This is a genomic window from Rhizobium sp. BK112 (assembly GCF_014193215.1).
In the GTDB taxonomy this organism is placed as follows: domain Bacteria; phylum Pseudomonadota; class Alphaproteobacteria; order Rhizobiales; family Rhizobiaceae; genus Rhizobium; species Rhizobium anhuiense.
Map to the genome: position 1 here is coordinate 962,529 of NZ_JACHYZ010000001.1, position 107,052 is coordinate 1,069,580.

At 58.5% G+C, this 107,052-nt stretch carries 109 protein-coding genes and 3 pseudogenes (1 of these 112 cut by a window edge); 57 read left to right on the forward strand and 55 right to left on the reverse strand.

The features are described from left to right. Positions 1–121, forward strand: partial view of a hypothetical protein gene (locus FHT75_RS04655; RefSeq protein ID WP_063475111.1) — the 3' portion only. It extends 275 nt beyond the left edge of the window; 121 of the gene's 396 nt are visible here — the last part of the coding sequence; the start codon falls outside the window, past its left edge; the stop codon is at positions 119–121. Positions 122–131: 10 nt separating this feature from the next. Here the strand turns inward: FHT75_RS04655 and FHT75_RS04660 are convergent. Then, positions 132–393: pseudogene (locus FHT75_RS04660) on the reverse strand (FCD domain-containing protein); the annotation flags it as partial. Positions 394–619: 226 nt separating this feature from the next. Here FHT75_RS04660 and FHT75_RS04665 point away from each other — a divergent pair. The 3 genes from FHT75_RS04665 to FHT75_RS04675 all read left to right on the forward strand — a co-directional run bounded on the left by FHT75_RS04665 (position 620) and on the right by FHT75_RS04675 (position 3,163). Next, the gene (locus FHT75_RS04665) at positions 620–1,402 is read left to right on the forward strand and encodes an alpha/beta fold hydrolase (RefSeq protein WP_183844921.1); all 783 of its coding nucleotides are present in this window, start codon (positions 620–622) and stop codon (positions 1,400–1,402) included. A gap of 76 nt (positions 1,403–1,478) precedes the next feature. Further along, the gene (locus FHT75_RS04670; protein ID WP_063475212.1) at positions 1,479–2,438 is read left to right on the forward strand and encodes an acetylxylan esterase; all 960 of its coding nucleotides are present in this window, start codon (positions 1,479–1,481) and stop codon (positions 2,436–2,438) included. After that, positions 2,435–3,163 carry an esterase family protein gene (locus tag FHT75_RS04675; RefSeq protein ID WP_063475109.1) on the forward strand — a complete coding sequence of 243 codons (729 nt, stop codon included), beginning with the start codon at positions 2,435–2,437 and terminating at the stop codon, positions 3,161–3,163. The genes FHT75_RS04670 and FHT75_RS04675 overlap by 4 nt, the downstream gene beginning before the upstream one ends. A gap of 10 nt (positions 3,164–3,173) precedes the next feature. On the opposite strand, the gene FHT75_RS04680 is transcribed toward FHT75_RS04675, so the two are convergent. From FHT75_RS04680 to FHT75_RS04740, 13 genes are all read right to left on the reverse strand, one after another. Next, positions 3,174–4,166, reverse strand: a complete 993-nt coding sequence (locus tag FHT75_RS04680; protein ID WP_063475108.1) for a dihydroxyacetone kinase subunit DhaK — start codon at positions 4,164–4,166, stop codon at positions 3,174–3,176. A 51-nt stretch (positions 4,167–4,217) separates the two neighbouring features. Beyond that, complete coding sequence (locus FHT75_RS04685; protein ID WP_028757820.1) at positions 4,218–4,625, reverse strand: hypothetical protein; 408 nt, start codon at positions 4,623–4,625, stop codon at positions 4,218–4,220. Between the two features lies 1 nt (position 4,626). Next, positions 4,627–6,222: a putative PEP-binding protein gene (locus FHT75_RS04690; RefSeq protein ID WP_063475107.1), complete on the reverse strand. Its 1,596-nt coding sequence runs from the start codon at positions 6,220–6,222 to the stop codon at positions 4,627–4,629. Further along, positions 6,206–6,550: an HPr family phosphocarrier protein gene (locus FHT75_RS04695; protein WP_028757822.1), complete on the reverse strand. Its 345-nt coding sequence runs from the start codon at positions 6,548–6,550 to the stop codon at positions 6,206–6,208. The genes FHT75_RS04690 and FHT75_RS04695 overlap by 17 nt, the downstream gene beginning before the upstream one ends. After that, a complete protein-coding gene (gene dhaM / locus FHT75_RS04700; RefSeq protein ID WP_047610384.1) occupies positions 6,550–6,948 on the reverse strand; it encodes a dihydroxyacetone kinase phosphoryl donor subunit DhaM in 399 nt (132 codons plus the stop codon). Before dhaM ends, FHT75_RS04695 begins: the two co-directional genes overlap by 1 nt. Then, a complete protein-coding gene (gene dhaL, locus FHT75_RS04705; protein WP_063475106.1) occupies positions 6,945–7,565 on the reverse strand; it encodes a dihydroxyacetone kinase subunit DhaL in 621 nt (206 codons plus the stop codon). Before dhaL ends, dhaM begins: the two co-directional genes overlap by 4 nt. Positions 7,566–7,611: 46 nt before the next feature. Further along, positions 7,612–9,252, reverse strand: a complete 1,641-nt coding sequence (locus FHT75_RS04710; protein WP_063475105.1) for a dihydroxyacetone kinase subunit DhaK — start codon at positions 9,250–9,252, stop codon at positions 7,612–7,614. Between the two features lie 53 nt (positions 9,253–9,305). Then, positions 9,306–10,313, reverse strand: coding sequence for an ABC transporter ATP-binding protein (locus tag FHT75_RS04715; RefSeq protein ID WP_063475104.1), 1,008 nt, complete (start codon positions 10,311–10,313; stop codon positions 9,306–9,308). Then, positions 10,306–11,403 carry an ABC transporter ATP-binding protein gene (locus FHT75_RS04720; protein ID WP_063475103.1) on the reverse strand — a complete coding sequence of 366 codons (1,098 nt, stop codon included), beginning with the start codon at positions 11,401–11,403 and terminating at the stop codon, positions 10,306–10,308. Before FHT75_RS04720 ends, FHT75_RS04715 begins: the two co-directional genes overlap by 8 nt. Positions 11,404–11,406: 3 nt before the next feature. Further along, positions 11,407–11,619, reverse strand: coding sequence for a hypothetical protein (locus tag FHT75_RS04725; RefSeq protein WP_063475102.1), 213 nt, complete (start codon positions 11,617–11,619; stop codon positions 11,407–11,409). After that, positions 11,616–12,569, reverse strand: a complete 954-nt coding sequence (locus FHT75_RS04730) for a carbohydrate ABC transporter permease (protein ID WP_028757828.1) — start codon at positions 12,567–12,569, stop codon at positions 11,616–11,618. The genes FHT75_RS04725 and FHT75_RS04730 overlap by 4 nt, the downstream gene beginning before the upstream one ends. Next, positions 12,566–13,534 (reverse strand): carbohydrate ABC transporter permease, encoded by a 969-nt coding sequence (locus FHT75_RS04735; RefSeq protein ID WP_174824444.1) that lies wholly within the window; start codon positions 13,532–13,534, stop codon positions 12,566–12,568. Before FHT75_RS04735 ends, FHT75_RS04730 begins: the two co-directional genes overlap by 4 nt. 123 nt (positions 13,535–13,657) lie before the next feature. Continuing rightward, positions 13,658–14,983 carry an ABC transporter substrate-binding protein gene (locus FHT75_RS04740; RefSeq protein ID WP_063475100.1) on the reverse strand — a complete coding sequence of 442 codons (1,326 nt, stop codon included), beginning with the start codon at positions 14,981–14,983 and terminating at the stop codon, positions 13,658–13,660. A gap of 567 nt (positions 14,984–15,550) precedes the next feature. On the opposite strand from FHT75_RS04740, the gene FHT75_RS04745 reads away from it, so the two are divergent. The 4 genes from FHT75_RS04745 (at position 15,551) to FHT75_RS04760 (ending at position 21,886) form a co-directional block, all read left to right on the forward strand. Continuing rightward, on the forward strand, positions 15,551–16,996 hold the full coding sequence (locus FHT75_RS04745; RefSeq protein ID WP_063475099.1) for an MFS transporter: 1,446 nt from the start codon (positions 15,551–15,553) through the stop codon (positions 16,994–16,996). Positions 16,997–17,274: 278 nt separating this feature from the next. Beyond that, entirely contained in the window at positions 17,275–18,339 is a 1,065-nt protein-coding gene (locus FHT75_RS04750) for a sensor histidine kinase (RefSeq protein ID WP_063475098.1), read from the forward strand. A gap of 392 nt (positions 18,340–18,731) precedes the next feature. Further along, positions 18,732–19,940, forward strand: coding sequence for an alpha/beta hydrolase (locus FHT75_RS04755; protein WP_028757833.1), 1,209 nt, complete (start codon positions 18,732–18,734; stop codon positions 19,938–19,940). Positions 19,941–19,951: 11 nt separating this feature from the next. Beyond that, positions 19,952–21,886: a mechanosensitive ion channel family protein gene (locus tag FHT75_RS04760; protein WP_063475097.1), complete on the forward strand. Its 1,935-nt coding sequence runs from the start codon at positions 19,952–19,954 to the stop codon at positions 21,884–21,886. Between the two features lie 94 nt (positions 21,887–21,980). Here the strand turns inward: FHT75_RS04760 and FHT75_RS04765 are convergent, their stop codons facing one another. Together FHT75_RS04765 and FHT75_RS04770 are read right to left on the reverse strand one after the other, a co-directional pair. Further along, on the reverse strand, positions 21,981–22,340 hold the full coding sequence (locus tag FHT75_RS04765) for a hypothetical protein (protein ID WP_028757835.1): 360 nt from the start codon (positions 22,338–22,340) through the stop codon (positions 21,981–21,983). A 77-nt stretch (positions 22,341–22,417) separates the two neighbouring features. Then, a complete protein-coding gene (locus FHT75_RS04770; protein WP_028757836.1) occupies positions 22,418–23,062 on the reverse strand; it encodes a helix-turn-helix domain-containing protein in 645 nt (214 codons plus the stop codon). Positions 23,063–23,219: 157 nt separating this feature from the next. Here FHT75_RS04770 and FHT75_RS04775 point away from each other — a divergent pair, with 157 nt between their 5' ends. Continuing rightward, on the forward strand, positions 23,220–24,179 hold the full coding sequence (locus FHT75_RS04775) for a membrane protein (protein WP_028755965.1): 960 nt from the start codon (positions 23,220–23,222) through the stop codon (positions 24,177–24,179). 63 nt (positions 24,180–24,242) lie between these two features. Here FHT75_RS04775 and FHT75_RS04780 read toward each other — a convergent pair whose 3' ends face one another. The 3 genes from FHT75_RS04780 to FHT75_RS04790 form a co-directional block, all read right to left on the reverse strand. Next, positions 24,243–26,024: a membrane protein gene (locus FHT75_RS04780; protein WP_028755966.1), complete on the reverse strand. Its 1,782-nt coding sequence runs from the start codon at positions 26,022–26,024 to the stop codon at positions 24,243–24,245. Positions 26,025–26,116: 92 nt separating this feature from the next. Further along, positions 26,117–26,785, reverse strand: coding sequence for a response regulator transcription factor (locus tag FHT75_RS04785; protein WP_028755967.1), 669 nt, complete (start codon positions 26,783–26,785; stop codon positions 26,117–26,119). Further along, positions 26,751–27,998 (reverse strand): two-component system sensor histidine kinase NtrB, encoded by a 1,248-nt coding sequence (locus FHT75_RS04790; RefSeq protein ID WP_063475096.1) that lies wholly within the window; start codon positions 27,996–27,998, stop codon positions 26,751–26,753. Before FHT75_RS04790 ends, FHT75_RS04785 begins: the two co-directional genes overlap by 35 nt. 440 nt (positions 27,999–28,438) lie before the next feature. On the opposite strand from FHT75_RS04790, the gene FHT75_RS04795 reads away from it, so the two are divergent. From FHT75_RS04795 to arcC, 4 genes are all read left to right on the forward strand, one after another. Beyond that, positions 28,439–28,645 carry a hypothetical protein gene (locus FHT75_RS04795; RefSeq protein WP_028755968.1) on the forward strand — a complete coding sequence of 69 codons (207 nt, stop codon included), beginning with the start codon at positions 28,439–28,441 and terminating at the stop codon, positions 28,643–28,645. 147 nt (positions 28,646–28,792) lie between these two features. Further along, positions 28,793–30,022 (forward strand): arginine deiminase, encoded by a 1,230-nt coding sequence (gene arcA, locus FHT75_RS04800; RefSeq protein WP_063475211.1) that lies wholly within the window; start codon positions 28,793–28,795, stop codon positions 30,020–30,022. A gap of 37 nt (positions 30,023–30,059) precedes the next feature. Next, complete coding sequence (locus tag FHT75_RS04805; RefSeq protein ID WP_028755964.1) at positions 30,060–31,064, forward strand: ornithine carbamoyltransferase; 1,005 nt, start codon at positions 30,060–30,062, stop codon at positions 31,062–31,064. Between the two features lies 1 nt (position 31,065). Then, positions 31,066–32,004 (forward strand): carbamate kinase, encoded by a 939-nt coding sequence (arcC, locus tag FHT75_RS04810; RefSeq protein WP_028755963.1) that lies wholly within the window; start codon positions 31,066–31,068, stop codon positions 32,002–32,004. A 12-nt stretch (positions 32,005–32,016) separates the two neighbouring features. On the opposite strand, the gene FHT75_RS04815 is transcribed toward arcC, so the two are convergent. Continuing rightward, the gene (locus FHT75_RS04815) at positions 32,017–33,387 is read right to left on the reverse strand and encodes an amino acid permease (RefSeq protein ID WP_028755962.1); all 1,371 of its coding nucleotides are present in this window, start codon (positions 33,385–33,387) and stop codon (positions 32,017–32,019) included. A gap of 256 nt (positions 33,388–33,643) precedes the next feature. Here FHT75_RS04815 and FHT75_RS04820 point away from each other — a divergent pair, with 256 nt between their 5' ends. The 9 genes from FHT75_RS04820 (at position 33,644) to FHT75_RS04860 (ending at position 44,184) form a co-directional block, all read left to right on the forward strand. Continuing rightward, positions 33,644–34,003: a hypothetical protein gene (locus FHT75_RS04820; protein ID WP_244604781.1), complete on the forward strand. Its 360-nt coding sequence runs from the start codon at positions 33,644–33,646 to the stop codon at positions 34,001–34,003. A 200-nt stretch (positions 34,004–34,203) separates the two neighbouring features. Continuing rightward, positions 34,204–35,130, forward strand: coding sequence for a cation diffusion facilitator family transporter (locus tag FHT75_RS04825; protein WP_028755960.1), 927 nt, complete (start codon positions 34,204–34,206; stop codon positions 35,128–35,130). 164 nt (positions 35,131–35,294) lie between these two features. Continuing rightward, positions 35,295–37,556: an Orn/Lys/Arg decarboxylase N-terminal domain-containing protein gene (locus tag FHT75_RS04830; RefSeq protein WP_028755959.1), complete on the forward strand. Its 2,262-nt coding sequence runs from the start codon at positions 35,295–35,297 to the stop codon at positions 37,554–37,556. Beyond that, positions 37,553–39,916 (forward strand): ornithine decarboxylase, encoded by a 2,364-nt coding sequence (gene speC / locus FHT75_RS04835; protein WP_028755958.1) that lies wholly within the window; start codon positions 37,553–37,555, stop codon positions 39,914–39,916. Before FHT75_RS04830 ends, speC begins: the two co-directional genes overlap by 4 nt. Before the next feature lie 18 nt (positions 39,917–39,934). Further along, the gene (gene potE / locus FHT75_RS04840) at positions 39,935–41,293 is read left to right on the forward strand and encodes a putrescine-ornithine antiporter (RefSeq protein ID WP_028757847.1); all 1,359 of its coding nucleotides are present in this window, start codon (positions 39,935–39,937) and stop codon (positions 41,291–41,293) included. Positions 41,294–41,310: 17 nt separating this feature from the next. Next, a complete protein-coding gene (locus tag FHT75_RS04845) occupies positions 41,311–42,228 on the forward strand; it encodes an amino acid ABC transporter substrate-binding protein (RefSeq protein ID WP_028755956.1) in 918 nt (305 codons plus the stop codon). Between the two features lie 152 nt (positions 42,229–42,380). Next, entirely contained in the window at positions 42,381–43,475 is a 1,095-nt protein-coding gene (gene cax / locus FHT75_RS04850; RefSeq protein ID WP_028755955.1) for a calcium/proton exchanger, read from the forward strand. Continuing rightward, positions 43,472–43,837 (forward strand): potassium channel family protein, encoded by a 366-nt coding sequence (locus FHT75_RS04855; protein ID WP_028757850.1) that lies wholly within the window; start codon positions 43,472–43,474, stop codon positions 43,835–43,837. Before cax ends, FHT75_RS04855 begins: the two co-directional genes overlap by 4 nt. Positions 43,838–43,947: 110 nt before the next feature. Beyond that, a complete protein-coding gene (locus tag FHT75_RS04860) occupies positions 43,948–44,184 on the forward strand; it encodes a hypothetical protein (protein WP_028756251.1) in 237 nt (78 codons plus the stop codon). A gap of 35 nt (positions 44,185–44,219) precedes the next feature. Here the strand turns inward: FHT75_RS04860 and FHT75_RS04865 are convergent, their stop codons facing one another. The 5 genes from FHT75_RS04865 to FHT75_RS04885 all read right to left on the reverse strand — a co-directional run bounded on the left by FHT75_RS04865 (position 44,220) and on the right by FHT75_RS04885 (position 49,729). Beyond that, positions 44,220–45,374, reverse strand: coding sequence for an AI-2E family transporter (locus FHT75_RS04865; RefSeq protein ID WP_028756252.1), 1,155 nt, complete (start codon positions 45,372–45,374; stop codon positions 44,220–44,222). A gap of 138 nt (positions 45,375–45,512) precedes the next feature. Continuing rightward, on the reverse strand, positions 45,513–46,355 hold the full coding sequence (gene ppk2 / locus FHT75_RS04870; RefSeq protein WP_028757192.1) for a polyphosphate kinase 2: 843 nt from the start codon (positions 46,353–46,355) through the stop codon (positions 45,513–45,515). Positions 46,356–46,487: 132 nt separating this feature from the next. Continuing rightward, positions 46,488–48,179, reverse strand: a complete 1,692-nt coding sequence (locus FHT75_RS04875; RefSeq protein ID WP_206114806.1) for a SulP family inorganic anion transporter — start codon at positions 48,177–48,179, stop codon at positions 46,488–46,490. Between the two features lie 51 nt (positions 48,180–48,230). After that, entirely contained in the window at positions 48,231–49,388 is a 1,158-nt protein-coding gene (locus FHT75_RS04880; RefSeq protein ID WP_028756255.1) for an HlyD family secretion protein, read from the reverse strand. Then, a complete protein-coding gene (locus FHT75_RS04885) occupies positions 49,388–49,729 on the reverse strand; it encodes a DUF3302 domain-containing protein (protein ID WP_047610340.1) in 342 nt (113 codons plus the stop codon). The genes FHT75_RS04880 and FHT75_RS04885 overlap by 1 nt, the downstream gene beginning before the upstream one ends. 323 nt (positions 49,730–50,052) lie before the next feature. On the opposite strand from FHT75_RS04885, the gene FHT75_RS04890 reads away from it, so the two are divergent. From FHT75_RS04890 to FHT75_RS04900, 3 genes are read left to right on the forward strand one after another with little or no spacing between them, the layout of a single operon-like run. Continuing rightward, entirely contained in the window at positions 50,053–50,367 is a 315-nt protein-coding gene (locus tag FHT75_RS04890; RefSeq protein ID WP_097594260.1) for a hypothetical protein, read from the forward strand. A 42-nt stretch (positions 50,368–50,409) separates the two neighbouring features. Continuing rightward, positions 50,410–51,795: a DUF3300 domain-containing protein gene (locus tag FHT75_RS04895; protein WP_047610337.1), complete on the forward strand. Its 1,386-nt coding sequence runs from the start codon at positions 50,410–50,412 to the stop codon at positions 51,793–51,795. Positions 51,796–51,824: 29 nt separating this feature from the next. Next, entirely contained in the window at positions 51,825–52,763 is a 939-nt protein-coding gene (locus FHT75_RS04900) for a DUF2950 family protein (RefSeq protein ID WP_028757189.1), read from the forward strand. Positions 52,764–52,767: 4 nt separating this feature from the next. Here the strand turns inward: FHT75_RS04900 and FHT75_RS04905 are convergent, their stop codons facing one another. Together FHT75_RS04905 and FHT75_RS04910 are read right to left on the reverse strand one after the other, a co-directional pair. Next, the gene (locus FHT75_RS04905; RefSeq protein ID WP_049816532.1) at positions 52,768–53,271 is read right to left on the reverse strand and encodes a CYTH domain-containing protein; all 504 of its coding nucleotides are present in this window, start codon (positions 53,269–53,271) and stop codon (positions 52,768–52,770) included. Between the two features lie 25 nt (positions 53,272–53,296). Continuing rightward, positions 53,297–53,764, reverse strand: a complete 468-nt coding sequence (locus tag FHT75_RS04910; RefSeq protein WP_028758642.1) for a hypothetical protein — start codon at positions 53,762–53,764, stop codon at positions 53,297–53,299. A 265-nt stretch (positions 53,765–54,029) separates the two neighbouring features. Here FHT75_RS04910 and FHT75_RS04915 point away from each other — a divergent pair, with 265 nt between their 5' ends. The 4 genes from FHT75_RS04915 to FHT75_RS04930 all read left to right on the forward strand — a co-directional run bounded on the left by FHT75_RS04915 (position 54,030) and on the right by FHT75_RS04930 (position 59,696). Beyond that, positions 54,030–55,802, forward strand: a complete 1,773-nt coding sequence (locus FHT75_RS04915) for a hypothetical protein (RefSeq protein ID WP_097594261.1) — start codon at positions 54,030–54,032, stop codon at positions 55,800–55,802. A 334-nt stretch (positions 55,803–56,136) separates the two neighbouring features. Then, the gene (locus FHT75_RS04920) at positions 56,137–56,688 is read left to right on the forward strand and encodes a DUF924 family protein (protein ID WP_028757186.1); all 552 of its coding nucleotides are present in this window, start codon (positions 56,137–56,139) and stop codon (positions 56,686–56,688) included. Positions 56,689–56,779: 91 nt separating this feature from the next. Next, the gene (locus FHT75_RS04925) at positions 56,780–59,317 is read left to right on the forward strand and encodes a mechanosensitive ion channel family protein (protein WP_183844923.1); all 2,538 of its coding nucleotides are present in this window, start codon (positions 56,780–56,782) and stop codon (positions 59,315–59,317) included. A gap of 112 nt (positions 59,318–59,429) precedes the next feature. Continuing rightward, the gene (locus FHT75_RS04930) at positions 59,430–59,696 is read left to right on the forward strand and encodes a hypothetical protein (protein WP_028758639.1); all 267 of its coding nucleotides are present in this window, start codon (positions 59,430–59,432) and stop codon (positions 59,694–59,696) included. A gap of 21 nt (positions 59,697–59,717) precedes the next feature. On the opposite strand, the gene arsK is transcribed toward FHT75_RS04930, so the two are convergent. From arsK to FHT75_RS04965, 7 genes and pseudogenes are all read right to left on the reverse strand, one after another. Next, positions 59,718–60,950 (reverse strand): arsenite efflux MFS transporter ArsK, encoded by a 1,233-nt coding sequence (gene arsK / locus FHT75_RS04935; protein ID WP_183844924.1) that lies wholly within the window; start codon positions 60,948–60,950, stop codon positions 59,718–59,720. After that, positions 60,947–61,672: an arsenical resistance protein ArsH gene (arsH, locus tag FHT75_RS04940; RefSeq protein ID WP_179874652.1), complete on the reverse strand. Its 726-nt coding sequence runs from the start codon at positions 61,670–61,672 to the stop codon at positions 60,947–60,949. The genes arsK and arsH overlap by 4 nt, the downstream gene beginning before the upstream one ends. Then, complete coding sequence (arsC, locus tag FHT75_RS04945; RefSeq protein WP_183844925.1) at positions 61,647–62,075, reverse strand: arsenate reductase (glutaredoxin); 429 nt, start codon at positions 62,073–62,075, stop codon at positions 61,647–61,649. Before arsC ends, arsH begins: the two co-directional genes overlap by 26 nt. After that, positions 62,075–62,779, reverse strand: a complete 705-nt coding sequence (locus tag FHT75_RS04950; protein ID WP_183844926.1) for an aquaporin — start codon at positions 62,777–62,779, stop codon at positions 62,075–62,077. Before FHT75_RS04950 ends, arsC begins: the two co-directional genes overlap by 1 nt. Further along, positions 62,776–63,219 (reverse strand): arsenic resistance N-acetyltransferase ArsN2, encoded by a 444-nt coding sequence (gene arsN2, locus FHT75_RS04955; RefSeq protein WP_047610321.1) that lies wholly within the window; start codon positions 63,217–63,219, stop codon positions 62,776–62,778. The genes FHT75_RS04950 and arsN2 overlap by 4 nt, the downstream gene beginning before the upstream one ends. A gap of 95 nt (positions 63,220–63,314) precedes the next feature. Continuing rightward, a pseudogene (locus FHT75_RS36470) lies at positions 63,315–63,398 on the reverse strand (arsenate reductase ArsC); the annotation flags it as partial. Further along, positions 63,395–63,751: an ArsR/SmtB family transcription factor gene (locus FHT75_RS04965; RefSeq protein ID WP_063475086.1), complete on the reverse strand. Its 357-nt coding sequence runs from the start codon at positions 63,749–63,751 to the stop codon at positions 63,395–63,397. The gene FHT75_RS04965 and the pseudogene FHT75_RS36470, both read right to left, overlap by 4 nt. 42 nt (positions 63,752–63,793) lie before the next feature. Here FHT75_RS04965 and FHT75_RS04970 point away from each other — a divergent pair, with 42 nt between their 5' ends. The 5 genes from FHT75_RS04970 to FHT75_RS04990 all read left to right on the forward strand — a co-directional run bounded on the left by FHT75_RS04970 (position 63,794) and on the right by FHT75_RS04990 (position 68,352). Then, positions 63,794–64,318 carry a DUF6428 family protein gene (locus FHT75_RS04970; protein ID WP_183844927.1) on the forward strand — a complete coding sequence of 175 codons (525 nt, stop codon included), beginning with the start codon at positions 63,794–63,796 and terminating at the stop codon, positions 64,316–64,318. 130 nt (positions 64,319–64,448) lie between these two features. After that, a complete protein-coding gene (locus FHT75_RS04975; RefSeq protein ID WP_183844928.1) occupies positions 64,449–64,952 on the forward strand; it encodes a DinB family protein in 504 nt (167 codons plus the stop codon). Positions 64,953–64,971: 19 nt separating this feature from the next. Then, the gene (locus tag FHT75_RS04980; protein ID WP_063475083.1) at positions 64,972–65,586 is read left to right on the forward strand and encodes a TetR/AcrR family transcriptional regulator; all 615 of its coding nucleotides are present in this window, start codon (positions 64,972–64,974) and stop codon (positions 65,584–65,586) included. 417 nt (positions 65,587–66,003) lie between these two features. Next, positions 66,004–66,834 carry a response regulator gene (locus tag FHT75_RS04985; protein WP_047610313.1) on the forward strand — a complete coding sequence of 277 codons (831 nt, stop codon included), beginning with the start codon at positions 66,004–66,006 and terminating at the stop codon, positions 66,832–66,834. Between the two features lie 186 nt (positions 66,835–67,020). Further along, positions 67,021–68,352 (forward strand): diguanylate cyclase, encoded by a 1,332-nt coding sequence (locus FHT75_RS04990; protein WP_047610311.1) that lies wholly within the window; start codon positions 67,021–67,023, stop codon positions 68,350–68,352. Between the two features lie 95 nt (positions 68,353–68,447). Here FHT75_RS04990 and FHT75_RS36475 read toward each other — a convergent pair whose 3' ends face one another. Further along, complete coding sequence (locus FHT75_RS36475) at positions 68,448–69,467, reverse strand: GlxA family transcriptional regulator (protein ID WP_018242426.1); 1,020 nt, start codon at positions 69,465–69,467, stop codon at positions 68,448–68,450. Positions 69,468–69,933: 466 nt separating this feature from the next. Between FHT75_RS36475 and FHT75_RS05000 the strand changes: the two genes are divergently transcribed. After that, the gene (locus FHT75_RS05000; protein ID WP_183844929.1) at positions 69,934–72,726 is read left to right on the forward strand and encodes a DEAD/DEAH box helicase family protein; all 2,793 of its coding nucleotides are present in this window, start codon (positions 69,934–69,936) and stop codon (positions 72,724–72,726) included. A 186-nt stretch (positions 72,727–72,912) separates the two neighbouring features. On the opposite strand, the gene FHT75_RS05005 is transcribed toward FHT75_RS05000, so the two are convergent. Together FHT75_RS05005 and FHT75_RS05010 are read right to left on the reverse strand one after the other, a co-directional pair. Continuing rightward, on the reverse strand, positions 72,913–73,113 hold the full coding sequence (locus FHT75_RS05005; protein ID WP_047610309.1) for a hypothetical protein: 201 nt from the start codon (positions 73,111–73,113) through the stop codon (positions 72,913–72,915). Positions 73,114–74,135: 1,022 nt separating this feature from the next. Next, positions 74,136–74,660 (reverse strand): hypothetical protein, encoded by a 525-nt coding sequence (locus FHT75_RS05010; RefSeq protein ID WP_183844930.1) that lies wholly within the window; start codon positions 74,658–74,660, stop codon positions 74,136–74,138. Positions 74,661–74,959: 299 nt separating this feature from the next. Here FHT75_RS05010 and FHT75_RS05015 point away from each other — a divergent pair, with 299 nt between their 5' ends. Beyond that, positions 74,960–75,652 carry a hypothetical protein gene (locus FHT75_RS05015; RefSeq protein ID WP_183844931.1) on the forward strand — a complete coding sequence of 231 codons (693 nt, stop codon included), beginning with the start codon at positions 74,960–74,962 and terminating at the stop codon, positions 75,650–75,652. A gap of 3 nt (positions 75,653–75,655) precedes the next feature. Beyond that, on the forward strand, positions 75,656–75,805 hold the full coding sequence (locus tag FHT75_RS05020; RefSeq protein WP_183844932.1) for a hypothetical protein: 150 nt from the start codon (positions 75,656–75,658) through the stop codon (positions 75,803–75,805). Positions 75,806–76,069: 264 nt separating this feature from the next. Here FHT75_RS05020 and FHT75_RS05025 read toward each other — a convergent pair whose 3' ends face one another. Then, positions 76,070–76,858 (reverse strand): TIR domain-containing protein, encoded by a 789-nt coding sequence (locus tag FHT75_RS05025; RefSeq protein ID WP_183844933.1) that lies wholly within the window; start codon positions 76,856–76,858, stop codon positions 76,070–76,072. Continuing rightward, entirely contained in the window at positions 76,809–77,300 is a 492-nt protein-coding gene (locus tag FHT75_RS05030) for a hypothetical protein (protein ID WP_183844934.1), read from the reverse strand. Before FHT75_RS05030 ends, FHT75_RS05025 begins: the two co-directional genes overlap by 50 nt. Positions 77,301–77,561: 261 nt before the next feature. Here FHT75_RS05030 and FHT75_RS05035 point away from each other — a divergent pair, with 261 nt between their 5' ends. The 4 genes from FHT75_RS05035 (at position 77,562) to FHT75_RS05050 (ending at position 80,431) form a co-directional block, all read left to right on the forward strand. Further along, entirely contained in the window at positions 77,562–78,344 is a 783-nt protein-coding gene (locus FHT75_RS05035; protein ID WP_183844935.1) for a thermonuclease family protein, read from the forward strand. 378 nt (positions 78,345–78,722) lie between these two features. Continuing rightward, on the forward strand, positions 78,723–79,190 hold the full coding sequence (locus tag FHT75_RS05040) for a hypothetical protein (protein ID WP_183844936.1): 468 nt from the start codon (positions 78,723–78,725) through the stop codon (positions 79,188–79,190). A 57-nt stretch (positions 79,191–79,247) separates the two neighbouring features. After that, positions 79,248–80,021 (forward strand): SOS response-associated peptidase family protein, encoded by a 774-nt coding sequence (locus FHT75_RS05045; RefSeq protein ID WP_183844937.1) that lies wholly within the window; start codon positions 79,248–79,250, stop codon positions 80,019–80,021. A 158-nt stretch (positions 80,022–80,179) separates the two neighbouring features. Next, the gene (locus tag FHT75_RS05050; RefSeq protein WP_246712923.1) at positions 80,180–80,431 is read left to right on the forward strand and encodes a hypothetical protein; all 252 of its coding nucleotides are present in this window, start codon (positions 80,180–80,182) and stop codon (positions 80,429–80,431) included. A 167-nt stretch (positions 80,432–80,598) separates the two neighbouring features. Here the strand turns inward: FHT75_RS05050 and FHT75_RS05055 are convergent, their stop codons facing one another. Beyond that, the gene (locus tag FHT75_RS05055) at positions 80,599–81,378 is read right to left on the reverse strand and encodes a class I SAM-dependent methyltransferase (RefSeq protein ID WP_183844938.1); all 780 of its coding nucleotides are present in this window, start codon (positions 81,376–81,378) and stop codon (positions 80,599–80,601) included. A 135-nt stretch (positions 81,379–81,513) separates the two neighbouring features. Between FHT75_RS05055 and FHT75_RS05060 the strand changes: the two genes are divergently transcribed. Beyond that, positions 81,514–81,831: a hypothetical protein gene (locus tag FHT75_RS05060; RefSeq protein ID WP_183844939.1), complete on the forward strand. Its 318-nt coding sequence runs from the start codon at positions 81,514–81,516 to the stop codon at positions 81,829–81,831. Positions 81,832–81,927: 96 nt separating this feature from the next. Here the strand turns inward: FHT75_RS05060 and FHT75_RS05065 are convergent, their stop codons facing one another. Continuing rightward, positions 81,928–82,302: a hypothetical protein gene (locus FHT75_RS05065; RefSeq protein ID WP_183844940.1), complete on the reverse strand. Its 375-nt coding sequence runs from the start codon at positions 82,300–82,302 to the stop codon at positions 81,928–81,930. A 103-nt stretch (positions 82,303–82,405) separates the two neighbouring features. Then, positions 82,406–83,146 (reverse strand): hypothetical protein, encoded by a 741-nt coding sequence (locus FHT75_RS05070; RefSeq protein WP_183844941.1) that lies wholly within the window; start codon positions 83,144–83,146, stop codon positions 82,406–82,408. A 388-nt stretch (positions 83,147–83,534) separates the two neighbouring features. On the opposite strand from FHT75_RS05070, the gene FHT75_RS05075 reads away from it, so the two are divergent. Then, positions 83,535–84,077 carry a hypothetical protein gene (locus tag FHT75_RS05075; protein WP_183844942.1) on the forward strand — a complete coding sequence of 181 codons (543 nt, stop codon included), beginning with the start codon at positions 83,535–83,537 and terminating at the stop codon, positions 84,075–84,077. A 51-nt stretch (positions 84,078–84,128) separates the two neighbouring features. Continuing rightward, positions 84,129–85,172, forward strand: coding sequence for a competence protein CoiA (locus FHT75_RS05080; RefSeq protein WP_183844943.1), 1,044 nt, complete (start codon positions 84,129–84,131; stop codon positions 85,170–85,172). A 19-nt stretch (positions 85,173–85,191) separates the two neighbouring features. Here FHT75_RS05080 and FHT75_RS36480 read toward each other — a convergent pair whose 3' ends face one another. Together FHT75_RS36480 and FHT75_RS05090 are read right to left on the reverse strand one after the other, a co-directional pair. Next, positions 85,192–85,482: an HNH endonuclease gene (locus tag FHT75_RS36480; protein ID WP_368411039.1), complete on the reverse strand. Its 291-nt coding sequence runs from the start codon at positions 85,480–85,482 to the stop codon at positions 85,192–85,194. Between the two features lie 373 nt (positions 85,483–85,855). Continuing rightward, the gene (locus FHT75_RS05090) at positions 85,856–86,122 is read right to left on the reverse strand and encodes a DUF982 domain-containing protein (protein ID WP_183844945.1); all 267 of its coding nucleotides are present in this window, start codon (positions 86,120–86,122) and stop codon (positions 85,856–85,858) included. Between the two features lie 664 nt (positions 86,123–86,786). On the opposite strand from FHT75_RS05090, the gene FHT75_RS05095 reads away from it, so the two are divergent. From FHT75_RS05095 to FHT75_RS05110, 4 genes are all read left to right on the forward strand, one after another. Continuing rightward, on the forward strand, positions 86,787–87,584 hold the full coding sequence (locus FHT75_RS05095; protein ID WP_183844946.1) for a hypothetical protein: 798 nt from the start codon (positions 86,787–86,789) through the stop codon (positions 87,582–87,584). A 61-nt stretch (positions 87,585–87,645) separates the two neighbouring features. Next, the gene (locus FHT75_RS05100; RefSeq protein WP_183844947.1) at positions 87,646–88,185 is read left to right on the forward strand and encodes a hypothetical protein; all 540 of its coding nucleotides are present in this window, start codon (positions 87,646–87,648) and stop codon (positions 88,183–88,185) included. 138 nt (positions 88,186–88,323) lie between these two features. Beyond that, positions 88,324–88,668: a hypothetical protein gene (locus FHT75_RS05105; RefSeq protein ID WP_183844948.1), complete on the forward strand. Its 345-nt coding sequence runs from the start codon at positions 88,324–88,326 to the stop codon at positions 88,666–88,668. Between the two features lie 92 nt (positions 88,669–88,760). Continuing rightward, on the forward strand, positions 88,761–89,213 hold the full coding sequence (locus tag FHT75_RS05110) for a hypothetical protein (protein ID WP_183844949.1): 453 nt from the start codon (positions 88,761–88,763) through the stop codon (positions 89,211–89,213). Positions 89,214–89,293: 80 nt separating this feature from the next. Here FHT75_RS05110 and FHT75_RS05115 read toward each other — a convergent pair whose 3' ends face one another. Continuing rightward, positions 89,294–89,740, reverse strand: coding sequence for a hypothetical protein (locus FHT75_RS05115; protein WP_130828233.1), 447 nt, complete (start codon positions 89,738–89,740; stop codon positions 89,294–89,296). A 292-nt stretch (positions 89,741–90,032) separates the two neighbouring features. On the opposite strand from FHT75_RS05115, the gene FHT75_RS05120 reads away from it, so the two are divergent. The 3 genes from FHT75_RS05120 (at position 90,033) to FHT75_RS35745 (ending at position 91,962) form a co-directional block, all read left to right on the forward strand. Further along, positions 90,033–90,629, forward strand: a complete 597-nt coding sequence (locus FHT75_RS05120; RefSeq protein ID WP_183844950.1) for an NADPH-dependent FMN reductase — start codon at positions 90,033–90,035, stop codon at positions 90,627–90,629. Between the two features lie 225 nt (positions 90,630–90,854). Continuing rightward, the gene (locus FHT75_RS05125) at positions 90,855–91,475 is read left to right on the forward strand and encodes a hypothetical protein (protein WP_183844951.1); all 621 of its coding nucleotides are present in this window, start codon (positions 90,855–90,857) and stop codon (positions 91,473–91,475) included. A 220-nt stretch (positions 91,476–91,695) separates the two neighbouring features. Continuing rightward, on the forward strand, positions 91,696–91,962 hold the full coding sequence (locus FHT75_RS35745; protein WP_246712924.1) for a hypothetical protein: 267 nt from the start codon (positions 91,696–91,698) through the stop codon (positions 91,960–91,962). 290 nt (positions 91,963–92,252) lie between these two features. Here FHT75_RS35745 and FHT75_RS05135 read toward each other — a convergent pair whose 3' ends face one another. The 6 genes from FHT75_RS05135 to FHT75_RS05165 form a co-directional block, all read right to left on the reverse strand. Then, positions 92,253–92,603: a hypothetical protein gene (locus FHT75_RS05135; RefSeq protein ID WP_183844953.1), complete on the reverse strand. Its 351-nt coding sequence runs from the start codon at positions 92,601–92,603 to the stop codon at positions 92,253–92,255. 593 nt (positions 92,604–93,196) lie between these two features. Further along, positions 93,197–94,402 (reverse strand): serine hydrolase domain-containing protein, encoded by a 1,206-nt coding sequence (locus FHT75_RS05145; protein WP_183844954.1) that lies wholly within the window; start codon positions 94,400–94,402, stop codon positions 93,197–93,199. Further along, complete coding sequence (locus tag FHT75_RS05150; protein ID WP_183844955.1) at positions 94,399–96,033, reverse strand: right-handed parallel beta-helix repeat-containing protein; 1,635 nt, start codon at positions 96,031–96,033, stop codon at positions 94,399–94,401. The genes FHT75_RS05145 and FHT75_RS05150 overlap by 4 nt, the downstream gene beginning before the upstream one ends. 27 nt (positions 96,034–96,060) lie before the next feature. Continuing rightward, positions 96,061–97,164: a hypothetical protein gene (locus tag FHT75_RS05155; protein WP_183844956.1), complete on the reverse strand. Its 1,104-nt coding sequence runs from the start codon at positions 97,162–97,164 to the stop codon at positions 96,061–96,063. A gap of 234 nt (positions 97,165–97,398) precedes the next feature. Further along, positions 97,399–98,226: a nucleotidyltransferase domain-containing protein gene (locus tag FHT75_RS05160; protein ID WP_183844957.1), complete on the reverse strand. Its 828-nt coding sequence runs from the start codon at positions 98,224–98,226 to the stop codon at positions 97,399–97,401. 50 nt (positions 98,227–98,276) lie between these two features. Next, on the reverse strand, positions 98,277–99,215 hold the full coding sequence (locus tag FHT75_RS05165) for a phosphotransferase family protein (protein ID WP_183844958.1): 939 nt from the start codon (positions 99,213–99,215) through the stop codon (positions 98,277–98,279). A 145-nt stretch (positions 99,216–99,360) separates the two neighbouring features. On the opposite strand from FHT75_RS05165, the gene FHT75_RS05170 reads away from it, so the two are divergent. The 4 genes from FHT75_RS05170 to FHT75_RS05185 all read left to right on the forward strand — a co-directional run bounded on the left by FHT75_RS05170 (position 99,361) and on the right by FHT75_RS05185 (position 102,437). Further along, complete coding sequence (locus FHT75_RS05170; RefSeq protein WP_183844959.1) at positions 99,361–99,549, forward strand: hypothetical protein; 189 nt, start codon at positions 99,361–99,363, stop codon at positions 99,547–99,549. A 663-nt stretch (positions 99,550–100,212) separates the two neighbouring features. Next, complete coding sequence (locus tag FHT75_RS05175) at positions 100,213–101,226, forward strand: serine hydrolase domain-containing protein (RefSeq protein WP_183844960.1); 1,014 nt, start codon at positions 100,213–100,215, stop codon at positions 101,224–101,226. A 10-nt stretch (positions 101,227–101,236) separates the two neighbouring features. Then, on the forward strand, positions 101,237–101,704 hold the full coding sequence (locus FHT75_RS05180) for a GNAT family N-acetyltransferase (RefSeq protein ID WP_183845015.1): 468 nt from the start codon (positions 101,237–101,239) through the stop codon (positions 101,702–101,704). A 202-nt stretch (positions 101,705–101,906) separates the two neighbouring features. Further along, positions 101,907–102,437: a hypothetical protein gene (locus FHT75_RS05185; RefSeq protein WP_183844961.1), complete on the forward strand. Its 531-nt coding sequence runs from the start codon at positions 101,907–101,909 to the stop codon at positions 102,435–102,437. Between the two features lie 222 nt (positions 102,438–102,659). Here the strand turns inward: FHT75_RS05185 and FHT75_RS05190 are convergent, their stop codons facing one another. Together FHT75_RS05190 and FHT75_RS05195 are read right to left on the reverse strand one after the other, a co-directional pair. Continuing rightward, complete coding sequence (locus tag FHT75_RS05190) at positions 102,660–103,256, reverse strand: hypothetical protein (RefSeq protein WP_183844962.1); 597 nt, start codon at positions 103,254–103,256, stop codon at positions 102,660–102,662. Between the two features lie 178 nt (positions 103,257–103,434). Then, positions 103,435–104,157: a phosphotransferase gene (locus tag FHT75_RS05195; protein WP_183844963.1), complete on the reverse strand. Its 723-nt coding sequence runs from the start codon at positions 104,155–104,157 to the stop codon at positions 103,435–103,437. A gap of 581 nt (positions 104,158–104,738) precedes the next feature. On the opposite strand from FHT75_RS05195, the gene FHT75_RS05200 reads away from it, so the two are divergent. Further along, complete coding sequence (locus FHT75_RS05200) at positions 104,739–105,752, forward strand: serine hydrolase domain-containing protein (protein WP_183844964.1); 1,014 nt, start codon at positions 104,739–104,741, stop codon at positions 105,750–105,752. Between the two features lie 170 nt (positions 105,753–105,922). Beyond that, positions 105,923–106,267 (forward strand): antibiotic biosynthesis monooxygenase family protein, encoded by a 345-nt coding sequence (locus FHT75_RS05205; protein ID WP_183844965.1) that lies wholly within the window; start codon positions 105,923–105,925, stop codon positions 106,265–106,267. A 111-nt stretch (positions 106,268–106,378) separates the two neighbouring features. On the opposite strand, the gene FHT75_RS05210 is transcribed toward FHT75_RS05205, so the two are convergent. Next, positions 106,379–106,672, reverse strand: coding sequence for a hypothetical protein (locus tag FHT75_RS05210; RefSeq protein ID WP_183844966.1), 294 nt, complete (start codon positions 106,670–106,672; stop codon positions 106,379–106,381). 58 nt (positions 106,673–106,730) lie between these two features. Beyond that, positions 106,731–107,052 (reverse strand): annotated as a pseudogene (locus FHT75_RS05215) (hypothetical protein); the annotation flags it as partial.

Here is a 107,052-nt window from a genome sequence, read left to right on the forward strand (position 1 = left end):
TGAGGCGATCGGCAATACGTTGTGTACATTCCTGGATGAGAACCCCGGCATACGCGAGGCCACCGGCGACGAGCTGATGACGACCTTGATGGCCTATAAATACCGTTGCCTCGTGCCGTAGGACGTCAAGCTCATACCAGCTTGCCCGCCTCGATAAACCGGCTGAGCGAGGTGGCGGCGTTCAGCATGTGGGCGCGCATGCGCCGTGATGCCATCTCGCCGTCGGCGATCGCCTGCATGATAGCCTCATGTTTGTCCTGAGATCGGCGCAGCCGTTCGCCCTGGCGCAGTGTGTGCGCCGGAAGGGGCATGCGGTTGCGCATGGCGACGCCTGCCGGCAAGGACGCCATTGTGTGCGGTGGGATGGATGGCTTCATGGACCGGATGGGAATACATAAGTCTCCAGCAAGCAGGTTTCTGCATAGATGAAGCCGCTTCAAATGCCGAGTTTGAATATGCGGGAGCGCAACGGGGCGAAGGTTGACGCCTTGCGCCGGGCTGGGCGAACCATCCCGACATCGCATTGTAGATCAGCCGATTTCGACTGGGCTTCGGTTCTTCAGGCTTGAGCCGACATGCTTTCGATCTTTCAATTTCTTGACCCACAAGGAACCAGATCATGATGATGAACAGACGGACTTTCTCGGCCGCCCTTGTTGCCGGCGCCGCCACTTCTCTGCTCGCCACCCGCGGCATGGCCGCGACATCCGCTCCGGTGAAGGCGCGCAACGTCGTGCTGGCGCATGGGCTGTTTGCCGACGGCTCGTGCTGGACCGAGGTGATCGCGCGCCTGCAGGCGGCCGGGCTCAATGCCACCGCTGTGCAGAATCCGCTGACGACGCTGCCCGAGGCCGTCGCTGCCGTGAAGCGAGTGCCCGACCGGCAGGACGGCCCGACAGTTCTGGTCGGGCATTCGTTTTCCGGCATGCTCGTGACCGAGGCCGGCGTTCACCCTGATGTTTCGGCGCTCGTTTATGTCGCAGCCCGGGCGCCGGATGCGGGCGAGGATTATACCGCTCTCGCCAAGACCTTCCCGACTCCACCGGCTTCGGCCGGCATCGTCTTCGACGGCGATGAGGGCCGGCTCAGCGAGGAGGCCTTCCTGCGTGATTTCGCCGGCGACCTGCCGGAGGCGAAGGCGAAAGTGCTCTATGCCGTGCAACAACCGTTCCAGAAAGAGCTGCTGACCGGCAAGACAACGCAGGCCGCCTGGCATTCCAAGCCGAGTTGGTATGCCGTCTCGACCGAGGACCGGACGATCAATCCCGATCTTGAACGCTTCATGGCCAAGCGCATGGGCGCAAAGACGATCGAGCTGAAGGCCAGCCACCTCTCACTGATTTCTCATCCCGACGAGATCACGAGGCTGATCCTTGAGGCTGCAGGACAGAATACGGACTGAGCCAGGCCCGCGTCTGGTGGAGGCCGGCGTGGATCCCAGGCTTGCGCAGCCCGCCGTTTCACGGGACAAAGCCCGGATGAGCATTCCAACGACACACCCCTTTGATTTCGATCCCACCTACGGCATGCGGCTCGAAGAGTTTCTCGCGGTCGAGCCGCCAGAGGCGCCCGAGGGGTTCGACGATTTCTGGGAGGCGCGGTATCACAAGGCGCTGACGGTCGATCCGAAGCCGGTGCTTTCCCGGAGTGAAATCAGCCATCCCGACTGGCACGTGCTCGACCTTGTCTATGTCTCCACGGACGCGTTCCGGATCGGCGGCTGGCTCATCCTGCCGCGTAAAGGGGAGGTGCGGCGCGGTCTGGTCGTCGGGCATGGTTACGGCGGGCGGGATCGTCCTGATTTCGAGCTGCCGATCAAGGAAACGGCGATCCTCTTTCCCTGCTGCCGCGGGCTGTCGCTCAGCGCCCATCCGCCAATCTCCCAGAATCCGTCCTGGCATGTACTGCACGATATCGACAAGCCGGACTCCTATATTATCGGCGGCTGTGTCGAGGATATCTGGCTTGCGGTCTCGACGCTTACGGCGCTCTATCCTTGGCTCTGTGGCCATATCGGCTATAGCGGCATCAGCTTCGGCGGCGGTGTCGGAGCGATGGCGATCGCCTATGATGAGCGCATCGATCGAGGCCATCTGGCACTGCCGAGCTTCGGGCACCAGCCACTACGGCTGAAGCTTCCAACTGTCGGCAGCGCCCAATCGGTGCAGGAATATCAGGCAGAACACGGAAATGCGCTCGAGACGCTGCGCTTCTACGATGCGGCGACCGCCGCCAGACGGATCAAGGTGCCGATGCTGACGGCCGTCGCCCTTTTCGATCCGGCGGTCGCGCCGCCCTGCCAGTTCGCTGTCGCAAATGCGATACCGAAATTTAATGAAATCTTCATCCTGGACGCCGGGCACTTCGACTATCCTGGCAGTGCTAAGCAAGAGGCAGTTCTCCGCGACAAGATCGGACAGTTTTTCAGGGTGCCATGAACCGCGAATATCTCCGCTGGTACAGTCAGCGGCTGCATCGAGACATGGAGATGCTGGTGTTCGGCCATGCCGGCGCCAAGGTTTTGGTGTTTCCGACGCGGGAGGGGCGGTTCTTCGAGTATGAACAGCTCGGTCTGGTCGGAAGTCTTGCCGACAAGCTGCAGGCCGGCCATCTCCAGCTCTATTGCATCGAGGGCCTGGCGGCCGAGAGCCTCTACTGCTTCCACCGCCATCCGGCCGAGCGCATTGGCCGGCATGCCGCCCTCGAAGAATATATCCTCAACGAGGTGCTGCCGCTGATGGCGGCGAAGAACCCGCATGATTGCACCATCGTGCACGGCTGCAGCCTCGGCGCCTTCCAGGCGGCGAGCCTCGTCTTCCGCCATCCGCATCTCTTCCGCAAGCTCGTCGCCTTTTCCGGCCGCTACGACTTGACGATGAAGGTGGAATCCTTTGGCGACCTGTTTGACGGCTATTACGACGACAGCGTCTATTTCCACACGCCGACGCATTTCCTGCCTGGTCTCGGTGGTGACTGGCGGCTCGACAGGCTGCGTCAGCTGGAGATTGTTCTCACCATCGGCGATGCCGATCCTTTCCTCGACAACAACCGCTATCTCAGCCGGCTGCTCGGCGAAAAGAACATCGGTCATCAGCTGCATGTCTGGGATGGTCGCGCCCACCGCGCCGGCACCTGGCGGAAGATGGCGGCACTTTACATCTGAAGGGATGCGGTTACGGCCAATGCAGCGCCGCCGTTGCCACCGGCGCGTCCCAGAGCGAGAGTTCCTCGTCGGTCAGCAAGGCGAGGGTGACGGACAGTCCCTGCATGTCGAGCGAGGTGACATAGGTTCCAACAAGCGAGCGCTCGATCGGCATGGATTTCTCCTCGATGAAACGGCGAGCACTGTTATAGGCGAGGTAGAGTTCGGCCGGCGGCGTGCCGCCGAGGCCGTTGACGAAGAGCAGGGCTCGGGTGCCCGGCGCGACCGTGATATCGTCGGCGATGGTCTCGCAGAGATGGCCGATGATGGCGTCGGCGGCGGCGAAGGACTGCCTGGCATGGCCGGGTTCGCCATGGATGCCGACGCCCATTTCCATTTCGCCGGATCCGAGCGAAAACGTGCTGCGTTCGGTCTGCGGCACCGTCACGCCGTTCAGCGCCACACCCATCGAGCGGATCCGCGAGTTCAGTCCCTCGCCAAGCTGCTTCAATGCGGCAAGCGACATGCCGCGTTCGGCCGCAGCACCCAGGATCTTTTCGACGATCAGCGTGCCGGCGACGCCACGCCGGCCGCGGCCCTCGCCTGTTCTCGACGTTTCGATATCGTCGCTGACGACGACCATATCGAGGCTGTGGCGGTCGCCGGCCATCTCGATCGCCATTTCGAAATTCATCAGGTCGCCGTCGTAATTCTTGACCACGAGCAGGCAGCCGGCGCCGGTATCCGTCTCTTCGATGGCGGCGATGATCTGGCTCGGCGTCGGCGAGGTGAAGATATGGCCAACGCAGGCGGCATCCAGCATGCCCTGGCCGACAAAGCCGATATGCATCGGTTCATGGCCGGCGCCGCCGCCTGAAATCAGCGCCACCTTGCCTGACGTGAGATGGCGGCGGCGAATACATTTGCGCTCAGCCCCGAACACCACGAAAGCATCATGGGCGCGCACGAAGCCTTCGACGCTTTCGGCGACCATGGTTTTCGCAGTGTTCATGAACTTCTTCATCAAGCCTCTCCCAAGGCTAAAGACATTACGTTACGTCAATCAGCTCACTCGTCATTCCGCACCCGATATCGCGACGATTTTCTGCACCAGATCCGAGATCGCCTCTTCCAGCAGGCGGTTTTTCCTGTCGTCACCGAAATCTGGCACCATCAGCGACAGGTGCCGCAATTTCTCGGAATGGCCGAGATCCGGCAGCTTGCCGGGATGGGCGGCCTGATAGGCTTCGAGAAAACGCTCCTGTTCGGCACCGCTGAAATGGCAGACGCGAACGATGGTCGCGAGATGGCGCGCCGGCAGCGGCGTCGCATAGGTCGGGCTGGTGATCTGGGTGACGAAGCTTCGATGTTTTCCAAGCGCCGTCGCCAGGCGCTGGCGTGTACCCGATGGCCTGTTGTCGATGATCTGCGCCAGAATGGACTTGTAGGCGATAATGGCGTCTTCGGTGTCTTCGCGCGCCATCCTATTCTCCGGCTGCCCTTGTGCCATCGGCATTGAGGCCGATGATCGCCGATCTTATCGCGGGACGCCGGGCCGGCGCCACGGAAAAATGCCGGAGGCCGGCGGCGAGCAGCCCGGGCAGATAGTGCGGATCGCCGGCCATGTCGCCGCAGATGCTGACGGGCTTGCCGGCGGCAAGCTTGACCGCCTGGGCAATCAGCCGGAGCACGGCGGGTGCCGCCTTGCCGGTATCGGCTTCGCTGCTGTCGCGGGTCGAGGCGGCGAGATATTGCGTGAGATCGTTGGTGCCGAACGAGAAGAATGCTGCCGAGCCGAAGGTGTCGAGCATCAATGCGGCTGCTGGCACCTCCACCATCATGCCGATCGGCGGCATCCGGTGGGGCAAGGCACGGCGGCCGAGTCTTTCGGCTTCTTCGCGAAATATGTCCCGCATCCTGTCGATTTCGTCGGGAAAAGTCACCATCGGCAGCATCACCGACAGCCTGCCGAAGACGGCGGTGCGCAGCAGGGCGCGGGCCTGCACGCGAGCGATTTCCGGCTGAGCGAGCAGCAGCCGGATGCCGCGCAGGCCCGAGGCGAGGGCCGGCAGGTCTTCGAGGCCGGCGAGCGGCTTGTCGCCGCCGATATCGAGCATTCTTATGATCACCGGCTTATCGCCCGCCCGCTCCAGCACCTGGCGATAGATCGCCAGCTGGCGTTCCTCATTGGCGGCATCGGCGACCGAGGCAACTGAAAATTCCGAGCGCATCAGGCCGACGCCTGCCGTTGCCGGATCGAGTGCATCGATCTCGGCGGGATCGTTGATGTTGATGGACAGCTGGATCGGCACACCGTCCGCAGAGCGCAGTTCGCCGCTTTCGGTCTGCGTGTCGGTAGCAGGTGCTTGTGCCGGTGTCGGGATCAGCATGCCGCCCGCCTGCAGGATGACCGCGCCGGCGTCGCCATCCACGCTGATTGGATCTCCATCTTCTGCCGAAAAACGACCCGTGCCGACCACCATCGGCACCGATTTCGCCCGGGCGAGCAAGGCGACATGGCCGGCGGCGCTGCCGGCAAACAGCGCAATGCCGCCGCCCTTCGACCAATCATGAGCGAGAAAGCGGCTCGGCTCCATGTCCTTGCCGACGAAGACCGAGCCAGCCGGGAAATCGGGGGTCGGTGTGCCGGCGAGCGCGCCGAGCACGCGGTTCTTGATGTCGAGAATGTCGACGGCGCGCGCCCGCATCTGCTCCTCGTCGGCCGCTTCGAGTTCGCCGATATAGGCGTCGAGCGTGGCGACCCAGGCGAAGACGACGTTCTCATCGGCTTGCATGCGCGCGCCGGTCGCTTCCGCAATCGTCGGATCACGCAGCACCTCGATCTGGAAATCGATGATATCGCGGCTTTCGGCGTCAGTGCCCTCGGCAAGGCGCTCGAGTTCGCCGATCGAGACATCGATCGCCTTTTCCAGTGCGCCGAATCCGCCGGCGATTTGAGGCGCGGGTGCGCCGTCCGGCCGCTCTGCGGAAGGAGCCTTTGGCTCCTCCGCGAGAAAGGCCGGGCCGGATGCGATGCCCGGGGATGCGCTCTTCGCTTTCAGTCTAAGCGGTTCGGCCATGTTTCTTTTCCTCATCGAAGTTGCGCTCGATGAGTTCCTTTAGGGCGCGGATCGCCTCTTCGGCGAGGATACCGTCGGCGCGGATCCGGAGGATCGAACCTTTGCGAATTCTCGCGCCCATGATCTTGATGATGCTCTTGCCGTTCAGCCAGACATCGCTGCCGTTGACGGCGACCTCGATCGAGCAGGGGAAGGACTTGGCAAGCCGCGTGAAGGTGACGGAGGGACGGGCATGCAGCCCGACGCCGTGCTTGACTTCCACTTCCGTCTGGCAGTTCAGGTGCAATGGCTCGGGCTCCTGCTTTTCACTACGCAATCCGCTCGTCATCAAGGGGACAGTTCCTCGGCTGTGGCGACGACCTTGGCGAGCGATGCGCCCCCCGACGCCTCGGCGGCGGCGATGACGGCGCCTTCGACCAAAGGCGCGTTGCAGATGGAGACGAGCGCCGCGCGGGGAAGCCCCAGCATTTCGATCGCCATCTCGCTGTTGGTCTCGGCGCCGCCGAGATCGACGAAGACGGCGACGCCGGCATCGGACCAGGCCGCCTCGATCGCCTTGAGGATGCCGCCGGCATCGGTGCCGAGCTCGCCGTGGACGTTGCCGCCCGACCAGGCGAGCGGCACGCAGTCGCCGACCATCTGCCGCACCATGTCGGCGATGCCCCTTGCCACCAGCGGCGAGTGGGAGACGATCACGATGCCTACGTTTGTGGTCTTTCCATTCATTGCTGACGGTGCTCCCCGAGATAGCGGCAGATCGCCGTGGTCAGCAGCGCGCAGCTCGACGCGCCGGGGTCGACATGGCCGATCGAACGGTCGCCGAGATAGGCGGCGCGCCCGCGCATCGCCTTCATCGCTGCCGTCCTGTCGGCGGAGCGCTCGGCTTTGCGGGCGATGTCACCGAGCGGGGACCGCTTCGCCAGCGCGGCATGCACGGGATAGAGCACGTCGAGCAGGGTCTTGTCGCCGGCATGCGCCCGCCCGCGTCTGGCGACGGCGTCGATCGCCTGTTTCAGCACCTGCGAAAAATCGGCCTTTTCCTCGCTTTTGCGAAGCTCGCGGCCGATCTCCATCAGCAGCGTGCCGTAGAGCGGCCCGGCCGCGCCGCCGACATTCATTACCAGCGTCAGTCCGATTTTTTCCACGGCTTCGGGAAAGGGCAGGCTGGACAGGCTTTCGCCTTCGGCGCTCACCGCCTCGCAGCCGCGCCGCATATTGGTTCCGTGATCGCCATCGCCGATGGCGCGATCGAGCGCGCAGAGGTGATCTGTATTATCAGCGATCGTCGCGCAGCACACCTCGATCAATCCCGCCACAAGCACCGGTTCCGCCTGCACTGCCATCCTCCCTGTCGCCGCGCCTCCCGCGGGCTTTCAAACGTCTCTTTGGTCAGGCGAGGCTTGCCGCCACGCCGAAGGCGCCGGCAACCGCGACGGCGCCGGGATCGGCGACGCCCGCCAGATCTCTTTCGCCGACATAGGAGGCGCGTCCGGCTCTCGCCTTCAACATCGTCTTTGTCGACTCCGCACCGGCTGCCGCTGCCCTTGCCGCCGCGGTGATATCGCCGGATTCGAGCGCCTGCAGCGCCGGCGACAGCGCATCGACCATCGTCCGGTCGCCGACTCCGGCTCCGCCATAGAACGTCATCCTGTCGAGCCCGGCAAGCAGGGCGGCTGATATATCGGCTTTATCGGCCATCGCCTTTGCCGCCGCGGTGAAGAAAATCGACAGCAGCACGCCGCTCGACCCGCCCATGCTGGTGCCGAGAATATCGCCGAGGCAGGCAAGCGTTGCCGCTGGTCGGTCGAGCGGCAGCATGTCCAAGCGGGCAAGCACACTGCGGGCGCCCGAGGCCACCGTCGAGCCGGTATCGCCGTCGCCGACGCGGCTGTCCAGCCGGTTGAGCTCGCTTTCCTGCGAGATCAGATGCTCGCAGAGCGCCGTGATCAAGCGCCGGTTGCGGGTGTTTTCCCCGGCCACGGCCGCGCCGTTCAAGCCGGCTGATGTTCTCGGTGCGGCGATGATCCGGATCTCATGGCGCTCGACGGCCGGCATCCAGGCATGCGGCTCGACCGCCGCCGTCAGCGCCGCCTCGCGCGCGGCATCCAGCCGGATCAGCGACAGCGAGAAACCGTTCATGTTGAGTGCGGTCATCATCGGCGCCGGGCCGATGATCAGTTGTATGCGAGCGGCGAGGCTGGAGGACAGTACTGCTTTGGCAATGACGGTCATTTCGAGCGGCGGCACGGCGCCGAGATTGTTGATGAGGAGGGCATGGCTTGCGCCTTCGCGCAGCGCAGGCGACAGGCGCGCCACCATGGTGGCGACGATATCGGCGACCGGCTGCAGGGTGATGCGCTCGACGCCGGGCTCGCCATGGATGCCGAGGCCGAGTTCACCTTCATCAGCACCGAGACGGTCCTCATGCGCCTGACCGGGCACGCTGCAGGTGGACAGCGACATGCCGAGCGAGACAATGTCGCCGGCGGCGGCGGCGGCATGGGCCGCGACCGTTTGCAGATCGTCGCCCCTTTCGGCGTGATAACCTGCGATCTTGTGGACGAACAGCGTGCCGGCGACGCCGCGCGGCTGGTTGATGCCGGGGATGGCGATATCATCGGCGACGATGACCATCTCGACGTCGAAGCCTTCGGCGCGCGCCTTTTCGGCGGCGAGGCCGAAATTCAGGCGGTCGCCGGTGTAGTTCTTGACGATCAGCAGGGCGCCCTTCGGGCCGGCCACGGCGCGGATCGCCGTCAGCACGGCATCGACGCTGGGCGAGGCGAAGATCTCGCCGGAGACGGCTGCCGTCAGCATGCCCTTGCCGACGAAGCCGGCATGGGAGGGCTCATGGCCGGCGCCGCCGCCGGAGATGATCGCCACCTTCGATTTGTCCCAGTCCGCACGCAGGATCACCTTGATATCGGGAAAGCTGTCGAGGCGGGCGAGACGACCGTTGCTGCTCGTCAGAAGCAGACCGTCCAAGGCTTCGGTGACGATGTTTTCCCTGCGGTTGAAGAAATGTTTCATCGATTGAGACCCGTCTGTTTGTTTTTCATGCCGTCGTCATGTCTGTTTGCCGGTCAGGAAAGGCGCTGTCCAGCGGCATCGAAATAAAGCGGATCGCGCAGCGTCAGGCTGATCCGGTCGCCCGGCGCGATCGCCAGATATGGATCGGCGAGTGTGACGAGCTTGTGATTGCCTGCTCTGATATGCAGATGGTTCTGGTCGCCGAGATGCTCGATCCAGTCGATCTCCGCATTGGCATCCTTGCCGACAATGATATCGAGATGTTCGGTGCGGGCGCCGACGGTCTGCGTGCCGGCCGGCGGACGGCCGCCCGGCAGCAGGTCGGCGGGCAGAAGGTTGATATGCGGCTGGCCGAGGCGGGCGGCAACATGCAGGTTGGCGGGATTGCCGTAGATCTCGCGCGGGGTTCCCACCTGCATCAGCCGTCCCTCGGCGACGATGCCGATCCGGTCGGCCATGGTCATGGCTTCCACCTGGTCATGGGTGACGTAGAGCAGCGTCGAGCCCAGTTCCTTCTGGATACGCTTCAGTTCCAGGCGCAGTTCGGCGCGCAGCTTGGCGTCGAGCGAGGACAGTGGCTCGTCCATCAGATAGATGGCCGGCCGGCGCACCAGCGCCCGGCCGATCGCGACACGCTGCATTTCGCCCCCGGAAAGCCTGGTCGAGCGGTTCTCGAGTTTATGGTCGATCCGGACCATGCGCGCGACCTCGCGCACGCGCCGATCGATCTCCTCGGCGCTCAGCTTGCGGACCGGCGCCTTCAGCGGGAAGGCGAGATTCTCGTAAACCGTCATATGCGGATAGAGCGAATATTGCTGGAAGACGAAGGCGACGTCGCGTTCGGCGGGGGCCTCAGTGGCGACATTGCGGCCGCCGATCTCGATGCGGCCGCTATCGGGTCTTTCCAAGCCGGCGATCAGCCGCAGCGTCGTGGTCTTGCCGGCACCCGTGGGACCGAGCAGCACGACGAACTCGCCGTCGCGGATCGAAAGATCGAGATCGGCCAGAGCCTGGGTATCACCGAAGCGCTTGGCGAGATTCCTGAGGACGACATCAGCCATGCCGGGTCTCCTGATAGAGTGAGGACGGCACCGCGCGGCCCGACCTGCAGTCGAAGAGTGCGAGTTTTGCCGGATTGAATTCCAGGCCGACCCTCTCGCCGATCCGGAAGCTGCGATTGGCTGGAACGCGGGCCCTGATCAGGCCGCCCGGGGTTTCCACGGCGACGACCTGGTTGGTGCCGAGATATTCGCTGCCATAGACGGCGCCGCGGAGCGCCGAGGCATCGCTGAAGCGGATATGCTCCGGCCGGACGCCGAGCGCCAGTTCGCTCTCGGCCATGTCCTGGTGGATTTCGGGAACGGCGACATCGATGCCGTCGAGCAGGATGGAGCGGTCGCCGCTTTTCAGGCCCGAGGTGAAACGCATGAAGTTCATCGGCGGCGAGCCGATGAAATCGGCGACGTACATGGTCGCAGGCTTGGCATAGATCTCCTGCGGCGTGCCGAACTGCTCGATGACGCCATGGTTCATGACGGCGATCTTGTCGGCCATGGCCATTGCTTCGTGCTGGTCATGGGTGACATAGACGGTGGTCGCGTGGATGCGATTGTGCAGTTCGCGCAGCTCATGAACCATGACCTCGCGGAATTCGGCATCGAGCGTGCCGAGCGGCTCGTCCATCAGGAAGCATTTCGGGCGCCGGACGATGGCGCGGCCGAGCGCCACGCGCTGGCGGTCGCCGCCGGCAAGGCCGGACACCGAGCGGTCGAGAATATGGTCGATCTGCAGCAGGCGCGCCGTCTCCTCGGCGCGGGCTCGGATTTCGGCCTTGGCCATGCCCTGCGACAGCAGCGGGAAGCCGATATTCTTACGCACGTTCATATGCGGGTAGAGCGCGAAGAGCTGGAAGACGAAGGCGATGTCGCGGGCGCTGGCGCGGTTGAAGGTGACGTCCTCGCCGTCGAGATAAATCTTGCCGCTCGACGGCAGCTCGAGGCCGGCGATCATGCGCAGCGTCGTCGTCTTGCCGCAGCCGGAAGGTCCGAGAAGCGCCAGGAACTCGCCGTCATGGACGGTGAAGCTCGAATCCTGAACGGCGACGAAACTGCCGAATTCCTTGCGGAGATTTTCGATCCGGATATCCGCCATGGTTCACTCCGGGAATTTCGAAACGATGATGAACATGACGGTGCCTATGAGCAGGGTCACCAGCGAATAGGTGTAGAGCACCAGCAGGAAGGGCTGGAACAGCATCAGGAAACCGAGCCCGATCAGCACGGTGGCGATGGTCTCCATCGGGCCACGACGCAGGAAGAACGGTCGCTTCGGACGGGCGGGAGTGCGTGTCTCGATCAGATGGCTCATTTGCGGACGGCTCCGAAGGTGATGCCGCGCAGCAACTGCTTGCGCAGAAGAATGGTGAAGACGAGGATGGGGATCAGGAAGATCGTCGTGCCGGCGGCGACCGCCGGCCAGTCCTGTCCGCCTTCGCCGATGATCGTCGGGATGAAGGGCGGCGCGGTCTGGGCCTCGCCCGAGGTCAGAAGGGCGGCGAAGGCATATTCGTTCCAGGCGAAGATCAGGCAGAAGATCGCCGTCGCGGCAATGCCGGTGGTCGCCTGCGGCAGCACGACCTTTCGGAAGGCCTGCAGCCTGGTATAGCCGTCGATCATCGCTGCTTCCTCGTATTCGCGCGGGATCTCGTCGATGAAGCCCTTGAGCAGCCAGACGGCAAGCGAGACGTTGACGGCGGTGTAGAGCAGGATCATGCCGAGCGCCGTGTCCGACAGGCCGAGCTCGCGGTACATCAGGTAGATCGGGATGGCGACGGCGATCGGCGGCATCATGCGTGTCGACAGGATGAAGAACAGCAGGTCGTCGGCGAGCGGCACCTTGAAGCGTGAGAAGCCATAGGCGGCAAGCGTGCCGAGGAAGACCGCCAGGAAAGTGGAGCCGAAGGCGATCACCAGCGAATTGACGAAGCGCGGCAGGAAGTTCGACGGGCCGGCGATCACCATGTTGCGCTTGCGCGTCACCTCATCGCAGGCTCCGACCGGCGCCGGCAGCGAGGCGATATAATCAGGCGTTTGCCGGGTGCGCGTCGTGAACAGGTTGCAATAGCCTTCGAGCGACGGCGTGAAGACGATCTTCGGGGGATAGCTGATCGAATCCGGCGGCGACTTGATGCTGGTCAGGAAGATCCAGACGAGTGGGATGAGGGTGATCAGCGCGTATAGGACGACGATGGTGCCGGCGATGCGCTTGCTGGAAAGGCTCGGTTCGACGACCGAATGGGCGGAGTTGGCGGCGCTCATCGTTGCTTCACCTTGTTCAATGCCTTGACGTAGATGTTGGCGAGGCCAAACACCGCGACGAAGAGGATGATGGCGAAGGCCGAGGCCCGGCCGGTCGCCCAGCTTTCGAAGGCCGCGCGTTTCAGCGTGATCGAAGCGACTTCGGTGACCGAGCCGGGCCCGCCGCCGGTGAGCAGCGTCACCATGTCGAACATCTTGAAATTCTCGATGCCGCGGAAGAGCACGGCGAGCATGATGAAGGGCAGGGCCATCGGCACGGTGATCGACCAGAACTGGCGCCAGGGCGAAGCGCGGTCGACCTCGGCCGCCTCATAGATATAATCGGGGATGGAGCGCAGGCCGGCGAGGCAGATCAGCATCACATAGGGCGTCCACATCCAGGTATCGACGATGATGATCGCCCAGGGCGCCAGAGTGACGTTGCCGAGCATCTGGATCTCCGATGTCGGAATGCCTGATATCAGCGACACGGCATAGGCAAAGAGGCCGATCTGCGGCTCGTAGAGAAAGCGCCAGAAATTGCCGACCACGGCAGGCGACAGCATCATCGGAATCAGGATGATCGTCGTCCAGAAGGCATGGCCGCGAAACTTGCGGTCGATCAGATAGGCCAGCGTGAAACCGATCACCGTCTGCAGCACGATCGTCCAGAAGACGAAATGCGCGGTGGTCTGCATCGCAAACCAGATGTCGGGATCGTTGAGGACGCGCTGGTAATTTCCAAGGCCGACGCCCTGGACCGGCGCATTCGGCCGGTTGGCGCGGTAATTGGTGAAGGAGAGATAGACCGCCCAAAGCAGCGGGAAGATGTTGATCGCCAGCAGCAAGGTGATGGCCGGTGCAATGAACAGCCAGGCGATCGCCCTGTCGGAGAGCCCGCGGACGCGCCGGGCGACCGAGACCGGCGTTGCCCTTGCTGTTGCGTCGGCTGCCTTCTCGACGATGGAGGAATGGGACATAGTCAAGTTTTCACCTGGTCTTATTGGGGTACGGGGTCTTTTGGCATATGGCAGATCTGGCGGCCCGGCTCGTCTGCCGATCCGGGCCGCCATCCTGGCGAGGATGACACGCAACAGTGATGCCACGCGCTAGATCTTGCCGTCGTCCTTGAAGACGTCGCCCCAATCCTTCACCAGACCGTCCAGCGCTTCCTTGGCGGTGCCGTTGCCGGCGACCACGTAGTTGTGGACGCGTTTCTGCATGGCCTGCAGCAGTGAGGCGTAGCTCGGCTCAGCCCAGAAGTCCTTGACGATCGCCATCGAGTCCAGGAAGGCTTGGGCATAGGGCTGGCTCTTGGCAAAGCTTGGCGCGTTGACGACGGAGTTCAGGCAGGAAAAGCCGCCGAGTTCCCACCATTTGGCCTGCACATCAGGCTGGGCGAACCACTTGATATACTGCAGGGCGGCGTCGCGCTTGTCGGAGTAGGAGACCACCGAGATGCCCTGGCCGCCGAGCTGGGCGAAATGCTCCTTTTCAGCTGGATTTGGGAAGAAGCCGATCCTGTCGCCGCCGACCTTTTCGTCCTTATAGAGGCCGGGCCAGGTGAAGGCGAAGTTCATCTGCATGGCGACCTGGCCGGATTTGAAGGCATCGGCGGATTCGACCATGTAGACGTTCGAGCTGCCGGGCGGGGTGCAGCAATCATAGAGGGACTTGTAGAATTCGAGGCCCTTGACCGCGTCGTCCGAGTTGACGAAGCCTTCCATGTCATAGGGTTTCTTCGGATTGTCGTACTGGAAGCCCCAGTCATAGAGGACGTTGGTCACGCCCATGGTAATGCCTTCGGAGCCGCGTTCGGTATAAATCGAGGCGCCATAGACGGTCTTGCCGTCGATTTCACGCTTCTGGAAGAATTCGGCGATCTGCTTCAGCTGATCGTAGGTCTTCGGCGCTGCGAGATCCCAACCGTATTTTGCCTTGAATTCCTTCTGCAGTTCCGGCTTCTCGAACCAGTCCTTGCGGTAGGTCCAACCGACGACGTCGCCCATGGCGGGCAGTGCCCAGTAGTTCGGGGTGTTCTTCGGCCATTCCGAGTAGCCGACGACCGTCGCCGGCACGAAGTCATCCATCTTGATGCCTTCCTTGTCGAAGAAGTCGTTGAGCTTGACGTAGTGGCCGTTCTCGGCCGATCCGCCGATCCACTGGCTGTCACCGATGATGAGATCGCAGAGCTTGCCATGGGAGTTCAGTTCGTTGAGGAAGCGGTCGGCATAACTCGTCCACGGAACGAATTCGAACTTCATCTGCGTGCCGGTTTTGGCGGTGAAATCCTTCGACAGCTCGACGAGCGCATTGGCGGGGTCCCAGGCGGCCCAGCACAGCGTCAGTTCATCGGCTTTGGCGAGATTGGGCAATGCCGACGACATGACGAATGCCGTGGCCAGCCCCAAAAGGGCTTTCGATGTTTTCTGCATAAGTTCCTCCCAGAACCAAGGGCCGGCTCCCCGCCGGCGTCGCATGTTCACCCGTTTCAGAAAATGCTCACATGAACTCCTCAATCATCATGTTTAGCAATATGTTTAGTGAAAACTATTTTTATAAACATTGCAAGCGGCAATCGTTGCTGCAGTGCACAGCTGTCGCGCCCACCCGACAGCGACTTTCTGGGCGCAATCTTTTCCGCGAAATCGGGAAATTTCTCCGCAAGCGTACCAAAGCAGCGACATCTGGCCTCGCTGCGACATCGATCGCCCGATATGGATTGTGCGCCGCTCCTGTTTTTCCCCGGAGCGGATCAGGCTTGGCCTCGCTTCGGCGGGGCCTTTTTCTTGAATCCTTTCTGGGGATCGATGTCGGCCGCCGTCCGGCCCTATCGGGAATATTCCTGCGCAGTGCGAGATTTAGCCTTTCCGGCCGGCTGCAACGGGCGTATTCAGCCAGTGCGCGGCTTTCCATGTCCGCGCGCCTCCGCGCGACAGCTCTCCGATCGGCTTCCTTCCCGTTTCCCTGCCGCGTCATCCGGAATTTTCATTGGCAGATCGATGACCACGGCAGAGACGAGCGAGAACGGGCAAGAGGCGGCGAGCAGCCGCCAGGCGAAAATCGTGGCGCTGGTCGTTGCCGTTTCCTTCTTCATGCAGATCCTCGACGGCACGATCGTCACCACCTCGCTGCCGCAGATGGCGGCAAGCTTCGGCGTGCAGCCGGTGTCGATGAGCATCGGCATCACCGTCTACATGCTGACGATGGCCGCTTTCATTCCGCTGTCGGGCTGGCTCGGCGATCGGTTCGGCGCGCGCCGTATCTTCCTGATGTCGATTGCCGTTTTTACCGGCGCCTCGCTGTTCTGCGGGCTCTCCGGCAGCCTTGCGGAATTCGTGCTGTGGCGCGCCGTCCAGGGGGCGGGCAGTGCGCTGATGACGCCGGTCGGGCGCATCATCGTGCTCAAGAATGCCCGCAAGTCGGAACTGGTGCAGGCGATCGCGCTGATCACCTGGCCGGCGCTGACGGCGCCGGTGATCGGCCCGGTGCTCGGCGGCTTCATCACCACCTATGCCAGTTGGCACTGGAACTTCCTCATCAACATCCCGATCGGCATTCTCGGCATGGCGCTGGTGCTACGCTTCGTGCCGGAGCAGCGCGAGAGCAATCCCGGCCGGCTGGATCTGATGGGCTTCGTCCTCAGCGCTGCGGGACTGACCTTCCTGCTTGCCGCGTTGGAGCTTTCGGTCAAATGGGACGGCGGTCTCTTGCCGATCATTTCAATGCTGGCGGCGGGCATCGTGCTTTCGGTCATGGCGACTCGGCATTTTCTCGCCGTCGACAATCCACTGCTCGACCTTTCGGCCTTCCGCATCCAGACCTTTTCGATGTCGACGCTGTCGGCGGGCACGGCCTGCCGGATGGCCATCAATGCGACGCCGTTCCTGCTGCCTCTGCTGTTCCAGCTCGGCTTCGGACTGAGCTCGATTGCCGCCGGCACCTATCTGCTCGTCTATTTCCTCGGCAATTTCAGCATGAAGGCGGTGACGACGCCGCTGCTGCGGTTCTTCGGCTTCCGCACCGTGCTCGGGGTCAATGGGTTGATCGCGGCGCTTTCGATTGTCGGCTGCGGCTTCCTTTCGCCGGCGACGCCGCCGTTTTTCATCCATGCGCTACTTTTTCTCGCCGGCCTGTCGCGGTCGATGGAATTCACCGCGCTGAACACGCTGGCTTTTGCCGATATCGGCCCGGCGCAGCGAAGCTCGGCCTCGACGCTGTCGAGCATGCTGCAGCAGGTGTCGATGCTGCTCGGCGTGGCTGTGGCGGCGGCCGTGCTCAATATCGCCTCGGCCCTCAGGGGCGCCGACAATCCCGTTCTTGCCGATTTTCGCTGGGCTTTCGTCGTGGTCGGCGCGATCGGCATCGTCTCGTCGCTACGCTTCCTGCAATTGCCGGTGGAGGCGGGGGCCGAAGTATCCGGCCATCGGAAATTCCAGAAAAATTAGCTTGGCCTGCGGAACCAATCGGGCCGCTCGGCGTTTATGGATCTTACTTCAGGGTTCTCGTTCCCAACCTCTTTCATCGGCTTCCATGGGATCTTCCCCAGGCCATGGTCATGATCTGAAAATGCCGGCTGCCCGACATCCTTCTTCCGCGTCGCCTGCGACAAGAGCGAGGGATAACCGCTGTTTACCCCAGGCGGTCAATGCAATACGACATTGCCATGCGGACGACTCGGACGCTTGCGGGCGTTCGTCGCTCAGAGAGAACGCCGGGAGACGGAATGAGCAATTCTAGCGGCGATGCGGATGCCCTGATCCACATCCTCTATATCGACGACGACGAGGAGCTTGCCCTGCTGATGCAGAAGAACCTGCTCCGGCGCGGCTTTTCGGTGGAGTGGGCTGAGAATGGCGCTGCCGGCCTTGCGAGACTCGGCGAAGGCGGCATCGATGCCGTCGTGCTCGATCATGTCCTGGCTGACGAGACCGGCCTCGACATTTTGCCTTGCATTGCGGCGATGCCGGATCATCCGCCGGTCATCTATGCGACGGGTTCGGACGATACCAGCATCGCGGTTGCGGCGCTGAAGGCCGGCGCCGATGACTACATGCTCAAGGAGATCTCAGCCGATTATTTCGACCTGCTGGCCGCTGCCCTCGAACAGGCGCTGGAGCGGGCGCGTTTTCGCCGCGAAACGGCGCAGGCGCAGGAGGTGATCCGCCAGCAGCGCGACCTTGCCGAGATGCTGCTTACCGAAGTCAACCACCGTATCGCCAACAGCCTCGGCCTCGTCGGCGCGCTGATCCGCATGCAGTCTTCGATGACCAAGGACCAGGTGGCGATCGATGCGCTGCATGAAACGCAGATGCGCATCAACGCCATCGCCAGCGTGCACCGCCGGCTCTACACCAACCGGCAGATCGGCTCGGTGCAGCTTGACGAATATCTGAACAGCCTGCTCACCGAACTTGAAGCCTCGATGCGCGACGACAAGCGGCCACACCGCATCGTGCTTACTGCTGAGCCGGTCAACCTGGCGACCGACAAGGTGATCACGCTTGGGCTGATCGTCAGCGAGCTTGTCACCAATGCCTTCAAATATGCCTATCCGGATAGCGTGCCGGGCGAGATCCGCGTCCTCGTCGACCAAACGGACGAGATATTGCGCGTCATCGTCGAGGATGACGGCGCCGGTTTCGACCCGTCGAGCCCGGCCAGAGGAACCGGCCTCGGCACGCGCATTCTGACGGCCATGGCCGCGAGTTTGAAATCGGATTTCGCTTATGATCCCGGGCATGACGGCACCAAGGCGACATTGGTGTTTTCGTTGCATGAGGGGAAGTAGTGTTTGTGCAGCCTAAAGGCTTGCCGGCCGATCTTTTCTTGAAAGGTTGCGCGCCCCTGAAGCATCGCCCGAGCTCCAGAGCGCGATGATCTGTTTACGGTCGACCCGCAGCGGGCACGGGAAGAAGTCTGCCCGCAGCAGCCAGATCGTGCCGGACACGATCTTCCGGTCGGATAGCCGTAAGCTATGCTATATCCGACACCTGTTGCCAAAGCCTGCTTTCTTTCGCTGCGCTCGGACGGCCTGTGCGGGACGTGACTCCTATCCATGCCTCTGCGCAACGATCGCTTTCAAAGCATACAGATATTACGTGATGCTACAGGCGCCGCTGCGACCCAGCTGCTAGTATTCCGGCTCCGACGCCTCCTCCTGGGCGATTGCTGGATGCGTGAATGGCAAAGCGTAGTGTGGCTCTTTTTCTTCTTCTAACGAGTTGCGGGCATCCGGGCGGCGTGATGACACCCGTTTCAATTTCATCGACGCCGCCAACATCAAGGGTCGACATGCTGGTTGCGACCACGCGCGAGCCTTCCGGAAGCCCGGCCACACTCTTCAACGGCGAGCGCAGTTCCAAGCCACATCTGACCCAGATCTCCATTTCAATCCCGGCAAAGCGTGAAGCCGGCACGGTTCAGTGGCCTAAACGCCTTCCCCCCGATCCCGCCACCGACTTTGCCGTGACGAACGTTCAGCAAATCGACACCGTCGCGCAAGGGCGCGTCTGGTTCCGACAGCACGTGAACGGCGGGCATGCACTCGTCTTCATTCATGGCTTCAACAACACCTATGAGGATTCTGTCTTCCGGCTGGCGCAGATCGTGCACGACAGCAAGATGCAGGCGACGCCCGTCCTGTTCACCTGGCCGTCACGAGCGGAAATCACTGCCTACCAGTACGACAAGGAAAGTACGAACTATTCGCGCACGGCGCTGGAGCAGGCGCTTCGCACGCTGGCGGCCGATCCCAACGTCAAGGACATCACCGTCATGGCCCACTCTATGGGGACCTGGCTTGCCATGGAATCCCTGCGGCAGATGGGGATACGCGACGGTCACGTTAATTCGAAAATCCACAATGTCATCCTGGCCTCGCCTGACATCGACATTCAGGTCTTCGCCAAACAATATGTGGAGATGGGCGAACCGCGCCCGAAATTCACGATCTTCGTCTCCCAGGATGACAAGGCTCTTGCAGTCTCCAGCTTTCTCACCGGACGTGTATCCCGTCTCGGTGCGATCAACCCTGCTGAAGAGCCCTACCGCTCGAAACTGGAAAAGGCCGGCATCACCGCCATCGACCTGACGAAGGTGAAGACCAACGACAAGCTCAATCACGGCAAATTTGCGGAAAGTCCCGAGATTGTCCAACTCATCGGCCAGCGCCTTATGACCGGCCAGACCCTTACCGATTCCAAGGTCACGCTGGGCCAGGGCATTACAGCTGTCGTCGGCGGCACGGTGGCAAATATCGGCACTGTAGCGGCCACCGCCGTCGCGGCGCCGGTTGCGATCATCGAGCAGCCCGTCACGCGGAGGAGGCCGCCACGATCCGCCAACGAGACGCTCGACGGCGACCTGAAACAACAAACGCTGACGCAATGAGGAGTCTCAGGTTGAAATGGCTGCTTTCCTTCACCGCCGCCTTTTTCTTCGCATTGAGCGCTTTGGCGCAAACGCCACCGGTAAGCCCTCAGCAGAAGGTCGACGAACTCGTGCGCTTGCTGCAGGATCCCGAGGTGAAAGTCTGGCTCGATAGCCGCAAGCAGGAGAGCGGATCCGCGCCATCCGTTTCACCGGCCGGCCATTCGGCCTTGGCCAGGTGGGAGGCCGGCGTGCGGGGGCGTGTGAACGCGATTCTGGCCGCGATCCCGGCGATTCCGGCAGAGGTGACGGCGGCGGCAACGAGAGCAAGGCGCGAAGCTGCCGACAGAGGCTATGCGCCGGTATTCGTCATATTCGGCGGTCTGGTCGCCTTTGGTCTCGCCGCCGAGGCGGTGTATCGCAGGTTTGCCGCACGTCGCGAGGCATTGTTTGGCCGGCTTATCCCAGTCGGCATATTCGCCGGCGCGATGGGCATCGTCTTTTTCGCAGTCGAATGGCCGCCGCTCGCGCGAGTGACGCTCCTTGCCTATCTCTCGGCTTTCATCCTGTTTCGATTGGCGGCTGCACTCCTGTCCGCGGTAGCGATGGGCTCGTCGCTGCGGATGAGGCTATTGATCCTGTTCGGGCTCATCAGCTTTGCGAGCGCGACAGCAGCCGTCGGCGAGCCGCTCGGCGTTTCCCCTGAAGCCAGCGACGCAATCAGCTACTGCTTCTCCGTGATTGGGCTGCTTTTTGCCATCGAGTCCGTGTGGTCGATCTGGGAAGGAAGCCGCGCCTGGAAGGCGGCGCTAACGGCTTTCCTCGTCGTCCTGTGGCTCGTCTGGTGCCTCAATATGAAGGGCCTGTTCTGGATCGGCATCTACGCGCTGATATTGCCGGCGGTCCTGAATGCCGTCGGCCGCATGGCGCTGTCCTTCACCAGCGATCCCGGCAGCCTGCGCGGTATCCTGGTCGCCCGCGGTGCGCGCGCCGCAGTTATCGCGCTCGCCGTGGGATGGCTGGCGCTTGTCTGGCGTCTCAATCCAGACACGCTGGGTCGGCGCGACCCGATGATCGCGGCTCTGTTTTACGGCGGCTTGAAGAGCGTCCTGATCCTCGTGGTCGCCGACCTTCTTTGGCAAGTGGCGCGGGGTTGGATCGATCGAACGCTGCGTGTATCGACCAGCACGACATCGCTTGCGCCGGCCGACGCAGCCCGACGCGCGCGGTTTCGGACACTTCTCCCGATCCTTCGCAATGCATTGGCCGTTGCTGTCGCGGTCATGGCGGGGCTGATCGTGCTGGCGCAATTGGGTGTGCAGATCGGACCGCTGATCGCCGGAGCGGGCATCTTCGGGGTCGCCATCGGTTTCGGCTCGCAGACTTTGGTCAAAGACGTGATCAACGGTGTCTTCTACATGCTCGACGACGCCTTCCGTGTGGGTGAATACATCCAGGCCAAGGACTACAAGGGGACGGTGGAGAGCTTCAGCCTGCGCTCGGTGCGTTTGCGCCATCATCGCGGCCCGGTGTTCACGGTGCCGTTCAGCGAATTGGGTGCCGTCGAGAACATGAGCCGGGACTGGGTGATCGACAAGTTCAGGATCACCGTCGGATTCGATACCGACATAGACAAGGCGCGCAAGCTGACCAAGAAGGTCGGAGCCGATCTGATGGAAGATCCGGAACTCGGCCAGCACTTCATCGAGCCGCTGAAAATGAAGGGCGTCGAGCAGTTCGGCGACTACGGCATCGTGTTGAGCTTCGCCATGACCACGGTTCCGGGCATGCAGACTTATATCCGTCGCAAAGCCTATGCCAAGATTCGCGAGTTGTTCCTGGCCAACGGCATCGCATTCGCGCAGCCAACGGTGCAAGTCGGAGGCGACGACAAGGGTGGCGGCGCGGCGGCCGCTCAAGCGATCCTTGCGCAGCAGGCGGCAAAATCGGCGACGCCGGCGAAGTGACCTCGCCGGCCACGGCAGATGAAAGGATACTCCAACACGTTCAATCGTCGCATTGTGCTTTCCGAAAATCGATTCCGATTTTCGGGCCGATGCGCTAAGGTTTCAGATCATAGGCCTGCTGAGACGCACGAAGCTCCACCAGCGTCTTGCCGACGCAGCTGCCGCCGCCGGCGCCGCCGATCGCCTTTGCCTGTCCATCGAGCGTGATCGTGCCGGCGATCCGGTCGGATGCGACATAGGTCGCCACGCCGTCTTGCGAGACACGCGATATGTAAAAGGCATGGTAGGTTTCGTTGTACTTGCAATGGATGACCAACGGAAACTGAGAGAAGGGATCATCCTCGGCATGGACGGCGTGCAGTGGAAAAGCTGCGACCAGAGTCGGCGCGGCGACCAGGCCCGCAAGAGCTCTTCTGGCCAATGCGATCGATTTTCGGCGGGACGCATGTGTCATGGTTCAATCCTCTATCGTAGCCTGCAGCGCCGCGCGTATCGTCAGATTCGCAAAGACCGCTGTCACACTCTGCATTGCTAAATCGTCAAGGCGACGAGCGCATCGCGATCGAGAAGCCGTACAATCCGTTGTGATTTGCCGGCAAGACGAAGGATGCGTTTCTCCCGGAGCTTCGTAAAAGAGCGCGCAACCGTTTCGACCGTCAGCCCGAGATAGTCGGCAATATCGCTGCGAGACATCATCATATCGAATTCCGGATCCTCGGGATGGCGGTCGGCCATCTCCTGAACGAAGGCTGCAAGGCGCTTCAAGGCGCTTTGCTCGCTGATGATGAGTTGTTTGCATTGCGCCTTTGCCAGGTTCGTCAGGGCAATGTGCAAAAGATCGATGGGGACGACCGCGTCCTGATTGGTGCGAAACGGCCTTACGCGCGTTTCGCAAATGGCCTCTGCAAAATCGGTCCGGACATTCCCGTTTTCGAGCCCGAACCATTCGCCCTTGCCGCAGAAGGATAGGATATGCCGCTGGCCGCTCGACGTCAGGCGGTAAATCCGCACGGCGCCTGCTTCGACCTGGTAGATGGCAAGGGCATATTCGCCTTCGCTGTAGATCGTTTCGTCGGCGCTGAGTTTGATCGACTGATCTTTGGCCGTCGCGGAAACCGTTCCATGGTGGTGGCCGGGAACCGTTGTGTATTTTCCGATCGCGTGACCCTGGAACATGTGCGTCGTCCCCCATCCGCGTTCAGCATAAGCAATCGCTGCGTGCCTCGGTATTCGAGATACCCCTTACGTATTGCTACGGAAGCACGCGACCGCCGATGGGTGTATAATGCTTCCACCCCTTGAGAGTGATACGGCGGTATCGCGGGAGGTCTAGATGGCACCGGAAGAGGGAGGGGGCAGCCAGGCACGTCAAGATACCGAAAGCGTTCGCGCGCAGCTTGATCGTATACTCGCAAGCCCGGAATTTCTTGCGCCTGAACGCGGGCGCCGCTTCCTGCAATATATTGTGGAAGAGACGCTTGAAGGCCACGCCGGACAGCTCAAGGCTTTTACGATTGCACAGGCCGTGTTCGGCCGCGATGCCTCCTTCGATGCACAGAACGATCCGGTTGTCCGTATCGAAGCCGGGCGGATCCGTCGCGCCCTTGAACGATACTATCTCGTCTGCGGAAGCAGCGACCCGATACAAATCACCATTCCCAAAGGGGGCTATGCTCCACATTTTTCAAGCGATGAAGACACCTCGAACGTCGAGGCCGCCGATGCGCCAAATCGGGAGAACAGGCACCGCCATCCCGGGCATCAGCGATCGATGCGATATCGCGATCTTCTCCTGCCGATCGGCATTCCCGCGCTCTTCGGCGCAATGGCGGTACTCGCCCTCATCCGCCCGCTCGAATCCTACCTGTCGCCGCCGAAAACGCCGCCGGCTGCCGTCTCGACGTTGAAAAGCAAAACCAGGATTGTTGTCGAACCCTTCGCAGCCCTCGGCGGTACTGCGCGCGGCGCGGATTTTGCCAAGGGGCTGGCCGATCAGCTGATCGCCAAGCTCATGAAAGTGGACAACCTCGTCGTGCTTGCTCCCGATCGATCCGGGATGGAGACGACCGGCTCGCTGTTCAATCTGCAGGGAAGCATCCTTGTCGAGGGCACAGTCCTGCATCTGCATGTCCGCCTGATCAACGGCGCCGACGGCACGGTCGTCTGGGCAAATCAATATGATCGCGAGTTGCGCGATCAAACCATTCTCGATGTCGAGGACGAAATTGCCGCTCAAATCGTTATGGAAATTTCAAGCAACCAGAAACTGAGCGGCGCAGATCCGATTCCATAGCCGCATAGCAAGCGACCGCCTTCCCATCGCCGGCGGGACCGTCCACCCGGATCGTTCGTGCCATTATCCTCCCGATGGCAGGTCGACGGCCACCCCTGCGGCGCGCAGGCCGGCAAAGAACCTTTCCTGATCCGCCGGGCGCTGCAAGCGCAGCGAAACCTCCTGGCGGATGTTCGTCATCAATGCCGGCGCGTGGGACTGGAGCCAATCCTGCTCCAACTTGGCGTCCTCCATCTTCCCCGCGGCTCCGAGAATGGACAGCAAGGCAAGGCGGCGCATGGGGTTGCCGTCGAGATCCGATATTCGCGACCATTGTTCTGCCGCTTCGATATCGCCTCTCATAAATGCGCACATCGCCATACCCGCCTCGTAATAGCCACTGGGGCCGGCATTTTTGTCAAGCGCGATCGCTATCAACTCGCAACCCGATTGCCATTTGCCCGACATCGCCAATCGCAAGCCGTACTCGCCCGCAACTTCCACATCGTCGGGATCTGCGCCATAGGCCGCCGTCCCGGCCGCCAGCGCCTTGTCGATATCTCCACGGAAGAAGTTCACCAGCATAACGGCGCGAAGCACGCGGGGATTATCCGGCGCCAGCGATTCCGCCCGCTGCGCCGAAGCCGTTGCCAATTCGAGGGGCTTGGCCGAAGATGGTGTGCCGAGCCTGTAGCGAAATCTGATTTCGTCAAGATAGACCAGGGACAAGAGCGCCCATGACGTCGCATTATCGGGGGTGCGCCGGATAGCCTGTTGCAGGCACTCGCGCACCGCGCCATGACTTTGCGAAGTCATCGCCTGGAGATAGCTATAGTAGGCCGGGATACAGGCACGGGCATCCTGGTCTGCCTTCTGCGCCGCCTGCGCGATCATGGCTGTTTCGGCCTGAAAGATGGCGCCGTGGGGCTGCGCTATCGCACCGGCGATTTGCCGGGCAACATTTGTTTGAATCCAGAGCTTGTTCTGAGCGCGAAGATCGGCATCGAAATTATTGGCCCAGATGACGGCCCCGTCTGCCCGACGCACCAGCCTGGCAACGGAGCGCAACCGGCTTCCATCCGTCTGGACGTTGCCCTGAAGCGCGTAGTCGGCAGCAGCGGCATGATCACCCGGCGGCGGATCGGCGACCACGACGATGTCTTCGAGCTGGGCAAGCTGGCCGATAACATCGTCTCTCAGGCCGCGGGCGATATCCGAATTGGAATCGACGGAGTTGCTCTCTGCAAAAACCTCGACAGCTACCGTCGGCGGGGAGGTATGTTTATGCGTCGGCAATGGTCTGATCGGGGCACTTCCCGCCACAAGAAATGCCGATGCAAGGGCGAGAAGAAGAAGAATGGCCAGCAGACCGGTTCCGAGACCACGAGCAATCGGCGGCGGACGGCGCGCCTCATGAGGTGAATGATCTTGATCAGCAAATTCTCCGATCCGCGGATTTTCCGGGTCTTTTTCGGGCCGAGCCGGCATTGGCGCGTCGCGGGTATATTCGAAATGCGGCACGTATCCGCCTTTCGGCACCGTAATAATGACGTCATCCGCCTGGCCTGCGACGAGATAATAACGTTCCAGGGCCTTTCGTATTCGGCCCGCCTCGATCCTGACGACTGGATCATTCTGCGGGTCGAATGACGCTTCCCGACCAAAAACCATATTTGCGATGGTAAATGCCTTCAGGAAACCTGATCGACCAGCGAGCGTCTCGCTGACAACAAATTCCAAAAAATTTCGCCCGCGCTTCGGCGCGTGAAATTCTTCACTTGCGAGAATTCGCTCGACTTGCCGGCAGATTTCCTCAGCCGTCGGTCCAAGACTGCTGAATACATCGATCTTTGTTGCGTTTCTCATGATCGCCCCTACGACAAGATCACGCAATTATATAAGCGTCTTCTAAAGCATCATATCTGAGGAGCGTCCAGTTGCAAGCACCGCTTTTCGAATTATCGCGCGCAGGCTGGCCAGGTGTTGGCCGGTGAGATCCGTCCGGTTTCGGTCGACTGCTCGACCGCGTCGATGGCGATGGCCATGCGCATGAGCTCTGCAAGATTGCGAGCTCCCATCTTGGCCATGACATTGGCGCGGTGGACCTCCACCGTGCGCGAGCTGATGCCGAGATGATAGGCGATCATCTTGTTCTGCAGACCATCGAGCACGCCGATCAGAACCTGATGTTCGCGGTCCGTGAGCTGACGAACTCGTGCCGCGACGCTTTCGGAATCGGCGATTGCGCTGCCTGGACGCCTTTGTCCCATTGCCAGATTGATCGCCGCGATCAGTGCTTCCTCCCTGAGAGGCTTTTCGAGGAAATCCGACGCTCCCGCCTTCATCGCCTGAACGGCTGCAGCGATATCGCCCTGGCCGGTAATGACGATCGCCGGAACGTCTACGCCGAACCGGCGCAGACGTTGGAGCAATTCGATGCCGTTGACATCAGGCATGCGCAGATCCGTCACAAGGCAGTTTCGGCCCGAAAGCGGCAGAATATCCAGAAATGCTTTTGCGCAACTATGTGCTCGCACGGCAAACCCTGCCGATACCAGCAAGAATGTCAAAGATCGTCTCAATACCTCCTCGTCATCGACGAGATGGATCGTAAGGTCGTTCGCCATCGACTTCTGTCTCCACCAGCGGAAGCGAGAACGAGAAGACTGAACCATTCTCTGTTCTTCTACGCGCGCTTATTCGGCCTCCATGCGCCTCGACAATGCGCTTGGACAATGCCAAGCCCATGCCAAGGCCATGCGGCTTGCCGGTCACGAAAGGACGAAACAACGACTCTTCCATTTCGGCTGCAATCCCGCAGCCATTGTCGGACACGTCGACAATGACATACGAGGAATTGTCTTTTGTCCGGATCGTAATCAAGGGCTGCTCGACACACTCGGTCGCCTCCAAGGCGTTGCGAACGAGGTTCGTGAGCACTTGCACGATCTGAACGCGGTTTCCAAGGATGGTGTTCTTCACTGCTTCGAGCCGAAAGTCGGTGTGAAGGTCTTTTCGCCGCGACCCAATGAGTGCGAGCCTTGTCGCCCTATGGATCAATTCGTGCATCGTTTCCGGTTTCCTCTCGGAAGCGCCACGCTCGACGAATTCTCTCACGTTCTGGACGATACTTCCTGCCCAGAGCGCCTGCTGCGTAATTTCCAGCAGCGCTTCGTGAAGCTCTTCACCGCGCCGGCGACGCTTGCCCATGACAAGGCGCCCGCACCCCTCTGAATAGGCCGCGATAGACGACAGCGGCTGGGAAAGCTCATGGGCAAGAGTGGACGCCATCTCCCCCAGCTCAGTCATTCTTGCAAGCCGGGCAATCTCTTGCTGCAGCTCCTGAACTTGCTGCAAGGTCTGGCGTTCGGTTCGAAAGTCCTCAAAAATCGCCGCAGTGAAGACGCCTTTTTCATCATCCTTCCTGATAATGGTAAGTGCGGTCGGAAATTGAACTCCGCTCTTGGTGATCGCCAGACCGGCACGCACCGCCCCGTGGTCTGCCCAGCGCCCATTCAATCGAACATTCGGCGTCGGATGCCAGACGAGGCCGATCTTTCGACCCATCAATTCACGCTCTTCATAACCGAACATGGCAACCGCAGCCTTGTTGCAGCCGGAAATTCTATGGCGGCCATCGATAAAAAACACGGCGTCCGGCATGTGTTCGTGGAGTTGCCGGATCCAGTCCATCCGCAGCCCGTCGTTTCCTTCGCGCAAGGCGCGCACCGGCTCGTGAGACACCACCTGCGACGTCCCGGATCGGACTTGTCCTGCGACGACTGCGACGGTGGAACTGGCTTCGGCGACGACGCGCGGCGGCGCCATCTTGATGGACATGATGGTCTCCTCCGTCCATTGAGAAGTCTTGGCCCATGGACCGTCTTTCCTCCAGAATGAGGTCACAATACCACCATTGGGCGGGTAATCCGTGTAGTATCGCGTAGCCTCTATTGGTCTTGCTCCGCGAACCTTCGGCGCAAACCCATAGCGCGTCGTCCGACTTCGTCGCCATTGATCCGGCTCAATGCCTCCGTCTCATTGTTCCACTATGGTGAGAAACAGCGGGCAAGTGGCCGGGCCGCCCGTGGGCGGGCGAGCCGCAAGGAATATCGGCGATCGAGCGATGGCCAAAGCTCGTCGGATCTATTTCCGCAGACAAGACCCACACTTGCCGGCTGATCGCCGGTCAGGCCAAAACCTGCCGGTTGGATGATTGGTGTGCCGGAATGACAACCTCGTGTCCGGTTGACCCGGTGGATCGTCGGGAGGGTTTGGTAATGTGGCGATTGCCAGTCGAAGCTCCATTCGAACAGGATATAGAGCTCGCCGTCATCGACGACGAAGGCGTGCATGCCCTGGTTTTCCCCTGCCAGCGTCTCCCCGACGGCTGGATCAATGCGGTGACCGGCGACGCGCTCGACATTCATCCCACCCATTGGCGCCTATGGCAAATCCATCGCTGCGATGTTCCGGGTCTTCAATGACCTCTCGCCCCAAAGCGGCGGAAGGACCGCAACATACTGTGCCGTGGATTGTCTGCGATCAATGACACGACCGATCGGGCCGAAATAGTCTGCTTTTCGAAGGACGGCCGACGCGGCCGCGATCTGGAAAGCCGGAAGGAGGACCACATGCGTGGTTTCGGGGTTCACTCGGAGGTCGGGAAATTGAGAACCGTCATGGTTTGCAGACCGTCGTTGGCTCATCAGCGACTGACACCTGCTAACTGCCATGATCTGCTTTTTGACGATGTCCTATGGGTACATGAGGCTCAGAAGGATCATTTTGATTTTGTGCTGAAGATGCAGGAACGGGGCGTTGAAGTTCTCGAGCTCCACGACTTGCTTGGCCAGGCGCTTGCCAACAAACAGGCGCGCGATTTCGTATTGGACAGGCGCATTACTCCGAATGTCCTCGGCTCGCAGATCGCCGAGGCGATGCGACCGTGGCTTGACGAAATGCCGCCCACGCAGCTTGCCGCATTCATGATCGGCGGCATCGCAATCTCCGACCTGCCTGAGGTCAAGGCGAAGTCGCTGATGCTCAGCGCCTTGCCGGAGACGGATTTCGTCATCCCGCCCATTCCGAACACCCTGTTCCAGCGCGACCCCTCTTGCTGGATCTACGGCGGCGTGACCTGCAACCCGATGTTCTGGCCGGCAAGACGCGCCGAAACGCTGATCCAGCGTGCGATCTACAAGTTTCATCCGATCTTCCTCGGCGGTGATTTCCAGATCTGGTGGGGCGATTCAGACAATCAGTTCGCCAACGCCTCGATGGAGGGAGGCGACGTCATGCCGATCGGCAACGGCACCGTCCTGATCGGCATGGGCGAGCGTACGACCTATCAGGCCGTCGGTCAGGTGGCGCAGGCGCTGTTCAGGAGCAAGGCCGCGAAGAGGGTGATCGGCTGCCTGATGCCGAAGAGCCGCGCGGCAATGCACCTGGATACCGTTTTCAGCTTTTGCGATCGCGATGTCGTCACGCTGTTTGCCGAGGTCGTCGACCAGGTCCGCTGCTACAGCATGTATCCGAAAGACGACGACGGCACGTTCGAGATTCATCCTGAAACTCGACCAATGCTCGATGTCGTCAGCGAGGCGCTCGACTTGCCGCGATTGCGCACCGTCGAAACCGGCGGCAATTCCTACCAGGCCGAGCGCGAACAATGGGATGACGGCAACAATGTCGTCGCGCTCGAGCCCGGCGTCGTCGTCGCCTACGACCGCAACACCTACACGAATACGCTTCTGCGGAAGGCGGGGATCGAGGTCGTCACCATTCGCGGCGCCGAACTCGGCCGTGGCCGCGGTGGCGGGCACTGCATGACATGTCCCATCTGGCGCGACCCTGCTTACTGACGTTTCCATCCACGAAACAGGCTGACGGAGCAAGACCATGAGCTTCAATCTGCGCAATCGATCGCTTCTGACCGTGCAGGACTATACACCGCGGGAATTCCGTTACCTCCTCGATCTCGCCCGCGATCTGAAGCGGGCCAAATATGCCCGCACCGAGCAGGAACACCTGAAAGGCAAGGAGATCTGCCTGATTTTCGAGAAAACCTCGACGCGAACGAGGTGCGCCTTCGAAGTCGCCTGCTCGGATCAGGGCGCCAACGTCACCTATCTCGATCCGTCCGGCTCGCAGATCGGGCATAAGGAATCCTTCAAGGATACGGCGCGAGTGCTCGGCCGCATGTATGATGCCATCGAATATCGCGGCTCGGCGCAGAAGGGCGTTGAGACGCTGGCACGTTATGCCGGGGTGCCGGTCTATAACGGCCTGACGGACGAATATCATCCGACACAGATGATTGCCGACGTCATGACCATGCGCGAACATAGCGACAAACCGGTCGCCCAGATCAAATATGCCTATGTCGGCGACACCCGCTCGAACATGGGGCATTCGCTGTTGATCGTCGGCTGCCTGCTCGGCATGGACGTGCGTATCTGCGGCCCGAGATCGCTGTGGCCTTCGGAAGAATATATGAAGATCGCCAGGGATCTTCAGCAGGCCTCGGGCGCTCGCCTGCTGGTCACCGAAGATCCGAAGGAGGCGGTCAAAGACGTCGATTTCATCCATACGGACGTCTGGGTCTCGATGGGCGAGCCGAAGGAGGTCTGGCGCGAACGCATCAAGCTGCTCACGCCCTATCAGGTCAATCAGGAACTGATGAAGGCGACCGGCAATCCGCAGACCAAGTTCATGCACTGCCTGCCGGCATTCCACGACACCGAAACCACGCTCGGCAAACAGATCGCCGAAGATTACGGCATGGACAATGGACTTGAAGTCACCAACGACGTCTTCGAGTCCGAGGCCAATGTCGCCTTCGAGCAGGCGGAGAACCGTCTGCACACGATCAAGGCCCTGCTTGTCGCGACCCTGGGAGATTGACATGCGTGTGGTGATTGCGCTTGGCGGCAATGCGCTTCTGCGGCGTGGGGAAGCCATGACCGCCGATACCCAGAGACGGAACGCGCGCGTCGCGGCTGAGGCGATCGCGCCATTGGCGGCCGAACATGAGATCGTCGTCACCCACGGCAACGGGCCGCAGGTGGGGCTGCTTGCGCTGCAGGGGGCGGCCTACAAACCCGAGGAAGCCTATCCGCTCGATGTTCTCGGCGCCGAGACCGAGGGCATGATCGGTTACATGCTGGAACAGGAACTCGGCAATCTCTTGCCGTTCGAGCAACCTTTGGCCACGCTGCTGACCATGGTGGAGGTCGATGCCGCCGATCCGGGCTTCCAGAACCCCACGAAGTTCGTCGGCCCCGTCTATGAGAAAGCCGAGGCTGACCGGATCGCCAAGGAAAAGGGCTGGGTTTTCAAGCAGGATGGCGAAAAATGGCGGCGTGTCGTCGCCTCGCCGGCGCCCAAACGCATCTTCGAGATCCGCCCGGTCCGATGGCTGCTGGAACAGCGCACCATCGTCATCTGTGCGGGTGGCGGCGGCATTCCGACAATGTACGAAAAGGGCCACGACCGGAAGCTGATCGGTGTCGAAGCGGTGATCGACAAGGATCTGTGCTCGGAGCTGCTGGCGCGCGAGCTCCGAGCCGATCTCCTGATCATGGCGACGGATGCCGAGGCCGTCTACACCGATTGGGGCAAGCCGTCCCAGAAGGCGATCCATCAGGCCCGTCCCGACGATTTCAAGCAGTTTTCCTTCCCGGCCGGGTCGATGGGCCCGAAGATCGATGCCGCCTGCCATTTTGCGCGGGCCGGTGGCAAGACCGCGGCCATCGGATCGCTTGCCGACATTGCGGGAATGGTGCGCGGCGAACGCGGAACGATCATCAATGAAAATTTTGCCGGCCTGAGCTGGCACAGCTGACCGCCCGATCTTTCAAGCAAACTTATCCTGAGAGGGCAGGGGGCGCGATACCGCGCCCCCTGCTGCCGTCTCCTTGTCTGTGGCGCCAGTCGCATTTCGTTTTTGCCAGACATAGACCGGGATGCCGAGCATCAACAGCACGAGGCCGTATAGCACCGGTTCGGCGCCGGAGCCGTAGAGGGTGAAGATTGCAAAGACGAAGGCGATGATCTCGATTGCGCTCACCCGTGGCATTCGCCCATGGGCGGCACCAGCAACGAGGGTTCCGGCAAGCGAGCAGAAGGCATAGGGAATGACGGCGGCCATGGTGCTCAGACCGACCATGAGCCGGTAGGCCGCCGCGAAACCTTCGGAGCCGATCGCCTGGACAAGAACCAAAAGCGTTGCGAACGAGGCTGAGATGATCATGCCCCATGCCGGCACGCCGCGCGCGGAGAGCCGCGCAAAAAGCGGCGGAAACAGCCCGTCCCGGGCAGCAGCCATCGGGACTTGCCCCATCAGCAGAGTCCAGCCGTTGAGAGCGCCGATCGAGGAGAGCAGCACGGCAATCGAGATCGCCAGCTCGCCGGGCCGTCCCCACATGATCCCCGCGGCCTGGGAGAATGGCGCAACCGAGCGAACGAGCTGTTCGCGCGGCAGGAGGCCCATCACGACAATGGTGCCCAGGACATAGAGGGCGGCGGCGATCGAGATCCCAAGCACGGTCGAACGGGGGATGGTGCGCTCGGCATTCTCGACATCGCCTGCAGGCACGGTCGCCGATTCCAGCCCCAGATAGGCAAACATCGTCAGCGGCGCCAGCGTTGCGACCGACTGCAGCAGCGATTGTCCGCTCGGATTGAATTCGGAGAAATGCGAGGTGTCGATGAAGAGAAGGCCGATGATGGCGACGGCGCCGAAGGGAAGCAGCTTGGCATAGGTGGTGACCTGCGCGAAGACACCCGCCGCATGGACGCCGCGAAGATTGACGAGCACGATCGCCCAGATCACGCCAAGCGTCAGCACGGTCGCGGCGAAGCGGTTGCCGAGAGCAGGGAAGAGATCGACCATGACGCCGGCAAAGGCAATGGCGATGACCGGCAGCGACGTCCAGATGGAAATCCAGTAGCCCCAGGCAATCAGGAAGCCGGCGAAATCGCCATAGGCGAGCCTCGTATATGCATAGGGGCCGCCGACAGCGGGCACGAGGCGCGCCAGGCGCGCAAAGGTGAGGCCGAGGCAGATCGCGCCGGCGCCCATGACGATCCAGACGATAATCGCAAGGTTGCCATAGGGCGCGACTGCGGCCGGCGAAAGATAAAAGCCCGACCCCACCATGTTTCCCACCACGATGGCGGTGCAGGCAGCAAGTCCGAGGCTCTTGCCATTTGGCGACGTTGTCATGGTCCCCTCCCGATAAACATCCTTTCCGACGCCGATATCGCCTCGGACATCTGTTCCCGGACGCAATCTTCCTCCCAAAGAACAGATGCCGCAATCCGGTTCAATGCGTAGTGGGCGACGGTCTGAAAGCATCAGAAAATATGCGGGCCATCGGCAATGTACCTGCTTGAACAGCATTGATCGTACTCAATGCTTGGCGTCGGTGCATGAGCTATCTTCGACACCGAACGTCATTTAGTTCTCGGGAGTAAGAGCGATGAAGATGGCCATGATCATTGGACTTGCCGTATTCACTGCCGCCGCCGGAATTGCTCCGGTCGAGGCCCAGCAGAATCGACGCGAATATCGGAGAATGAACTGGAGCGAAAATCTGCCCGAGGCGGTGAGAACCTATCACGACAGACGATTCACGATCGTTAGCTACAGGATGGCGGATTTTTCGGAGACAGGTTCTCACCCTAAGCAGGGAAGTGAAGAACATGTCAAAGCCATCAGAGACGCAATTCGCGCGAACAAATGGCTTGCGGCCCAGCTCAAGGCCAAGAAGCTTACCGCGAACGACATCGAATGGGTCTCGCGGGCGCGCAACGGCAATATGACCTTCTATACAAAATGAGCGGCATTTGTGCCGGGTAAATTTCAGGCTGGGGCAGCCGCGCGGCCTTCCCTGCGCGCCCACCGCATGATTGGCTGGTTGCCATGGCGCGGCTGCGGCCGGCAATGAAAAAAGCGGGCCCATTCCGTCTCACACCTCGTCTCACCTTCACGACCAGCATAAAACGATTGGAACGAAAGGTGTCGGAGGCGGGGACAATGATGTTAGGCGAGCAGGGATTTCTCAGGATCTCGATCGCGGCGACGGTTGTGGTCGCTACGCTCGGCGTGGTTTTCGGCATCCTTTCCGGATCGTTCTCCATCGCCTTCGACGGCGTTTATTCGCTGGCCGATGCGGCGATGACCGGGCTTGCGCTCTGGGTTTCCAGCCTCATCATACAATCGACCCAGAGCGACGCGCAGTCGGGCCGAATCCGAAACCGCTTTACCATGGGCTTCTGGCATCTGGAGCCCATCGTGCTGATGCTCAATGGCTGCCTGCTGATGACGGTCGCCGTCTATGCACTGATCAGCGCGATCATCAGCATCATGAACGGCGGCCACGAACTGCAATTCGGCATGGCGGTCGCCTATTCCGCGGCGACCCTATTTGTCTGCGCTGCCATGGCTTTCCTTGGCATCAGGCTGAATGCCGGCATCAAATCCGATTTCATCTCGCTCGACATCAAGGCGTGGATCATGTCCGGCGGCATCGCGTTAGCGCTGCTGATTGCATTTCTGATCGGCATGGCTGTGCAGGCGACGCCCGTCGCATGGGTCGCCAGCTATATGGATCCCGCGGTTCTGGCGCTGGTCTGCCTGGTCATGATCCCGCTTCCGATCGGCACTGTCCGGAAGGCGTTGAGCGAGATCCTGCTGATCGCCCCTGTCGATCTCCAGGAGCATGTCGACCGCGTCGCCTCGGAAACGGTTCGCCGCCTCGGCTTCCTTTCGCACCGCGCCTATGTCGCCCGGGTCGGCCGCGCAATGCAGATCGAACTCTACTTCATCGTACCGGAAGGGCTTCCGGCAAAGACGGTAGAGGAATGGGACGCACTCCGCGACGAGATAGGGGCCTCGATCGGAGACGAGAGCGCCAATCGCTGGCTGACGATCGCCTTCACGGCCGACGCGGAATGGGCGGAATAGGCGGAATAGGCGACGTCAGCGTTCCCATCGATATCGAAATCCTTTGCCTCAGGTTGATTGCAATCAACGACGGTGCATCACCCGTCATGTACGATCCCTCCAGCTGAGATACGCGTCGCTGCAGAGCGGCCACGGCCTTTGACCCTCGGTTTCCGGAGGAACGCATGGAATTCCAGATGGCATTTCCGATAGCCGTTATCGACGAAGACTTTGATGGCAAGAGCGCCGCAGGACGCGGCATGCGCGATCTGGCGGCCGCAATCGAAAAGGAAGGCTTCCGGATCGTCTCCGGCGTTTCCTACGAGGATGCGCGGCGCCTCGTGCATATCTTCAACACCGAATCCTGCTGGCTGGTATCCGTCGACGGGAGCGAGGACAAGACCACGCGCTGGCAGCTGTTGGGAGAGGTATTGGCCGCCAAGCGGCAGAGGAACGACCGCCTGCCGATTTTCCTCTTCGGCGACGAAACGACCGCGGAAGACGTCCCGGCCGGGGTGCTTCGCCACGCCAACGCCTTCTTCCGGCTGTTCGAGGATACGGCGGAATTCATGGCGCGCGCCATAGCGCAGGCTGCGCGCAACTATCTCGACCGGCTGCCGCCGCCGATGTTCAAGGCGCTGATGGACTACACCCTCGAGGGCGCCTATTCTTGGCATACGCCCGGCCATGGGGGTGGTGTCGCTTTCCGCAAGAGCCCCGTCGGCCAGCTCTTCTATACTTTCTTCGGTGAAAACACGCTGCGATCCGATATCTCCGTATCGGTCGGCAGCGTTGGTTCGCTGCTGGATCACGTCGGGCCGATCGCCGAGGGCGAGCGCAATGCCGCACGCATCTTCGGCACCGACGAGACCCTATTTGTGGTCGGCGGCACGTCGACGGCAAACAAGATCGTATGGCATGGCATGGTGGGGCGCGGCGATCTGGTGCTGTGCGACCGCAACTGCCACAAGTCGATCCTGCACTCGCTAATCATGACGGGCGCAACTCCCATCTATCTCACGCCGTCGCGCAACGGGCTCGGCATCATCGGCCCGATCTCGAAGGATCAGTTCACCCCGGAATCGATTGCTCGCAAGATTGCCGCAAGCCCCTTTGCCGGGCAGACGAGCGGCAAGGTCCGGTTGATGGTTATCACCAACTCGACCTATGACGGGCTGTGCTACAATGTCGATGCGATCAAGGCATCGCTCGGCGACGCAGTCGAAGTGCTGCATTTCGACGAGGCCTGGTACGCCTATGCCAATTTCCACGAATTCTACGATGGCTTCCACGGGATTTCGTCTACGAAGCCGGCGCGTTCGAAAACCGCCATCACTTTTGCCACGCAATCGACGCACAAGCTTCTGGCCGCGTTCTCGCAGGCCTCGATGATCCACATCCAGCATGCCGAGACCACGCGGCTCGACGTCACCCGCTTCAACGAAGCCTTCATGATGCACACCTCCACCTCGCCGCAATACGGCATCATCGCCTCCTGCGATGTCGCCGCAGCGATGATGGAGCAACCGGCGGGACGCGCGCTCGTCCAGGAGATGATCGACGAGGCGATCAGCTTCCGCCGGGCGATGAACACGATGAGGCAACAGACGGAAGGCAGCTGGTGGTTTGACGTCTGGGAGCCGACGGTCGCCGAGCAGACGCCGACCGATATCCATGCCGACTGGGTTCTGAAGCCGGATGATGCCTGGCATGGGTTTACCGGCCTTGCCGAAAACCACGTCATGGTCGACCCGATCAAAGTCACCATTCTGTCGCCGGGCCTGTCGGCAAGCGGAGCGATGGACGAGCATGGGATACCGGCGGCCGTCATCACCAAGTTCCTGTCCTCCCGACGCATAGAAATCGAAAAGACCGGCCTCTATTCCTTCCTGGTGCTTTTCTCGATGGGCATCACCCGCGGCAAGTGGAGCACGCTCGTTACCGAGCTCCTGAATTTCAAGGATCTCTATGACGTCAATGCGCCATTGACCCGCGCGCTGCCGGCACTCGCTGCATCCCATCCGGAAGCCTATGGCGGCATGGGGCTCAAAGACCTCTGCGAACAGATCCATGCGATCTACCGCAAGGACGATGTGCCGAAGGCGCAGCGCGAGATGTACACCGTCTTGCCCGAAATGGCGTTGCGTCCCGCCGACGCCTATGACCGGCTGGTCAAGGGGCGGATCGAGAGCGTCGAGATCGACAATCTCATGAACCGCATCCTCGCCGTGATGATCGTACCCTATCCGCCGGGTATCCCGCTGATCATGCCGGGCGAGCGGATCACCCAGTCGACGAAATCCATTCAGGACTATCTGCTTTACGCCCGTGATTTCGACCGGAAGTTCCCCGGTTTCGAGACGGATATCCACGGCCTTCGATTCTTGCCCGGTGACGGCGGTCGCCGCTATCTTGTCGATTGCATTGCAGAGGAGGGGCAGGAATGATCCCGCGCGATGTGAAGTCTCCGACGGTCGCCATACCGTTTCACAAGATGCTGAAGATCGTGGCCGTCATCGACCGCGACAATTCTCAGGCCCAGGAACTGGTGGCGCAGATCACCGCCCAGGGTTTCCAGGTGGAGCTGCGCCACGACTATTCCGCTGATGTATCTGAGGATGCTGACGTCGGCGCCTATATCGGCTCGGTCGAGGGCGGCAAGCTGCCGGCGGCACGTAACTTTCTTCGCTCGGTCAGGGATATCGGTTTTCGCACGCCGATCTGGGCAATGGCGGATACGCTGACGATTGCGGATATGGATGTCGTCGAGATGGCCGGCGAGGTGGATGGCTTCGTCTATCTCGGCCAGCAGACGCCGACCTTCTATGCCAAGCAGATCGTTTCCAGCGCGGTCAATTACGGCAAGTCGCTGCTGCCGCCGTTTTTCGGCGGCATGATGGCCTATGACGGCGAGGCCAATATCGCCTTCGATTGCCCTGGACATCAGGGCGGCCAGTTCTATCGAAAATCACCGGCCGGCCAGCTCTTCTTCAAATATTTCGGCGAAAGCATTTTCCGCAACGATCTCTGCAATGCGGACGTCGATCTCGGCGACCTCCTGATCCATGAAGGCCCCGCCGTCGAAGCACAGAAGCAGGCTGCGCGCATCTTCGGCGCGGACCGCACCTACTTCATCCTGAACGGAACAAGCACCTCCAACAAGGTGGTCGCCAACGCGGTGCTGCGCAGCGGCGATCTCGTGCTCTTCGACCGCAACAATCACAAATCCCTGCATCAGGGCGCGCTGGTTCAGGCGGGCGCCATCCCGATCTATCTGCCGACCGCCCGCAATTCCTTCGGCATGATCGGCGCGGTCGACTGGGCGGCCTGGGACGAGAGCTGGCTGCGGCGAAAGATCGAGGAACATCCGCTTGTCACCGACAAGAGCCGCGCGCAGGCGGAGAGGCCTTTCCGCCTGGCCTGCATCCAGCTCGCGACTTATGACGGCACGATTTACAATGTCCGGCAGGTCATGGAGAAGATCGGTCATCTCTGCGACTACGTGCTCTGGGACGAGGCTTGGATCGGCTACAACGCCTTTCATCCGCTCTTCGAGGGCCACAGCCCGATGCGCCTGAAAGACCTGCGGGCGGACATGCCTGGCCTGTTCTCCACCCAATCCGTGCACAAGCAGGGCGCCGGCTTCTCGCAGGCATCGCAGATCCACAAGCGGGACGAACATATCAGCGGCCAGCGCCGGTTCGTCGAACACAAGCGTTTCAACGAATCGCTGCTGATGCATGTTTCGACCTCTCCCTTCTATCCGCTCTTCGCCTCGCTTGACGTCAACGCCAAGGTGCATGAGGGCAAGGCGGGCGAGATGCTCTGGGACCGCTGCATCGAACTGGGGATCGAGGTGCGCAAGAAGCTGCGCGGTTTCGTCGAGCACTACGAGTCCAAAGCCGCAGGCACGGAAGAGCAATGGTTCTTCGATCCCTTCGTGCCGGACAAGGTCACCATTTCGGGCTCAAAACATACCACCGACCTCGAAGCCGTACGGTGGGAAGATGTGTCCACGGATGTGCTCAAGCGCGAGCAGCAATGCTGGCGTTTCGATCCACAGGCAAAGTGGCACGGTTATGCCGGATATGCGCCTGATTACACGATGGTCGATCCGAACAAGCTTACGCTGCTGACGCCCGGCATCGACCGCAAGACCGGTGAATATCGCGAGTTCGGTATCCCGGCGACCGTCGTCGCCAACTATCTGCGCGAGCAGCGGGTCGTCGCCGAAAAATGCGACCTCAACAGCCTGCTTTTCCTGCTCACTCCAGCCGAAGACGAGAGCAAGCTGAACACGCTCGTCGCCAAACTCGTCAAGTTCAAGAATCTCTGGGATCGCGACGCGCCGCTGCAGGAGGTGCTGCCGACGGTCTTTGCGGCCAATCGCGAGCGTTATGCCGGCTATACGGTCCGCCAGGTCTGCCGCGAAATGCATACCTTTTATCGCGATGCCGGCGTCAAGGAATTGCAGCGTCTCTGCTTCCGCTCGGAGAGCTTCCCGGAGCCGGCCATCGCTCCCAAGCAGGCCTATGAAGCGCTGGTCGCCAACAATGTCGACTATGTGTCGTTGACGGAAGCCGCCGGCCGCATTTCGGCAACGCTGGCGCTGATCTATCCGCCCGGCATCGGCGTGATCGTGCCGGGAGAGCGCTGGGACGACCGAGCACGACCCATGCGCGACTATTTCCTCGCCTTCGAGGAATCCTTCAACCGGTTTCCGGGTTTCAACTACGAGGTCCAGGGCGTGTTCCAGGAGCGGGTCGAGGGGCGGATCAAATTCCACACATATGTCGTGCGCGAGTAGCGGCAGGAGGATTTCATCATGACCGACAACACGATGCATCTCGCGGCCGAGACCACCGCGAAGAAAAAGATGAATCTGGTGCAGCTCACCTTCATCGTCGCCGTGAACATGATGGGGTCGGGCATCATTATGCTTCCCGCCAACATGGCGCAGGTCGGTGCAATCTCGCTCCTTTCCTGGCTGGTGACCGCCGTCGGCTCGATGGCGATCGCCTATGGCTTTGCTCAGGCCGGATTGTTCAATCAGCGCCCCGGGGGCATGTCCGCCTATGCGGAAGATGCCTACGGAAAAGACGGCTATTTCCTGGTGTTCTTCCTGTACTTCCTGTCGCTCGCCATCGGCAATGTGGCGATTGGTATTTCGGCCGTTGGTTATCTCGCCGGCTTCTTTCCGGTGCTGACATCCACGCCCATCATGACCTGCCTGGCGCTGATCGTGCTTCTGTGGCTGACGACGGCCGCCAATTTCGGCGGTCCGCGTATTACCGGGCGTATCGGTTCGATCACAGTCTGGGGCGTCATCCTTCCGGTCGGGCTGCTGTCGATCATCGGCTGGCTCTGGTTCAGTTCAAGCACATTCGGCGCTGCCTGGAATCCGAAAGGGCTGACACTGGCCCAGGGCATGGGATCGAGCATTTCGCTGACGCTCTGGGCCTTCCTCGGCATGGAGTCGGCGGCGCAGAATTCGGATGCCGTCGAAAACCCAAAGCGTGACGTACCGCTCGCCTGCATGTTCGGCACGCTCGGGGCAGCCGTCATCTATATCCTGTCGACGACAGTCATTCAGGGCATCGTGCCGAATGCCGAGCTCGCCACTTCAACAGGTCCGTTCGCACTGGCCTATGCCACGATGTTCAATCCGACGATCGGTTCGATCATCATGGCGCTGGCGGTCCTTGCCTGCCTCGGCTCTTTGCTGGGCTGGCAGTTCACGATCGCCCAGACGGCGAAAACCGCTGCCGATGAGCGGATGTTCCCGTCCATATTTTCCCGGGTGAACGAGATGGGCGCGCCGGTCAGCGGCATGATCATTCTAGGCATCGTGCAGACAGGTCTTGCCCTGATGACCATATCGCCGACTTTGAGCGAGCAGTTCTCCGCGCTCGTCAACCTCGCTGTCGTCACCAATGTGCTGCCTTACATCATAGCGCTGTCTGCCCTGTTCGTCATGATGAAGGCCGCTCGCGTGCCGCCGGCGAAATACCGGCTGAATGCCACGATCGCCTTGGTCGGCATGGCTTACAGCGTTTTCGCCATCTATGCCTCCGGCAAGGATGCGGTACTCGGCGGCATGATCGTTACAGGGATCGCTTTCATCATTTACGGGCTTATCGCCCCGCGTTTCGCCAGCGGCGTGAACCGGGCGCCGGCCGAGTAACACAGGGAGGACCAAACATGTCAGGTAGAAATGGTCGCTGGGCGGCAATTGCCGCCTCTGTCCTCGCCGTGATGGCCGTCGCACCGCCCGCGCCCGCCCAGACGCTCGACCGCGTTAGGACGTCCAGCGCGCTGAAATTCGGCTACGACCCCGACGCGAGACCTTTTTCATTCGATGCCCAGCAGGGCAAACCCGATGGCTATGCGGTTGCCCTCTGCAACCGGATAGCCGACAGCCTGAGGGCTCAGCTGAACCTGCCGAAGCTCGACGTGGAATGGGTTTCCCTTGCAGGCGACGCCAAGCTGCGTGCCATACAGGATGGCACGGTGGACCTTGTCTGCGGGGCGGAGCCGGTGACGCTCAGCCGCAGGCAGCAGGTCTCATTCTCACTCCCGATCTTCCCGAGCGGTACCGGGGCGCTGCTCAATGCGAGTGCTCCGCTGGCGCTGCGCGAGGTTCTGCAATATGGCGAGCCATCGAGTCGGCCCGTCTGGCGCGGCGCGCCGGCCCGCACGATCCTCGAGCACAAGACATTCTCCTCCATAGCCGGCACGACAAGCGAAGGCTGGCTGTCCGACAGGATCAAGACCTTTCAGCTCGCGGCAACGGCGACGCCCGTGAACAGCTATCAACAGGGGATCGAGCGTGTCCTGGACGGCAGTTCGGCGGTGCTCTTCGGCGACATGCCGCTTCTGATGGATGCCGCCGCCCGCAGCGACAGCTCCGGCAATCTCATCATCCTCGAGCGTCATTTCACCTACGAACCCCTCGGCCTCGAGTTGGCGCGCGGGGACGAGGATTTTCGCTTGGCCGTCGATCGCGCCCTGAGCCAGGCCTATGCGGCGCAGAATTTCCGGGTGTTTTTTACAACATGGTTTGGCCAGCCTGACGACGCAGTCGTGACCTTCTTCCAGCAGACGGCTCTTCCGGAATGAGGCCGCGAGCAGATCAGGGAAGACGAGCAAGACAGGGATCATTGGCGTCGGCCGGGAGCTAGCGGCAACAGATCATCGCGATCCAGGTAATCGGGGGCCAGGTTATCGGGGGCCAGGTAATCAGGGGCTAGGTGATCAGAGGGGAGTGAAGGTTGAGCCTTCTTTTCAAAGAGATTCGCGATAGCCCCATGCTCTGGCTGCTGGCCGCCGTGCCGGTCGTGTTCGCAGCTGCGGCGCTCTTCCCCGAGGCCCACACGGCGCTTTTCATCCTGTCGGTGCTGGCCATCGTCCCGCTGGCCGGACTGCTCAGCCATGCGACCGAATCCGTTGCCGCCAAGACGGGTGACGCCGCGGGCGGGCTGCTGAATGCGACCCTCGGCAATCTCACCGAACTGGTCATCGCGCTGGCTGCCCTGCAGGCAGGCGAATATACGCTGGTCAAGGCATCCATCGCCGGAGCGATCGTCACCAACACGCTATTCATGCTGGGCGCTTCGTTTCTGCTCGGCGGGCTCAAATACCACATTCAGGAGTTCAACCGAGCCAGCGCGCGACTTCAAGCCGGCCTGCTTTTCCTGGCCACAATCGCCCTGCTGATGCCTTCGGCGCTTGGTGGATTGGACTCGGCATCGGTCGCACCAGTCACTCAAACGCTCAGTCTCAGCCTGGCTGCCTTGCTGATCGTCGGGTACGGGCTTGGGCTGTTGTTCACGCTTCGGACGCATCGGGAATTTTTTTCTTCAACGGAACATGCCGAGGCCGGCGAAGCGCCGTGGCCGATCGGCCTTGCTCTGGGCACGCTTGCCGGCGTCACCGTAATCGTGGCCCTGGTGAGCGAGATTTTCGTCGAGTCCGTGCAGGAAGCGGCCGAGGCCTTCGGAATGACCCCCGCCTTTGTCGGTTTCATCGTCGTCGCATTGGTCGGCGGTGCGGCCGAAATGGCCTCGGCATTTTCCGGCGCTCGCAAGAACCGGCTGGATCTGAGCGTGGGCATCGCGCTCGGGAGCGCTTCCCAGATTGCCTTGTTCGTTGCGCCCGTTCTGGTCTTGATGAGTTATTTCATCGGTCCGTCGCCGATGGATCTGCAATTCTGGCCGGGTGCCGTGACGATGATGTTCCTTGCGACGGTGACTGCGATGTTCGTCACCAACAGCGGGCGATCGGCATGGTTTGTCGGCGTCCTGGTGCTGATGGTGTACATGATTTTCGCCATAACGCTGTACGTCCTGCCGCCGGCAGTGCGATGAGGTCCCGCGTTCCCAAACAGGAGCGATCGGGCGGCGGACCGCATACCCGGCAGGTGAGAAGGCTGTTCTTCATCGCACTCGCACAGCAGCTGCGTGTCATCTGGCCGATCCTTTCCGGCATCGTGTCGATCATGGTCGCATCCGGACTGGCAATTTGGCGGATCGAAAATTGGCGGATCGATGAAGCGCTTTATTTTACCTTCGTGACGGGACTTACCATCGGCTACGGCGACTTTACGCCCAAACATGTTTCGGCACGGATACTCGCTTTGGTCATCGGGTTTGCAGGGATCGTGCTGACCGGCGTCATTGCAGCCATCACAGTAAAAGCCTTGAGCGTGACGGACCGAGACGGCAGCTAGGTTTGATGAGATTGCGCCGCCGTACATTTTATTCGTGATCTCGGGGAACGATCCGATACCTTGGTGACTTCGTATCCATTGCAGGGATACGTTGAATGCGGAGCTGATCCATGAGCAAAGAGCGTGGCCGCAGAAAACTGATGTTGCGGCTCCCCGATATCCGGCATCTCCTGGAGAGCATGACCAGTGAAGCGCTCGCGGAGATGTTTGAATCCTACGATCTTGCTGTCGATGCGCTGGAGCGGTTCCGAAGTAAGAGCCCGAGGGAAGAGAAGCTCATCATCGAGTATGAACAGCTCTGCCGCGAAATCGAGCAGGAGGTTGTCGTCTACTGCAAGAACAGGTGAGTCCCGCCAGGCCGCCGCTGGCGCCTCGACGATCGTCATTGCGGGTGTTCGATGCGTTCCGGTTGAGCATCGAATCTCGCGGAGCGGCTATTTTCCGATCCGGTCGAAACCGAAGGCCAGGCCCAGGCTTTCAGCAGTTCGTAGAAGACACCGAGAACGACCGGCCCCAAAAACAGCCCCAGCAGGCCTTGTGACAAGGTGCCGCCGATGACGCCGATCAGTATCACCGGCATTGGAGTGGAGAGGCCGCGCGCCATCAAGATCGGTTTCAGTATGTTATCGATGATCATGATGGGGATCGTCACGACGGTGAAAGCCAAGGCGATCGACATGGGCCAGGAGAACCACGCCCAAATGATGACCGGCAAAAGAATGAGCGCAGGCCCGAGCTGCATCAGGCACAGGACGAGCACAAGAAAGGTCAAGGGGCCGCTCCCCGGAACGTCAAAAAGGGCAAAACACAGTCCGCACAACAGCGCTTGCAGGAAGGCAACGCCAATGACGCCCCGCGATACATTGCGCACCGTAGCTCCCGCCAGCCGGGCAAAGCCGACACCCTTTTCACCGGCGATCCGGCTTGCCAGCACCTGTATGGCTGCAGCCAGGCGTGCTGATCGCGTCAGCAATAGGCCCGAAAGCATGATCGAAACGACAAAGCTCAAAACGCCGCCGCCGATCGAGGCGAGCTTCGTGACGATAACGGCCGTGACTTCACGAATGGGCGCTTGAAACTTGATGATGGTAGCGGCCAGATCGCTTGCAATCCGATTCCAGGCGTCGTGAATCCGCTCGCCGACGACGGGCCATTCCCGAATAGCGACCGGTGCCGAGGGGAGCGTGAAGTTCCCCGTCCGCAGTTTGCCGATCAACGCCTGCGTGGTGTCGGCAAAATTGACCGCAACGAGGGCCAGGGGCGCAATGATCAGGACGAGGCAAAAGACGACGATGATGGCGGCCGCGATGACGGGCCTGTTTCCGATCAGCCTCGAAAGTGCCTCGAATATCGGGAAAAGGGCGACCGCAAGGATGGCCGACCAGATGACGATCAGCGCAAAGGGAGCAATCAGAACGATGGTCCAATAGGCAAAAAGCCCGATGATGCCCAATCGGACAAGATCGCTTATTCTCGCCTCTATCGAAATCTGCCCTGACCCGGCTCCCTGCGCCGCCGTATCGCCTGTGGTCTCCATCGTTGCGTCCCGTCCGCCATGTTCTAGAGCGGTTCAGCTTTTCGCGGAAACGCGAACTGCTCTAACCTTTTGTTCTGACGCGATTCCCGGCAAAAGCGCTTCGCGCTTTGCCTGGAATTGCTTCAGGCTGAGGTCGTCTTATGACGTCGCGTCCGGCACGACATGGCGGATGCTGTGGTCCTCCATGAAATCCGACGGCCGCTTCTGACGTTTGCCGAGATCGGGTGCTTCGAACTTCACCCGCTCATAAGGGATGGATTGCAGGATGTGCGAGATGCAGTTGACCCGGGCACGTTTCTTGTCATCCGAGGGCACCACCCACCACGGTGCATGGTTGCTGTCGGTCATCCGCAGCATCTCGTCATAGACACGCGTGTAGTCCCACCAGCGCTGATAGGATTCAACATCCATCGGACTGAGTTTCCACTGTCGCAGAGGATCGTCGATCCGGCGTCTGAAACGGCGTTCCTGCTCTTCCTCGCTGACCGTCAGGAAGTATTTCAGTAGAACGACGCCGCTTTCGACGATCGCGGCCTCGAAGCGAGGCGCCAATTCAAGAAAGCGCTGCGCTTTCTTTTCGCTGCAAAATCCCATGACCCGATCAACGCCGGCGCGGTTGTACCAACTGCGGTCGAATATGACGATTTCGCCGGCGGCCGGCATATGAGCGATATAGCGCTGCATGTAGATCTGAGATTTCTCGCGGTCGGTGGGCGCCGGCAGTGCCACGACGCGAAAGACCCGCGGACTGACCTTTTCTGTTATGCGCTTGATCATGCCGCCTTTGCCGGCGGCATCCCGTCCCTCGAAGACGATGACGACTCTCGCACCGGATTTCTTGATCCAGGCTTGCAAATGGGCCAACTCCACCTGCAGTCGCTCGATTTCCTTGTCATAGTCCCATGATTTCTTTTTCTTTTTATCCTTTCCGACGCGGCCTGCCCCTCCATCCGTCTTTGCGGGCTCGTAATTCTCGTCCATTTCTCTACCTCCCTTGCGCGAACATATTCTAAAGCGCGTCGCGATCTTTCAGATTCGCTCCTTGCGCTTTAGCTCTTTGTTTTTACGCATGTCGTTGCCGCAAAACCGCTGCACACTTTTGCGCGACATGCTTTAGCCTGCCGACGCGGTGCTGCCGGTCTCGCCGACACTTCCTATCAGCGCTCGCAACGCCTCTTCCCTGCCGTTGAAAAGATTGTGAACACCGATCGCTTCGACGACCCCCGCGCGCTCGAGGATGCCGCGGCTTTCCTCGCTGAGGTCGGTCATTGCGAAAACGATATTCCGCTTTGCCAGGATCTCGGCCACGGCATCGAGCGCGGCTGCGCCGGTGCTGTCGATATGCGTGACGGCGCTGGCATCGAGCACGAGGCATCTGGTTTCGGCAGGGAGTTCCTTCGCTACGGACGCCAGCCGCAGGCGCACGTAATCGGCGTTGTAAAACAGAATGCTGCCTTGGATGGCGAAGACGGCGGCCCCCTCGACAGGGCGCGCTTCCGGAAAGCGGGCAAGATCGAAAAAGCCGTGCCGTCCCTCGATACGTCCAAGAAGACCGTCGCGGGGAAACATCGTCTGACGCAAGAGATAGACGAGCGTTGCCGCAACCGCGACGATGACGCCGTTGAGAACACCGAAGCTGATTGCGCCCCACATGGCGATCAGCGCAAAAATGAATTCCATGCGGCTGATGCGCCAGATCTTTTTCAATTCGTGAATATCGATGAGGCTGATTGCCGCCGTTGCGAGGATTGCGGCGAGCGCGGGAATGGGGAGTATCCGCAGCGCACTGTGAAGGAAAACAAGCGCGGCGATCAGCGTCGCGGCCGATACCAGTCCAGCGACCTGAGAGACGCCGCCTGTCGACAGGTTTATCGCGGTTCGGGAATCCGAGACGCTGACGGGAAACGAGCCGAACAAGCCGGGCGCGATGTTGGCGGCGCCAAGTCCGATCAATTCCTGATTTGCGTCGACCTCCTCTCCGGTTCGTGAGCCGAAGCTTCTTGCTGCGACGATGCCTGCGCCGAAGCTGACGAGAAAGATCGCGGCCGAACCGAGCACGATCTTATCGAGAGGCATCTGATGCAATGCAGGCAGAGATAGGCTCGGCATTCCGCTTGGGATATCGCCGACAACTGCAATGCCCCGGCCTTGGAAGTCGAAGATCGCCGAAAGGACGACCGAGAGGACAACCACCAGAACAGGACCTGGAACTCGGAACCGAAAGGCCCGGACGATCCATAACAGGGCGAACATGATCAGGCCGAGAATGAGCGAAGGCCAGTGGATCAGGCTGCTCTTGGCGAGCATTTCGACGAGCGGCGGGATCAGTCCATCCGATGAGATCTTTACCCCCGTGAAACGACCGATTTGTCCGACCAGGATCGAGAGCGATACGCCGGCGAAGAAACCCACCAGAATGGGACGGGAGAGAAAGCTCGCGAGAACGCCGAGCCTCAGCAGTTTCGCCGCGATGCAGAAGACGCCGACACCAAGCGCAAGGGCCGACGCGATGGCGACCCTGTCGATACCTGCCGTCGTGGGTTCGGCTGCGATGATGGCGCCCATGGCGGCCGCCAGCACGGTCATGGTCGCGGCGTCAGGCCCGACGACCAAAAGCCGGGAAGGACCAAAGATCGCATAGGCGATCGGAGCAACGATGCTGGCATAGATGCCAGTTTCCGGCGGCAGGCCGGCGATGGCGGGATAGGCGATGGCGCTCGGCAAGCCGACTGCGGCAATCGACAGCCCGGCTGGAATGTCACTGCGGAGCCAGTCTCTGTTGAAGCCAGCCAAGCCCCGCAACATCGGAAGACTTCCTATCACCCGCTGGCTCCTTATTTTTGCCGCTGGCACGCATCAATGTTCGAGGAACACGTAGTTCATCCAGCTGCTCATGCGCAGCAGCACCTTGCGCAGAACGGCGACATGGTGCCAATGGTGGGTGTAGACCGCGACCTCCGCGACCACGCCGCCCGGCAGTTGATAATCATCGGTGTTTTCGAGCAACTCGATCCGAGCCAGCGTTTGTCCGGGCGATAGGCGCTCGGGCGATTGCGGGTCGATCAGCGCGCCGCTCGGCTGCAGCTGGCCCTGGGCCATCACATCGATGACCTCTTGCACCCGCGCCTTGAATATCTTGCCGGGTACGGCTTTGAAGGCAACCTCGGCCTCGTCGCCGACGTGGACGCGCTGCAGCGAATTCTGGATGAAGGCTGCCCCCAGCATGCGGTCCTGACTGTCGATGAAGACCATGACCGGCCTGAGCGGAAGGGGATTAGCCATCATTCCGGGGCGGAGGAAGACCTGCGTGACGTAGCCGTCGCTCGGCGCCCGCACCACCGTCTGATCAAGCTCGTATTCGGCATTGTTCAGCTCCGCCTGCAGCCTTGCAACCGTCGGGTTCGTTCCGTTGATGTCAGACTCGTAGGCGAGCCTTGCCTGCGCGGCTTGTGCGCGGGCAGTGTCGACCGTAGCTTCCGACGTCAGATAGATGCCTCGCCGGTTTTCGACCTCGAGTTCGGAAAAGACGGCGCCCCTGCCGCTCGACTTTGCATTCTCGTTCGACTGCTGGAATTTCTCGAAAGCCTGCCGGGACCGGTCCCTTGAGGCCTCGGCGCCCGTGACCGCTGCATTGGCTGCATCCACGGCCGCTTTCAATTGCAGAACGGACTGCTCGGCTTCGGCGAGCGCGGCTTTCTTCTGATCAACCGTGAACTGATAGGGTCGGGGATCGATGCGAAAAAGGATGTCGCCCTTCTTTAGAGGTGCATTCGGTGTCACCGGCACCTCGACGACCTGCCCCCCGACGACGGGAATAACGGGAGCCGAAGTGAAATAGATGCGCCCGTCGCTCGAATAGGGATGATTGTAGCTCATCAAAAGCAGCAGGGTGGAGATGAGGAAGATCCCGCCGAGAACGGCCGTCGCGAGCGTCCACTGGTTTACCGGAATCCTGAATACTTTGAAGATCGTCCAGCAAATCGCGGCATAGGTCAGTATCAGGAGCAGATCCATCAGGCGGTCTCCTTCTCCGGCGCTTGCGCCTCAAGCTCGGCGATCCGGGCATGGAGACGAGCAATTTCCGCATTCGCTTCGACTTCCGCCGATAGTTTGCCGTCCTGCCGGATACCCCAGCCGCGGTCTTCACGGTAAAGCGTCGCCCAGATGAACAGGAACGGCCAGATCGCGTGAAGCGTGAAGAGGCTGACCCATCCAGCGACATGGATGGCATCCTGATGGGGGTGATTGCGCGCCTTGGCGATCAGATGCGGAATGTCGTGAATGGCAATCACGGCATAGAAGAGGGTGACCACGACAAAGGCCAATACGCCCAAGGCAAAATAGTCGAGAAACACGACCCCTCCCTTCCGGCTTGGTCTACCCGAGCCGTCGATCGCAAGCGAAGGTGGAATTGTAGGCCCGTTTCGGCGCAAAGGCCCGTAGCATCGCGTAATCTCTATCGGGGCGTTCGCGGGCGACCCGTCTGACGGACTTGCCTGCGCTGGAAGGAAAGGAGCGAGATCGGCGAGACGAATCCCGTTCGCCGTCTCGTATCGGGCATGGGATGCGTCCTTCCGAAGCCAGCCACCGTAGGATCGCGTATTTTACGTCTCCAGACGGGTCCGCCTGTTATATAGTTTCCACACTGCTTAGCGCAGTTTCGTCGGCGGGGGCGGAGATGGCGTCGGGAGAAAGTGGTTCGACATATCTGTCCGCTCTGGAAACGGCAGAGGCTTATTTTCCCGACCAGGCAAGGCTGGTGCAGCGGCTTTTCTACGTCGATGAGGCTTTTCATAGCATGTGCGAGGATCTCGTTGCCGCGGCGCAGGCTTTGGCGCATGTCGAACAGTTACCCGACACGTTGAGAGAAGCGCGGCGGCTGGAATATGCAGGCCTGGTCGATGCCTTGTTGAAAGAGATGAGGGAGGCGATTTCACAGTCGAAAATTGTAGTGCTCCGGCGGTCACCCGCCATCGGCCCGAAATCTCCGTGAACGCATCCGTCATTCAACTGAACCTAGGGAGGTCAATGTGCGATGAAAGCAATTTCCCGCAAACTGCTTGGTGGGTTGTCAGCTCTGGCGATCATTGCACTGCAGCCAGCCTTCCCCGTGCGAGCACAGGCCCCTGCGCCGGCTGCGGCGCCCACCCAGTCGAGCGCAGAACAGCCCGCGGCTGCCCTTCTTTCGGAGGATGAACTCGAGGTGCTGGTGGCGCGGATCGCGCTCTATCCGGATGAACTGGTCGCGGCGATTTCGGCCGCCTCCCTCTTTCCCCTGCAGATCATCGAAGCGCAGCGTTTCCTGGAAGCGAAAAAGAAAAATGCCGATCTCAAGCCCAAAAGCGATTGGGACGGCAGCGTCGTTTCGCTGCTCAACTACCCTGACATTGTCAAGATGATGAGCGAGGATCTCGATTGGACTCAATCACTCGCCGATGCGCTCGCCAATCAGCAGAAGGACGTGCTGATTGCCATCCAGCAGCTTCGCGACGAGGCGGTGGCAAAGAACATCATTAAGACGGATGACAAGGTGACGGTCGTCACCGAAAACGACAACATCATTATCCGTCCGACCGATCCCGAGAAGATCTATATCCCGCAATATCCGCCGGAAATGCTTTATGAACCGGACTATGCCGCGGCGCCGATCTCCTATTATCCCGATTATTACGACAGCTACTACTATCCGGGTGCCGCGTTCTTTGCCGGAGCGGTCACCGGGCTTGCCTGGGCCGCCGTCGTCAATTGGGACGACTGGGGCGTATGGGGTGGTCGCTGGGACGGCGATATCGACATCGATTGCAACAATTGTCTGAATAATCGCAACTTCAACGGAAAAATGAAGTGGAACGACGTCGACTGGGCGAATGTCGACCGCAGCAAGCTGAGCATCGGCAAAGACCAGCTTGCCAAGCTGGATCGGTCGTCGATCAAATCGGGACTTCAGGCCGACAATCGCAATCAACTGCGAAACAAAGCCGCAGATATCCAGGCAGGCCAGAGGCCGGGTAATCGCGGGACGGCCGCTCGCGCGGAAGATATCCGAAAAAACACGGCGCAAGGACTGAAGGCCAAACCGCAGGCGAACAGGCCGACGGCCGCCAATCGTCAGAACGTATCCCGGCCCGAAACCCGTCCTCAAAAATCGGCCAATCGCCCCTCCAAGCCCGCCCAGAAATCCGTCAAGAAACCCAACAAACCGCAGATGGCTGCCCGGCCCGACAATCGCGGGCGCCAGTCGAGCGCACTCGGCAACGTGCAGTCCGGCCGCCAGCAGACCGTCGCCTCGAAACGAGGCGCGCAAAGCATGGGCGCTCATCGCCCGGCAGCCCGTCCCCAGCATCACTCGCGCCCGATGCCGTCTCGCGGCGGCGGCGGCCGCGGTGGCGGTGGCGGCCGCGGTGGCGGCGGGCGGCGATGACACCCCTTACGAGCCCATGGAGTTACATCATGAGACGTCAATCGATGGTAATCCCGCTCATGCTTGCGACAGCGCTCTGCACGATGCCGACGAAGCCGGCGTTTTCGCAGGGGCAGACGGATCTTGCCGAATACAAGGCGGCAACGCCCTCACCGAAATTCGACAGCCCGTCTCTTGCACTCGATCGGCTGAAATCGGTGCTCGGCTCCAACAATATCGGGGATCTTGGGGATCTGCTCGGTCTGAACGCAGACAAGCTGCGCTCGAGCAACGAGGCAATGATCGCTTATGGATTGATCCGGGAAGGCGCCGAACGACAGATGAGCTTGAAAGACGTCGAAGGTGCCAAGATCGTCGTGATCGGTAATCGACTCTGGCCTCTGCCGTTTCCGCTGACTGAGGACAAGGACGGGAAGTGGTCCTTCGACACGCAGCGCGGCTTCGAGGAGATCATCAATCGGCGCATCGGCGAAAACGAACTCGCGACGATCGACACGATGCATGAATATGTGGCTGCGCAGTATCAATATGTGTCCGACGATCGCGACGGTGACGGTATTTACGAGTTCGCCAAAAAATTGATCAGCAGCCCGGGCAAGCTGGACGGCCTCTACTGGGACCCCAGCGTCTCTGCAGAGGAAAGCCCGGCAAGCGCGCTGGTCGAGACGGCCGCTTTCGGCGCCGCCAAACGTGGGGAAGGTTATTTCGGATACCGCTATCGCATCCTGACCGCCCAGGGCGACAATGTACTGGGCGGCAAACAAAGCTACGTCATCAATGGCTATATGACCGGTGGCTTTGCGCTCGTCGCCTGGCCGGTCACATATCGGGTGACCGGCGTGCAGACCTTTGTCGTCAACGGGATGAGCGTCATCTATCAACGCGATTTGGGGCCGCAAACGGAGCAGCGCGCCGCCGCGATCAAGGAATTCAATCCGGACGCCAATTGGACCATTGTAAGCGAATAGGGTCTTACAGCGCGGCGCGGTCGTCAACCGCCCCATGCACCCGGGGGCGGCTGCATGATGCAACCGCCATGGCGCGATTGGAATAGCGTTTGTTGCCCGTGACTTCCCGCCCAAGCCATTTCGGCAGGGCCGGAAGATCATCTTCGCTCGCTATCTCGATCTCGGCGAGCGTCAATCCTTCATAGACTCCGGCAAAGACGTCTACATCCCAGTTTCTGCCCTCGTACAGAACCCGGTAGCGGGTCTTTTCAATGACGTGGCCAGTCGCATGGAGAAGCAGGTCCCGTGCCTCCTCGACAGGAATCTCGTATTCATATTCGTCCTTGGCGAGCCCTGCTGTGTGGAATTTGATTGTCAGGCAAGCAGAACGGTCGTCGATCAAGCGAACACGTACCGAGTTCTTGTCTCGAGACAGATAGGCCTGCTGCAGGACATGCGACATCCCGGCGCAATCGCGCCAGCTATCGTTACGCACGAGGAATTTGCGCTCGATCTCGATTGCTTTCAAGTTGATCGCCTCTATCTGCTGCCGGTCACTCGACGGGCGGCTCCCAAGTGAGGAAGAAGCCGACGTCTCCCGGCATGCCGTCCGGGAAGCTGATGATCATGGCCTTCAACCCGTAACCCTGCGGTCTGGCAACTTCCTCGAAGAGTTCGAGGAGTTCCTTTGCCTTTCCCTGCAGTGTCTTCTGCCATCCGGACAGGTTGTTGTTGATGGCCCGGCCGCTGTCCGTGCAGAAGGTCGACGGAAAGCTGTAAATCAGCGCCTCATATTTGCCGTCTGCGGCCGCTTTCATGACCAGCCGCTTGATGACGGCGCGTTCCGCTTCGCCAATCTGCTTGCGGAAAAAATCCTCGACGAACTCCGCGTGTTTCTTTGCTTCACGCGCCTTGATCTTTTCGCTGCGCTCCATCTCGACAAGCTGAAGCTCCAGAGCGCGTTTGCGCAGTTCCTCTGCGCTTGTCATGGGGTGGGGTGTAGAGGTCTCAGGTGATGTCATCGCAGGCTCCTCCAGAGAATACATGGCGATGATAGAGCGCGCTTGGAGCCTAAGGCAGTAAAATACATGTCGGTGCCGGTAGAATACGGTATCCTACGCGGGCATTTCGTAAACTGTGACTTACGTCCGTCATTTGGCTATTCATGGGATCCGGTCAGCATTGGTTAGGTTATTCGGCTGGGCGGCATTGCCGTCACGCCTGACGGGGACTATTGTTTAGGACTGCGTGCTGCTGGTTGTTCGCAATCGGAGTCTGGGGGAACCGATGACGAGTGCAGGCATAAACAGGGTCACCGCCTCACAGGAGGAGGTGCAGCAGCAACTTGAGCGCATTCTTTCCAGCCGGGAATTCCGCCTTCCCGAACGGGCAAGGCGTTTCCTTGAATTCGTGGTCACGGAAACGCTTGCAGGCCGTCGCGACTACCTGAAGGCCTTTACCATCGCACAGGCCGTTTTTGGCAGAGACGCGAACTTCGATGCCCAACAGGATCCCTGCGTTCGCATCGAAGCCGGTCGGCTGAGACGGGAACTGGAACACTACTACCTGACCGCCGGCGACGCGGACCGGATCATCATCACCATCCCCAAGGGCGGCTACGCGCCGGTCTTCAATGTCATCAGCAGCGCTGAACCCAATGCTATCTCGCCGCTCAAGCAGTCCGATCTGCCAAGCTCGTCAGACGACAATAACGCTCAGATCAGTGCGGCTGCGGATACGATCAGCCGGGACCAGGCGGACCGGCGCTTATCGCCGGGCCGATATTGGCTTCTTGCGGCGGGCGCGGTGATTGTCCTGGCCTCGGCGGCGGCCCTCCTTCAGCAGGTCGGGTCGCCGAGCACGGAGCGTGAAACGATATCAGGAGCTGATAATCGCCCTAGCATTATCGTCGAGCGTTTCGAAAGCGCCTCCGACGGGAGCCTTGCCTCCGACATCTCTCGCGGCATCACCGACGACATCATCGAGAAGCTGGTCCGCTTCAATGATATCGTTGTCGTCACCGCCATGCCGCGGAATAGAACCGGCGAAGTTTTGTCGCAGCCGCTTTATGCCCTCCAAGGAAGTGTGCGGCTCGAAGGCAGCAAGCTGCGCTCGACAGCCAGACTCGTGCGGCGGGCGGATGCCGCCGTCATCTGGGCAAGTAATTATGATGCCGACATGAAGGTGCAAGGCATCCCGCAAACGCAAGCGAGCCTTGCCGGGGATATCGCGACGGCGGTCGCGCGTCCGTTCGGCGTCATGTTCCAGACCGATACCGCGACCATCGCCGGAAGCACGGACGTTTTTTCATGCGTTCTATCCTACTATAGCTACCGCAGCGAAATGACCGTGCAGGCGCACGAGTTGGCAAAATCCTGCCTGCAGCAGGCCGTGGAAAAAGTGCCGTCCGATTCCAATATCTTCGCCCTTCTTTCGTTGATTCATCTCGACGAGTTCCGCTTTTCATACCAACTTCACACGAAATCGACGGCTGCCACGCTCGACCTCGCGAAGGAACTTGCCGAGCAGGCCGTGCGGCTCGACCCAAAGAATGCACGCGCTCTTCAGGCACTGATGCTTGCCAACTTTTTCGGCAATGATCCGGCCGGAGCCCTGAGCGCCGGCGCTGCCGCCTACGCCAGCAATCCGAACGATACCGAGGTGGCAGGTGAATACGGCCTGCGCCTGTCGATGTCGGGGGAATGGGATAGAGGCTGCACGCTGATTTCGGAGGCAGTCGGCAAGAATGCCGGACCACGCGGATATTACGAGGTCGGAATGGCGCTCTGTGCCTTCATGCGGGGCGATACGCAGGCTGCGGAACTATGGTCGCGCATGTCGGACCTCAATTACAATCCGATGCATCGTCTCGTATTGCTCTCCATTCTCGGCACGCTTGGAAAAAAACAGCAAGCAGAGGAACAGCTTGAGTGGATCAGGCGCGAGTCACCGGCATTGATCCCGAACATCAGGCAGGAGGTCGCCAGGCGGCTGGCGCGGACCGAAGATCAAAAGCGTTTTATTTCGGGAATTGAAGCCGCTGGCCTGTCTGTGCAATAGGGCGAAGCTTGGATCATCGCCAAGCTCTGAGGCTGGAGCGGCTGCCTCCTCCAAGCTGCCGGGCCCCATCACCTTCTTCAATGGCCTACAATACTTCAAAGCATGTGCCGCAGGTTGGGCCTTGCGAGATGTGTATATCCCTTCGTGTTCTGACGGGACGAGGGACGAGCCAAACGAGACGGGGCGGGGATGGAGAGGTCGCGGCATATCCTCTTCGCCCCGTTTACGGGGAGAGGTACCGGCAGCCGAATAAAGGGTTGATTTTATAAAAATTTCCAATATTTACAATAATTTAATTGATTGAAGTGAATCCATTCACGCTAGGGAAGGAAGCATGACGACGATCCGCAGGCCTGGGGAAGTCTATGATTTCTGGTTCGTCAGATGCGGCCGGGAGCTGTGGTTCCGTGCGACGCCGGAGCTTGACGCCGAGATCCGCGAAGGCTTCCGCGATACCCATCTGGCGCTTGCCGCGGGCGTCCGGGACGAATGGCGGGCCGACCCGGAAAGCCGGCTGGCGGCCGTCATCGTGCTCGACCAGTTTCCCCGCAATATCTATCGCGGCACCCCGCTTGCCGTCGCGACCGACGGGCTGGCGCTTCGGGAAGCCAAGCTCGCGCTCGCAGCAGGCGCCGACCAGGCGGTTGAAGCGGCATGCCGCACCTTTTTCTACATGCCCTTCGAACATGCCGAAGACCTTGACGAGCAGGAACGTTCGGTGGCGTTGTTCACCGCGCTTGGCGATGAGGAATATCGCGATTATGCGATCCGCCACCGCGACGTGATCGCCGCCTATGGCCGTTTTCCGCACCGCAATGCCATGCTCGGGCGGGAGTCGACGGCGGCGGAGCGCGACTATCTCTCCAGGCCCGATGCCGGTTTCTGAGGCTTTCCTGGGATATTCCGCCTTTCTGTCGCCTTTCTTTGCTATGACAAGCAGGCATTCTATCCTGACGACAACCCTTCCGGAGGCGCTTTTGCGGCTGAGACCGATCCTGCTTCGCACCATTCTTCTGCTGACGCTGGCGGTCGCGGGCGCGCATTTCAAGGGTGCTGCGGCCTTCGCCCAGGAGCCGCAGGCACCGGCTGCCGCGCAGGAGGCACCGCTTACCGATACGCCACTCGACCAGGCGGCGAAGGAGATCGAAAAGGCGAAGGTCCAGCTGACGGCACTGCAGGACGGCGCCAAGCAGAATGCCGACAATGACGATGCCCTGGTCGGGCTCGCCACCAAGGCTGACGAGCTCAGCCGCGCCGTCATTACCATATCGGTTAATCTCAGGCCGCGTTTCGACCAGATCAAGAACCGGCTTGCCGAGATCGGCGATCCGCCGAAGGACGGGCAGCCGCCCGAGGCGAAGATCGTCACGGACGAGCGCAATGCGCTGACTGCCGAGCGTGCGCAGATCAACGCGGTGACCGGTGACGCCGAAAACCTGTCGATCGCGGTGACGAAGCTCCTCAACGAAATCATCGAAATGCGGCGGCGGCTTTTCGCCGACACGCTTTTCAGGCGCACCGAGATCTCCGTCTCGGTGCTCGACGATGCCGTGAGCGCCTTCGTGCACGAGGCCAGCGAATTCTCGCAGGCTTTGTCGAGCTGGGCCTCTTTCGTCTGGAAGTTCAAGCGGTTCCCGCTGTTTGCCGCGATCTTCCTGTCGCTTGCTTCGGCGCTCATTCTGCTATCCGGCAGCTATCGGCTGTTCGGCTCGTATCTGCGCCGGGACGAGGCGATCGAGAACCCGTCTTATATCGGCCGGCTGTCGATCGCCTTCTGGTCGACGCTGATCCGCACCCTGGCGCTTTCGGTACTGCTCGTCACCTCGTTCTTCTTCCTCAATAGTTTCAATGTTCTGCGGCCCGACATCGCACCTGTCATCGGCGCCCTGTTTGCGGCGATCGGGCTCGTCTATTTCGTCGGCCGTTTCGTCAACGCCATCTTCGCACCGGACGAACCTCGCTGGCGGCTCGTCCGGCTTTCCAATCTCGGCGCACGCTCGATCGGCTATTGCCTGTTGGCGATGGCGATCGTCAACGCGCTCGATTATCTGTTCGGGACGATCGGCGAGGCGATGGGCTCGCCGCTGGTGCTGACCGTGGTCAGGAGCCTGATTGCCGCGCTGATCATCGGCCTGATCCTGATCGCGGCCTCGTTCGGCAAACCGATGCTGGCGAAGAACGGCGATCCCGATGCGCCGGGCCGGCATTGGCCGCGCGGCATGGGGATCATCCTGCGCGTCGTTGGCGCCAGTCTCATCCTCACCGCGCTGACCGGTTATGTCGGGCTGGCGCGCTTCGTCGCCACGCAGCTCATCATCACCGGCGCGGTCGTTGCCACCATGTATGTCGGCCTGCTCTCCGGCAAGGCGATATCAAAGCAGGAAAGCTTCGGCGACACCTTCTTTGCAAGCTTCCTGACGCGCCGCTTCAAGCTTGGGCCGGTGGCGATCGACCAGGCCGGCTTGCTCGTCGGCCTTGCCATCTATGCCGTGGCGCTTCTCGTCGGCATCCCGCTGATCCTGCTGCTCTGGGGCTTCCATGTGCAGGATCTGCAGTTGATCGCCTACCGGCTGTTCACCGAGGTCAGGCTCGGCGGCATCAGCATCTCGCTGCTCGGCATCTGCACCGGCATTCTGCTGTTTGCCGGGGTCTACCTGCTGACACGCTGGCTGCAGCGCTGGCTCGACGGCAATGTGATGGCAAGAAGCCATGTCGATCTCGGCGTGCGCAATTCGGTCAAAACCGGCATCGGCTATCTCGGCGTCGGCATCGCGGCGATCATCGGCGTTTCGGCGGCCGGCATCGATCTGTCGAGCTTCGCGCTGGTCGCCTCAGCACTTTCGGTCGGCATCGGTTTCGGCTTGCAGAACATCGTTTCCAACTTCGTCTCCGGCTTGATCCTGCTCGTCGAGCGGCCGTTCAAGGTCGGAGACCATGTTGTATCAGGCACGGCCGAAGGCATCGTCAAGCGTATCTCGGTGCGCGCCACCGAGATCGAGACCTTCCGCAAGCAGTCGATCATTGTGCCGAATTCGGAGTTGATCAACGGGCTCGTCGGCAACTGGACGCATCGCAACAAGATCGGCCGTTCGGAAATCCCCGTATCCGTCAGCTACAACGCCGATCCGCAGAAGGTGATGGATATCCTGCTGGAACTGACCGCCAAGATTCCGCTCGTCATGCGCAACCCCGAGCCGCATGTCGAATTTTTGCGTTTCGGTCCCTATTCGCTGGATTTCGAGCTGCGCTTCTTCCTCGCCGACATGGGCGACGGCATGACGGTGCGCAACAATTTGAGGATCGAGATCCTCCAGCGCTTCAAGGCCGAGGGGATCGAGATCCCGTTGCCGCAGAGCGATCTCACCATCCATCGAGAGGCTCCTCCCGTCCTTGTCGATGCGGGCAGGGATCGGAAGGGCGACCAAGAAAATCCAGGGGATAAGCCCATGGAGGAGGAAGAGCGGCCGGTGCGGCAATTGCGCAGCCGGACGGCGGACGGCAATCTCAAGAGCTGAACGGGTCATTCAGCCATCATTCACGGGTGTGCGTGCATGATCCCTTCCATCGGGATCGCTGCCGGGGGCAGCACCGATCGTTCGAGGGGAGGGCGCGCCAGCGCCGCCGCACATGATGGCAAGATTTGCCGCCGTTCTGCTTGTCCCGCTGCTTGCCGCGCCCGCGGCTTATGCGGCATCCGTTACCAACACCGATCCGGCGGCCGTCGTGCTCGTCATCACCGAGAGCGGCCAGCGCGTCGAGGTTGTGGTCGATGCCGGCGCTTCGGAAAGCCTCTGCCCCTCCGGTTGCTTCATGACGACGCCCGACGGCGACCGCATCGGACTCGACGGCGGCGAGACGATCGACATCGTCAAGGGCTCGGCCGTCGTCAAGTAGCGGCTGCACTGATTGATGCGCTCAAGCTTCTCCGGGATTGGGAACCGCTTCCGACCGGGCAATCGGGCGCGTCAGCCGCAGAATGGCGAAGAATGCGGCGACGGCGACGGTGCTGAGCAATGCTGCGATAGACAGTGACCATGATACGCCGAGACTGCCCATCAGGAAGGCGAGTGCGAACGGCGCCATCGAGGCGACGACGAGACGGACTGACATGATTTGTCCTTGCCGCCGGCCGTAGCCATCGCTTCCGAAGAGCGCGAGCGGCAAGGTTCCGTAGACGATGCTGTTAAGGCCCGAACCGAGGCCGAAGACGACTGCAAAGACCAGCGCGCCGGGCACCGAGGGTGCGGTGGCGATGAGGATGACAAGGGCTGCCGGCAGCAGGACGGCGCAGATGATCGCCAGCATCACTTGCGACAAGCTCTCACCAAAGACCATGTTGATGAGGCGACTGAGCACCTGTGACGGGCCGAAGAGCGTTCCGACCACCACTGCCATGGCGCCGAGGCCAAGTGCCGACATCACAGGCACCATGTGAACCAGAAGTGCCGCGTTCACGAAGCTCTCCAAAGCAAAGCCCGTCACCATCAGGATAAAGGCCGGCCGGCGCACCGACGGCTGAAGGCTCGGCTCGACGTGTTTTGCGGCCGCCTCTCCGGTCCGTTTCCTGGTCTCGCTGACGCCACGGGAGAGCCAGGCGTGAAGGGGAAGGCAGATGGCGAGATGAAGCGCGGCGAAGATCAGATAGACATTCTGCCATGACAGATGCGCGTGCAGCGCCGTGGTGATCTGCCAGAAGATGGTCGAGGCAAAGCCGGCGATCAGCGTCAGGTAGGTGATGCTGCGCTGAGCAACCCGTGGCCTGATCTGCACGAGCAAGGCGAAGGCGGCGCCATATTGCACCAGGTTCGAGGCGACCTCGATGCCGATCAATGCTGCGATAAAAGCGATCTTTCCCGGTGCGAAGGCGCAGGCGATAAGGGCGGCTGCGGCAATCGCCGAGCCTGATGTCATGATCCTGCCCGCGCCGAAGCGATCGATCCATGTGCCCATAAGCGGTGCGGCCAGGCCGCCGATCAGAAGCGCCGCGGAGAGGGCGCCGAAGATCCATTCCGATGACCAGTTGAGATCACGGGCCATGTCAGGGGCGAGGATGCTGAAGCTGTAATAGAGGCTGCCATAGCCGATGATCTGCGTGAGCCCGAGTGCGGCGATGGCGGCTAACGGCGGTCGTTCGGCGCTGATTGTCATAGGGACCTGAGGCTGACGCGCTGTTCGAGCTTTTCGGCTTCCTCTTTCCGTTCGCTGTAGCGGTCGGTCAGATAGTTCGAGGCATCACGGGTCAGCAGTGTGAACTTCACCAGTTCCTCGCAGACGTCGACGACGCGGTCGTAATAGGATGAGAGTTTCATACGGCCGTTCGCGTCGAATTCCTGGAAAGCTTTGGCGACGGAGGACTGATTGGGGATCGTGATCATCCGCATCCAGCGGCCAAGGATGCGCAGTTGGCCGACCGCGTTGAACGACTGGGAACCGCCGGAGACCTGCATCACCGCCAGCGTCTTGCCTTGTGTCGGCCGCACCGAGCCAACCGACAACGGAATCCAGTCGATCTGCGCTTTCATGATACCGCTCATTGCGCCATGACGTTCAGGACTGACCCAGACCTGGCCTTCCGACCATGCCGACAATTCGCGCAGTTCCTGAACTTTTGGGTGGCTGGCCGGTTCCTCGTCAGGCAGCGGCAGACCTTCGGGATTGAAGATCCGTACCTCGCAGCCGAAATATTCGAGCAGCCGTGCGGCCTCCTGTGCGAGGAGGCGGCTGTAGGACACTGTTCGCAGGGAGCCATAAAGGATCAGGATGCGAGGCTTGTGCGTCGAGAACGTCGGCCTGAGTGCATCCATATTCGGCTGATGCAGATGCATCGGAGATGCTGCGGGCAGATCAGACAATGCGCTTGCCTTCGGCATCGAGCACCTTCTCGCCGTCCTCTTTGGTGAAGGCGCCCTTATACGTTTCCGGCAGGATTTCGAGGACAAGTTCCGACGGCCGCGACAGGCGTGTGCCGAGCGGCGTGACGACGAAGGGGCGGTTAATCAGGATCGGATCTTTCAGCATGGCGTCGAGAAGCTGATCGTCGGTAAGATCGGGGTTGTCGAGGCCGAGCTCCGCAAAGGGCGTGCCCTTTTCGCGGATCGCCTCGCGAACACTCAATCCTGCATCCGCAATCATCTTGATCAGCTGTTCGCGCGACGGCGGGTTTTTCAGATATTCGATCACATTAGGCTCAATGCCGGTGTTCTGGATCATCGCCAGCGTGTTGCGCGAGGTGCCGCATTCCGGGTTGTGATAGATCGTCACATCGATAGTCATCAGGCAGATTCCGTCTTGGTCAGGGTTTCAGGATTGCGGGATTCCATCAACAGCCATCCCGCGAACATCAGCGCCAGCAATGCGCCGAGGATTTCAGCAACGAGAAAACCCGGTAGATCGATCGGGCGGATGCCGGAAAATGTGTGCGTCAGTGATCGGGCAATCGCGACCGCGGGATTGGCAAACGACGTGGAAGCGGTAAACCAGTAGGCGGCGGTGATATAAAGGCCGACCAGCCATGCCACGGCATCGGCGCGAAAGCGAACACCGGCGAAGATGACGAAGACGAGGCCGAAGGTTGCCGTCAATTCGGAGAGCCATTGTGCGCCGTCGGTCCGCACGGTTTCCGAGGCCTGCAGCAGGGGAAGAGCGAACATGGCATGGGCGAGCATCGTTCCGGCAATGCCGCCGACGATCTGCGCGGCGATGTAGGCCGGAAGGGTAGAGGCGGGCAGCTCGCGCCGGAGCGCAAAAACCAGCGACACCACCGGATTGAATTGCGCGCCGGAAATCGGGCCCAAGATGGTGACGAGGACGACAAGCACCGCCCCCGTTGCCAGCGTATTAGCGAGCAGCGCAAGCGCCGTATCGTTCGTCAGGCTATCCGCCATGATTCCGGATCCGACGACGGTTGCCACCAGCAACAGCGTGCCCAGGGCTTCGGCGGCGAGTCGTCGAGACAGCGGAAACACTGGCGCGCTCATGCCGGCAGGCTCCGGACCATCAAGGCGGCGGATGCCGGGCACAGGCTTGCGGCCTGGCGCGTCGTCAGGATGGCGGCGGGCGCATCATCGCGGGCGATCGGAAGAAAACCGAGCGATTGAAAGAACGGGGCGGCCGTTTCAGTCAGCACATAGGCAGCAGCAGCACCTTTCTTATGGGCCTGATCGAGCAAGGCAAGGGTAATCGTATGGCCGAAGCCAAAGCCTTGCTGATCGGGCAGCACGACAATGGAACGCAGGAGTGCGGCCTCGCCATAGAGTTCCAGTCCGCCGAAGCCGACCGTCTGGCCGCCGCGCGAAAACCGGTAGAAGCTTCGGCCGGGGTCTGTGAGGTCATCGACCGGAAGTCCGGCGGCTGCGAGCACGGCGCGAAGGTTGTCATCGGGCCCTTCCAAGGCCTGCTGGTTCAAATCGAAACCCATCAGCCGGCCTTGGACGGTTTTGCTGTCGTGCCTTCCATGGCGCCGATCTGATGCAGGTGCGATTGAAGCGCGAGGTTGTCGATCGAGGAAAGAGGCTGCAGGATCGATTCCGCCAGGATCGAGCGGGCAGAATTGCCCGTGCAGAGAAAGAGCACATTGTAAACGCGATCAGTGGTCATTGCAGTTTCTCCTTCCCTTTTGGCGCACAGCAGGCCGCGACCTCCGCGGCAGGGGCACAGATTTCCGGATGCCCGGAGCAGCAATCTTCCATCAAGAAGCGAACCAGGCCACCTAGCGCCTCGTAGTTCGCGGTATAAATGATCGACCGGGATTCACGCTGCTGCGCGATCAGCCCGGACCGTTCGAGTTCCTTCAGATGGAAGGAGATATTGGACGGCGAGACCTCCGCCTTCTCCGCGATCGCGCCCGCCGCCATACCGCCGGGACCCGAAACCACGAGCATACGGACGATGTGCAGGCGGGTTTCCTGCGACAGCGCGCCGAACGCTATGAGGGCTTGACGTTGATCCATATTTCAATAATCCTTGAACTGTTGAAGCAAGGATTAACTGATATGAAGATCATCGACAACAGCAAAATTCAAGAGAACGACATCGATCTCGGCCTGCTGCTCGAGATGCTTGGCGGCGCTAAGGATTCTCCGCTGATTTTTTATTACGACGGCAAGCCGGTAAAGCCCGGCTATCATGTCACCGAGGTCAAGGCGGGCCAATTCTCAGGCCTCGACTGCGGCGCCAATCCCGAGGCATGGGCGGAGATCTTCATCCAGCTCTGGGACATCGAGGAAGGCGACCGCGCACATATGCCGGCCGGCAAGTTCTATTCCATCATCCGCAAGGTGACGGAGCATGTGCAGCTCGACGGTTCGGCCAAGCTCACCTTCGAGGTCAGTGACGGCGTGCGGCCGATGCAGCTCTATTGCGCGGCGAGGCCGATTCTCGGCGCCGGCGCCGTGTATGTCGAGCTATCGCCGCGGCCGGCAAGCTGCAAGCCGCGCGATCGCTGGCTGGCGGAGGAAAGCAGCAGGGCAGCCGCCTGCTGCGGTCCGGCCGCGGCAAAGAGCGGCTGCTGCGCGTAAAACTCATGAGATCGCGGCAGAGCAGCGGTAGCAGTGAAATTGAAAAAATATTGACTGACCACCAGTCAGTCATATAAATCGAGACTGTCGGCTACTACCGGCGGCATCCATTTCACGCCCGGAGATCGCAATGAGCGCGCAGACCCTGTTGAACTCTCTGTTCCAATACAAAGCCAGCGTCGACGATGAGCTTCTCGATGCTTTGAACGCGCTCGAGGCTGACGCGCCATCCGACGCGTTTCGGTCGGCGCTTCGCGTGCTCAACCACGCTCATCTCGTCGATCGCATCTTCGTCGCCAATCTTCAGGGGCGGCGTCATATCTACGCGGCGAGCTGGAGCAGCGAAACGCCGCCTTTGGCGCAGCTGTCGGCCGATATCCGGGATACCGACCGTTGGTATATCGATTACACCTCGCGGATCGGCCTTCAGGAAATGGAGGAGGTCGTCGACTTCACCTTCACCGATGGCGGACGCGGGCGCATGTCCCGCGAAGAGATGCTCGCCCATGTGGTGACGCATGGCGGTTATCATCGCGGTGAAGTCGGTCGCCTGCTGCCTGATATCGAGACCACCGCAATGCGCGACGTGTTTACCGGCTACCTGCACAGGACCGATCCCGCGCGCCGTCAATGAGAGTGGAGCAGTCCCGTCGATGCCGGCCGATCCTGTTTCAAAACCGAGAACCAAGCCCGCCGAAGAGCGGCGCGACGAGTTGATGATCGCGGCCGAGCGGCTTTTTCTGGAAAAGGGCCTGGAGCAGACGACGATCGAGGAGATCACGACGGGGGCCGGGGTCGCCAAGGGCACGTTCTACCTGCACTTCTCCTCGAAGGCCGATGTTCTCCAGGCGCTGCGCGCCCGTTTCGTGCAAAGCGTGCTGGATGGCATCGTCGCGGCGATCGAAGGACGAGGGCAGGAGGATTGGCACGGCAAGCTGGCGGCCTGGTCGACGGCATGCGCCACCGGTTATCTCGACGCGGCCGGGCTGCATCATCTCGCCTTCGTGGCGGCACCCCCCGCAACGAAGGAAGGACTTTCGCGCAACATCCTGATCGACCATCTGAACGAACTGCTTGCCGCTGGCGCTGGCGAGAATGCCTGGTCGGTCGACGATCCCGGCTTCACGGCGGTGTTCCTGTTCAATGCCCTGCACGGTGTGGTCAATCAGCCCGGCATCGGCGAGACGCCGGCTGCCCGCGCCCAATTGCTGCGCGCGATCGAGGCGCATTTCCTGCGCTCGCTGGGCTTGCCGTCAGGTATGGATTAAGCGCTGGGCATCCAGGGATGACCCCGGAGGGCACTTGCCAGATCAGGCGTCCACCCGGTCAGGTCGTGTTGAATAGCCTGGGCTCCATTGCTGAGATCTGCACGAGGCAACGAAGACGCTTTGGAAAGCAAGGCGGAAATCCTGTCGCAAGTCCGTCCAGCCACTCTAAAGGCTATATTATGAGGGGAACAAGCTGCGGCGTGGCGATCCTCGTAATGTGACGTTGTCGGCAAAGCCCGTTCGATGCCGAGAATGCGATGCTTCATGCCTGATTTCTTAAGCATATCTGCAGGAAATCGAGGGCGATCCCATCGGGCCGCTTCTTCGCTTCATATCCCGGCGCGCTGATTAATAATTATTCAAATCAATTGATGTATCGATTTGATCCGGGGACAGATTTTACATCAAAGGTTTGCTATGGCGTTTCTAGGTATTTCGGGGATGCAATATTCCGGGGAAATGTTTGCTGGCGCGCGCATTATTGTCGCGGAAGATTCCAACGTATTCACCTCGATGATCAGCAAACGCCTCAAGGAGCTGTTCGACATTGATGTCGAGATTTGCCGCAGCTTCGAGGATCTGCAGTTTTCCTACGACAAGTCTTCCGATCCGATCACGCTGGCGATCTCGAACATCAACCTGCCCGGCGCCGAAAACGGCGAAGCGCTCGAGTATCTGGTCGATCTTTCCATCCCGACCATCGTCTTTACCGGCACCTTCCACGAAGGCATGCGCGACAAGCTGATGGCCAAGGACATCGTCGATTATATCCTCAAGGACAATATCTTCGCCGTCGACCTTCTGGCGGAATCGATCTGCCGGTTCCTGACCAATCATCGCCACCATGTGCTGATCGTCGACGATAGTGCGACGGCGCGCGCCCTGCTGTCGAGCCGGCTGAAGCGTTACAATTTCCGTGTGAGCGTCGCCGAGAACGGCGGCAAGGCGCTGGAGATCCTGAAGGCCAATCGCGATATCGGCCTGATGATTACCGATTACAACATGCCCGACATCGACGGCTTCGAGCTGACGCGGCGCATCCGCTCCAATATCGGCTCGCATGAGTTGCGCATCATCGGCGTTTCCTCTTCGTCGAACCGGCTGCTTTCGGCACGATTCCTGAAGGCCGGCGGCAATGATTTCATGCTGCGTCCCTTCATCGACGAGGAGTTCTACTGCCGCGTCAACCAGAACCTCGATACGCTGCTGCAAATTCAATCGATGCGCAAGGAGCGGGCGGTTGCCTGACGGCTCTTCCGGCATCGGTATCGGCAGGGGGCCGGAGGCGACTGTCGGGGACAGTCGTCGAATTTTTGCAATTAGAGGTAATGTCGCTTTCATTTGTCCCCTTCACGCGCATAAGCCTCTCGGCTATCGTCCGCCCCGGGGAGAGGGCCGAGTCGAGCCCGTCGGACGTATGGGGGAATAGCGGCTGTGGCGTTTCAAGCGGATTTTCAGCGAGATGGCATTGGGCTCCGCTCCGGCGGGCTAAAAATACTTCTGGTTGAAGATTCCCGGATGTTTTCTGCCGTGCTCTGTCACCGGTTCCAGACCGAGCTCGGCCTTGCCGTCAAATCCTGCCCGTCACTGAAGGCTCTTCGCAAAGAACTTGCCGAGGACGGTCACGGCTACACCATGGCCGTCGTCGATCTCAACCTGCCGGATTCGCCCTATGGCGAAGCACTCGACTGCACGATCGAGCACGATATCCCGGCGATCGTCTTTACCGCGACATTCGATCTCAACACGCGCAACAAGATCATGGAGCGCAATGTCATCGATTACGTGCTGAAGGACAATGAATTCGCGCTCGACAATCTGGTCGCCACCGTCCGGCGGGCGATCTCCAACCGCAAGACGCGGGTGCTCGTCGTCGACGATGTCGCCTCGGCGCGCCAGGTGCTCGTCGACCTGCTGAAGGCGCAGCAATATCTCGTCGTCGAGGCAAGTTCGGGGCTCGAGGCGCTGGCAGCGCTCGAGGCCTACAGCGATATCGAACTCGTCGTCACCGACCACCACATGCCCGATATGAGCGGCTACGAGCTGACGCGACGCATCCGCCATCGCTTCGGTTCGGACAGGCTGCGTGTCATCGGCGTTTCCGCCTCCAACGACCGCATGCTTTCGGCGAGTTTCCTCAAGGCCGGCGCCAGCGATTTCGTCTACCGGCCCTTTGTCGCCGAGGAACTGCAATGCCGCATCGCCAACAATGCCGAGACGCTGGCGCAGATGCGGCAGCTGCGGGCGGCGGCGGCCTGCGACTATCTCACAGGCCTCTATAACCGCCGCTATTTCTACGACAACGGCCCGAAGCTGGTGAACGAGTGCCTGCGGCTGAAGGTGCCGAGTTCCGTGGCCATTCTCGATATCGACCATTTCAAGCGGCTGAACGATACCTATGGCCACGAGATCGGCGACAAGGTGCTGAAGGCTGTCGCAAACAGGCTGTTTACGATCTTCGAAGGCAGCGAAAATCTTCTCTCGCGCCTCGGGGGCGAGGAATTCGCCATCCTCTTTCCGCAGATGGATTCCGCTGCTGCGACCAAGCTCTGCGATGAGATCCGCTCGGACATTTCGCGGCTGAAGGTTACGGCCGACGACGAGGAACTCGGTGTTACGATTTCGATCGGCATTGCCGAAATCGGCGGTTACGAGACTTTCGAGAATTACCTCAACGCCGCCGACCAGTTCCTCTACATGGCCAAACACCGCGGCCGAAACCAGGTCTATTCCGACGCCAGAATGACGGAAGAGGCGGCGCAATAACGCCATCCCAGCGCGGGGGTGAAGCCGCCGCCTTTCACATCAGACGGCGACAGGCCTTTCCCAACGTCTCAAGCGGCGACGGCCTTCTTATAGCCTCAGGCGGCAACTGCCTGCCGTGCGGTCGCCATGGTCATCTTGCGCTCGGCGCGCTCCTGCTGCGGCGAGCGATGGTAGAGTTCGCGATAACACTTGGAGAAATGCGAGGCCGAGACGAAGCCGCAGGCGACGGCGACCTCTACGACCGGCATCGAGGACTGCACCAGCAGGTGGCGGGCGCGGTCGAGGCGGATTTCCAGATAGTAGCGGGCCGGCGAGCGGCCCATCTCCTGGCGGAACAGCCGCTCGATCTGACGGCGGGAGAGGCCGGCGCCGTCGGCGATCTCGATCAGCGACAGCGGCTCGGCGAGATTGCCTTCCATCAGCTCGATGATCGACAGCACCTTGGCGTTCTGCACGCCGAGACGGGCACGCAGCGGCAGGCGCTGGCGATCGTGCGGGTTGCGCACGCGGTCGGTCAGGTGCTGCTCGCAGATGCGGTTGACAAGGCTTTCGCCAAAATCCTCGCCGACAAGGTTCAGCATCATGTCGAGCGAGGCGGTGCCGCCGGCGCAGGTATAGAGATTGCCGTCGATCTCGTAGAGATCGGCATAGACCTCCGCCTGCGGGAAGGCTTCCGAAAAGCCCGGCAGGTTTTCCCAGTGGATGGCACAGCGCTTGCCGTTCAGGAGACCGGCCTGGGCAAGCACATGCGCGCCCGTACAGAGGCTGCCGACGGCAACGCCGCGATTGTAGCATTCACGCAGCCAGGCATTGACCGACTTGTTGTTGAACTGCTCGACATCGATGCCGGAACAGACGAGCACCATGCCCGGCCGGTTTTCGCCGCCGAGATGGCGACGTTCCTCGGCAAGCGAGGAATTGGCCTCGACGCCGATGCCGCAGGAAGAATAGACCTTTTCCCCGTCGACAGAGGTCAGCCGCCAGGTATAGGCCTGATAGCCGAGCATGCGATTGGCGATGCGCAACGTGTCCACGGCCGCCGAAAAGGGCAGCATGGTGAATTGCGGTACCATAAAGAAGACCAGTGAACGCTTCTTGATCTGCATCCTATTCATAGCGAAATCCATGCTCGAGGGGCGATGACACATTCGTTGCGCGGAATGCGTCGCGCCGATGTCCTGAAAGCGACACTGGCATGGAAAAATGCGGCCGGGAAGAGCAAATATGCGACATAGCCCACGTTTGGGCCGGTCAAACTATCGGGATGGCCGGGGACAGCGCAGATGACAGATTCACGGGAGACTGAAACTCAAGACTGAAAAGGGCTTGGGAATGGACAGTCAGGCCGCGAAAAAGGCGGCGTTGCGCAAAGCAGACGCCGCCCCTATCTTGGGAAGAATGTCGCATTCATTACAGCCAGCTGATGTCATTGCGCTGTCGTTGAAATTTAGCCAAAAGGCATGCGGGAAGCATAACTGGCGCTGCATTACCCACGCCAAGATGGTGCTGTGTTTCCCGAAGAGTATTTTAGTCGCAGGTTCCACAACGACTCGTCGCATTTAATCCAAAAGGCAGCATTAAATGAAGGACCTCGCTTTTCAGGGCACGTGGCGAGCATATCAGCAGAAGATACTTGATGATCTTGCAAATCTCTTAGGCGATGACGGATTGCATATTGTCGCGGCACCCGGCTCCGGTAAAACGGTTTTAGGTCTTGAAGTGATGTGCAGGCTCGGTGAGGCGACTTTGATTCTGGCTCCGAGCAAGACCATCCGGGACCAATGGGCGCATCGGCTGCGCACGATGTTCCTGCCCGCCGACCTTGCCGAACCGGAATGGATTTCCCACGATGTGAGAGCGCCCGGAACCGTCACGATCATCACCTATCAAGCTCTGCATGCGGCGTTCTCGGGCCATCCGTCCGAAGAAGAAATTCCCGACGGTGAAGAGGAGGGCAGCGACGGGGCGCAAGTCGGTGAACCAGGCAAGCAGGAAACGGAGAAGGCGAGTAAGAAAATCATCGCGAAGCTGCGCGAGGAGAAGGTTCGCACCCTTGTGCTCGATGAAGCGCACCATCTTAGAAACGAGTGGTGGAAGGCCCTGACGATGCTCAAGGAAGCACTAGGTCAGCCCACAGTCGTCGCGCTGACAGCGACGCCTCCTTATGATGTAGATCCTCAGGAATGGGACCGCTATCAGGCGCTTTGCGGGCCGATCGACGGTGAAATTTCCGTGCCGGAACTTGTGTTGCAAGGCGATCTTTGCCCGCATCAGGATTATGTCCACTTCAGCCTGCCGAGTGCGCTGGAAGCACAGAAGCTGGCCGAGTTTCGTGCGCAGATCGGAGACTTCATCGAAACGCTGCTTGAGAGTGCAGAATTCAAGGAGGCAATTCTGCGCCATCCATGGATTACGCAGCCGATCGAGAATGTGGAGCATATACTGGACGATGCACGCTTTTTCTCCAGCATGCTGATCTTCCTGAAATCACAATATGTCGACCTGCCGCAGTCGACTCTCGACATTCTCGGGGTCAATGCGCGTGAAGTACCGGATTTGACGCTTGAATGGATAGAGGTATTGCTGAACGGCGCTATCTACACCTATCGCAGTGATTTCGAAGAAGCTGAACTGGCAATCCGCTGCCAGCAAGACAGGCTGAGGGAAATTAGGGCAGTGGAGCACGCCAGAGTGCGACTGACTGATCCACGATCGGTTCAGAAGCGGCTGGTATCAAGCGTGAGCAAGCTCAACGCGATCGTCGATATTGCCCGGCTCGAAAGCGCGTCGATGCGTGACGAACTCCGTATGGTTATCCTTTCCGACTATATAAGGAAGGATGCGCTGCCCACTGCCCCCACGGACCTTCAGCCCATCGAGAGAATGGGCGTCGTGCCAATCTTCGAGACGCTGCGGCGGTCAGAACTTGATCTCAAGGTAGGAATTCTGACGGGGAGCCTGGTTGTCATTCCGGCGGAATCAAAAGGGATTCTTGACGAGATCGCAGACCGTCTAGGCATCGGTGCCGAACACATCCGTTATCAGCAGGCGGTATTCGATGCTGGCTTTCTGAGCGTTGAACTCTGCGGCGAGCCGAGCCGCAATATCGTCCATATAATCACCGAACTGTTCAGTCGCGGCGGGATCACGGCCCTGGTGGGCACCCAGGCTTTGCTGGGTGAAGGATGGGACGCACCGTCCGTAAACACTTTGATCCTGGCAAGTACGGTGGGATCATACGTACTCTCCAATCAGATGCGCGGTCGTGCCATTCGCATTGATCCTCGAAGCCCTCAGAAGGCTGCGAACGTCTGGCATCTGGCGGTCATCGACCCTGAAAAGCTCGAACAGAGAATACCGCTGCGCTTCGGGAGGAAATCGACCGATAGAAAAGCGCCCGATCCATATGACACGATGACAATAGACTTGGGCAGCGACGTCGATGCGCTGAAACGCCGATTTTACGCGTTTGAGGCTTTGTCCTTTGGCGAGCCTCCGGTGATCCAAAGCGGTTTTCAACGATTGATGCTGGGTACTGCCAAATGGAATGCGCGCGGTGTTGATGACATCAACAAAATGATGGAACGGAGGGCTGCAGACCGCAAATCACTGAGATCCCGCTGGCATAGTGCGCTGCACAGCAAACGCGCCATTGCGAGGATGCAAGAAACATTGGAGAGCAACTATGCCCCCAAGGGGCTAGTTAACTGGAATACGACAAAGTTTCTGTTTGCGCACAGCGCCGCACTCGCCGGCATGATCTTGAACGGATTCTTGCACAGCTTTCGCGTCACGCACATCCGATCGCTCCAACAACTGGAGTTGGTCCTGTTCGTTATGTTCGCATTACTGGCCATCTTCTGCTTGCCGGGCGCACTCAAAGCCAGTCTGTTGTTGCTGCGGAACGGCTCCCTGGAAGGGAGCATGAAGCAAGTGGGAATAACCGTTCTGGAGACGCTGCATCATATGGGCGTCATAACGACAGAGTTGGGAAATGTGAGTGTCGAGGCGACGCTCGACCAAAACGGCATAATTTACTGCCGGCTTGAGGGCGCCACGACAATTGAGCGGTCCCGCTTTCTCGACGCTCTACGGGAAGTGCTCGTTCCCCCACAGAATCCCCGCTACATTCTCGTCAGGTCGTCAAAATTCTGGCGGCTGAACCGGGTGGATTATCATGCAGTCCCGTCGATCATCGGTCGGAAAAGGGAGGATGCCATATATTTCGCCCAGCACTGGAATCGTTACGTCGGTTATTCGGAACTTGTTTACACGCGCAGTGTCCAGGGTCGCCTGAAACTGCTCCAATTCCGCGCGAAGTCATTCGCTTCCGCGTTTACAAGGAAAACCGATAGAATTAGCCGGTGGGAGTAATTGGGAAAGTATGATGCGGGCTCCGAGCTGCCTCAGCGCGTTTGCGCCTGATATGCAGTTGCGGGGCCATCCAATGCCGGCAAGGCGAACGACAATCGACAAGCAGATTCGGGAATTCGGAAGACGAAAAAGGCGACGTTGCGCGAAGCAGACGCCGCCCCTATCTTGGGAAGAATGTCGCATTCATTACATGGTCCGGTGTTTGCTGTCGTCCGTGCTCGGCCAGCCGATGTCCTTGCGGATGTCGAAAGGCATAGCTTCGATTTCGCGGGCCGTCTGCCAGCGTGTCCAGGCGAGCACGAGCTTGCGGGCATAATGTGCCAGATCGAAGCGGCTGTCGCTGGAGGTGAGGGTCTTGCCACCACCCCGATAGGTGAGCGTGGTCATTTTCCGGTTCCTTTCTTAGGTCAAGGACATGGGGATCGATGGGAGGTTCGTCCATGTCCGTAATGCCAATATGGCCCCAGACAACTCATCATTCAAACGAATAGGGCTTATGGATAACATCAGAGATATTGAATGATCGGAGCGTGCCCGGCGGCCCTAGGCTGGCCTCGACATCTTATCCAGTCCATTCAAATTGGGTACAAACACGGGAAAATTTAAGTACAAACATCCATTGTCTTTGATCAACTAACTGTAATGAATCAAGAAATGGTATTGTTACCTCGTGGTTCTGGACGCCCTATCTGGTGTGCATTTTGGCAGTGCGAAGCTGTATGACCCCATTTCCACGGTTGAAGATGCCATGGATTCACGGACTGAATCGAAGTTTCCGCTAGTACAAACCACGCCATTTTCTAGACGCCAGCTGCCGACCCCGGGCTCCGGATAAACAGGGGTATGTTCTTCGTATTGGGGGAGGTTAAGCTATCGATCAGCAACATCAGACGGCTTTTTGTAGAGCAGTCTGGGGCAGCAAAAGCCTGTTTGTGAGAGATCATTCTCGGCTCGGCCGCTTGCTGACCACGGCTGGTGGAGGGTCTCTGAAGCAATGCAGGCGCGGCCGTGAGATACCGTATGAGTGAGTTCGAGCACATTCTTGGACCCGCACGACGTCGGAACAAAGGTTTTCACGAAACTCTCTTCAGGTGTGGCCGCATTTCTCGACAAGAAGCGAGCAGTTTATGGGTGTTCTAGGCAAGGAAATGTGATGCGGCTGGACCTTGTGGCGGTCCTTATCGACTGACCCCGTTTAAGGAGATGTTCTCGAAAAGGGAGCTTCTAAGTGGGATGATTCCTTTCTGAACCTGCCTTCCAAAGGGCATTTAAAAGGAAATGAAAGTTCATAAGAGGACAGCCATAGAGTTTAATGGTATGTCAACATTATGATTGCGTCCCTCGCTTCACGAAGCGGCATCATGTGACGAACAACTTATGCAAAACAATGCCTTGAGGAACCCGGATCGTCAGGCCTCAACGTCTATGCGTGGTTCGCGTTGCAGCCAGTAGCCATCACCTGTCGACAGAAATTCGTCTTTAGCACCTGAGAGAATTTTGGTGATCGTTTGAAGAGGGTCCTTCGAATTAAATTTCAGGCCAACATCCGTTAACTCTTTAAATAGCTCGTTGCGCGTCATTGGGCGTCCCACACGCTTCAGGATCAAATAACTCTCACGTCGTGCAGCCCAAGCAACGCTGCCACGCCTTTCGCGTTGGCGTTGACAAAAATCTGCAGGAACAGTCACTTTCGGTTCCGGAGCGGCAATTTCTCGCTCGATAGCCTCTTCCATGGCTTCTGCGGCCTGTCGGAGGTGAGCTGCTCGCACTTCTCGCTCCTTCAACGCCCGTCGCAAGCGGTCCATTTCTGCGGCATTAATCCGTATCGCTTCTCGTAGCGCCTCTCTGGTGGACGTATCCAATTCTATCTCTCGAATTCGCTCAGAGCGCGGAGCGCTGTCGTCTGCGTTGATGAACCTGGCCGTCTGCATCATATGGGTTATCCAAATTCTTAACCGGCTTGCCGTGACTCGTATCGGTATGTCTGCTACTGATTAACGGGATCGATTCGTACCTGTTAAATCAGCCTTTGGGCGATTTTAAACGAAAGTCCGCTTGATGTCATTTCGGAGGAACGGCAATGGGGCTTAAAAGAGGCATTTCCTCGGTTTGCGTTCAGCTTGGTCCTGATGTTCGAATGTTCAGAGCTGCGGATGGAGGTCCGACCAGGTTCCCGGTTACTGGATTAAAGAGCAATACCACGCACCTGCATCCGGCACCTAAGGCGGGAAATATGATCCTGCCAGCCGAGTCGAATTCAGAGCTGGCGACCATGTTCTTACTGGACATCTCGATTTCGGTGCTGACTTACATGGCTCAGCCCCATCTCTTAGAGTTCAGGGTGAACGGTAAAAAGCGTGAATACACGCCGGATATCGAGGCGGTGGTTCCATTGTGGTTCGTCGAACAGCTTCTTGACGGCGTACCCTTCGTTAAGACTGCTTTGAAAATGGCTGCTAGACGGGCAGTTGACGATCCGTTGATCACCGTCGTGCTCGAATGCAAAAACGGCCGAGGCAATGAGTCGCAAGAATATATTGAGAAATTAGAAGAGGCGAGTGATCTATATTATCGGTATGGATACTATTATTTCATATTAGACGATTGCTTGAGTGCGGACATAAACTGCGATCATCTGCCTAGTATCTTGATGGATGAATCGGCTATTGTTGACCACAGCGCTATCCGTCTCGCCCTGCAGCATCTCGAACAAAACGGCGGCTTTACCACATACGCGGCCATGATGGAGGCGGTCGGGGGCGGGCCCTTAGGTCGAGAAATTACCAACTACCTCCATATCAAAGGTCTCATCTGGGCCGATTTTTCAAGCGACCCGCTGATGCGTGAGCATCTGACGACAGTCGCAATGCCTCCTCTGCTAGGACCTCAACGTCAGGCAATGGCGCGGTTCGCGCAACAGGAGTGAGAGATGGCTGCGCAGCTTGATATCCACCCATGTGAATTTTCGCCCGTGGAGACGGGCGACGGACTTTACACAGGAAAACGCGCGGCGTTTTCTTCCATGGAACGCGTGGATCGGACGATACAGCGAAACATCGTCGACCGGGTTGAGGCTTAGAGCCCTGATGTTAGCTCTTAGCCAGCTCGATATTGACCCGGGGGAGAGTTATTCCTTCACAGTTGCGCGGGATAAGTTCGTGGCAACTTTCGTAAAATCGAAGTCGGACGGCAACATCGTTTTCAAAAGGCGGGACACGGCCTCGCGATACGAAAGTGGATGGAAGCGTACGAATTTTTCCGCCGTCCGCTGATTGACGACATGCAGCAAATTGATGAGGCGTTCAATAAAACCGTGCCATGAAGCCTTTGCAGGCACTCAAGCTTAGCCGACCGCTGGAGCACGGAGGTATTTTGGAAACGGGACTGATCCCAAATGATCCTGATAACGCCGCCAACCGCTACGGTCGAATTCGAAGATACGATACGTCCCATCCTGCATTAGCCCAATCCCCATATATTCAAACGGATCAGGTCCGCGTGGATGAGGAATTCGATGCTGATGATGACGAAGGCCGTTTATGTGGACGCCAACGAGCCCTTTGCCATCGATGATTGCTCGCGCAATCTCATAGCGAACCCATCTTCTTGCATATGTCTCGGTTCCGATCAGAGCGCATATAACGGAAGCGCCCTTAACTCCGGTTCTGATCATTTCCTTTAGGCTATCGGGATTTGTCAGTTGCCGCCTTTCCCAAAGACTGCGGTCATAAAACGATTGAGGAACCTCGCGAGCCTTAGCCTTGAACTGCTCAGAGTGCCGAACATTGTTGACCCGGATCACGTCGTCGTAATGAAACGAGAAGAAGACTTTTCGTCGCGTATCGGGAGCAACCGGCTTTGTTGTCTGCCGGATCGACGGTGAATCGAGCCCTGCAAGCAGTGCATTCAATCGGTACGGATCGGCAGGAGGAGAGGGAGTTGGGGCAGGATTTAACAGCGCATTGATGAGCGCGTCTTGTATGGGGTTGGATCGAACCGGAGCGGACGGCGGATCGCCAAGTAGTTGAGCGAGATAGGAGAATGGACTTGGCGGCTCTGGAGGCCTTGGCTTTGTCAGAGCGTCAAGTAATGCAAGGTAGTTCCTGGTGCTGTTGTTTGTGAACTCGTGCATCGTTTAGTTCCGTGCCTCGATGTGATTCGCCCTCTGATACCAACGCAACAACTATAAGTAACACAATCGCCGAGCCGTAGATAAGCCAAACAGTCGGACGAAACGCCAAATACATAAGATTTCCCGCGCTTTTTTTAAAGGGCCGCCATTCCATTGAAAATACGTCGACTTCCTCGTCTCGGCGCACTGCGTCATAGAGTGCTCGGTATGCCCGCTCTACTTGGAGGTAATAGGCGTTCAGGTACCAAAACAGGAATGTCGGGACTATTCCGAGTAGCGCAAGTTTGGGAGTCGTGCCGCTGCTGGTTTGCGCGATGGCAATGATCGCGGCAGTAACGGTGATGGTCAGTGTCTTCAGGGTCTGAGAATCGGTTGCCATCCTTCCGATCACGCCTTGAATCATTTCAAGGTGCGCAATTTTAGTTTCTAGTGATTTCTCCAATCCCGCCCCTCCGGCTTTTAGTTCCATTTTGGCCCGAAACGATAGCCACCTGACAAATAAATACACTGCAATTTGAAGGTGTACGCCGCTCAGGTCACATGGGCGACTGAATCCTTTGACAATGATGGGGAGACTGCGTTTCGCGTTGGCCCGTCTCAGTCCAGTCGTATAACTCCCATTGCCGGGCTCCATATGCTTCCCGGTTTACCATTTTTTCCGACCTGCTGCTTACGCTGCCTTCGCTCAAAAGAGGCGGCGATAATGGACCCGGCTGGGAACCTTCGAAACGACATCGAAGCAGCACTGCCTCGCCAGAACCTGACGGGCTGGCAGCGAACGTTCCTGACCGACATCCACGCTCGTCTCGAACGATCCGGCGGGCAGGCTCGCCTTTCCGACAATGAGTGGCAGAAGATTTTTGAGATTCTCAGGCGACCGAACAATGTGATTGCATTGCCGCCACGACCCGCCACCGCCTATCCGCCTCGCCGACAGCCAAGCAAATTGCTCTGGCCTCGTTTCAGCAGGGCAGGCAGACGGTTGAGATGGCGTCTCCGAAATCTGGCCATCGGATTTCTGGTCGTGGCGGCGGTGGCCGTCGGTCTGCAAGCGCTCGATCTCGGGCGAGTGCAATTTCAATCGTCTCCAATGACATTGAGGGCATCGCAGACGCAGGAGTTCTCGGTAACCGACGGAGACACCGTCCACGTAATTGGCGAGGCCGCCGGTACGCGGCTGGTCGGTTTCAATACGCCAGAAGTGTTCTCTCCCGAGTGCCAACTTGAACGCCAACTGGGAGAGCGTGCATCGTCGCGGCTTCGGGAACTGGTTGCCCATGGCGGTTCCCGGTTGACAAAGGTCGCGTGTGCCTGTGTGCAAGGCACCGAGGGTACGAAGAAGTGCAACCATGGGCGCTATTGCGGCACCCTGTTGGTTGACGGGAAGGACGTCGGCAGCATTCTTATCAACGAGGGCCTTGCAGTACCTTTCGTCTGCGGCAGAACGAGCTGCCCGCCGACGCCTCGGCCATGGTGCAAGCCATAGCCGTGGCGCAGTCGCCATGGCGGGCTGGTCTCTTGACGCACTTCTTCGACCGGCTCAAGTTTATCAGATGGACGAAATATACCCGCCGGATTCGCCAAACGACGATCCTGATCGCTTCCTCCGATGCCAGGACGCGCTCCATTTGGATTTCGCTGCTCTCGTCGACCGCGCCGTTGCTGCGGGGTGGCGGACGGATGAGGTCCTCACAACGATCATCGAGTTGGCTGACAATCACGCGCTCATGCTTGCTGCCAACTCCGACCTCGAAGCAGCGCTATCTATCCTGAGAAAGCGCCCTTGACTCCTTTGTCGAAAAGAACAAAATAGGAACATTCTTGCGGCAACCTGATATTCCCATTCCGGCGTGGAGGATTTGGCATGCCTACGATTTTGTACAGAAATGATCAGAATATCTCCCCCGGCGATGTCATGAAGATCGCGGTTTACGCGGAGCACGTTGGCCGACAGTGCTACGACGTTTTCGCGGAAGATGGTTCGAGGTCTCAATCGGAAGCTCTGTCCCGTCGAGCGCGAGACGTATCCGATGCGCTCGATTTTGGAGACGAACCATATCTCTCGCCGGAGACGACGAAGAAGGTCCTCGACCTTCACGATATGGTCTCTGGTATGTGCTTCGATAGGTTCGGCGAGCGCGGCCATATGGGCAAGACGATGGACCTGCTCGGAATGGCTCGCGACGTGGACGATGTGCTGGATAAGCTCGTCATCTACCACTTTTCCTCGGAGGAATTGGAAGAGGCTGAGGCTGAATGGGCGCACGAAGGTCAGTTCCTTCCGAAGGACGATATCAGCGGTGACGACACGGGCTCTCGGCGGAGTGTTTGACGTCCTGTCCGAAATGCATAGGCTGTCCGCAACGGGAAAGGGAGGTCGTTGCGATCAATGTGCAATCTCTACCGCATGGAAGACAAGGACTGGGTCAGCAAATGGGCTCAGGATGCCGAGAGCCTCATCAACCTGATGCCCGCCTATCAAATGAACCCCGACCAATGGGGGCCAATCGTTCGCAACACTGCTGATGGCCGCAAGCAGCTTGTGCATGCGCGGTGGGGATTGCCATCGCCGTTTTTCGCGATCAAGCAGGCGGCTGAAGCCCGGGGTGAGAAATTGCGGCAGAAGGGCAAGCCGGTCGATATGGAGTTGCTCATCCGCATGGAGCCCGATAAGGGCACCACAAACATCCGGAATCTCAATCTACCGCATTGGAAGAAATGGTTCGGTGTCCAGAGCCGTTGCGTCGTGCCGGTGACCAGTTTCGCCGAGCCCGACCCCGCCAGCAAGCAGGAGGGCGGCAGCACACCGAACGCCTGGTTCGCCCGTGACGAAAGCAAGCCGCTGATGTTCTTCGCGGGCGTGCACGTCCCGCAGTGGCAAAGCGTCCGGAAAGTCAAAGATGGCCTGACCACAGACGATCTCTACGCCTTCTTGACGACCGATCCCAACGACATCGTCAAGCCGATCCATCAGAAGGCGATGCCGGTCCTCTTGCTGACGCGGGAAGAGGTGGATGTATGGATGCGTGCACCCTGGGAGGAGGCGAAGGCGCTCGCCCGGCCGCTTCCAAACGACCAGATCGTGGTGACATCACGAGAGCCCTATGGTTCGACCATCGTGACGACGTCCGGGGAGCCGGTGTCCCAGCCAACGCTTCTCTAAGCGATGCTCGCTTCGAGATATGCACGGTCTAGGTGGCTGCTGCCTTTTGCAGTCATTTGGTGCATATGGCTGCGCGTTCTATTATCCAAACTATGACCCAGCGACAGAAAACAGTGTCAAAGTGGACGGCCCTGCCGGGCGCAAACAGATTCAGGGGCATGGTTGAGCGCTTTAGTGCGTGGTTGGTGATTATCGGCCTGATGCTATTTAGTCCTCTGCCTGTAATCGTACCGTTCGTGTGGCTGGCTCAGGGAGAGGTGCACGGCAAACAATCCGGCGTACTCAAGGCTGCTGAACAACCGGCGCTATTTTATCTGTTCGTCCTTTTCTTTTTCTGCAATGGCCTCATTTGGGCACATCTCTGCCTGGCGGCTGCGTTCAGGCGCTTTCGCCTGATGTCACGACGGTGATTCAAGAAGCAGGCGTTTCCCGGCATTCGAGAAGAGGGCGGAGAGGCGGCGTAGATGTTGAGCGCGACCGCAAACGTTGAGTTGGCGCGATGTTACGATCCGCCGAGCAAAACGGGATTACTCGATCAATGGCAGGAATCGTTAGTCTCGACTGAACGGAACAGCGTCTAGGAGACGTGATCAACGCGACGGGCAATGTAAAGATGGGTTTCGTAGTCTACCTCGAACTCTCCCCCTTGACCGTCTATCGCTTTCGCAGTTTCGGCGAGCAATTCTTCGCATACTGCTGGAGTGAGCATCCGAACATCTGATCGCGTGCGTAGAAAATTTATATAGCTCGATGTTGTGTGCTGCCTCATCCACGAATAGCTCCGATGCTCAACTGGACCGAACAATTTCGACTCGTCAAACCAGCCTTCGAATGGACCACTCGGCAGGTACGCCGCTTCAGGTGGTGTTCCCCAGGCACCTGTGTGACGCAGGAATATTCCTTTGAACTGTTCAAGTAAGGATGTGGGTAGTCCTACGGGGACATGTCCAAAGACTGCTAATGATCCATTTGGCGAAAGCACTTCGGCGGCTTTTGCGAACCGCACTTCCGGGGAAACCCAGTGCCACGACTGTGCCGCAATAATCAGCTGGAAGACGGCCTTGCTGACAGGCCACGCCTCGAATGTCGCCTCGACGAGTTCAACGTTGGTAAAATTCGCCAAGGTCTGACGTGCAGTGCGGACCATTTCTGGTCCAGGATCAAGGGCAAGAATCTGCAAATCCCGGGTCGCGAAACTCTTCGTTGCCTGACCCGTTCCGAAGCCGACTTCGAGAACGGTGTCGTTTGGTTTCAGCTTAGCGTACGAGACAATATCGTCGATGAGAGCTTCGGGATAGTCGGGGCGTGAGGCCTTGTATACGCTCGCGACCTGATCGAATGTAAAGCGCTGTTCCATGAATAGCCCCATCTGGCCATGGTGAGATACCATAAATTCCAATGAAGGACCGCATTTTACAATGTCTCAAAACCTTCCCCCGCGAGATCGTGAGTGCGAAAGAGGTTTCACGCAGGAGCCCTGGAGCAAATAGGGTTGGCAATTTCAATCGTCGACTCTCGTCTGGCCCGCTGGCTAATTGATAAGTCGAACCGAACGGGCTTTTCGATGGAGTTTGATCTCCGTTGCCTGAGTGATGATCGCCGCGCTGTATTTTGGCTAGGCGTTGACCGCGCGAACGAGAAATTCCGTGATATCGGCCCGGACTTTGGTCCTTCGGTCTATGTGATCCGCTTGTTCCGCGAAAAGCGCGACATTCAAGGCAAGGTTGTCGACAAGCAGGTTTCGCCAATCGATCTCGATGAAATCTGGTTTGACGACAACACAAACACGGCCGGACCAACCGCATTGTAGCCGCCCGCCCTGCGATTTGCGGCAGCTACGTTGGTCCGAGGCGGGCCGGTCACATCAGGGCGTAGAAAGTTGCTTCCTCATTGCGCTGCGGAGCAATTAAAACCAAACGCCCGCTTGAGGGTCAAACATCCAACATTTCCCGACAAGACGACTTACCTCGGGCTGCACAAAAAGGACAAGGTTTGTCATCAGGCCGGGGTCATTCTTCATATCCCATGACAGTTCGATACGCTGATTGCAGCGTTCAATTTCGCTGCTGTCTTTGTGAGGGAAAAATTCCGCAATCTCTTGGGATTCAATGAGAACATGGCTCTCGCTGCTCAATTCAACATCGAGTGTCGGAGTCCCGAATTTCAAGTGGTCGGGAGCAACCTGCCGAAGAGGTTCGCTGTACCGGGTTAGCGCCGTCTCCAGATCGTTCAAATCGTGAAGGCCATCGCGGAAAAGGATTAGCAAAGAGAGACGTTGCATTCAGGAACCTCAAATATTTGTCATTTCCAACTGCAGCGGGAGAGCAGCAAGCTGAAACGAGGAGCCGTCAGTGGAGTGCGTCACCGAAGCCTCGTCGCCCCGGCTACGAAACCGGGCGCGAAAATCTCGTAGGAGGCACTTCGAGATTTTCACGACGTTGCGAAACAAGGATGTGGATCAATGCGCCCGCAAAGACCAACAGGAGCAACCAGAGCGCGGTCGTGAGGGTGATGAAGTGCGTCCCGATGCGGACGTAGAGATAATGTTGGGGAAACATAATAACGCTCAGCGGGCTGATCAGCCTAAGTCCGCCAATCCACGCAAGTGTCACAAAAAGCGGGATGCACATGACGACACAGATGATCGCAGATAATGCCGCGCTCACCTGGGCCATCTTCCAGCTCCTTCGCGGTGGTTCACTTCCATTCTCGTCGGAGCCTTTGCAGAACGAGAGGAAGGCAACGAAGGCAAAGAAGAAGATCAGCGTTATCGGCCATTGGAACGATAGGATTCCCAACGAAAAGCCCACGGCCCAAAAATTCAGACCTGCCATCAGAACGTCGCGAGCGGCAAGCAGCCAGAAAAGCGATGCCACAACCCACCAAGAACTCAATCCAGCGCGTCTGCAGCGAGCAGATATGACGGTCAGCATTGCGATGCCGTATATGAGGACACCGAGCATCCGACCATATAACCCGAAAACGAGCCCAACCGCTCCACAGGTATCCGGAGCACAGTGGATCGCGCGTGCGAGAGCAAACAGCAGAAATGGGAAGCCAAGGATAAATGCGATCATCGCCACTGTGAGTACGCTGGCGTAGCTGGCAAACTGTCTGCGCGGCATGGGGCGCTCTCCTATTCCACGCAAACATAACGCGAGTGAATTAAGCTATTAAAAAAGCGAAATCTTCACATTTAGGAGAACGGTTGGGATAGTGTTCACCATGCTAATCGTTCAGAGGTCGAGCATACGCACGATCTTGAAACCTTCCGAACCGCGCGAACCGCAGCCGTCCCCAGCGGCAGCAACCGCTCATTGGTTGGTCATGGTAGGCTGGGTGTTCTTTCAGGTGTCATTGCCGGGAAGCTCTTGGTGATCCATGTATCGTCTGGCAAAGCAACATTGCGGCGCATGTAATATCTATTTTTTATTGAGTAATTTTTAAATACAATGTAAATTTGCATTAATAATTTATTTCGCAATTTGTTTTCATGCTGTGCGGGAGATGTGCGTGGGGCCATCGATATTGCATGTAGAAAGAATATCAAAAATGGGGCGGTTGGGGGAAACGTTGGCGGAAGAACGTTTGAAGGCGGCCGGGTTTAAAGACGTGCAGAATTTAAATCGGGCAATCAATTTTCCCTTCGCCGACTTGATCGCCGAACTATCAGGGCGACGGTACCTTATTTCCGTTAAATCTCGAAATGAGTTCCAGGCGAATGGAAAATTGAACCCGTGCTACAACGCCGTGAAATTCAACAACACCGCGGTCCGAGCTTTACAAGCCGAAGGCAAGTCCGAGAGTGAAATAACCGCGATTATCTGGGAGGCCGTTGACGGGTTGGCGCAACAACAGAATGCCTGCCCGGCGTGGATCGCGGTTCCGATGCGTCCCCAGGAGAGCAGTTATTCGGCTTATTTTGGAGAAGTTTCACTAATACGGCACCGCAGATCGATTCCGGTTCTGCCATCAGATCGGGTACGTTACACCGAACTTGCTCCGTTGGGGACATATGATGCTCGGATAACTGCTGATCTTCGGAACAGGGATTAGCCCTGGGAACCGGCCTACGAGCACATTCGCCATAAATCGCGAGAAATTGCCATGTCCCTGCGATGCATTGATGAGACCGGGGTTGATCTTCATGCCTTCGAATTGTCTCCGCAGGCATGGCAGGCGCTGATTGAGCAAAACCGCAAATGCCGTTCGCTTCGAATGCCCTGTTGTTCGGCAGAAGTCAATTTAAGGAGGTCAAAGCGGGGGACGCCGCATTTCGTGCACAAAGCGGTTGGTGATTGCACCACTGCGCCGGAGACGGAAGCTCACCTTCGACTGAAGCGTATCGCCGTCGAAGTTGCACGCCAGCACGGATGGGACGCGAAGACCGAGGTTGCAGGGACTAGTCCGTCCGGTGAAACATGGATAGCTGACGTGTTGGCGCAAAAGAACAGTGCCAAAGTCGCAATCGAAATCCAATGGTCATCCCAAACCAACGATGAAACGAAGAGAAGGCAGGAACGATACCGGCAATCCGGAATTCGTTGCCTTTGGCTGCTCAAGCACCCGGGCTTTCCAACGACTGAAGCTCTGCCCGCCGCGCAGATTGTCGAACACGATGGGACCTATTCCGCCCGTGTGGCTTATTCTCAGGAGATGCCCGTTGAGGCGTTGCTGGACGCAGTATTCGGCCGCCGGTTCCGATTTGGGATACCTTCCCAGGGCAGGGCGGTTGCTCATATCCGGGTTGGAGAGATCGAGTGCTGGAAGAGGCAATGCCGCGCGAACACGAAAATAGTCACGGGAGTTGACGTGGTGTTCGGTCCCCATACGAACAGCTTCTCGGTCCCTGAATTGGGTGAGTACCCAACGCTCTTTAATGAGGTATTCAGCCGTCTACCTCGGAACTCAAAAATGGGCCGCCTGAAAAAGCGCCACAGCAAGACCCAGGAACGACAGTACATGAGTAATGGGTGCTACCGATGCGACAGCATTGTCGGAGAATTTTTTGAAATCGAGGCCCGACATTCCGAGGAAACCGTAAATTCGTTTCCAATTCAGATAACCCCCGACTGGAAACAGGCAATCGAAGCGGAGATGGGATATCAACCTGAATGGGCTGTTTATTCAGCCAGCGAGCTTGGCATGTAGCACGACCACCCTGGCTTAGTTACCGCAACACTTCAGCGTCAGACTTCTGATGCCTTAACCAGACAGGACGCCATCGACCTTCTCCGATCCTGGATCGAACAAAGCTGGCATAGGAAACTGCATCTTTCGGCCGCTTCGTCCGATGACGAGTTCTGTTGCAATAATGACAGGCGGCAACGATATTCTCCTCGATGTCGCGGCCTCCATCACTTCGAGCCTTTAGATGCTCTGCCGTGCAGCGGAAGTGCCGGACTGCCCGAGAAGATAAGGAATAGCGTGTTTTGAAAACCTCTGGGTCGCTTTCCCACATGGGGTGCTGGCAATAGTAGCATTGCCATCCCTGGCGCTCGGCGGCCTTGCATCTGAGATTTGGTATTCGGCTGTTTGATGTCACGAGTCCACGTCCTTTGCTTCATTGCTGAAGCGGACGTGCAGCGACTATAAGAGCCGCCCCTCAGTTGGGAGGATACTCCTCGCACAAGACGACGCCTATTGGCGTCACTCCGCAGTCTTTGAACGGTACGTGCGCCCATATAGTGCGCAACGCTGTCGGGTCTTAACCCCAGGCAAGCAAATCCACTTGCCTCCGCCCGACCCCAAGGTAAATGGGTTAGCCAGATTGTCAACCACAACAGGGGAGATGTCGACGGTATGATCTCAGCCAGCCGTTTTCTTACCGATTGTCATCGGCGAACGACAGTTAGAGCAGCGATGCCCGCCTCATCGGCCGCACGCAATAGCGCTTCTCGGAATTGTTCCGGAGCAATCTGCCCGCTGATTGCATCGACGCAGGCTTTTACGGCGGCGACATATTCCTCGCCGTCATCGGATGGCCAGTCCTTGATGAGGATATGCGCCGCATCGCCGAGCGTACATACGATCTTGTGTGTTGCCGGACCGCGCAGAGCTAGCCCGACCGGCGTGAATGCCGACGATGTATTCCAGCACATGGTCCTCAACCCCTCGGGGCACGGATATTGCAATCCCCACGGCAATATACGCGCGTATTCTGAAATTGGAATTTAAGATCGTATGACCGATGGCGCTGCTTCGATGCACGGTGCCGCAAGCAAAGAAAGGGCGCTCTACGACCTCATGTCGGAGCGCCCTGGGCTGCCGTCGGCCTGTGTTGCGATGTCGGACGACGGCAGCACATTGAGATGACGAGATTCCAAACAAAATGCAACCATCGGCACCACAATCGCGTAGTCTTTTCTGGGGCGCGGACATTCTTGAGCAACGATCCTCGACCCTTGTCCAGCAGACCGGACCCGTTTCGTAATTCGGCATTTACCAGTTTCGCAACCCGAGGCAGCCCCATCTTGGAAGAAATGGTTGTTTTGCATACAGTCAAATTACTAACAAGGGTTGCGTTGAGTGCTCTTCATTACGATTGGCTTTCTCCTTGCTCATATTGCGCTGGTTGCAGGGGTTTTATTCCTTCGCGATGGCGAGCATCTATGGGTGCTTGGTCTGATGTTAGGCTGGTATTGTTTTGCCATGCTCGCGTTCATCGCAGCCATTTGGGTTCATTATATAAAAACGACCCGGTCCATGGGGTCGTCTCGCTAGATGCAAGCCCATTCAAATTCCGGGCCAGCCGGTGCGACGCCCGTGCCCTTTGAAGCGGAACATCTCAAAGCCAATACCACCAGTCCTCGTGCGCCTCAGTGTGCTGAAAAACCTACCGGTAACAGGCAGCTGATGAAGCGTCGGTCGCTCTTGGTATCACTTTGCGCCCTGCCTTTTGCGTCTTGCCAGGGCGAGAGTGCGACTGTTCGTTTCAAGGTTATTGCATCGGCTACGGTGGACGGGCGGCCGGTTGAAAGTTCCTCGGTGATGGAGATTTCCTATTCCAAGGTAACTCACAGCCTTATTGGAAACGGTGGTGCCACACGCCTCTATGGTGAAGCGTTAGTTCTCGATCTTGGTGGCAAAGGCACAGCCTATATATTGCCAGTCCAGCATGATCCGAACAATACCCTGACTCAAGTCTACGAGGACGGCGTACTAACAAGTTTTGGTATCAAGAATAGCATTGGTTCGCTCTCAGAAGCGGACTTCGCAACACTACGCGATGCAAGCGGCCGTCGTCCGTTCAAACCAAAATCGGGCAGATTGCCTGTGATCGTTTCCTTCAAGAGCGAAACCGATCCAAAAACGATATTTGAGATTCAGCCGGGAGAATTCGGCCGATACTTCCCAGGGGTCCAGTTCACGGGCCTCGATATAGAAATAACGACTGACCGTGTCACCTACAAATTGCAAGAACGGCTTCCCTGGCTAGACACCACCGTTGCGCCCAGAAAGATTTTTCCACGCGACCCTCCAGGGGTTTCACGCCCCCGTGATGAATTGCCCTTTAGCTACATGATTACACCAGCCAGGTTCTTTGGAGATGGAAGCCGATGACAGAGACGCCCACCGATAAGAACGTAATGTCGGCCCTCCATGGATGCTTGGTCTCAACCAAATGACAGATGGCCATTCTTCCATCGCCAAGCGCGACCAGAGCGCTACGCAGCCCGTCCTGGTATTGCGACCAAGCACCAGGGCACTCTTCGGCTTCATCTGCGTCATGGCAATCTTCTTCGTCTACCTGTCACTCATCGCCGTTGGACAGATCGAAATGAGCAGACCCACTAGTGGTGTCGGAGAGGGGTTGTTCGCGATCCTGATCCTCGTCATCATCGTCTTTGTTGTAGCGAAGGCCCGGCAGGTGGACTTCACGAAACCTATAATGGTGATCGGTCCCGACGGCATTACTGGTCAAAAACTGCCAAAACTCATCCCCTGGTCAATGATCGAACGCGTTGATATTCCTCAGACCCGCTGGGCGATGATCTATCTGACCGTGCGCAAGGACGCTGATCCGGAGATACTCGAACAGTTGCGCAAGCGGCAGCCTCTTGAAAGGACCGTTGCGATACCGCACAGATGGATTCCAGGATTCAGTTCAAGCGAGGTCAAGGATATCGTAAATCGCTATTTCGAAAGCTCACAACGGGGTTGAAGTGGGAGAGTTACCTTGGGTCTGGGTGCTCATTTGCATGGAAATCGGAGTTCGAAGCGTATGTCTGAGCGATCTGATAGGTTTTCTCAGCTGTTCAATTCAGCCCTCCATGAGCTGTTGTGTGGGCGTGCTGGCCGAGTGGCGATCCTTGGCTTTCTCCTTGGACATGCTGGCGTGGCATTGGCTGACGAGAGCGGCTGGAACGAGGAAACGTTCGGATATTATTCCTCGATCATCCGTCAACTGCCGGAGACGCACAGTCGTCTGATTGACGGCTGCGCCAAGGACGGGATTGCGAAAATGGACACCGAGACCAAAGCACAGACCGAGCGCAACACATCGATGTCGGCTGCCGAGGCGGCCCGAGACGTTTGCCGCAGAATGATCAAGGGGATCGCCTCGGGCGCGGTGACGTACGAGGTCTACCGGAAATGGCTCGACACACCCGACGATGAGAAGGTCAGGTTTCCCGACTACCAGTGATCCGTCGGCGTGCCTGCCACAACCGCGACGTGTTCTCTGCGTTGTGGGTGCTCAAGTTCCTGTGCTAATTGCACTTGGACGTTTGTTAGTTCATGCTTTCGATGCGGATTTTCATGAGAGCTTTTGGTCGTGTGCTTGTCGGTGTGATTGCCGCAATTTTACTGTTTTTTCTAATTGGCTTTGATGGCTTTTTCGTTGCAGCGCAAGCAGAGGCCTTGGCTGGTGAGCGGCCATACTGCATCGGAACAGCCGAGCCAAAGAATGCCGGGGTCTATCTACCAGTCACTAAGATCGAGGATTTGTCGTTTCGGCATATGTTCAATAGCCGTGGGCTCACAGACGAGCCAGGCCATGTTGGAGTGCATCATGCCGCGATGAAGCTTGCGGGGCCGCCAAGCTTCTTGAATTGGCCGTACAGAGTATTTGGCTTTGTCCCAGAGGTCATCAATCGGAAGTATTTCTTTCAGGAGGAAACTGCGTATCTTAAGCCGCAGCTGCCGTGCACGCCGGTGAAGCACTTCGTCAAATCTCTGAAGCTGTTTTGAGCGGGCGGGGTCGCTGTTTGTTGGTCGCCGGGCTAGATGGTGTTTGCCATACCCGATGATGGCTCCGATGCATGTTTGGCTCATGTTGGCTGAAGCTCAAACGCCAAGTCCTTCGAGTATATCGCACCATAAAGCCCAATCGACGTGTCAAACGTAACCTCTATGTCGCCTTTGACAGGTGCGGCACAGGTCTCCCAATTTGATGCTGCCTCGTCAGCGGTAAGTCGACGGATTTTAAGATCAGAGATGATCGAGACAGCGCTTCCATGCAGCCTTATGCCGGATACTTCGCTGATTTTTAGCGTAACAAGGGCGTGGCGGTCGCAAATGAAGCGGCGTTGCTGATCGAGTTCGTCGGTCATCCTGAATGCCCGGATGGCCACGAGCACATTGCCATTTACAATTTCCAAGCGCTCCAGAGATGCATCGTGGAAACGCGGACAGAAGCCGAACCAGTCTATGACGGCTTGTCCGCCAGCGAGAGAGGCAAAGAGATTTTCGTCGTTGTCCCAGTCAGAAGATGACATGTTGCGGTGCTCCTCAATAGATCAGATTCAACCGATCCGTCTTCCGCGACCGGAATACGAAGACCGTCCCTGTGAAAGGGTCCCTGTGCAGCTCGTTCTTGACCAGTCCGAACCGCGCAGGCACGCGCGACAGTGGCAATTCGAGCGGCAGACGCACCTTCTTCCATACGAATGGTGACGGAACCGACGACGATCTAGGAAACGAAACTTCAGGCACTTGACCTCAAGTACCCTTGAGGTCGCAAACCTGACAACTGCATGCTTTTTCGAAACGCAAACCGCGAGAACCGCGATGAATAACAGCATCCCGCCACCTTTGAAAATCACCATTTTATCATGCAGTCTCGATCCAGAGAGCCGCAGTCGAGACCTCGGGCGCGAGGCAGAATGTTTCTTGCAAGCGCAAGGGTGCATTCCGCAGTTCATTGATTTGCGCGATTTCCGGCTGCCTGAGTTTGACAACTCGGCGTGCTATCTCGACCCCACATACAGTCAACTGCATCAGGCCGTTCGAGATGCCGATGGAATTGTGCTTGCCGTGCCGATCTATAATTGGTCCATCGGAAGCACTGCCAAAAACCTCATCGAATTGACGGGCGCAACTGGAGCAGGTAGCCGGAAATCGGCATGGTTTGACCAGATTGTGACCTTCGTTTGTGCCGGAGGGCTACCTCACAGCTATATGGCGTATGGAGCTACAGCGATGTCGCTGATGCTGGACTTCAAATGCGTAATCAACCCATATGCCGTCTATGCCACGGAACGAGACTGGGGCGACGGGATCATGTCAGATGTCCTTTCCGCGAGGTTTCGGAAAACTCTCGAAGTTAAGCTGGAACTTGCGTCGTTATTGAAAGCGAGGCGATACACGTCAGATTGGGAAATTTAACCCGATTGAGTAGTCAGAGCACCTTTCCGGCCATGAATGAGACTTCGGAAGGTGCTTGAGGTGCCGCTGAGACCTGGCCAGATTAGTTTCACGGGTCGGTGCCGCATACCACCAGCCCTGGAACGTCTTCCGCTGGCGAAAACAGACAGGTTCTATCTGCTTAGGAAAGCTTGCTTCGCAATCTCCGCTAGACAAGTTTCACAACGGACCCGAATAGGAAATTTGATGCCAAGATTTTTTACTGCAATCATTTTCCTTGCGACGCTTTGGGCTGTCTCCGCTGAGAGATCATCCGCAGCCATGTGGCTGGTTAGGGGGCCAGCCAATACCAGCATGGCAGCCGACCCCGCCTGTAAAGGTCGCGACATCGAGCGCAACGCGCCTGACGACAGCCATCTGTGGATTGACTGCTGGATTGGCGAAAAGCATGTCACGCTTTTGATCTCTTCGGTCGCGCCTTTCGTTGCAAAGGACTTCACCTACAAAAATGCCGCCGCGATGTTTGCCAAGATTACTGCCGGAACAGAATGGTCGGTCTTCAAGGACAAGGTCCAGTTCATAGGCGGTTCGTCTTTCTCAGGTTTCGAGCCTTTCGCTCAAATGAGATTGATTGGCAGGCTGTGTGACGTCGGGGAGCAATGCGCGAACCCACAGGAAAGAGTCGTTGCCCTCAAGATGCTTGGAACTTCCAGGGTGACGGTTTCGCTGATTGTGATGGGAGACGTCGAGCAAAAAGACTATATTGTGCATGGAAAGCGCCTTGCAACTTATCGGTATTTCCCAGACCCCATTGCTACCATGGTTGATACTTTTAACTTTGCGACGATGCAAAACCCGCCGTACTAGGTCCTGTTGACAAAGTTTCGAATACGCAGTTCGACGTTTCCTGAAGTTGAGAAGAAGCATGCACATATCAACTCCACAAGAGCCCTTTCCCGAGATAGGAAGGGTCCAAAACCCTGCGGTGTTTTATGACGGGCAAGACGCTTTGGTGTGCTACGAGCCATCGGCAGGTCCGAAGGGCGGCAATGTCGTTCTCAGATTCGCACGGGTTCTCGATTTCCGAATGACCCCCGTCAGTATTGATGGCCGACGAGATTCTAGATATCCGGTCAATCCGGGAACCTTTAGTGAGGTGATCGGTGGCGCGGAGACCGCCAGATGGCACCGCTTCAAAGCACGGCACTGGATCATCACTTTCAATGACGTCACGGTCGAAGTCGTCTTCCGGACGGTTGAGATCATTGACCGCCATCTGGAAGAGGGGCCGCAAGATGGAGCGCTGCTAAACACTCTCAACGGGCTTCGGGGACGTGGTATCATTGCGCTCTAGGTCCTGTTGACAAGTATGGCAACCATATTTTAGCGGTGGCCAAGGCGAAAAATGCCGAATGGTTATGTCGTATCGGGTGGCCACGCGCCGGAACTGTTTGAGCCTGTTGATGTGCTTCGGCAGATAGCCCAGAGCGTGCGCACTGGGCTGCGTCATAAATAACCATCAAATAAATCAACCAACGTGTGGGCGCTGTGAGGCGCGATGTCGCTTACTTATGAGCGATGCTCGGAACGACCGCATCCGTTGCGACCGAAGCCACCACACCACCGTCGACATCGTACATGTTATCACACGAACGGTCCTGCTTCTCTTGGAGACGCCCGCTGCCGCTTAACAAATGCGCGGCACGCATACCAAGCTGGATAGGCCGCTAGAATGATTAGCTGCTGCAATAAAACGGCGGCGACGAATACAAACTGACTTACTTCGCCTGGCTCATAAGAGTCGTCCACAGTGGTGATATCTGGCGTGAACGTCACTCTGTCGCATACGTATACCGACAGGACGATCCAGATCACCGCCAAAAAATGCAATGTCTTCCCGCAACGTGGCCATGTGCGCCCAGCGATAAAAGCCACGAGCGGAGCTGCGAAGTTGCTCGTAAATATGATGGCGAATGCGAGTTCAGGCTTGATCATCGAAAATTGATTCTTCCGGCGTGTTGCGGCGCAGGACGAGGCTCTGGCCTTTCGCGCTCAGACCTCTGTCCATAGAATTCTATCTAAGAGACCGAATAGCTCAATGGCTGCCACGCGCTATCAATCATCGCATTCCATGTCAGCGATGTCGCCAGCCAACACTTCAGCGTGCTCGGACAGAACGGCAGCCACATGGTCGAGAGGCATCGCCTATTCGGGATCGCTGTCAAAAAGCTGTTCCTGTTTAGCTTTCAACTTGCCGATATAGAACTGATGAATACGCAATGATCCGGTCATTTGGGCGAGGCTTGGCATGCTGATGCTCCCATAGGATGAAGTCGAGGCGGTTGAGATAGTCGGGTGGGGGTAAATCAAACGCGCGTGGGCAACGCAACCGGTGGATTGTCGGAAGATGATGTTCAAGAGATAACGGCGTTGATGAAGGTGACAGGAGCGAAAACCAACTGACAAGATGCCCCTGCGGGCCTTCGCGACACAGAGTGCATCGAGCCGAGTGACGGCTCAGTGTTTTGCCCTGAGTTGTCGAGCCATTTCTGACAGGCTCGTGGATCGTATAGCACGTATGCTGTCACTCAGTTTCGCAGCCTCCGGACTATCGCATCGTGGCTTTTGAGCGTGATACATCTAATGTGCTTGTCCGCAGGAACAGTTCGCCAGTCTGAGAGCTGCACGATTACGACGTCATCTTCCGGGTATACGTGAATGAATTGGCCAAAGCGTCCGAAAGCGAAATAATCGGGCCGGTTGCGTCGTAGCCACCAGTAGTAGCCGTATCCAAGCTCACAGCTCGGATCAGCATGATCGCTTTCTTTGTCCAGCCCATCAAAGCGGCCCTTTAGTGGCGCGGTCGCGAGATCGAACCAGGCGGCGGGGACGCCTCTGCCCTGACCCTTTTCCAACGCAAACCTCCCGAAACGCGCGAGATCATCTATCCTGGCTCTGAAACAGCAGGGACCGGACGGATCACCATCGATGTCGACATTCCAGCTGGCCTCGTGAGCCGCACCTATCATTGCCCATATGCCCCTTTCAAACTGCTTCAGCGGAGGTCGCGCGGGGGATAAATCTTTGACCACGGCAATAGCCATCGCTACATCAAAAGCTGAGTAGTTGAACTGGCTGCGCGGCTGACGGGCCAACCTATAGCGTGACGCGAAGCCGATAAGGTTCTGTTTACGGGGCGGGACTCGAACCTGGTCCTGGTAATAGACTTCATCCGAAAGCAGCCAAGGGGAGCCGGACTCACGCCACTGGATATTCGAGCGCATCGACAGCAGATCATCCATCGAGACTTTTGCGTATCCATCCGCGAGCTTCATTCTGTGCGGAAGGGTGAGAAAGCTTCCCAGCTTTCGGGTCATTATGCGCTCGAATTGCTCGCGCGTTTGAAGATGATATCGCTCAGCCAGAACCTGGCCGACGAGCGTCGATGTCAGTGATTTCGCCATCGATGCGATGCCGTAGTCCTTATAAGGGCCGTTCTTGCCTAGTTCACACGTATCCGTGCCATTGTATTCCTCGATGCGGGTGGTGTGGCCTTTGATAACGAACAAAGCGCACACGCCGGTCTTCCGCACGAACTCGTCGAGGTCACATCGCGTCTCGATTGTACAAAACACCCGAATTCCACTCGGAACGTTCTGGAGTGGTTCGATGGATGAGTGAGAGGAGGGCGGATGAATGGGAAGATTTTTGATAAGCTCCTTCGCAGTTGGGCTCGAAAACGAAACAAGTGTTGAGAGCGCAATTGCGAGAATGGTGCGGAACCAAAAGTTCACGAAATCTCCTGTGCATGATCGGGTTCTTGTGAGTTTGGCGAGGGATCGGTCTTGCGGCCAGGCCAGTACAACCAGAACAGCGGGTCTTCCATCCTGATGAGATTGTTTCTCTGCCAAGCACCCACCTGATGCCTCGTGCCATCGACTGCCGTTGCCGTCGTGCCATCCGGCCGCAGCACGGTGAGGGCAACGGCGTCGACCCAGCTATCAGTCATCAAACCCCGTGAAAGCCCCGGCACCCTATTTGCGAAGTTGGGGGATCGGCCTTTGGCATCAGCACCGATTGGGAAACCGGCGTCCCGCAATATGCCGGGAAACGATGGATGATTGATCACGTCGCCATCGAATTTGATCCCAAGGTGTTGCCATTCCCTCGTGAAGTGTTCACCCTCAAATTTTAGGGTTTCTTCCTTCTGTGATCCGGCTGGAGCGGGATCGTCGAAATTCTTGCCAAATGGTGCCGTCACGGACGGATCGGTTTCGTAATAATCGATTGCATTGTTGACGTGCACAAAATTCGCGAAGCGCATCTTCTTCGCTAGCGGTGCACGAAGAACCCAGCTGTTGTTGAAGACGTAGTGGGGGCCGTCGGCGACGTGCTCAGTCGGGAATTTGAAGAACTGCCCCCTCGTGTGCGTGTCCTCGTCGGGACCGGGTTTTCGGAGATTCCATCCGACATTTCCGTAAACGTAGAAATAGCCGGATCGCGCCATTTGCATCGAGAACGGAATATAACAGTCGACGATCATGTTGTGGCGGATCGTCCAATTCCAGGCAAAGTGCTCCGGCTCGATGGCATTGTCGCGAATGCGGATGAACCAGTTATTCTCGATTAGGACGTTGCGCGAGCAGCTTTCGACAATCGACTCGGCCACCTGGTTGAAGAAATGAATGCCGTTGAAGGCGTCAGCGATGATGTTGTTTTTGATGACGACATAGCCCTCAATATTCCAGGCACGGAAGAAGTCGCCATCGTATGCTCGCGCGTCTTCCTCGATGCTAACGGACTTTCCAGTCTCCGGCCGTTCACCATGCACTTGAATCCAATCTACGTCCCGCCAAAGCTCGGATTGCTTGCCGTCAAGCTCCTTCTCGATAGTTCGTCCGTCGCGAAGGGCCTCGCATATCTCCCATCCATTACCGCTTGGGTCCTGCACCCAATCGCAGTCCTCAATAAGAATGTGACGCGTTGTAATGCCGGTGGCACCGATGGCGAATGTGCCTCCACTGATCTTGAGGCCTCGCAGCGTGATGTGCTGGCAGTTTTCAAGGTAGACCGCCGTTGGCCAGCAGCCTTCAAAGACCAATTTCTCGATGTTGATCCATTGGCAATTCTTCAGGACCAGAGCTGCGTTGTCAGCAAGGTAGTAGAGACCCGGAAAGCGCCCTCCGGCCTCCTGAGCAGCCGCCAGCTCGTTACCGGTCTTCCTGTATTCCCTGAAGGTGAGGCCAGACCCGAGCACCGCGCCAGAGCCGCAGATGGTGATCGGATCGACTTCGCTCCCGGCGAGCGCTGACAGAACGATAGGCTGATTGTATTCACCTGTCGTCAGCCGTAGACGATCTCCAGGGGAGAGCTGTCGAACTTTCCTATGCACGGTTTCGGGACGTGCGTCGCGTATTCTTCCCATGCCCAATATCTCCATTCGCCTGGCTGATTAAGGAGCCGCCCAGACGGTGAAGATTGGGAAGTGATCGGAGCCGAAAGTGTCGGGTGCCACCTTGGGGACGGCGAAAGATGCCGCTTGACCAACCGGCGCGGTCATGTGGTCAATCGCCTTGTCCGCAAAGTCGGTATCTTTGAATGTCCGACCAAGGTCTTTCGTCAGCATCGTCCACTTCTCACTACCCGACAACGGCACCGTCATGACCGCAAAGGTGTCGTCAAAACCATCGCCTGTGCAGCTGCTGGCAGGGAAGGGAGCTTTCGCGCAGGAGAAGGCCGCCAACTGACAGTCGTCAAAAGAACGGCCGAACTTGCCGGGTTCGAAGGACGTGTTCCAGTCCCCAGCGATCAGCACCGTGCGGCCATCAGTAACAGCTTGGTCCGCGACGGTTTTGGTTGCCGCTATCACTCGTTCGCGTTTGAAGGCGTTGTCTTTGTCCGCCTTAGCCTTCACGTCTGAACCGTTGTCCAGAATGCTTTGGAGGGTAGGGACGGTAGGCAGGCCGAGCTTTTTCAAGCCCTTGATTGCATCGTCCGCAGCGAAGCAAGCGTCATTCGAGTTCGATTTCAGGTGAACCGGGAAGACGGTCAGGCCATTTGCAAGATCGACGCGAAGGGTCCCGCGATCAGTCGCCGCCAACCCCATCATGTCGATGCCCTTCAACGGCATCTCCTTTACCGGAATTGAGCTGTCGCCATCTGGCTTGGCGTTCGTGAATACCTGATGGGTGTGCCCCTCCGGTTTGGGATCGAACTCGATCACGGAAGTGATCGGTATCTTCGAAAGGACGCCGACCTCCAGGCTTGCATGGATTTCGTCGCCCTGGACTTGGCCATCGGAAACCGTTGCATAGAAGGTCGGCCACCCGATGGCGTCGGCAATGGCCTTCAGATCGGCACGTCCCGTCAGCTCGATCATAACGATCACGTCAGGCGACAGGGTGTCGGCCATCTTCTTGTAGTCGCTCGCCCGGGCCAGAACCTGTTCGTAAGGCGACGCAGCGATGTTCCAGGAAACGATCTTGACGTCTGCGGCCCAGGAATTGGTCGCGAGTAGCATAGCGGAAGACAGCAAAAGCGTACGCAAGCGGTCCATTTCAATAAACCCCCTCAAGTTTAGGAAATGCGGATGCGAAGTATCATTTAAGCTCCCGAAGACTACACGGTTAGCTAGAATTTACAAGATCAATACTACTGAAGTGCATCCTTTCTGGTTCTTTGCGGCTCGGCAGCAACCTCATCTGAAGAGGCAAGTTCGAATTGATCCATGCGCATTGTTTCCGGTCGAGGGAGCTTTGCGACAAGCATCCTGAAGCGTTTTCGCTTACCATCAGTCCGTCGCAGAGTTTCGCGATAGCGCATACCAGTCGGGTGAGGGGCCTAAGCTGGTCGCCAGAACCCGCAGCGTAGCCTTCTCGAAATTGTCCGGCCAAGGCAGATTGAGCTTCGCCGCCAATTCATAAGCCCGTGGCAGGAAATGCCGAGCAATATCGAAATTGGCGTCTATGACTTCTTCTCTTTTTGGCTTGGGGAACGGCAGAGACAACAGCAGGTCCATATCGGCTTCAGGGAGCACCTTGCTTAAGTGTAGCGCTCCGCCACGATCAGGGACATTCACCTCTTCCAGCATCAAGTTCATAAAATGGTCTCGTAGCAGGCCAATTCCGGTGACAGCTGTAAGATACTCACCCCTGCCGACGACGACCCGAAGCAGGCCAAGGACGCGGATAAATTCATTGATCAGGTATTTTACCTTGGCGGGATCGGGGCCTTTTGCGGGCATGGCTTCTGGCAAAACGTTGTAAAAGCCGTCTCTGTCAATCAGAGGCTTTACTGTTTCCTGGGTGCGATCAATGAAGGCCGAAGGCGGCATAATAGACAGATCGCACCGCAGCCAGTCCTCAGTGATCGCATTTAGCAGGACCTGCCCTTGTCCACGCTGATTCCAGAAAACAACGGGCGAGATACCCTCCAAGAGACTGCGCCACGTGGCAATCGCTTGATCTTGGTGGTCGGGCTCGACAAGCGCGATCAGATCAACGTCGCTGTGGCTATCGGGCGTGCCTCGACCAAAACTACCACCAAGGAAAAGACCCCGAACTGTCGTCTCATCACTAAGTTTCGCAGCTACGAATTCTATGAACTTTGTTTGGTCCATCCCGCCGTCTCTTCGTAAAACTCCAGATTAAGCAACCTCGTTTTCCCGACTTATCGCCAGGCAAATTGAACGGTATCTTTAAACGCCTGCCGAAGCGAAGCCCGCTCTTCCGGGGCGGATGTGCGCTCGTTCCCGTTGAATACCTGACCGTGCTCGGCCATCAGGTCCAAAAGGAAAAGGGACACATAAAGCCTGAAGACTGGGTCGTCCGGCTGCTCAGCATGTCGCAGCCAAGCCGACACGTATTCGGTTGGGCCACCATAGGCCAACAAAACGGCGAGAGTCAGCGCGGCGGGATATCTTGGATCGCCGAAGCACAAATTGTCTACATCGACGATGCCGGAGAAACTTCCATCCTGTGTCACGATGACATTCTTGGTTGTCGTATCATGTAGAAAGGGAATCGGCTCGATCCGGTCTATCTGGTCCCGGTGATCGCTTAACACTGGCCGAACGACGTCAACCATCGACGGATCAAATAAGCAGGCGGACATGATTCTCTGTCGAGAGCGATTGAGACTAGATTCCAACACTTGGGACCAACTGGAGTATGGTGCTTGCTCCGGTTGAATCGCATAGCCATAGCGACCTGCTGAAGCCGTTCTCGCTGTGATAGTTTGTGCGCGAGAGACGCTAATTGCAATTCGCTCCAGCTGCGCTGTCGTAAGATTTGCGATGACGATGCCAAGGTCCGTTCCAGGCAGCCGCTGCAGGACCAGCCAGGGAACTTCACCATGGGCGTTCTCTGCTAAAATCTCGGGAAGTGGCACACCTTGCGGCCTCAGCAGGCCCGAAAGGTGAACTGCCCCCTCCATTTCCGTTCGAGCCGACTGGTCGCCAATTCGTACGACTACGGGCAGTCGGTTGGCGAACAGTGCCTCGAAGACATAGTGGCTGGTACCCGTTGTAAACCGGCGAATGCCTGATGGCGTTTGGCCGGTTACTTCGGCGGCGATGTCGGCCGCAAGTTGCTCGGTCGGTGCGGTCATGCAGGTCCGTCCGTATCTGACTTCTATGACATCCCAGAATACCCCGGTTCGCGACGACCGCAATGACCGGTATCGGCGCTGCAGCGGATCGCTACTTCCGGCGGCTTGCCTTGAGCATGGCCATTCCCATGTCTAGGTTTACCGCATGACCAGACTGCACAAGGCGATAACCACCTTACTGAGCACCATGGGGCTGATCATTGGCGGCTGGTTGGGTTATCAACTAGCGGGGATGCTCGGCGTGCTCATGTTCATGCCTGTCGGCGCTATCGTCGGGCTTTGCGCAGGTCTTATGGGCTGGCGGATAATCTATCTCCTTGGCGTCCTTCCGTAGCCAAGTCCGATACGTCGACGTGGACCGGTCCATTATTGCTCATGGAGTGACGTTGTTGTCGTGCGGCTCGTTGGAGTCCTCATGGGGATCAGGGAGGCGAGACCGAAGGTTTGAAAAGCGTGATCTAATTGTCCAAATCATTAGCAGCACGATCCAAGCCACGACGAGAATTGCTGCCCGGGCTCCGTCTTCAGACGTGAGGGCGCAAAGAGAGCATCCTGTTTTCAAACTGAAAGAACGGCGAGCAGCATTCCCAGGTAGACTCGGATAGGATGGACTTGCGGCACACGGTGCAAAATCATATGGCTTTTTGCATCTCGGAGATGCGGCAATGCGGACCTTCAGAATCGTTGGCGGCATAACATTATCGGCATTAGTCGCAATTGCAGTATTGTTCATTTGGTCGGGATTAGCGGCGAACGATATGATCTCAAAGTGCCATGACAATTCAGCAGGCGAATACATCCCAGAGCTGAATGCGCGAAAAGCTTATTGCGGAGAGTTCGGCGCAAATACAAGTGACCCTCTGCCGCGCGGTTACTAGCAAAGCCCCACTCATACGTGCTTCGGCAGATTACCCAGAGCGTGTGCTCTGGGCTGCGTCATAAATATCCGTTAAATAAATCAACAACGTGTGGGCGCGATGTCGCTTACGGAGAACCCATGACCGGCAACAAACTTTCTTTCGCTGAGAACGACAGGATCGTTCCGGGTGCCGAATGGGACGAGGTGATGCCGGAGGACGCTGGCTGGTCAACAGCGCACCTTGCTAACCTTGCCCAAGATTTGGCGGACGGCCGCTCGACATCCCTCATGATCATCGACGCGGGCCGCATCGTCTTCCAATGGGGTGACGTTGCCTGCAAATCCAGCGTGGCATCCGTGCGGAAGAGCCTGATCAACATCCTGTACGGAATTTACATTGCACAAGGCAGGATAAATCCGAACGATACGTTGGCAGATTTGGAGATCGATGACGTTACGCCTCTGACTGCAATCGAGAAGACCGCGACGGTGCTGGACCTCTTGAAGGCCAAATCAGGTGTCTATCTGCCCTCAGTATACGATACCGACAAAGGACGCCCGCCGAGAGGAAGTCACAAGCCGGGGACCCATTGGTTTTACAACAACTGGGACTTCAATGTCCTTGGAACCATCCTGGAGCGTCAAACGGGACAAACGGTATTCGAGGCGTTCGCATCACGCGTCGCGGGACCTCTTTCGATGCAGGACTTCATGAAGGACGACGGCCATTTTCACTACGGCCCGGAATCTCGGCACCCTGTCTACAAAATCCGCATGTCGACCCGCGACCTTGCCCGTGTCGGACTACTCTATCTTCGAGGCGGGCGCTGGGGCGAAACGCAACTCGTGCCCGAGAAGTGGGTTCAAGAAAGCACTCAACCCCATTCGGAAATCGGGGAAGGAAAGGGATACGGCTATCTCTGGGTAACTGCCGCCGCAAACGCTCCTGGCGACAGCATCAGCACCGATGTGCCCATGTTTTACGCCAGCGGATTCGGCGGGCAGTACATCATCGTCTTGCCCGCGCTCGATATCGTCGTCGTGCATAAATCGGCGCGGGTCGATCACGGCGTGAACCATGCGAGAATGGGGGAGATCATACGCAAAGCGCTCGCGGCCGTGGGGCGATCAGAGCATTTCGGAAATGGATGATGGTGCGGGCATGGTGAACTTGACTAGTAGGAATGTCGAGCTACGCCCCGCGTCTTCCGCAGACGTTGACGCCCGTCTATCTCTGGGGAACCACGCCGAAATCATTGAAATGTTCGGGGTCAGTCGAAGCGACGTGAGGCCTCTGACCAGAGAGGGAGCTAGTCAGTGGCTCCAAAAACTGATCGGAAATCCGACTGCTTGGGTCATTGACGTTCACGGTCGGCTGGTAGGGGAAATACGGCTGGACAACCTTGATCCCCATGACCGCCGCGCGACCATGGCCGTTGGCATTTTCGATCCTCAATTGCTGGGCAAAGGGCTTGGAGGCGAATCCATTCGTCTTGTCCTGGACCATGCCTTCACGCATCTGCGACTGCACCGCATAGGGACAAGAGTGCTTGCGTACAACACTCGCGCGATCCGGGTCTACGAGAAATGCGGCTTTGTTCTGCAAAGAGGGAACGGAGGTTTGATTTGACTGCGTTATGTTCGGGCGTCCCGCGAGAAGCGAAGGAGCGGTTGATGACGAAGCACTCCGTTTTCCCGTCAAGTCGTTCAACAGACAGGGCAAGCGAGCCGCCGTCAGGTGCGACGGCGTAGTCAACGATCAATGTGAACACAGCGACTCCGATCTGTTTTATTCTCTTCTTCCATCAGAACGCTTATGCTACCGAGCTATCATGGATAAAGAGAGTTTCGATATGCTCTTTAATGAGCGCGTGGCTGGCCGCTTAGCTCGGCTTGGCTTCGTCTCGAAGGGCAAGACGCTGTACTTCGAGACGAAGCACTTTACAATTGCGCTCGTCAGGCTGGGTGGCCGGATGAGCGCTTCAGGGGCAATCTCGCATATTCTCTGTTTTCGGCACTCGTTTCTGCGGGATAGGACCGAACAGATTCCACGTAAGTTTCCCACCGAAGTTTTCGATTATCCCTATAAGTTCAAGCCGCTCGAAGATGCCGGTAAGGAATTAGTCTATCGACCTCAAAATCTGAATTATGATTACGAGCGCTTGCATTGGGAGAGCGCTGATGAACGATCAGTCTGTCAAAAGCTTGATCGAATAGCGGATCATATCGAGAATCGCTTTCTTCCGTGGGCTAAGACTTTGACGTCCGCGACCGCCAGGTTAGAACTCATGCAGTTTGGTGAGAAGGCGTGGTGCGAGCAAATGTGGATCGCAGACTACGCTGCACGTTCTGAGGCTGAATGACCGTTATCCGTCAAAGTACGACATAGCGCTGTCGGGTAAATCCTAATTTTCGCGGCAGAACCGGGATCACCGATTTTCCAAGAGCAAGGCTCGCTCGCAAAAGTCGGAGTTTCGCGACAGATGTCTGCGAAAGAAAGTATTCCACATTTAATTTAGGGGCTGGGGCTGCTGTGGGCGCTTTCCAACCAAGGTTGATCTACCGCTATCAGCCTTAAGCAGTCATCACTCATTGGCCACCGAGTAGGCAGCAGCGAGTTCCTTCATCAAGGCTTCAAGGGCTTCGGGGTAAGCTACATCAACACACTGAAGTTTGGCGTCTCGCGCTGCCTCTAACATTTCCCTCTTGTCGCGGATCGAACGCTCCACAAATTTCTCGATGACCAAAGCGGCTGATTGAGTGGCGTCCTTGTAGCCAGCTTCTTCCATCATGCGGGCACGTAAGAAGTCGTCTTCTGCGTACAGAAAGACAGCTCTGACGAGGTTTGGATCGAGTTTCGTCATATATTCTGGCCGTAGTGCTGACCCTTCAAGTATGAAGGGCTTCAAAAGCTGCCTCTGATTTTCGATAATCTGACATATGTACGGCCACATATTCTCGTGATGAACCTTCAAAAACCAATGCACTGTATCGTCGGAGAGACGTGAATAATATTCAGCTACCTGGGGACGGAGCGTCGGCCACGGTCTACCGGGGTGGCGGCCCAATTTGTCGGTGGAAATGAGTTCCCTACCAAGCGAGACAGCCAAGCTCTTTGCCAGTGTGGATTTTCCAACATGCGAACTACCACCAATCAAAATCCCCAAGTGCTGTTGCTGCATTCTCTGACCTCCAAAATCGCGATCAATTGGCAACTAATATTCGCAGTGAATGACCACTCTCGGCTGGTTGCCATAGTGCTGCACGGCCGGTGGCGTTTGCCATGCATTCGCGGAGCCATTTCCAGAAGGAAATCCTCAGATAGAGTGCTGCTAGTGGTTTAAAAGTGCCGGAAACTGGCTAGACCCGCGCTGTCAGTCCGTAGCCGGTGGGTGCCAATCGCTCGGTCACGTTAAGGACGGTCCACATTGCGGCCGATTCCGCCCAGGCGGCCGTTTCGGCATTCCCTTGTGTTTTTCCCGATACCGCCAGCGCCGTCTGTCGAGCGACAGCGTAGGTGGCGATTGCGGCAGCGGAGCACTGCTTCATTCCGTATCCCTTCGCAAACACGAACAGCCGTCGAATTTGTTCGTCGCCCGTATAGTCCGGATTGCCGAGATCGAGCCAGGTGAAGGCCGAGTAACCCAAATCCCAAAGACGAAGACCGGGTGCGATAGTATCGAAATCAATGATGCCCGTGGGCAAGCCGTCAACGAACACGGCGTTGGGTGGTCCCCAGTCATTGTGGCAAATCACTTCGGCCCCACCGCCTTCGTCTCGGACCATACTCGCTGCCGCATCGTGAAAACGTCGCAACAGTGCTGCGGCGGCCGAGAGTTGTTCATCATCGAAGTGGTCCAAATCCAAGGGAACACTTCCGGGGAGGAAGCTAAGAACTTCCCGGTTACGCTCGTCAATCCCCAGGAAGCGGGGCACCCCGGAAAATTGCTGCTGTTCGAGATGGAGGAGCAGGGTATGTACGTGCGACCGATCCGTCGTGATCGGTCTTCTGATGGTATCGCCAAGTTGGACCACACCCGCTGTGATCCGCCCACCGGTCATTGGTATCTCTTTGTCATTCATGGGAAACCCGGATTTGTTTATCTCGGGAATGATCGCGGCTACCCAAGACAGATGTTCGGTGTGCCTCTCGGCGGAGCGCGTCGTCAAACCGGAGCGGCCCCCAACATATGGCGATTACTTAAAATCCAGGCCCCAGCGGGCGGAGACGATAACGCCTAAAAGCACTGCTCATCCAATCGATCAAAGTTGAGACTGACAATGTCAGCCCTCTGCGCGTTGGGGTTTACCGGAACACAATTATGGCGCTGCCCAGAGCAGCCACCCTAAAAGCGATATGTCCGCGATCAAGGCGATCAGGAGACCCCAAACGATTAGCGCTCGTCGTCTTGCTGTTTTCTTCGATACAACTTGGAAAGCCGTTTTATGCGCATTTTCAGCACGACGACTCAAGTTTCCTGGCTCCAAATACCTTTTGGGACCAACATAACCGACTATGCCGCCGAGTATCATAACGAGAAAGAGAATCAGATATGAAAGCATCGGGACCATCGTTGTCGATGAGAAATTCCTTGCTGGCGTAGAGATAGCATCGGTTGGTCCTCAACGCCACCAAGGCCCGCCTAAAGTGCTTCGGAGGAACCATGACTTCGAACGACGTCCTATTGGCTGCGAAAAATCACGTTATTCCCGACAACGAATGGCACCAGTTGCCAGCGGCAAGTCAAGGCTGGTCATCGGAAGGTCTTGCCGCTCTCGCCCTTGAGCTAGCGAACGGGCGCTCGACGGCATTCATGATCGTCCAGTCAGGGCACCTGGTTTTCCAATGGGGCGATATCGCTATCAAATCGAGCATCGCATCTGTGCGAAAGAGCCTGATCAACGTCCTCTACGGAGTTTACGTTGCCGAGGGCAGGATCGACCCCAGTGCGACGCTCGCTGAGCTGGACATTGATGATAATGAGCCTTTGACACCAGCCGAGCGAAAAGCAACGGTCATGGACCTCCTGATGGCGCGGTCAGGCATCTATCTACCGTCGGTCTACAATACCGAGGCCGGTCGGCCGCCGCGAGGCAGCTATCCGCCCGGGTCCCATTGGTTCTACAATAACTGGGACTTCAATGTCCTCGGCACGATAGTCGAGCGCACGACAGGTCAAAACGTATTCGACGGACTTGTGTCGCGGCTCGTCATTCCACTTGGCATGCAGGATTGCGAGCCAGGCGATGGATGGTTTCAGCATGGTCCGGAGTCGTCGCACCCAGTATATAAAATTCGCATGTCGGCCCGTGATCTTGCTCGGGTTGGTCTGCTTTATCTGCGTCAGGGACGTTGGGGAACCAAACAGCTCGTACCTGAAAGCTGGGTTCGCGACAGCACGCTGCCGCATTCCCAGGTCGGAGCCGGGCATGGTTACGGTTACCTGTGGTGGGCTACGGCGGCGAACGCTTCCGGTGACAGCATGGCCACTCACGCATCCATGTTTTACGCCAGCGGATGGGGAGGGCAGTATGTCATCGTGTTACCTAAGCTTGATCTCGTCGTAGTGCACAGATCAGCGCCGTCATCAAAGGTTGGCAATGGCGTAAGCCATGTTCGAATGGGGGAAATTCTAAGGCTCGCCCTCGCGGCTTGCCCAAACCGCGACAGCGTTTAGTTCCCACTCGTGAAAGCCACGACCTTATTGGAAGTAGCTCCGAAGCTATGCCTGGAATACCTTTCATCGACAGGACCTTGAGACTATCCGCTCCCCGATGCACGACGTAGGGGATTGACGTCAAGACGCGTGGTGCAATGGTCCGGGTGCATCAGCAACGAGAGGTTGGAATGTCTATCGCTACATTACCTGCACCACCCTATTACGTCGTCTGCTTCTCATCGCAACGAACTGAGGTCGATGACGGCTATGGGGACGTCGGCGCTGCGATGGTGGAATTGGCAAAGCAACAGCCCGGCTTTCTGGGTTTCGAAAGCGTCCGCCGTGCTGACGGTTTCGGCATCATCAATTCTTATTGGAAGGACGAGGAAAGCATCCGGGCATGGAAAGCGGTTCTCGATCACGTCGAGGCGCAACGTCGGGGCAAGACAGACTGGTATACGCGTTATGAAATCCGCGTTGCGCTGGTTCAAAGAGCCTATGGATTCGACGCGGACGTGGTCAATCGGCAATGATCTTTGCCCACTATATCCAGGCCTGGCGTCAAGCCTCAAGTTCAAGCGTCGCCATTCTCCGACTGCAATGCGAGACGAGTGGCTCAGCGGTCTCCGCTATTCGTCCTCCAGCTAGATGTTCTGCCCTTTCGACGACTGAGCTTTTAAGGTCTTGATGAAATCAGCGACTAGATCGATTGAAGTCGCCTCGACAGCTAGCCTGTCCAAATGGTTCGCAATTTCCTCGCATTCGTTTTGAGAGAGGGAACGGAGAGTCGATCTGACTACGTTGTACTCGGGGGTTCCGCGAGAAGCGAAGGAGCGGTTGATGACGAAGCACTCCGTTTTTCCGTCAAGTCGTTCAACAGACAGGGCAAGCGAGCCACCGTCAGGTGCGACGGCGTAGTCAACGATCAATGTGAACACGGCGACTCCGATATGTTCTAGTCTCTTCTTCCATCAGAACGCATACCTTGGGGAGCGACTATCGCCGAGATTTTTGGGTCCATTCTGCAATTTTGGTCGCTGCTTCCGCCGGGGACAAATCCGTAACATCAAGCCGCAGCAGGTTGGTCTCGTCGATGCCTGCAAGGACTTTACCCTGGGCGTGGTTTCTCCTTGCCATTTCAGCATCGCGTGGCTTCCTTTTCGCAGCTCGCCCGGCTGTCTCGATGCGGCGGATGTTCTCTTCAAGATCGCAGTGGATGTGCATGCAAATTCCGAGGCAATCCGCCCCCTGATTCCGAAATGATCTCGCCCCCCAATTCCGAGAAATAGTCGCCCCCTGATTCCGAGATGATGCCGCC

Excerpts from the sequence above, each read along its gene's own strand:
- FHT75_RS04820 (WP_244604781.1), top strand. The coding sequence starts at position 33,644 with ATGAAGATGGCCATGATCATTGGACTTGCCGTATTCACTGCCGCCGCC.
- FHT75_RS05100 (WP_183844947.1), top strand. The coding sequence starts at position 87,646 with ATGACAGATGGCCATTCTTCCATCGCCAAGCGCGACCAGAGCGCTACG.
- FHT75_RS04950 (WP_183844926.1), bottom strand. The coding sequence starts at position 62,779 with ATGAGCGCGCCAGTGTTTCCGCTGTCTCGACGACTCGCCGCCGAAGCC.
- FHT75_RS05070 (WP_183844941.1), bottom strand. The coding sequence starts at position 83,146 with ATGCCGCGCAGACAGTTTGCCAGCTACGCCAGCGTACTCACAGTGGCG.
- FHT75_RS05090 (WP_183844945.1), bottom strand. The coding sequence starts at position 86,122 with ATGTGCTGGAATACATCGTCGGCATTCACGCCGGTCGGGCTAGCTCTG.
- FHT75_RS05110 (WP_183844949.1), top strand. The coding sequence starts at position 88,761 with ATGCTTTCGATGCGGATTTTCATGAGAGCTTTTGGTCGTGTGCTTGTC.
- FHT75_RS04685 (WP_028757820.1), bottom strand. The coding sequence starts at position 4,625 with ATGGCGCGCGAAGACACCGAAGACGCCATTATCGCCTACAAGTCCATT.
- FHT75_RS04795 (WP_028755968.1), top strand. The coding sequence starts at position 28,439 with ATGTGGCGATTGCCAGTCGAAGCTCCATTCGAACAGGATATAGAGCTC.
- FHT75_RS04980 (WP_063475083.1), top strand. The coding sequence starts at position 64,972 with ATGCCGGCCGATCCTGTTTCAAAACCGAGAACCAAGCCCGCCGAAGAG.
- FHT75_RS04860 (WP_028756251.1), top strand. The coding sequence starts at position 43,948 with ATGAGCAAAGAGCGTGGCCGCAGAAAACTGATGTTGCGGCTCCCCGAT.
- FHT75_RS05080 (WP_183844943.1), top strand. The coding sequence starts at position 84,129 with ATGTCCCTGCGATGCATTGATGAGACCGGGGTTGATCTTCATGCCTTC.
- FHT75_RS05000 (WP_183844929.1), top strand. The coding sequence starts at position 69,934 with ATGAAGGACCTCGCTTTTCAGGGCACGTGGCGAGCATATCAGCAGAAG.
- FHT75_RS05175 (WP_183844960.1), top strand. The coding sequence starts at position 100,213 with ATGACCGGCAACAAACTTTCTTTCGCTGAGAACGACAGGATCGTTCCG.
- FHT75_RS05015 (WP_183844931.1), top strand. The coding sequence starts at position 74,960 with ATGATCCTGCCAGCCGAGTCGAATTCAGAGCTGGCGACCATGTTCTTA.
- FHT75_RS36480 (WP_368411039.1), bottom strand. The coding sequence starts at position 85,482 with ATGTGGGAAAGCGACCCAGAGGTTTTCAAAACACGCTATTCCTTATCT.
- arsC (WP_183844925.1), bottom strand. The coding sequence starts at position 62,075 with ATGACTATCGATGTGACGATCTATCACAACCCGGAATGCGGCACCTCG.
- FHT75_RS04715 (WP_063475104.1), bottom strand. The coding sequence starts at position 10,313 with ATGGCTGATGTCGTCCTCAGGAATCTCGCCAAGCGCTTCGGTGATACC.
- arcA (WP_063475211.1), top strand. The coding sequence starts at position 28,793 with ATGCGTGGTTTCGGGGTTCACTCGGAGGTCGGGAAATTGAGAACCGTC.
- FHT75_RS04985 (WP_047610313.1), top strand. The coding sequence starts at position 66,004 with ATGGCGTTTCTAGGTATTTCGGGGATGCAATATTCCGGGGAAATGTTT.
- FHT75_RS05155 (WP_183844956.1), bottom strand. The coding sequence starts at position 97,164 with ATGGACCGCTTGCGTACGCTTTTGCTGTCTTCCGCTATGCTACTCGCG.
- FHT75_RS05045 (WP_183844937.1), top strand. The coding sequence starts at position 79,248 with ATGTGCAATCTCTACCGCATGGAAGACAAGGACTGGGTCAGCAAATGG.
- FHT75_RS04930 (WP_028758639.1), top strand. The coding sequence starts at position 59,430 with ATGATGGCAAGATTTGCCGCCGTTCTGCTTGTCCCGCTGCTTGCCGCG.
- FHT75_RS04880 (WP_028756255.1), bottom strand. The coding sequence starts at position 49,388 with ATGGATCTGCTCCTGATACTGACCTATGCCGCGATTTGCTGGACGATC.
- FHT75_RS05065 (WP_183844940.1), bottom strand. The coding sequence starts at position 82,302 with ATGCAACGTCTCTCTTTGCTAATCCTTTTCCGCGATGGCCTTCACGAT.
- FHT75_RS05025 (WP_183844933.1), bottom strand. The coding sequence starts at position 76,858 with ATGCACGAGTTCACAAACAACAGCACCAGGAACTACCTTGCATTACTT.
- FHT75_RS04670 (WP_063475212.1), top strand. The coding sequence starts at position 1,479 with ATGAGCATTCCAACGACACACCCCTTTGATTTCGATCCCACCTACGGC.
- FHT75_RS05195 (WP_183844963.1), bottom strand. The coding sequence starts at position 104,157 with ATGAATGACAAAGAGATACCAATGACCGGTGGGCGGATCACAGCGGGT.
- FHT75_RS04755 (WP_028757833.1), top strand. The coding sequence starts at position 18,732 with ATGGCAAAGCGTAGTGTGGCTCTTTTTCTTCTTCTAACGAGTTGCGGG.
- FHT75_RS05150 (WP_183844955.1), bottom strand. The coding sequence starts at position 96,033 with ATGGGAAGAATACGCGACGCACGTCCCGAAACCGTGCATAGGAAAGTT.
- FHT75_RS04865 (WP_028756252.1), bottom strand. The coding sequence starts at position 45,374 with ATGGAGACCACAGGCGATACGGCGGCGCAGGGAGCCGGGTCAGGGCAG.
- FHT75_RS04825 (WP_028755960.1), top strand. The coding sequence starts at position 34,204 with ATGTTAGGCGAGCAGGGATTTCTCAGGATCTCGATCGCGGCGACGGTT.
- FHT75_RS04815 (WP_028755962.1), bottom strand. The coding sequence starts at position 33,387 with ATGACAACGTCGCCAAATGGCAAGAGCCTCGGACTTGCTGCCTGCACC.
- arsH (WP_179874652.1), bottom strand. The coding sequence starts at position 61,672 with ATGCCGAAGGCAAGCGCATTGTCTGATCTGCCCGCAGCATCTCCGATG.
- FHT75_RS04740 (WP_063475100.1), bottom strand. The coding sequence starts at position 14,983 with ATGCAGAAAACATCGAAAGCCCTTTTGGGGCTGGCCACGGCATTCGTC.
- FHT75_RS05135 (WP_183844953.1), bottom strand. The coding sequence starts at position 92,603 with ATGATCAAGCCTGAACTCGCATTCGCCATCATATTTACGAGCAACTTC.
- FHT75_RS05205 (WP_183844965.1), top strand. The coding sequence starts at position 105,923 with ATGTCTATCGCTACATTACCTGCACCACCCTATTACGTCGTCTGCTTC.
- FHT75_RS05170 (WP_183844959.1), top strand. The coding sequence starts at position 99,361 with ATGACCAGACTGCACAAGGCGATAACCACCTTACTGAGCACCATGGGG.
- FHT75_RS04770 (WP_028757836.1), bottom strand. The coding sequence starts at position 23,062 with ATGTTCCAGGGTCACGCGATCGGAAAATACACAACGGTTCCCGGCCAC.
- arcC (WP_028755963.1), top strand. The coding sequence starts at position 31,066 with ATGCGTGTGGTGATTGCGCTTGGCGGCAATGCGCTTCTGCGGCGTGGG.
- FHT75_RS05125 (WP_183844951.1), top strand. The coding sequence starts at position 90,855 with ATGCCAAGATTTTTTACTGCAATCATTTTCCTTGCGACGCTTTGGGCT.
- FHT75_RS04890 (WP_097594260.1), top strand. The coding sequence starts at position 50,053 with ATGGCGTCGGGAGAAAGTGGTTCGACATATCTGTCCGCTCTGGAAACG.
- FHT75_RS04875 (WP_206114806.1), bottom strand. The coding sequence starts at position 48,179 with ATGTTGCGGGGCTTGGCTGGCTTCAACAGAGACTGGCTCCGCAGTGAC.
- FHT75_RS05185 (WP_183844961.1), top strand. The coding sequence starts at position 101,907 with ATGGATAAAGAGAGTTTCGATATGCTCTTTAATGAGCGCGTGGCTGGC.
- FHT75_RS05165 (WP_183844958.1), bottom strand. The coding sequence starts at position 99,215 with ATGACCGCACCGACCGAGCAACTTGCGGCCGACATCGCCGCCGAAGTA.
- FHT75_RS05050 (WP_246712923.1), top strand. The coding sequence starts at position 80,180 with ATGGTTGAGCGCTTTAGTGCGTGGTTGGTGATTATCGGCCTGATGCTA.
- FHT75_RS04690 (WP_063475107.1), bottom strand. The coding sequence starts at position 6,222 with ATGGCCGAACCGCTTAGACTGAAAGCGAAGAGCGCATCCCCGGGCATC.
- FHT75_RS04920 (WP_028757186.1), top strand. The coding sequence starts at position 56,137 with ATGACGACGATCCGCAGGCCTGGGGAAGTCTATGATTTCTGGTTCGTC.
- FHT75_RS04750 (WP_063475098.1), top strand. The coding sequence starts at position 17,275 with ATGAGCAATTCTAGCGGCGATGCGGATGCCCTGATCCACATCCTCTAT.
- FHT75_RS05020 (WP_183844932.1), top strand. The coding sequence starts at position 75,656 with ATGGCTGCGCAGCTTGATATCCACCCATGTGAATTTTCGCCCGTGGAG.
- FHT75_RS05115 (WP_130828233.1), bottom strand. The coding sequence starts at position 89,740 with ATGTCATCTTCTGACTGGGACAACGACGAAAATCTCTTTGCCTCTCTC.
- FHT75_RS05040 (WP_183844936.1), top strand. The coding sequence starts at position 78,723 with ATGCCTACGATTTTGTACAGAAATGATCAGAATATCTCCCCCGGCGAT.
- dhaM (WP_047610384.1), bottom strand. The coding sequence starts at position 6,948 with ATGAATGGAAAGACCACAAACGTAGGCATCGTGATCGTCTCCCACTCG.
- FHT75_RS04910 (WP_028758642.1), bottom strand. The coding sequence starts at position 53,764 with ATGACATCACCTGAGACCTCTACACCCCACCCCATGACAAGCGCAGAG.
- FHT75_RS05200 (WP_183844964.1), top strand. The coding sequence starts at position 104,739 with ATGACTTCGAACGACGTCCTATTGGCTGCGAAAAATCACGTTATTCCC.
- FHT75_RS04720 (WP_063475103.1), bottom strand. The coding sequence starts at position 11,403 with ATGGCGGATATCCGGATCGAAAATCTCCGCAAGGAATTCGGCAGTTTC.
- FHT75_RS04855 (WP_028757850.1), top strand. The coding sequence starts at position 43,472 with ATGAGGTCCCGCGTTCCCAAACAGGAGCGATCGGGCGGCGGACCGCAT.
- FHT75_RS04975 (WP_183844928.1), top strand. The coding sequence starts at position 64,449 with ATGAGCGCGCAGACCCTGTTGAACTCTCTGTTCCAATACAAAGCCAGC.
- FHT75_RS04730 (WP_028757828.1), bottom strand. The coding sequence starts at position 12,569 with ATGAGCGCCGCCAACTCCGCCCATTCGGTCGTCGAACCGAGCCTTTCC.
- FHT75_RS04895 (WP_047610337.1), top strand. The coding sequence starts at position 50,410 with ATGAAAGCAATTTCCCGCAAACTGCTTGGTGGGTTGTCAGCTCTGGCG.
- FHT75_RS04915 (WP_097594261.1), top strand. The coding sequence starts at position 54,030 with ATGACGAGTGCAGGCATAAACAGGGTCACCGCCTCACAGGAGGAGGTG.
- FHT75_RS04805 (WP_028755964.1), top strand. The coding sequence starts at position 30,060 with ATGAGCTTCAATCTGCGCAATCGATCGCTTCTGACCGTGCAGGACTAT.
- FHT75_RS04845 (WP_028755956.1), top strand. The coding sequence starts at position 41,311 with ATGTCAGGTAGAAATGGTCGCTGGGCGGCAATTGCCGCCTCTGTCCTC.
- FHT75_RS36475 (WP_018242426.1), bottom strand. The coding sequence starts at position 69,467 with ATGAATAGGATGCAGATCAAGAAGCGTTCACTGGTCTTCTTTATGGTA.
- FHT75_RS04765 (WP_028757835.1), bottom strand. The coding sequence starts at position 22,340 with ATGACACATGCGTCCCGCCGAAAATCGATCGCATTGGCCAGAAGAGCT.
- FHT75_RS05120 (WP_183844950.1), top strand. The coding sequence starts at position 90,033 with ATGAATAACAGCATCCCGCCACCTTTGAAAATCACCATTTTATCATGC.
- FHT75_RS04725 (WP_063475102.1), bottom strand. The coding sequence starts at position 11,619 with ATGAGCCATCTGATCGAGACACGCACTCCCGCCCGTCCGAAGCGACCG.
- FHT75_RS04785 (WP_028755967.1), bottom strand. The coding sequence starts at position 26,785 with ATGGCGAACGACCTTACGATCCATCTCGTCGATGACGAGGAGGTATTG.
- FHT75_RS04965 (WP_063475086.1), bottom strand. The coding sequence starts at position 63,751 with ATGGATCAACGTCAAGCCCTCATAGCGTTCGGCGCGCTGTCGCAGGAA.
- FHT75_RS04680 (WP_063475108.1), bottom strand. The coding sequence starts at position 4,166 with ATGAAGAAGTTCATGAACACTGCGAAAACCATGGTCGCCGAAAGCGTC.
- dhaL (WP_063475106.1), bottom strand. The coding sequence starts at position 7,565 with ATGGCAGTGCAGGCGGAACCGGTGCTTGTGGCGGGATTGATCGAGGTG.
- FHT75_RS04675 (WP_063475109.1), top strand. The coding sequence starts at position 2,435 with ATGAACCGCGAATATCTCCGCTGGTACAGTCAGCGGCTGCATCGAGAC.
- FHT75_RS04710 (WP_063475105.1), bottom strand. The coding sequence starts at position 9,252 with ATGAAACATTTCTTCAACCGCAGGGAAAACATCGTCACCGAAGCCTTG.
- FHT75_RS04900 (WP_028757189.1), top strand. The coding sequence starts at position 51,825 with ATGAGACGTCAATCGATGGTAATCCCGCTCATGCTTGCGACAGCGCTC.
- FHT75_RS05010 (WP_183844930.1), bottom strand. The coding sequence starts at position 74,660 with ATGATGCAGACGGCCAGGTTCATCAACGCAGACGACAGCGCTCCGCGC.
- FHT75_RS04790 (WP_063475096.1), bottom strand. The coding sequence starts at position 27,998 with ATGTCCATCAAGATGGCGCCGCCGCGCGTCGTCGCCGAAGCCAGTTCC.
- FHT75_RS05180 (WP_183845015.1), top strand. The coding sequence starts at position 101,237 with ATGGTGAACTTGACTAGTAGGAATGTCGAGCTACGCCCCGCGTCTTCC.
- FHT75_RS04665 (WP_183844921.1), top strand. The coding sequence starts at position 620 with ATGATGATGAACAGACGGACTTTCTCGGCCGCCCTTGTTGCCGGCGCC.
- FHT75_RS35745 (WP_246712924.1), top strand. The coding sequence starts at position 91,696 with ATGACCCCCGTCAGTATTGATGGCCGACGAGATTCTAGATATCCGGTC.
- FHT75_RS05035 (WP_183844935.1), top strand. The coding sequence starts at position 77,562 with ATGGACCCGGCTGGGAACCTTCGAAACGACATCGAAGCAGCACTGCCT.
- ppk2 (WP_028757192.1), bottom strand. The coding sequence starts at position 46,355 with ATGGACGAGAATTACGAGCCCGCAAAGACGGATGGAGGGGCAGGCCGC.
- arsN2 (WP_047610321.1), bottom strand. The coding sequence starts at position 63,219 with ATGGGTTTCGATTTGAACCAGCAGGCCTTGGAAGGGCCCGATGACAAC.
- speC (WP_028755958.1), top strand. The coding sequence starts at position 37,553 with ATGATCCCGCGCGATGTGAAGTCTCCGACGGTCGCCATACCGTTTCAC.
- FHT75_RS04970 (WP_183844927.1), top strand. The coding sequence starts at position 63,794 with ATGAAGATCATCGACAACAGCAAAATTCAAGAGAACGACATCGATCTC.
- FHT75_RS05055 (WP_183844938.1), bottom strand. The coding sequence starts at position 81,378 with ATGGAACAGCGCTTTACATTCGATCAGGTCGCGAGCGTATACAAGGCC.
- FHT75_RS04695 (WP_028757822.1), bottom strand. The coding sequence starts at position 6,550 with ATGACGAGCGGATTGCGTAGTGAAAAGCAGGAGCCCGAGCCATTGCAC.
- potE (WP_028757847.1), top strand. The coding sequence starts at position 39,935 with ATGACCGACAACACGATGCATCTCGCGGCCGAGACCACCGCGAAGAAA.
- FHT75_RS05005 (WP_047610309.1), bottom strand. The coding sequence starts at position 73,113 with ATGACCACGCTCACCTATCGGGGTGGTGGCAAGACCCTCACCTCCAGC.
- arsK (WP_183844924.1), bottom strand. The coding sequence starts at position 60,950 with ATGACAATCAGCGCCGAACGACCGCCGTTAGCCGCCATCGCCGCACTC.
- FHT75_RS04745 (WP_063475099.1), top strand. The coding sequence starts at position 15,551 with ATGACCACGGCAGAGACGAGCGAGAACGGGCAAGAGGCGGCGAGCAGC.
- FHT75_RS04780 (WP_028755966.1), bottom strand. The coding sequence starts at position 26,024 with ATGAGAAACGCAACAAAGATCGATGTATTCAGCAGTCTTGGACCGACG.
- FHT75_RS05160 (WP_183844957.1), bottom strand. The coding sequence starts at position 98,226 with ATGGACCAAACAAAGTTCATAGAATTCGTAGCTGCGAAACTTAGTGAT.
- FHT75_RS05190 (WP_183844962.1), bottom strand. The coding sequence starts at position 103,256 with ATGCAGCAACAGCACTTGGGGATTTTGATTGGTGGTAGTTCGCATGTT.
- FHT75_RS04830 (WP_028755959.1), top strand. The coding sequence starts at position 35,295 with ATGGAATTCCAGATGGCATTTCCGATAGCCGTTATCGACGAAGACTTT.
- FHT75_RS04775 (WP_028755965.1), top strand. The coding sequence starts at position 23,220 with ATGGCACCGGAAGAGGGAGGGGGCAGCCAGGCACGTCAAGATACCGAA.